This window comes from Pseudomonas sp. MWU318 (assembly GCF_016756945.1).
Taxonomy (GTDB): domain Bacteria; phylum Pseudomonadota; class Gammaproteobacteria; order Pseudomonadales; family Pseudomonadaceae; genus Aquipseudomonas; species Aquipseudomonas putida_A.
In genome coordinates, this window is sequence record NZ_JAESJL010000009.1 from 115,344 (window position 1) to 228,813 (window position 113,470).

A 113,470-nucleotide genomic window follows, 5' to 3' on the forward strand; every position below is an offset into this window, starting at 1 on the left:
AAAAAAATGGCTTTGCGATCAGCGATTTACAGCGTATTTCGCGCGCGATTAGTGGCACTTTGCAAACTAATCGTCGATTCATGTGTCGATAAAAACGGGCATTGTAAGAAGGTGTTTCGCGCAGGACGCGTTTTGCTGATTTACACTGCGTACACCAAACTCATCTGTAACAAGGAAATAACCTATGGGCGTGCTAAGTGAGTTCAAGGCCTTCGCGGTCAAAGGCAATGTGGTCGACATGGCCGTCGGTATCATCATCGGTGCCGCCTTCGGCAAAATCGTTTCGTCGTTTGTCGGCGACGTGATCATGCCGCCAATCGGCCTGTTGATCGGAGGGGTGGACTTCAGTGATCTGGCCATCACGCTAAAAGCCGCCGAGGGCAACGCCCCTGCCGTGGTCATGGCTTACGGTAAATTCATCCAGAGCATTCTGGACTTCGTGATCGTCGCCTTCGCGATCTTCATGGGTGTCAAAGCCATCAACCGCCTTAAACGCGAAGAAGCCGTAGCCCCTTCCCTGCCACCGGTTCCGACCAAGGAAGAAGAGTTGCTCGGTGAGATCCGCGACCTGCTCAAAGCCCAGAACAACCGGCCTTGACTGCTTGATGAATAAAGAACGGCGCCTGATGGCGCCGTTTTTTTACCAGTAGTTTTCCACCGCCACCTGTCCCGGCCGCCGCGTCAGGCTCAGGCTCATGTGGCGTTTCTTCAGCAATGCCCGGGTGTCGTCGATCATCTGCGGATTGCCGCACAGCATGACGCGCGAGTGCTCGGGGGCCAGTTCAACGCCGGCTTCACGCTCCAGCTCGCCGCTTTCAATCAGGCTGGTAATACGCCCATGCAAGGCACCAGGAAACTTTTCTCGGGTAACGGTGGGAATGAACTGCAGTTTATGGGCGTGTTCTGCCAGGTAATCACGCCTGGACAGCTCAGCAATCAATGACTGGTAGGCCAGCTCCCGGGCCTCACGCACGCTGTACACCAGAATGATCCGCTCGAATCGCTCCCACACTTCGAAGTCCTGCAGAATCGACAGAAACGGCGCAACCCCGGTCCCGGTGGATAACAGCCACAAATCCCGACCGTCGACAAACCGATCCAGCGTCAGGTAACCAAAGGCCTGGCGTTCCACCAGCAGGGTATCGCCGACCTGCAAGCGACTAAGTTCACTGGTGAATTCGCCACCCGGCACCACGATGGAGAAGAACTCGAGAAACTCGTCGAAGGGTGAAGAGACCATCGAGTAGGCACGCCAGACCGTGCTGCCATCAGTCTTGGTCACCCCCAGGCGCGCGAATTGTCCCGCGCGAAACCTGAAGCCCTTATCGCGCGTGGTGCGCAGGGTAAACAGACTGGGGGTCAAAGGCTGCACGTCGAGCAAGGTCTGGGCAGTAAATTTCTCTGCGCTGACAGTCATGGGGGCACTCCACAGAAAAGACCCTGACAGTCTCGCGCAAACTCAGAGCATAAACACCACTGGTTTTGTAATGACTTCCTATTCACGGAGCCCAGCTCAATGAGAAGTAAACTCATATACAGTTAATACAGCGTTATGCATAGCCACGTTGAATGACAGGTTAAATACAATGCGTTATTGACGAGTAAGAACTTTTCCGCCAACTAACGCCCCCCATAAGAGCAAAAAAATTCAACGCTGCGTGTAAGACCTGTCCTACACTCGATTGCGTGCATGATCCAATTGGATCCAAAAAAGCACCCCAGGAAAGACTCATGGAGAGTGAGTGATGGAAATGTGGAAGGAGTCGCAATTAAAGCAACTGACTTTAGCAAGGGAAATAGAGACTGCTTATCCGATCCTGCTGCGATTCGCTCAAAACATTGGATTCAATTTTTGTGCTATCTCATTGACACCAACCAATCGGAACGCTGACTTCAAAACTTTGCGAATCAATAACTATCCGAAGGAGTGGAATCAACTTTATGAAAAACAGAGCTACAGCAAAATCGATCCGGTAATAGCACACTGCAATCATTCGATGCTGCCGATTGTCTGGACCCAGGACGTGTTTTCGCAAACCTTGCCGCTATGGGATGCCCAACAGAAACATGGACTGCGTCACGGCTGGTCGCAGTCGTTTCACCATGAAGCCACCGGCCTGTGCAGTACGCTCAGCCTTGTCAGAAAAAATGGCCCACTGAGCCCGCTGGAGTTGTACGAGCATTTTGGCTACATGTTTTACGCGACCAGCCACCTGAGTGACCTGTTCGCCAAAACCTTGCCCAAACCGGTCAAAAAGCCCGCGCCCCCGCGCCTTTCACCGCGAGAACTGGAAGTGCTCAAGCTCTCGGCGCTCGGCAAGACGGCCTATGAGATTGCCAGGATCCTCTGCCTGAGCGAACGGACCGTGAATTACCACGTGCAAAACGTGATTCTCAAACTGAACGTCTGCAACAAGATTTCTGCGGTCATGGCTGCCAAGAGTTGCGGCCTTCTCGACATGCCTGCCCACTAAAAGCTGCGAGTATTTCAACGGAAAAAAACGTACCATTTGCGACCTTCCTGAGTGATGACGTGAACCTTGACGTTGTATTTCACTCGGACGGTTCCGCTGCGCGACGCCCTGGGCTGCGGGCCACCCGTTGATTAACCAGAGTTCCCGTACCATGCCCTTGCTCGAAACGCCCTTCGCCCAACTCGACCTGATCCGCCAGCCCGAGCAGCAGAATGAACCGCTGCAAGCGTTCGATGCGGCTGACGAATACCTGCTCAATCATCTGGCCGCGCAACAACCGGTGGCAGACACCCGGGTATTGGTACTCAATGACAGCTTCGGAGCGCTGGCGGCGAGTCTGGCGGGCAAGGTTCAGGTCAGCAGCAGTGGCGACTCGTTTCTGGCATTCCAGGGACTGGAAAAGAACCTGGTACGCAACGGCCTGGCATTTGATGCCGTGCGCGGGATTGCGGCCAGTGAGCCGTTGCTCGGGCCGTTCGACCGAGTGCTGATCCGCGTGCCCAAGACGCTGGCATTGCTGGAAGAACAACTGATTCGCCTGCAAGGGCAACTGGCACCTGGCGCCGAAGTGGTGGCAGCGGCCATGGTCAAGTATTTGCCGCGCGCAGCCGGTGATCTGCTGGAGCGTTACATTGGCCCGGTACAGGCTTCACTGGCGGTGAAGAAAGCTCGCCTGTTGATCGCGACGCCCGAGACCAAAGCTCCGGCGACCTCGCCCTACCCTTCGCGTTATCAACTGGACGAGCCGGCCATCGAATTGCTCAACCACGCCAACGTGTTCTGCCGTGAAGGCCTGGATATCGGCACCCGAGCCTTTCTCCCGCACCTGCCCAAGAACCTCGGCAGCGCCCGCGTCGCCGACCTTGGTTGCGGTAACGGCGTCCTGGCCATCGCCAGCGCCCTGCACAACCCCGACGCGCACTACACGCTGGTCGACGAGTCGTTCATGGCCGTTCAATCGGCCGCCGAAAACTGGCGCGCCGCACTGGGCGAGCGAGAAGTGATCGTGCGCGCCGGCGACGGTCTGGCCGGGCAGGAGCCGCAATCGCTGGACGTGGTGCTGTGCAATCCGCCGTTCCATCAACAACAGGTGGTGGGTGACTTCCTCGCCTGGCGCATGTTCCAGCAGGCCCGCGAGGCGCTTGTGGTGGGCGGTGCGTTGTACATCGTCGGTAACCGTCATCTGGGTTATCACAGCAAACTGGCGCGGCTGTTCCGTGGCGTCGAGCAAGTGGCAGCCACACCAAAATTCGTGATTCTCAAAGCCCGCAAGTAAAGCGTCAGGCAAAAAAAACCCTCCGCGGTACAGAGGGTCATAAATCCGTGCCCAAGGGCAGCGGGACGGGATGTTTCAGTGTGTGGTCAGACCGGCCGCGTTCATGAACAGGCGCATCAGGCTGGCGGCAATGAACAGCGCGCCGACGCTACCGATCCAGATCAGGGCCAACCAACCGAGCCGCTGCCACAGCGGCTTTTTTTCGGCTTCTTCAATCTCGTGCAGGGAATTTTTGCCGTTCATTGCATCGTTCCTCCGTTAAAGCGCGCTGTAGGAGCTGTCGAGTGAAACGAGGCTGCGATCCTTTGATCCTGATTTTCAAATCAAAAGATCGCAGCGTGCCGTAGCTCCTACACAGATTTCACACAGTTTAGTGGTAACCGTCTTCATGGGTGACCTTGCCGCGGAACACGTAGTAGCTCCAGAAGGTATAACCCAGGATGAACGGGATGATGAACAGCGTACCGACCAGCATGAAGCCCTGGCTCTGCGGCGGTGCGGCGGCGTCCCAGATCGAGATCGACGGCGGCACGATGTTCGGCCACAGGCTGATGCCCAGACCGCTGTAGCCGAGGAAAATCAGCACCAGGGTCAGCAGGAACGGCATGTAGTTGGCGTTGCGCGCCACCGCGCGAATCAAGCCGTACAGCGTCACCAGCACCAGAATCGGCACCGGCATGAACCAGAACAGATTCGGCATGCTGAACCAGCGTGTCGCGATCTCGGGGTGAGCCAGCGGCGTCCACAGACTGACGATGCCGATCACCGCCAACAGCACGAAGGCCAGCGGCCGCGCAAGGTTGTGCATCTGCTCCTGCAACTTGCCTTCGGTCTTCATGATCAGCCAGGTGCAGCCGAGCAAGGCATAGGCCACCACCAGCGCGGCGCCGCAGAACAGGGTGAACGGTGTCAGCCAGTCCAGTGAGCCGCCAGCGTATTGCCGATTGACCACCGGCAAACCGTCGATGAAGGCCCCGAGTGCGACGCCCTGGAAGAACGTCGCCGCCACCGAGCCGCCGATGAACGCCTTGTCCCACAGGTGACGCTTATCGTCCTTGGCCTTGAAGCGGAACTCGAACGCCACGCCGCGGAAAATCAACCCGATCAGCATGAAGATCAACGGCAGGTACAGCGCCGACAGCACCACCGAGTAGGCCAGCGGGAATGCGCCGAACAATGCCGCGCCGCCCAATACCAGCCAGGTTTCATTGCCGTCCCAAACCGGGGCAACGGTGTTCATCATTACATCACGGTCGGTCTTGCCCGGGATGAACGGGAAGAGAATCCCGATCCCCAGGTCGAAGCCGTCCATGACCACGTACATCATGATGCCGAAGATGATGATCACGGCCCAGATCAGCGGAAGATCAATACCCATGAGTCAAATCTCCTTTTCCAGGCTGCGCTGCGGGTCAGCGTCGGTGCCTTCGTCATCGGCCGCGGACAACGGCCGAGCCGGTGTGCGTTTCTGGCCTGGACCACCTTCGTTGGTTTCCTTGCCTTCGTCGGTTTTCGGCCCTTTGCGCACCAGACGCATCATGTAGCCGAGCCCCGCACCGAACAGCGCGAAATACACCACGACAAACATGATCAGAGTGATGCTCATCTGCATGAAGCTGTGGTTGGAGGACGCATCCGCCGTGCGCATCAGCCCGTAGACCACCCACGGCTGACGACCGATCTCGGTGGTGAACCAGCCAGCGAGGATCGCGATCAGGCCGGACGGCCCCATCCACAGCGCCAGATACAGGAACGGCCGCGAGGTGTAGAGCGAATCGCGCTTGCGCAGCCACAGGCTCCACAGACCGGTGAAGATCATCAGGAAACCGAGACCGACCATGACCCGGAACGACCAGAACACAATGGTCGAGTTCGGCCGGTCTTCAGGCGGGAACTCCTTGAGTGCCGGCACTTGCTTGTCCAGCGAGTGGGTCAGGATCAAGCTGCCGAGGTACGGGATCTCTACGGCGAATTTGGTTTTCTCTTCTTTCATGTCCGGCCAGCCGAACAGGATCAACGGGGTCGCTTCGTTGCCTTTGTTTTCCCAGTGACCTTCGATTGCAGCGATTTTCGCCGGCTGGTGCTCAAGGGTGTTCAGGCCGTGGAAGTCACCTATAACCGCCTGGATCGGCGCGACGATCAGCGCCATCCACATCGCCATCGACAGCATGGTGCGGATCGCCGGGTTGTCCTTGCCGCGCAGCAGGTGCCAGGCCGCCGACGAGCCGACGAAGAACGCCGTGGCCACGAACGCAGCGGTCGCCATGTGCATCAGGCGATACGGGAACGAGGGGTTGAACACGATGGCCAGCCAGTCGGTCGGGATCACCTGACCGTTGACGATCTCGAAGCCTTGCGGCGTCTGCATCCAGCTGTTGGAAGCGAGAATCCAGAATGTCGAGATCAGCGTGCCGATCGCCACCATCACCGTGGAGAAGAAGTGCAGTTTGCGTCCGACCTTGTTCCAGCCGAACAGCATCACCCCGAGGAAACCGGCCTCAAGGAAGAATGCCGTGAGCACCTCGTAGGTCAGCAACGGTCCGGTGACGGAACCGGCGAAGTCCGAGAAACGGCTCCAGTTGGTGCCGAACTGGTAAGCCATGACCAGGCCGGAGACCACACCCATGCCGAAGTTGACGGCAAAGATCTTCGACCAGAAGTGGTAGAGATCCCGGTAGGTGTCGTTATGGGTTTTCAACCACAACCCTTCGAGCACCGCCAGGTAGCTCGCCAGACCAATGGTGATGGCCGGGAACAGGATGTGGAACGAGATGGTGAACGCGAACTGAATTCGGGCGAGATCGAGTGCCTCTAAACCGAACATAAGTCTTCCTCTGTCAGGTAATACCGGCATTGGGGCTTGTGGCCCCTGCCTACTGCCCCCACGGATATGGAGTGCGGCGAATTCTGATTCGTTCTTTTTTAACAGCCATCGCAACGCAGGGAGTCTGGCCAACGGGCCACCAGAGCATGGCCCGGGAGGGTCTTGATCTGGATCAAGCAACGTTAAAAGAGTAGTCCCATTTCCGACGAAGAACGGCGTGGTCGTTTGCCGCGTGACAAGTTGCCTCATTGCCTGAGTAACGCTCTGAAAGACACTCCTCAGAGCTGCACGACCTGTAGTGAGGGGATTCATCCCCGATGGGCGGCGAAGCAGCCCCAGATGTTTCGTTGCGTCGTCAATTTTTTACGACTGCTGCGCAGCCGATCGGGGATAAATCCCCTCACCACATTGAGATGAGGTATGCCAGGGAGCGATAGATGTCTGGCTAACTAAATTTTTTGTCATAGCAACTTCCTGTTACAGACTGGTGATAACCTCGCCGTTCCCCTTCGAGCCAGACCTGCCTTCAGATGCCCAGCCAAGAGCCCCTGCTGTTACGTCACCATCGTCCGTTTCTCGCGTTCTGGTTCGCCCGGATCTTCACCGCCAGCGGTTTTCAGATGCTCACCGTGGCGATCGGCTGGAATCTGTATCAGTTGACCGGCAACGTGCTCGACCTGGGGTTGGTCGGGCTGGTCGAGTTCGCGCCACGGGTGCTGTTCATGCTGCACACCGGGCATGTCGCCGACCGCTATGACCGGCGTCGGGTCGCGGCGATCTGTCAGTCGTTGCAGGCGTTGATTGCCCTGGCACTGGCCATCGGCAGTGCGACCGACCACGTCACCCGGGAAATGATCTTTATCCTCGCCTTCCTGCTCGGGGCGGCGCGCTCCTTCGAAATGCCGACCACCCAGGCGCTGCTGCCGAGCATCGTGCCCAGCGCCCTGTTTCCACGGGCGGTCGCCGCAGCGCAATCGGCTCAACAGTCAGCCACCATTGTCGCCCCGGCCCTCGGTGGCTTGCTTTACGCGTTCGGCAGCGTCTGGGTCTACGGCCCGACGGTATTGCTCTACGTCATCGCTTGCACCTTGATGCTAAACCTGCCCGCCCGGCAAACACCGCTGAACAAAGGCAAGGCCACGCTGGATTCGTTGCTGGCGGGTATCCGCTTCATTCGCAGCCGGCCGGACATTCTCGGGGCGATCTCGCTGGATCTGTTCGCGGTGTTGCTCGGTGGCGCTACCGCGTTGCTGCCGGTGTTCGCCAAGGACATCCTGCTTACCGGGCCTTGGGGCCTGGGCCTGCTGCGCTCGGCGCCGGCGGTTGGCGCGTTGGGGATGTCACTGTTTCTGGCGCGATTTGCCGTAGAGCGCAATGTTGGCCGGGTGATGTTCACCGCCGTCGGCATATTCGGCGTGGCAACCATCGCCTTTGGCCTGTCGACCTCGTTCTGGTTCTCGCTGGGCGTGCTGGTGGTGCTCGGCGCGGCGGACATGATCAGCATGGTGATCCGCGCCTCCTTCGTGCAACTGGAAACCCCCGACGAAATGCGCGGCCGGGTCAGCGCAGTGAACGGCCTGTTCATCGGCGCCTCGAACCAGTTGGGCGAATTCGAATCCGGCCTCACCGCGCACTGGTTCGGCACCGTCCCGGCGGTGGTGATGGGCGGAATCGGCACGCTGGTGGTCACCGGGACCTGGATCAAACTGTTCCCGACCCTGGCCAAACGCGACCGGATGCATGTGCCGGTGGAAGAGGCGAAGGTCTGACTCTCGTCAAACCAACATCTCCCCCGCCACTTTCGCCCGCAACGCCTTGCCGCCAAGCTGCTCCACCAGCGTCAGGGCAAACGCCAGTGCGCCACCGGAGCCTTGGGCGGTGATGCAATTGCCGTCGACCACCACCGGTTGATCAACAAACGTACAGCCCGACAGTTGATGACTGGCACTCGGCAGGCAGGTCATGCGGCGTTGGCGTAATACGCCTGAGGCTTGCAGGGCGATGGCCGGGGCTTCGGCGATGGCGGCGAACAGGCGGCCGGCGCTGGCCTGGTCCTTGAGCAATTGCTGCAGCGGCTGATGCGCCGCCAGATGTTGTGAACCGACAACACCACCGGGCAAGACGATCAGGTCGAAGGTCTGCGCCAGCACATCAATCAGCATACCATCCGCCGTCAGGCGCGTGCCGCGCGCGCAGGTCAGCATGCGCCGGCCTTCGATGCTGGCCGCCACGACTTCGACGCCGGCGCGGCGCAGCACGTCGATCAGGGTTACGCTTTGCAGATCATCGATGCCCTCGGCGAGGGTAATCAGGGCTCTAAAGGTCATGGGCGCCATCCGCTGAGTGATCTTTAAAGCGTAGTCAGCTTTGCCTTGCCCTGTTCGATGACAGCCGTTACTTGATGTAAAGCTGGGTCGACATCGTGTTGCGTGGCGCGTTGATCGAGGTGTTGCTGAAACTGAAGGTGCCTTCCTGCTTGCCCGCCAGATCGAAGGTATACAACGAGCCAACGGTTTTGCTGCCGGGCGTGCACTCGGTCAGATTGCCGTTATCAAAAGCGCACACCGGCGCCCGGGTGCCGTTGACTTCAAAACCGTCCAGCGTGGCATGCGGCTGGTTCTGGCCATAGCCGACTTCCAGCACATACACCTTGATACTCGGGCCGCTGTGATTGCACTGGGTTTGCGGCTGGTTATCGGCAATGTCCTCCAGGCCACAGGCCGGCGACTGAACCTTGATCACTTTCACTTGCGTCAACGGTGGCGCCGAGGCTGCCAGCGCCGCCGTCGCCCCGGCCATCAGCCCGGCCATTACCCAGAAAGCCTTCATCCAGCGCTTGCCCATGTGATCGCGTTTCCCCGAAAAATTCAGCGCGCAGTATGGCGCAGATAACCCTGCGGCAAAACTTCGACGACGTTCGGCACCAACAACCGCCATATTCCTCACGCTGCTGGTATGATGCGCGGCTTTTTCCGGCCCACCACAAATTCCCAGGCGCTTGCGACGGTCTGTGCTTTGCTGTTGAGGTCGATACATTCACGGCGCCGCGCGCGCCACGGGGAGCAGACATGCTGGAAAGGCTGTTTCAACTCAAGGCACACAACACCAACGTGCGTACCGAGATTCTGGCGGGCGTCACGACCTTCCTGGCCATGGCCTACATTCTGTTCGTCAACCCGAGCATTCTCGGCGAGACCGGCATGGACAAGGGCGCAGTGTTCGTCGCCACCTGTCTGGCAGCCGCCATCGGCTCGACCATCATGGGCCTGATCGCCAATTACCCGATCGCGCTTGCGCCGGGCATGGGCCTGAACGCCTTCTTCACTTACACCGTGGTCCTGCACATGGGCCACACCTGGCAAGTGGCGCTGGGCGCGGTGTTTATCTCGGCGGTGTGCTTCTTCCTGCTGTCGATCTTCCGCATCCGCGAATGGATCATCAACAGCATCCCGCTGCCGCTGCGCTCAGCGATTGCCGCCGGTATCGGCCTGTTCCTGGCGCTGATCGCCCTGCACAACGCGGGCATCGTGGTCAGCAACCCGGCGACCATGGTCGGCCTCGGTGACCTGAAAGCCCCGGCGCCGATTCTCGCCACCCTTGGCTTCGCCCTGATCGTCGCCCTCGAAGCGCTGAAAGTGCGCGGCGCAGTGCTGATCGGCATTCTGGCAGTGACCATCATTTCCATCGCCATGGGCTTCACCCCGTTCGGCGGCGTGACCTCGATGCCACCGTCGCTGGCCCCGACCTTCATGCAACTGGACATCAAGGGCGCACTGGACATCGGTCTGGTCAGCGTGATCTTCGCCTTCCTGTTCGTCGACCTGTTCGACAACTCCGGCACCCTGATCGGCGTCGCCAAGCGCGCCGGCCTGATGGGCAAGGACGGCCACATGCCGAAAATGGGCCGTGCACTGATCGCCGACAGCACCGCGGCGATGGCCGGCTCGCTGCTGGGTACTTCGACCACCACCAGCTACATCGAATCCGCTGCCGGCGTGAGCGCTGGCGGCCGCACTGGCCTGACGGCGATCGTCGTGGCGATCCTGTTCCTGTTGGCACTGTTCTTCTCGCCACTGGCGGCCAGTGTTCCGGCATTCGCCACCGCACCGGCGCTGCTGTTCGTCGCCGTGCTGATGACTTCGGGCCTGGCGGAAATAGACTGGGAAGACATCACCGTCGCCGCACCGGTCGTGGTCACCGCGCTGGCCATGCCGTTCACCTACTCGATCGCCAACGGCATCGCCTTCGGTTTCATCTCCTGGACCGTGATCAAGCTGCTGTCGGGCCGCGCCCGTGAGCTGAACCCGGCGCTGGTGATTCTGTCGATTCTGTTTGTGATCAAGTTGGGTTGGTTCAACGCATGACTTTCGATTCCAAGGCCTACGCCACTCAGCTCGAAGACAAGGTCACGCGTTTGCGTGACCTGCTGGCCCCGTTCGATGCGCCAGAGCCGACCGTGTTCGACTCGCCGCTGCAGAACTTCCGCCTGCGTGCGGAATTTCGCCTGTGGCGCGAGGCCGGCGAACGGCACTACGCGATGTTTTCTCAGGACGACAAACGCACGCCGATCCTCATCGAAGAGTTCCCGATTGCCAGCCTGCGCATCAACCAGTTGATGCCGCAGCTCAAGGCGGCATGGCAGGCCAGTTCGGCGCTGAGCCACAAGTTGTTCCAGGTGGAGTTCCTGACCACGTTGGCTGGCGATGCGATGATCACCCTGTGCTACCACCGTCCGCTGGACGAGCACTGGCATGCGGCCGCGTCGAAGTTGGCGGCTGATCTCAACGTCAGCGTCATCGGGCGTTCCAAGGGCAAGCGCGAAGTCATCGGCCACGATTACGTGGTGGAAAAACTCGACGTCGGCGGTCGCACCTTCAGCTACCGTCAGCCGGAAGGCGCGTTCACCCAGCCCAACGGCACGGTGAACCAGAAAATGCTCAACTGGGCATATGAAGCATTGGGTGATCGCACTGATGACCTGCTGGAGCTGTACTGCGGCAACGGCAACTTCACCCTGCCGCTCGCCACCCGTGTGCGCAAAGTGCTGGCCACCGAAATCAGCAAGACCTCGGTCAACGCGGCACTGAGCAACCTCAGCGAAAACGCTGTGGATAACGTCACGCTGGTGCGTCTGTCCGCCGAAGAGCTGACCGAAGCGCTGAACGAAGTGCGTCCGTTCCGTCGCCTGCAAGGCATCGACCTGAAAAGCTACGAGTTCGGCAGCGTGTTCGTCGACCCGCCGCGCGCCGGCATGGACCCGGACACCTGCGAGCTGACCCGGCGCTTCGACAATATCCTGTACATCTCCTGCAACCCGGAAACCCTCGCGGCCAACATCGCCCAACTGCACGACACGCACCGCATCACCCGCTGTGCAATGTTCGACCAGTTCCCATGGACACATCACATGGAGTCCGGGGTGTTGCTGACCCGCCGTTGATGGCGAAGGCCGGATACGAGAAAGCCGCCGTGATTGACGGCTTTTTTGTTCCTGCTTACGGTGCAGTGTCGGTCTTACGTGGACGCCCGCCCTTCTTGCCATTTGCTCGTGCAGCTTCGGATTTTGCCGCACTGCTTTGACGACCGTTACGCGACGCAACCACCGAAGCCGCCATCCTCATGAGTGACGGGCTCGCCGAAATCATTCCGGAGATGGAAACGTCGAGGTCTTTGCCCTCGTGGCAAAGCGCAGTGCCTGCATAGCCGACTGTCAGGTTCGCATAATCGTCTGAATCAAACCCGTCGAACTCCGAATACTGGCTCACCGGTAGCAACACACCGCTGCCGTCTTCAAAACGAATGACCAGAGACGGGCTTTCAAAGGTCACAGAAACAGCCTGCAAGCTGCTAGCTTGGCGCGCTTCGCCACGTTTTATCGCGGCATCGAGCATTTCTTCCGTCAGCGGACGATGTACGGGCGGCTTTGCCTTGATGACTTTCATAAATCGATTTCAACTCCTGCCAGTTTGCCGAGCAATGTCAGAACAGTCTTGTCTGCTTCTGGTTCATAGCGCGCCGAACTGATCCTGTAGGTCGTAGCGGTGACCGGTTTCATCACGGGAACTTCGTTTGACTCGCAGTCCCACACCTGATTGTCTAGACAAACTGTCTGCAAGACTGACCACCAGATCCCTCGTGCGCGACGCAGATGAACAGGTTGCCCCAGTGATCGGCACAATCCTTCCAGCACCGCCAGCGGCGGTCGACGTGAAAGCGGCACGACATCCCACAGATCAATGTCGTTGTGCCAGAAACTGAACTGAAACCGGGCATTCCAGGCGCCTGCATTAACGTGAACATGTGGCGGGCAATGCTCATCTCGCAACATGATGCTTATCGACAATCCCTTGTAGTTGCATACTTTCATGCTAACCCATCCGTTAGGTTAATAAGTTTCAGGATTTGATTTTCCTTTCAAATCCGACGGCCGGTGCTGCACAGCACCCCAATGCCTTTCACCACATTCAGACTAGTGTCGGCACGGATGAGGAAGCGCTGCATCTTCGAGAAAAAACGTAAGCAAAACTGTCGATACAATTCGGAAAATCTGAATGCGATGTAGCTTTTGTGCGATCACCGAACACAAAACCATCGGGTTAAATCAGTTCAATTGACCAAGGTAACCATCTGGTACATTTTACCTCCACAGGCTGAAACCTTCGGCCCAAGCCAAAAACAATAAGTGGAGTTTGCCCCATGCCCCCTATCGTTCTGGTGCTCAACGGCCCGAACCTGAACCTGCTCGGCACACGTGAACCGGCAACCTACGGTCACGAAACCCTGGCTGATATTTCTGCTCTGTGCGGCCGCGCTGCCGAAGAATTCGGCCTGGCCGTGGAGTTTCGCCAGACCAATCACGAAGGCGAATTGCTCGACTGGATTCATGCGGCACGCGGCCGTTGCGCCGGGATCGTGATCAACCCGGCGGCGTGGACGCACACCTCGGTGGCAATCCGCGACGCGCTGGTGGCCAGTGAGTTGCCGGTGATCGAAGTGCACCTGTCCAACGTGCATGCGCGTGAGCCTTTCCGCCACCACTCGTTCGTCTCGGCCATCGCCACGGCGGTGATGTGCGGCTTCGGCAGCCATGGCTATCGCCTGGCCCTGGAGCATTTCAGTCAGCGACTGAAGGGGCGCGCAGCATGACCCGTAAACCGGTAATACTGGCTGGCCTGATCGGTGCGGGCATTCAAGCCTCGCGCACGCCAGCACTGCATGAACATGAGGGCGACGCCCAAGGCTTGCGCTACCTGTATCGGCTGATTGATCTCGATCAGTTGCATCTGGACAGCAACGCCCTGCCCGACTTGCTGCAGGCCGCCGAGCGGATGAACTACACCGGCCTGAACATTACTTTCCCGTGCAAGCAGGCGATCATCCCGCTGCTCGACGAACTGTCCCCGGAAGCCCGGGGCATCGGCGCAGTCAACACCGTGGTGCTCAAGGACGGCAAACGCATCGGCCACAACACTGATTGCCTGGGTTTTGCCGAAGGTTTTCGTCGCGGCTTGCACGATGTCGCCCGTGAGCGAGTAGTCCAAATGGGGGCCGGCGGTGCGGGAGCGGCAGTGGCCCACGCGTTGTTGAGCGAAGGCGTACAGCAGCTGAGTATTTTCGATGTCGACCGCGAGCGCGCCGAGAGTCTGGCGAACAACCTCAACCAGCATTTCGGCTCAGGCCGCGCGGTGGCCGGGCGTGATCTGCCGGGCACGCTGAATCAGGCCGATGGTCTGGTGAATACCACGCCGATGGGCATGGCCAAACTTCCGGGGATGCCAGTGCCGGTGGAGTTGCTGCGCAAGGAATTGTGGGTTGCGGAGATCGTTTACTTCCCGCTGGAAACGGAGCTGCTGCGCAACGCCCGCGCGCTGGGTTGCCGCACGCTGGACGGCGGCAACATGGCGGTGTTTCAAGCGGTGAAGGCGTTTGAATTGTTCAGCGGCGTGGTGCCGGACGCAAAGCGGATGCTGGCGCATTTTCAAAGCATGAACGCTTAAAAGATCAAAAGATCGCAGCCTTCGGCAGCTCCTACAGGGCCTTGTGTAGGAGCTGCCGAAGGCTGCGATCTTTTGCTTGTCACGGCTGCAAGTAGCGCAACACCGACTCGCAGATCATCTCGCGATGACGCTGCTTGATGCTTTCGTCCGGCAAGTCGATCTGAAAAATCTCACCGAACGTATGGCGATTCGAGACGCGGTAGAAACAGAACGAGCTGATCAGCAAGTGCACATCCAGCGCGTCCAGCCCGGCGCGGAAGACACCCTCCTCGGCACCGCGACGCAAAATCTCGCCCAGTGAATCGAGGATCGTATTGTTCATCGCCTTGATCGTGTCCGAACGCTTCACGAACTCGGCGTTGTGAATATTTTCGATACAGACGATGCGCACGAAATCGACGTTGCGGTCGTGGTGATCGAAGGTGAATTCCACCAGTCGACGGATCGCCACCACCGGCGGCAACTCGGCCAGGTGCAGGCGGTTTTCGGTGCTGCGGATGTCGCCGTAAAGCTTCTCCAGCACCTCGACGTACAACTGCTCCTTACTGCCGAAGTAGTAATAGATCATGCGTTTGGAGGTGTGGATGCGCTCGGCGATCGCGTCGACGCGGGCGCCGGACAAGCCCTGCTGGACGAACTCGACGATCGCCTCCTGCAGGATGTTCTCGCGGGTTTTTTCCGGGTTGTTCTTGCGACTCTTGCGCGGCTCGATACCGGATTCGACGGGAGCGGCGGGGAGTTCTGAAGTCATTGTCATTGCGGGCTCACGGCCATCACTGCACAGGTTGGCGATTATGGGCCGCGCTGCACAGTGAAGGAAGCCACGCGGCTCGTGTTTAATCCCGCGTTTACGAAATTCCTACAACTTCGCCTGACGCACCGCACCGCTGCGTGATTTGGCCATCGCCGCCAGACGGACCGCGACGTTCGCCGCACCATAACCGGCATAGCCGTTTTTACGCTGGATGATCTCGAAGAAGAAGCGCCCCTCGAATGGCTCGGTGTACACGTGGAACAGCTCGCCGCCCTGTGCGTCACGATCATAAAGCACGTTGTAGTACGCCAGCTCGCTGAGGAATTCGTCATCGAAATCGAAGCGCGCGGCGAGGTCGTCGTAATAGTTGAGCGGGATATCCAGCAGCGGCACTCCAGCCTCTTTGGCGCGACTGACTTCGGCGAAGATGTCCTCACAATCGAAGGCGATGTGATGCACACCGGAACCGCGATAACTCGACAGCGCATGGGAGATCGCGGTGTTGCGATTCTCGGAGATGTTCAGTGGTAGACGGATCGAGCTGTCGCGGCTGCGCAACGCCCGGCTCTTCACCAGCCCGTACGGATCGGGCAGCACCACCTCATCGTCGGCCTCGAAATCCAGCAGGCTCTTGTAGAACAGCACCCAGCTGTCGAGGCTGTCGGCCGGCAACGCCATGGCCATGTGATCGATGCGCTTGAGGCCACCACGGGCCTGAGCGTTCGGCAGCAGATTGAAGTCGGTGCCATAAACGTCCGCCGCCTCATCCACCAGATAAATCAGGCTGCCGTCCGGCGCACGCACCGCGGCCAGTTCCAGTTCGTTGGGGCCGACCAGGCCGCGATAGGGCTGGCCCTTGTAGGCGACGGCGCGGGCCAGGGCGCTGGCGCTGTCCTTGACCCGCACGGCGGTGGCACACAGCGACGGGCCGTGGGCCTCGAAAAAGCTGTGGCCGAACGAGTACGGTTCGGCGTTGAGGATCAGGTTGATATCGCCCTGGCGCAACAGACTCACGCTCTTGGAGCGGTGCTGTCCAGCCTTGACGAAGCCCAGGCGCTCCAGCCAGTTGCTCAGTTTGGCGCCGAGGCTTTCGTCGACGGCGAACTCGAGAAACTCGATGCCGTTGTACTCGCTGGCCGGCGGCGTTTCGAAGAGGATGTCGCGGTTGGCCACCGGCGTTGTTTGCTGTTCCAGGCGCTGACGGGTTTTCTCTTCCAGATACAGCAGCGAACGCAGACCATCAGCGGCATTGGCCCGTGGTGGCGCGGCGCGGAAGCCATCGTTGAAGATCTCCAGCGACAACGGCCCGGTGTAACCACTCTGGATGATCGGCGCGAGGAACCCCGGCAGATCGAATTCGCCCTGCCCCGGGAAGCAACGGAAATGCCGGCTCCACTCAAGGACGTCCATGGCGAGGATCGGCGCGTCGGCCATTTGCACAAAGAAGATCTTGTCGCCAGGAATGTCGGCAATCGCGCTTGGATCACCTTTCAGCGACAAGGTGTGAAAGCTGTCGAGCAGCACGCCGAGTGCCGGGTGGTCGGCCTGGCGAACAATGTCCCAGACCTGTTGATAAGTATTGACGTGCCGGCCCCAGGCCAGCGCTTCATAGCCGATACGCAACCCGCGAGCGCCGGCACGTTCGGCCAGCAGCCGCAGATCATCGACGAGAATCTGCCGGTCGCCAACGCTGTCCGCCGAGGCGTTGCTGCAGACCAGCACCAGATCGGTGCCCAGTTCCTGCATCAGGTCGAATTTGCGCTCGGCCCGCTCCAGATTGCGCGCCAGCCGATCTCGGCGGCAGCCTTCAAAATCGCGGAACGGCTGGAACAGGGTGATGGCGATCCCCAGGTCAGCGCACATCTGCCTGATTTCCCGCGGGCTGCCGTCGTAATACAGAAGATCGTTCTCGAAGATCTCGACGCCATCGAAACCGGCGGCGGCAATGGCTTCGAGCTTTTCCGGCAGAGTGCCGCTCAGGGAAACGGTGGCTATGGAACGCTGCATGTTTCTACTCCCGATGGGGATCGTCTTGTCACGCGTCCCTGTAGGAGCTGCCGAAGGCTGCGATCCTTTGATCTTCACAAACAAAGATCGCAGCCTTCGGCAGCTCCTACAGAGGTACGTTTTTTATCGTGAGGGAAATTATTGGCTGCATCGTCTTCAGCAGCAATTTAAAGTGTACCAGCCGGTTAGTTTTGCGTGCGATTATCGAACACTATGGCGTTTCGGCGAATTGACGATTTTTCGTCCACTGCCCACCATCGACTTCACATTGAGTCCGGAAATGAACCTTCGGTCGCAGTGCGTGCAAACAACACCACATAACAAATTCAAAAACGGGTGGAACAATGATTCCTTCACAGACTTCCCGCATGGCCCCGGCCATGAGCACTGCCACGGGTGGCATCGGCGACAAGATCCGCGGCGCCATGGCTGTCGGCAAGACCCGTTGGGGCATGCTGGCGCTGGTGTTTTTCGCCACGACCCTGAACTACATCGACCGCGCCGCCCTCGGCGTCATGCAGCCGATCCTCGCCAAGGAAATGAGCTGGACGGCGATGGATTACGCCAACATCAACTTCTGGTTTCAGGTCGGCTACGCGATTGGTTTCGTCCTGCAGGGACGATTGATCGACCGGGTCGGCGTGAAACGCGTGTTCTTCTGCGCAGTGCTGCTCTGGAGCCTGGCCACCGGCGCGCACGGTCTGGCGACATCGGCCGTCGGCTTCATGGTCTGCCGGTTCATCCTCGGCCTGACCGAAGCGGCCAACTACCCGGCCTGCGTGAAAACCACGCGCCTGTGGTTCCCGGCCGGTGAACGCGCCGTGGCCACCGGCATCTTCAACGCCGGGACCAACGTCGGCGCCATGTTCACGCCGATGCTGTTGCCGCTGATTCTCCACGTGTGGGGCTGGCAGGCGGCGTTCCTGTGCATGTCGGCACTGGGCGGGATCTGGTTGCTGTTCTGGGGCCTGAAGTACTTCAACCCGGAAGACCATCCACGGGTGAAAAAATCCGAACTCGACTACATCCAGCAGGAAGTCGAACCGGAACAGGCCCGCGTACCGTTTTCACGCATCCTGCGCATGCGCGGCACCTGGGCGTTCGCCCTCGCCTATTCGCTGACCGCGCCGGTGTTCTGGTTCTACCTGTACTGGCTGCCGCCGTTTCTCAATCAGCAATACAACCTGGGCATCAACGTCACCCAGATGGGTATTCCGCTGATCATCATCTACGTGACGGCCGACTTCGGCAGTGTCGGCGGCGGCATTCTGTCTTCGTTCCTGATCGGTCGCGGCATGAACTCGATCAAAGCGCGGCTGCTGTCGATGTTCCTGTTCGCCTGCTGCATCATCGGCGTGATCATGGCCGCCGGTTCGAGCAATCTGTGGGTCGCCGTCGCGGCAATCTCCCTGGCCATCGGCGCGCATCAGGCCTGGACCGCGAACATCTGGAGCCTGGTGATGGACTACACGCCCAAGCACATGATGAGCACGGTGTTCGGTTTCGGCGGTATGTGCGCAGCGATCGGCGGGATGTTCATGACCCAGATCGTCGGCCACATCCTGACCGTCACCAATAACAACTACACGGTGCTGTTCACGCTGATCCCGGCGATGTACTTCATTGCGCTGACCTGGATGTACTTCATGGCACCGCGCAAGATTCCAGACGTCACCGAATAACCCACCTACCCCTCCCCTTGTAGGAGCTGCGGCACGCTGCGATCTTTTGATCTTGATTTTGAAGATCAAAAGATCGCAGCGTGCCGCAGCTCCTACACAGGGATTTGTCGATCCTTCAGCGACGGCTTTGCTGCCAAGCCGCCGCCAGGCCGCTGCAGCAGATCACCGCAATGCCGATCACCGTCAACAGACTCGGCGTGTGATTGAACACCACCCACCCCAACAACCCGGCAAACACGATCTGGCAGTAGCCGAACGGCGCCAGCAATGCCGGCGCGGCATGGCGGAACGCCTGGGTCAGAAACAGGTGCGCGGTCATCCCACAGCTGCCCAGCGCCAGCATCAACACGGCGTGTGACAAGGTCGGCACCTGCCAGAAGAACGGCACCAGCGCACTCATCACCAGCGTGTTGCACAGACCGGCGAAAAAGTTGCTGGTGGTCGGGCTGTCGACCTCACTGAGCTTGCGCGTCAGCAGTTGATAGAAGCAGAAAAACAACGCCGAGCAGAATGGCAGCAGCACCGCCGGGGTGAACAACTCGCCTCCCGGATGGACGATGATCAGCACCCCGATAAAACCGCAGATCACCGCGATCCACTGTCCGCGCGTCACCCGTTCCTTGAGCAGCGGCACCGACAGGGCCGTTACCAGCACCGGCGCAAGAAAGTTGACCGCCGTGGCCTCGGCCAGCGGGATGTACAGCAGCGCCGTGGTGAAAAACAGACTGGTGCCGAGCAGGCACAACGCCCGCGCCAACTGCCACAACGGCCGCTTGGTGCGCAGCACGCGCAACCCCGACTGCGGCAGGAAAATCCCCGCCATCAGCAAGGTGTGCACCAGATACCGCGCCCACACCACCATGATGATCGGGTAGAAGCCCGAGAGGTATTTCGACAGCGCGTCGTGGCTGGAGAACAGGAAAGTCGCCACAACAATCAGCAAGATCCCCTTGAAGGGTTGGTTGACACCGGAGAGCGGGGTGCTGACGGTCATTGGATATCTCTGAAGGAAAAATAAACAGTGGCGAGGACGCTGGCGCCCCGCCACAAAAACTGACTTACAACTGCGCCAACAATTCCCGCGTCCTGTCGAGCGCCATCTGCGCTCGTTGCAATCCGCTTACACCCTGCTCCAGCAGTTTTACCGTGGGGATCTCCAGGCTCAGTGGAATATTAGCTGGCAGACTGCGCAACAAACCGTGCAAATCACAATCGCCCTCGCCGGGAAACCGCCGCTCATTGCGCGCCTGACGCAAGATCTCGGCCATGTCCGCCGGTCGCGGTCCCGCCACATCGCACAATTGCGCATAACGCAGGCGCGCGGGCGCAACGCTGACCAGATCCTCCAGCCGTGAGCCGGAGCGATCGAAATGAAAGGCATCGACCAGCACCGCGGCATTTTCCCGGTCGGCATTGGCAACGATGCGCAACGCCTGTTCGAGGTTGCGCGCATCGGTCCAGGGCATGAACTCCAGATGCGGATGCAAACCGTAAGGCGCCGCCTGATCACACAGCGCGGCAAAATTGTCGGTGAGCCGTTGCTCGTCAGGATCATTGCCGGCGACCAGTAATTCACTGGCGCCGAACTCCGCGCCGACGGCCAGCAGCTTCTCGAAATCGGCGACCACGGTTTGCGGTTTCAGACGCAGGATTTCCACATCGAGCACAGCGATGCCAGTCTCGCGCAAACGCCTCAACGTCTGACGCCGCAGATCACCATCGGCCACCAGCGGAAAGTGATATTCCTCCGCCGTCGCCGGCTCCAGGCGCAGGCCGACATGGCTGTAACCGGCACGCGCCGCCACCTCGACCATTTGCGGTGGCGACAATTCGAGTACGGTGAGACTGGCCAGAGACAAGATTCGGTCGTTCATGCTCAAGCCTCGACCGCTGCCGGGGAACAGGCACGGCCGCTGGCCGCCGCTTCACGAATCGCCTCGACCAGCGCCAGGGTTCGCGCGGCATCGGCGGCACTGACCAAGGGTTCGACCTCACGCCGCGCGACCTGCACAAAATGCTGCAACTGTAACCGCAAAGCATCCCCGGCCGCGCAGTACTCCTCCACCGCGAGCAAAGGCTCGTGCCAACCGGCATCGACTTGATCGGCAGCGTAATGCCAGCGTTTGAGTTGCGGAAGGCTCAGCGCCCCGGCGGTGCCCGCCAGCAGATAACACGGCTGATCGACCTGACGCGGATAGACCGGATTTTCCCCGGAATTCAGCTCCCAACTCCACGGCGCGGCGACCGCATCGGAACCGGTCAGCGTGCCCAGTGCACCGTCGGTAAATTGCAGTAACACCGCGACGCTGTCTTCGTTGGCAAAACCCCGCACCGCGTTGTCGGTGACGGCCTGCACCGCCTGCACTTCACCGCACAGGTGACGCAGCAGATCGAGGTCGTGAATCAGGTTGGTCAGCAACAGGCCCGCGCCCGGTTCTCGGCGCCACGGAACCTCGAAATATCGGTCGGGTTTGCGTAACTGGAACAGCGCGGTAACCGTGGTCAGCTGCCCGAGCGCGCCGCTGCGCAGCAATTGGTGGGCACGCACGATCAACGGATTGTGCCGCCGATGATGGCCGACCAGCACCGGCACACCACTGCGTTTGACTGCCGCCACCAGCTCACGCACCTCATCCAGATGCACACCCACCGGTTTCTCCAGCAACACCGGAACCCCGGCGGCGAGGCAATCCAGCGCCGTGCTGACGTGCTGATTATTCGGATTGGCCACGATCACCGCGTCCGGCCGTACCTGCTCCAGCATCTGCCGGTGATCGGCGAAATACGCCACGCCCCACTGCGCCGCCAGCGCTGGAGCCTGAGGGCCGGGATCAGCCACTGCGCACAACCGGGCTTCTTCGAGGGTTTGCAAATGCTGGTAATGCTGCTGGCCCATGTTGCCAGCGCCGATCAGGGCGATACGAAGGGGCGGAGTCAAGGCGCGATCCTTTTGTGATTGTTGTTGGAATGTCACTCCAGCAACAATTTAGAACCGCGTTCCACAATCAAACACCCAGTGATGGGAAAACCGTGCGAACACCGCACAACTTCATACACGACACCCGGACCTGTAGGAGCTGCCGAAGGCTGCGATCTTTTGATCTTGACCTTAAAAAACAAAGTCAAAAGATCGCAGCCTTCGGCAGCTCCTACAGGGGATCGGTCAGATGAACAATTCGGACGCCAGACTCGCCGCCGACAACTCCTCGGTAAACTTCATCAGCAGCGGCGCCAATTCATGCAGCCGCGCGCCGGGCATCCGTGCGCTTGGCCCGGCAATGCTCAGTACACCGATCACCCGCCCGTCAACGGGATGCTTGACCACCGCGGCAATCGCCGAAGTACCCACCGCCGAACTGTCCTCGACACAGGCATAGCCTTGCTCTCGCGCCAGACGCAGACGCTCCAGCAGTTCGATATTGGAGCGCGGCGCATTCGGCCCGACGCCCATCGGAACTTCCGCGCCTTGAAGCTCGACCAGCGACAAGGCTTCGGCGTCGCTCATGCAGGCCAGCCACGCGTGCCCGGAAGCGGTGTAGAACAACGGCGCGTCGCGGCCCATGTCCGGGTCATAACGCAGGCCCGTGCGTGCGCCCTGCGCCTTGGCGATCCAGGTCTGGCGCTCGCCATCGATCACCCCCAGACGCACCAGCTCACCGGTTTCCTGAGCCAGTCGATCCAGCACCGGCTGCACGATGTCGGCACCGCTGCTCGACAGATACTGAAACCCCATCGCCACCAGTTTGGTCGACAGGTGATAGCGCAAAGTCTCGGCATTCTGTCGCACGTAGCCCAGCCGAATCAGCTCCGCGAGCATCCGGTGCGTGGCACTTTTCGGGATGTCCAGTTGCTCGGCCAGGGTCTGCATCGGCAGCCCGCGCGGCTCACTGGTGAGGCTTTCCAGCACGTTGAAAACCCGTTCGATCTGACTGCCGGCCATGGGAAGGTCCAAGTGAAATTTTGCCGATTCTAGAAGACATCCGAGACAAAGCGAAATCCGGAACTGGCCGTGCGATAACCGCCCACTTTACTGAAACATGCCTTGTTGCAGCTGAACTTCATTGGTTAATTTCTGGAATCTAATTCCAATAAACCCAGTTGCGGAGCTTTGCCTGATGCCTGCCGAACTTCCCGAAATCGACTGCGACGTTCTGGTCGTCGGCTCCGGTGCCGCCGGTTTATCCACAGCGGTCACTGCCGCATGGCACGGTCTGAAGGTCATCGTGGTTGAAAAAGATCCGGTGTTCGGCGGTGCCACCGCGTGGTCCGGCGGCTGGGCATGGGTGCCGTGCAATCCGCTGGCCCGACGCGCCGGCATCGTCGAAGACGTCGAGCGACCGCGCACTTACCTGCGCCACGAACTCGGTGAGCATTACGACCCGGCAATGGTCGACGCATTCCTCACTGCCGGGCCACACATGGTCGCGTTTTTCGAACAGCACACTGCTCTGCAATTCGCCGATGGCAACGCCATTGCCGACATTCATGGCGATACACCCGGCGCCGGCACGGGCGGTCGCTCGGTGATCGCGGCGCCTTACGACGGACGAAAAGTCGGACGCTTGCTCAGGCGCCTGCGTACAACAATGCGCGAAACGTCCTTCATGGGCATGCCGATCATGGCCGGCGCCGACCTTTCGGCGTTCCTCAATCTCACCCGTTCGCTGAAAGCCGCGTGGCATGTAACCCGTCGTTTTACCCGACACTTGCTCGATCTGGCGGTACATGGCCGGGCCATGCAATTGGTCAACGGTGTGGCGCTGGTCGCAAGGCTGGCGAAGTCCGCCGAGGACCTTGGCGTTTTGTTATGGGAGTCGGCACCCGTGACCGAACTGCTGCGCGATGAAGCAGGGGTTTGCGGCGCGCTGGTCAACAGCGCCAAAGGCCCGATCCGCATTCATGCACGCAACGCCGTGGTGCTGGCCGCCGGCGGATTCGCCAACGACGTCGAACGGCGCAAGGCGTTGTTTCCGCGCACGCCCACGGGTCATGAACACTGGGCACTGCCACCGCTGGCGGTGAACGGCGACGGCCTGCGCCTGGGCGAAAGCGTCGGCGCCACGGTCAACACCGAGCTGGCGTCACCCGTGGCCTGGGCGCCGGTCTCGCAAGTGCCGCATGCCGACGGCAGCATCGGCCATTTCCCACACATCATCGAACGCGGCAAACCGGGAATCATCGGCGTACTGCGCAACGGCCAGCGCTTCGTCAACGAAGCCAACGGTTACTACGACTACGTCAGCGCCATGGTTGCCGCCACCCCTGAAGGCGAAGAAGTCGCCTCGTGGCTGATCTGCAGCCGCGCCTTTCAACGGCGTTATGGCTTGGGCATGTCGCGGCCATTTCCCGTTCCGGTGTCAGGATTTATCCGCAGCGGCTATCTGAAAACCGGCAACACCCTTGGAGAATTGGCCAGCGCCTGCGGCATCGACCCCAGCGGGTTGCGCCAGACGGTGGAGGACTACAACCGCCATGCACGCCACGGCGAGGACCCGTCGTTCGGTCGCGGCGCAACGCCCTATAACCGCAAACAGGGCGATCCGGCGAACCTTCCCAACCCTTGCGTTGCCCCAATAGAGACAGGCCCCTTCTATGCCGTGAAAGTCCAGCCGGGCTGCTTCGGCACCTTTGCCGGGCTCAAGGTCAACCCGCAGGCGCAAGTGCTCGATGCCCATGCCCAGCCCATCGCCGGGCTCTACGCCGCCGGTGGCGACATGGCCAGCATCATGGGCGGGCACTATCCGGCAGGCGGGATCAACCTCGGCCCGGCGCTGACTTTCGGCTACATCGCCGCTCGGCATATCGCCGGCATCACTGCTTTCGAACAGGAGATCGACCATGCAACACATCGTTAACGCCCAGGGTTTGAACATGCCGAAACTGGGCCTCGGCACCTGGCCGATGCTCGGCGACGAATGCACCCGTGCCGTCGAGCAGGCCCTGGAACTCGGCTACCGGCACATCGACACGGCAGCGGCCTACAACAACGAAGACGCGGTCGGACAAGCATTGGTGAACACACCGACACCCCGCGAGCAGATTCATGTCACCACCAAGGTCTGGTGGGACCAGTTGCAACCCGACGCCATGCGCCACTCGATGGAACGAAGCCTCAAGTCTTTGCGCAGCGAGTACGTCGACCTGTTCATGATCCACTGGCCGAGCACTGACTGGGACTTGCCGCGCACGCTTGAAACCCTCGCATCCTTCAAGGAGCAAGGTCTGGCTCGCAACATCGGCGTGGCGAATTTTCCGCTGCCGCTGCTGCGCACAGTCGTCGAGGAACGCGGCATCCCTCTGTCAGCGATCCAGGTCGAGTACCACGTCCTGCTCGGCCAGAACGCCCTGCTCGACTACGCGCGCCAACACGACCTGGCGCTGACCGCGTACACACCGCTGGCGCGCAACAAGGTCTCGGAGATTCCACAGATTCAGCAGATTGCCGAAAAACACGGCGTGCTGCCGACTCAGGTGGCGTTGAAATGGCTGCTGGATCAGAACAACGTGGCAGCGATTCCCAAAGCCAGCAGCCGGGCCAATCAACTGGCGAACCTGGCTTCGCTGCAGGTTGAACTGGACGCTGAAGACCGCGCGCTGATCGCCGCCCTGCCGAAGAATCAGCGTCAGGTCAGCCCGGATTTCGCCCCGGTATGGGACGCCTTCAATCGCTGACGCACAGCGCGCCGAGAGAAATCCGCCAACGGATTGAATTAGTCGCCCACACGCTCGTCAATAACAGGCCCGCCCTCGTCACCCGAGGCCGGGCCTGTTTGCGTGTACGCCAATAGACGGACGACCGGACTGGCGCCACACTCCCACACCAGCAACACTCATCACCACGAACAGAAAAGAGGATTCCCACATGCTATGGAAAAAAGGCCGACGCAGTGACAACGTCGTCGATGCCCGTGGCGATGATAGCGGCGGCGGTGGTGGCATGCGGTTCGGTGGCAGCAAAGGCCTGAGCCTGGGGGCGATCCTGCTGATCGTCGGTATCGGCTGGATCACCGGGCAGGATCCGTTGCAGATCCTCGGCCAGCTCACCGGGCAAATGACCGAGCAATCGGCACCGGCCTCGACGCAAACCCGCCAGGCGCCACCGGCCAACGACCAGCAGGCCGAATTCGTGCGTTCGATCCTCGGCGATACCGAAGACACCTGGGGCGCAATCTTCCAGCAGGCTGGCCGCCAATATAAGGACCCGACCCTGGTGCTGTTCAGCAACCGGGTGAACTCCGCTTGCGGGCTGGCGACTTCGGCCACCGGCCCGTTCTATTGCCCGGCGGATCAGAAAGTCTATCTGGACATGGCCTTCTTCCAGGAAATGGCCCAGCGTTTCAAGGCCGCCGGCGACTTCGCCCAGGCCTACGTGATCGCGCACGAAGTCGGCCACCATGTGCAGACGCTGCTCGGCGTCTCGGCAAAAATTCAGGCGGCCCGTCAGCAGGGTCGGCAGATGCAGGGCGACGGCGGTTTGCTGGTACGTCAGGAGTTGCAGGCCGACTGCCTGGCCGGCGTCTGGGCCTACCATGCGCAGAAGCGCCTGAACTGGCTGGAACCGGGTGACGTCGAAGAGGCCTTGAATGCGGCCAACGCCATCGGTGATGATCGCCTGCAACAACAGGGTCAGGGCCGCGTGGTGCCGGACTCGTTTACCCATGGCACGTCGGCGCAAAGGGTGCGCTGGTTCAAAACCGGTTTCGCTCAGGGCCAGGTCGGCCAGTGCGATACCTTCGCGGCGAAAAACCTGTAAATGCGCAAATGGCTTCTGGCTTTACTGATCATCGGCGGCAACGCGCACGCGGCAGGCGTCGATGCCATCAGTCCCGGGCGCCTGCAATTCGAGGCCGGCGAAATGGCCGTCGGCATCAGCTCGGCACCGGAAAAAATCGAGCGGGTGCTGATCGTCATTCACGGACGGCTGCGCAATGCCGAGACCTACCGCAAGAGTGCCGAACGCGCCACCGAACTGGCCGGGCAAACGGCGCACACGCTGGTGATCGCGCCGCAGTTTCTCAACGAAAGCGACGTCGCCCTGTACTCCCTGCCCAACACATTGCTGCGCTGGAAAGGCAATGAGTGGATGGGTGGCGGGTTATCCACAGGGCCGAAGCCGCTGAGTTCCTACGCCGCACTCGACGCCATCGTCGCCCGGGTCAGCGACCGCAAGCAGTTTCCGGACGTGAAGCAGATCGTGATTTTCGGCCATTCCGGCGGCGGACAAGTGGTGCAGCGCTACGCCCTGCTGGCCAAGGAGCAACCGGCGCTGAAGGCCAATGGCATTCGCCTGCGCTATGTGGTGGCCAATCCGTCGTCGTACGCGTATTTCAACGAACAGCGGCCGGTGGCGTTCGACCACGCACAGTGCCCGGGTTTCAATCGCTGGAAGTACGGTCTGGCAGACATGCCGGTGTACGCCGGTGGGCAAACGCCGTTGCAGCTTGAAAGCAGCTACATCAAACGCGAAGTGTTTTATCTGCTGGGGCAGCAGGATATAGACCCGCAACATCCGGCGCTGGACAAGAGTTGCGCCGCCGAGGCACAGGGCGCGTATCGGCTGGAACGGGGCAAGGCGTTTTTCGGTTATCTGCTGCGCCGCCATCCGGAAGGGGTCAATCAGCGGCTGGTTGAAGTGCCCGGGGTCGGGCATAACGGCGATGGGATGTTGACGTCGCCGGAGGGGCTGAAAGCGCTGTTTGATTAGAGAAGCAAAAGATCGCAGCCTTCGGCAGCTCCTACATTTGTCCCGTGTAGGAGCTGCCGCAGGCTGCGATCTTTTGCTTTTAATCCACCAACATCCGCCGCAACTCGACACAATCCTGCGCATGCCAATCCGTCAGCTCCGGCCACGGATTGTCCGGCAGATTCACCAGCACTGTCCGTGCCCCGGCCGCTCGCCCGCAATCCAAGTCAAAGCGGTAATCCCCAACCATCACCATCTCGCGGGCCGGCACGTTCCAGGCCTCGGCCAGTTTCAGCAACCCGCCGGGATGCGGCTTGGGTGGTGCTTCATCGCGGCCCAGCACATCTTCCACGGCGAAGCAGTCGGCCAGGCCAATGGCTTCAAGTGTCACATGCGCCAGCTCTCGTGCATTGCGCGTCAGGATACCGAGCCGATAGCCACGCCCGTGCAGGTCACGCACCAGCTCCACCGCACCGGCAGCCGGTTTCGACCCCAGCGCCAGATCGCGCTCATGCTCCAGCAACCACGCGTGCTTCGCCGCTGCTTCCTCGGCCGGCAGCGCCGCGAGGTGGGTGAGAATGTCATCCTCGGGCGGAATCGCCAGCGCCACGCGAATCGCCGCAAAGTCATGCACGGCGACGGTCAGGGTGCCGTCCATGTCGAACACCCAATGCTTGACATCGCTCAGGCTCATGCCCAGTCCTTGCGGTGACGAATCAGGCCTTCCTGGGTCACCGATGCCACCAATTGCCCGGCGCGGTTGTACACGCTGCCACGGGAGAAACCCCGGGAATTGCCGGCCCACGGGCTGTCCATCGCGTAGAGCAACCAGTCATCGGCGCGCAGATCGTTGTGGAACCACAACGCGTGATCAAGGCTGGCGACCTGCATGTCTTTCTGCCAGACCGACTTGCCGTGGGGCAGCATCGAGGTGGTCAGCAAGCCGAAGTCCGAGGCGTAGGCCAGCAGGTATTTGTGCAGCGCCGGAATGTCGGCCAGCGCGCCGTCGGCACGGAACCACACATACTTAACCGGATCGGCCGGCTGCGGGTTGTACGGGTCCTTTTCGGTGACCGGGCGTACTTCGATCGGTTTCGGGCACAGCAATTTTTCGCGCATGTGCTCGGGGATCAGGTGCGCGCGTTGCTGGGTCAGTTCCAGCTCCGACGGCAGGTTTTCCGGGCCGACCACCACCGGCATCTGGCTCTGGTGCTCGAAGCCTGCCTCGTCGTACTGGAACGACGCGCTGCAGGTAAAGATCGGGTGGCCCTTCTGGATTGCCGTGACCCGCCGGGTGCTGAAGCTGCCGCCATCGCGCACGCGATCCACCGAATACACCACCGGCAACTTGGCGTCGCCCGGGCGCAGAAAATAGCCGTGCATCGAATGCACATGACGCGCCTCTTCAACCGTCTGACTGGCCGCCGACAGCGACTGACCGAGCACCTGGCCACCGAACAACTGACGGAAACCCAAGTCCTGGCTGCGGCCACGGAACAGGTTTTCCTCAATCGGCTCCAGGGTCAGCAGGTCGACCAGATCTTCCAACACTTGGCTCATTCAGACTCTCCTCACACAACGCTATGCCGCGCAGTCTTGGCTGCGGCGGCCCATTCAGGTTCTGGCGCGAGCCATTGTCGCGCCATTGTAAACGTCCGTGTCGGCTTAGCCATGCAAGGTCTGCAGCCATTGCTCCCTGGTAATGCGGTACAACAGATGCCGGCGCAACGGGTGATCGACGGCAAGTTTGGGGTGATCGAAATCATCGGCCGGATCGTGCTGCATGCCAATCGCCTGCATGACTTTCTCCGACGGCAGATTGCTCTGGGCGGTGAAAGACACGATTTCCTTCAGCCCCAGCCGATCAAAACCTGCGCGCAATGCCGTCCAAGCCGCCTCACTGGCATAGCCCAGCCCCCAATGCTCGCGGGCCAGACGCCAGCCGATTTCCACCGCCGGGGTGAACGGCGCATCGAAACCGACCACACCCAGGCCAGTGAAACCGATGAACGCACCGCTGTCCTTGCGCTCCAGCGCCCACAGACCGAAACCGTGCTCGGCAAAATGCCCGCGCACCCGGCCGATCATCGACGCACTTTCGAGACGGCTGAGCGGGGCCGGAAAGTAGCGCATCACCTGCGGATCGGCACACATCGCCGCAAATGCCGGCAAATCCTCGTCGCGCCACTGACGCATCAGCAGGCGTGCGCTTTCGAGTTGCTGAATCGGCTCCATCATGCCCCTCCATTTCCATGCCGCCAGTCTACATCGCTGGTAGGATCGTTCACTCTTTCCATCGTTCCTACATGAAGTTGCCATGCCCCTGCCGCTGATCTACCACGAAGACTACAGCCCCGAGTTTCCGGCGGATCACCGCTTTCCGATGGACAAATTCCGCTTGCTGCGCGACCACCTGGTCGACAGCGGCCTGACCCGCGACGCCGACCTGCTGCGTCCCGAGATCTGCCCCAACGACATCCTCGCCCTGGCGCATGACCGTCGCTATATCGAACGTTACATGAGCGGCGAGTTGTCCCGCGAAGACCAGCGGCGCCTCGGCCTGCCGTGGAACGAAGCACTGGCGCGGCGCACGGTGCGCGCAGTTGGCGGCTCGATTCTGGCGGCAGAAAAAGCCTTGGAGCATGGTCTGGCCTGTCACCTCGCCGGCGGCACCCATCACGCCCACTACGACTACCCGGCCGGGTTCTGCATCTTCAACGACCTGGCGATCATCAGCCATTACCTGCTGCAAAGCGGTCGGGTGAACCGGGTGCTGATCTTCGATTGCGACGTGCATCAGGGCGACGGCACCGCACGGATCCTGCATGACACCCCAGAGGCCATTACCGTTTCCCTGCACTGCGAGAAGAATTTTCCTGCACGCAAGGCCGAAAGCGACTGGGACATTCCGCTGCCCAACGGCATGGGCGATGCCGATTATCTGAAAGTGGTGGATGACACGCTCAACTACCTGCTGCCGCTTTATCAACCGGATCTGGTGCTGTACGACGCCGGGGTCGATGTGCACAAGGACGACGCCCTCGGTTATCTGCAGCTGACAGACGAAGGCGTGGCCGCCCGCGATGAAAGCGTGATGCGCCATTGCCTGGGCCGCGACATTCCGGTGGTTGGCGTGATCGGCGGTGGCTACAGCAAGGATCGCCACGCCCTCGCCCGCCGCCACGGCATCCTGCATCACAGCGCGCAACGGGTCTGGACGTCACACGGTTGTCACTAAGCTGTGCTGCGTTACCCACAATGGCTGTGGAACGGCCTGTGGATAACCTGAGCGAAAGGCACTACAGCCCGCAGCGAACACGGTGTACAGCGCGATGGTTGTTTTTTAACCAGGCCACCAGATTTACCGTCGATCCCCCTGTAGGAGCTGCCGCAGGCTGCGATCTTTTAATCTCTGTTTTCTCAAGGCCAAGATCAAAAGATCGCAGCCTGCGGCAGCTCCTACACGGATCCCGGCTGTTAGAATGCGCGCCTTATCCCGCCATACCGCAGCGCACGCCATGACCCAGAACTCCGCCCCCCACCCCGCTCACGTCGCCATCATCGGCGGTGGCCCCGCCGGCCTGATGGCCGCCGAAGTGCTGAGCCAGGCCGGCGTGCGTGTCGATCTGTACGACGGCATGCCGTCGGTGGGGCGCAAGTTCCTGCTGGCCGGAGTCGGCGGCATGAACATCACCCATTCCGAGCCTTATCCGGCGTTCCTCGCGCGCTACGCCGAACGCGCGCCACAGATCGCGCCCTTGCTGCGCGGCTTCGACGCCGACGCGTTGTGCTGCTGGATTCATGATCTGGGGATCGAGACCTTCATCGGCAGCTCCGGCCGAGTGTTCCCCACCGACATGAAAGCCGCGCCGCTGCTGCGCGCCTGGCTCAAACGCCTGCGCGACAGCGGCGTGGTTATCCACACCCGCCATCGCTGGCTCGGCTGGGATGAACACGATGCGCTGCGCATCGCCAGCCCCGACGGCGAAATCACCGTCAAACCCGACGCCACCCTGCTCGCCCTCGGCGGTGGCAGTTGGTCGCGGCTGGGTTCGGATGGCGCGTGGATGCTGCCTCTGGAACAAAAAGGCGTAGGGCTGGCGCCGTTACAACCAAGCAATTGTGGCTTCGAAGTGCAGGCCTGGAGCGAGTTCCTTGTCAGCAAATTCGCCGGCGCACCGCTGAAAAATGTCGCCATCGGTTTGAACGACGATATCCCGCGCTTGGGCGAATGCGTGATTACCGCAACCGGGGTCGAAGGCAGCCTGATCTATGCGCTGTCGGCACCGATTCGCGAGGCGATCAATACGCAGGGTTCAGCCACGGTGCACATCGATCTGTTGCCCGGCCGACCTGTGGATAAATTGCAGGCAGCGTTGAGCAAGCCACGCGGTTCACGCTCGATGGCCAAGCATCTGCACAGTCAGGTCGGAATTGATGGGGTGAAAGCGGCGTTGTTGCGTGAATTGACTGACGCAGCAACCTTCGCTGATCCGGCGTTGTTGGCGCGGGCGATCAAGGCGTTGCCGCTGACCTTGGTGAAAACCCGTCCGCTGGACGAAGCCATCAGCAGTGCCGGCGGCGTGACGTTCGAAGCGCTGGATGAGCGCTTGATGCTCAAGGCGTTGCCGGGGGTGTTCTGTGCGGGGGAAATGCTCGATTGGGAAGCGCCGACAGGCGGCTATCTGCTGACCGGGTGTTTTGCCAGCGGGCGGGCGGCGGGGATTGGTTTGCTGGAGTGGCTGCAGCACAAAACCCTGTAGGAGCTGACGAGTGAAACGAGGCTGCGATCTTTTGATCGGTAAAAACAAGATCAAAAGATCGCAGCGTGCCGCAGCTCCTACAGGAAAAGCATTCCCAATTGACGAGCGAAGGCGTCCTCACAGACGCCGCATCACTTCAAGGCTTGCGCTTACGCGGCCCGGTATTGAACACCGGCACTTTACGCACAGGCTTGATCGACGGCTCCGGCGCCTGGGTTTCGCCACTGTCGACCCACTTGCCCAGATTGCGCTTGCCGCCACCGCCGCCGCCGGACGTCTTCGGCTTTTTCGGTTTCTTCGGCTTCTTGATCACCTGACCGCTGGCATCGGTATCCGGCACGCGGTGCTCAGGTTCGAAATCCGGCTCGTTCTGACGCTTCAGGGTCTGACGCGTGAGCATCTCGATTGCCGAAAGCATGTTCACTTCATCCGCGCACACCAGCGAGATCGCCTCGCCCGTCGCGCCCGCACGGCCAGTACGACCGATGCGGTGGATGTAATCCTCGGCGACGATCGGCAGGTCGAAGTTGACCACCAGCGGCAAATCTTCGATATCCAGACCACGGGCAGCGACGTCGGTCGCCACCAGAATCTGCACTTCGCTGAGTTTGAAACGATCCAGCGCACGCTGACGGGTCGCCTGCGGTTTGTCGCCATGGATGCCGTCGGCGTTTACACCGAGGCCTTGGAGTTTTTCCACCAGCGCATCCACGCCGTTGCGGGTCTTGGCGAACACCAGCACCTGCTTCCACTTGTTCTTGCGCATCAGGTGCACGAACAGTTCCGGCTTGCGCTTCTTGTCTACCGTCACCACCCACTGCTTGACGGTGTTGGCCGCGACGTTGCGCGGGCTGACCTCAATGCTCAGCGGATCGTTGAGCAGCTGCCCGGCCAGCAGGCGGATGTCATCGGAGAAGGTCGCGGAGAACAGTAGCGTCTGGCGCTTCTTCGGCAACATGCGGTAAATGTTCGCCAGTTCTTCGGAGAAGCCCAGGTCGAGCATGCGGTCGGCTTCGTCGAGCACCAGAGTTTGCAACTGATCGAGTTTCAACGCGTTCTGGCGGAACAGGTCGATCAGGCGACCAGGCGTGGCGACCAGCACATCAACGCCGCCGCGCAGCTTCATCATCTGCGGGTTGATGCTGACGCCGCCGTACACCGCATACGTGCGCAATGGCAGGTTTTCAGCGTATTGGCGCACCGACTCATGAACCTGCTCCGCCAGCTCGCGGGTCGGCACCAGAATCAGTGCACGCGCCGAATTGGCGGCCACTTTCGGCCCTTCCATGGCCAGCAACTGCAGCAGCGGCAAGGCGAAACCGGCGGTCTTGCCGGTGCCGGTCTGGGCCGCAGCCATCAGGTCGCGACCGGCCAGAACGGCCGGAATGGCTTGCGCCTGGACGGGCGTTGGAGTCTGGTAGCCGAGCTTCTCGAGGGAGCGCAGCAAGGGTTCGATCAGGCCAAGGGTGGCGAAAGTCATGGGAGTACCGTAGGAAAAATCAGCGCGGTTGCGCAAAACAAGGGTGCAATGGCGCGCAGTTTACCCTAATTCACACGTTGCTCTGCTGGAATGGCGGTCTTCGGCGTCTCCACGACGAGCGGCTGCGCCGGCCGCCGCCACTGCGGCAGACCGATCAGCACCACGGCACTGATGATCACCAGCATCGCCAGCGCTTCTTCCATGCCGATGGTCTCGCCGACAAACACGATCCCCAGCAACACCGCCACCGCCGGGTTGACGTAGGCGTAACTGGTGGCCGCCGCCGGACGCACGTGTTTGAGCAGGTACATGTAGGAATTGAAGGCGATGATCGACCCGAAGAAGATCAGATAACCCAAGGCCAGCCAGCCTTCCATCGGCGGCAAGGCTTGCAGGTGTTCGCCGCTCACTGCGCTGCCGATCAACAGCACCACGCCACCCACCAGCATCTCCACGGCACTGGCCATTGCCCCTTGCGGCAGCGGCAGGTGTTTGCTCCACACCGAGCCGAACGCCCAAGTCGCCGCCGCAAAAATCAGCAGCGCCGCGCCCAGCGGGCTCGATTGCAGGTTGGAACCCATGTTGAGCATGGCGATGCCGACAATTCCCAACGCCACCCCGGCCCATTCGAGGCGGGTATTACGCGCGCCCCAGAAATAGCCGAAGAGCAAGGTGAACAACGGCACCGTCGCCACCGCCAGTGCCGCCACACCGGAAGCCACGCCAGTATGCTCGGCGACACTGACCGCGCCGTTACCGAAACTGAGCAGCAGAATCCCGATGATCCCCGCCGCTTTCCATTGCGCCCAGGTCGGCGCCGGTGCCCCGCGCCAGCGCAGGAAGGCGTACATCAGGCTGCCGGCAATCACGAATCGCACCCCGCCGAGCATCAGTGGTGGCCAGTATTCGACGCCGAGGCGGATCACCAGATAGGTTGATCCCCAAATCACATACAGCGCGAAAAACGCGGCGATCAACGGCAAGGAAAAACGGCGCAAGGCAGGCATGGGCAGCTCGACAGTCAGAGGCAGGGTGTGAATTATTCTAGAAAGGCCCGCGAGCAAAAATAAGCTACAAAACCTGTTTATCGCGCCGGTACACTTTTGAAACAACGGAGATCGACGGGATAAACTGCGATTTCGAAAGTCTGGCAATTTCAGGAGTCCGGCCTTGGACAAATACGACCGCATGCTGCTCAGCGCCCTGTTGGAAAACGGGCGTGCGTCCTACGCCGATCTGGCGCGCAAAGTGAACCTGTCCGCCCCGGCAGTGGCCGAGCGCGTGGCCAAGCTTGAAGCCGCCGGAGTGATCACCGGGTATCAGGCGAACATCGACCTGTCGAAAATCGGCTTGCCGATCCAGTGCATGATCGAATTGCGCCTGCACCAGAACGGCAGCCAGAAGGTCTACGACGAACTGGTGAAAATCCCGCAACTGACCGAATGCTTTCGAGTAACGGGCGATCCGTGCGTGATGATGAAGGGTGCGGTGGGTTCGATGACGGAGTTGGAAGAGCTGATCAATCGGGTGGCGAAGTTTGGCTTCAGCAAGACCTCGATTGTGCTGTCGAGCGCGATCGAGAAGCGCGTGCCGTTGAGCCATATCGAAGCCAACGGCAAATAATTCGGGCCAACCACAAATCCACTGTAGGAGCTGCCGAAGGCTGCGATCTTTTGACTTTTAAAAGCAAGATCAAAAGATCGCAGCCTTCGGCAGCTCCTACAAAGGTTCTGTGTTGGTCTCGGGATCAGCGGTAGCGCTGTAGATGCTCGCTGACTTTGGCCGCCGGGACTTTCTGCAGTTTGCACAGCAGGTCATGGTTCAGCTCACGCACCCCATGCTTGTGACGCAATTCTTCCGCGAGATGCGCCATCAGGTTGGCCGCCATCTCCGCATCCGCCATCGCCCTGTGCGCCTGGCCGGTGTGTGGCAGGCGGGCGAAAGTGGTGAGCGTGCCGAGCTTGTGATTCGGTGCCGCCGGCATCAGGCGTCGGGCAAGCAGCAACGAACAGGCGAAGTTCTGCAATCGAGTGCGTTTGATCCGCCCAAGCTCGAAATCCCAGAACTTCTGGTCGAACGAGGCGTTGTGCGCCACCAGCGGGGTGCAGCCGACGAATTCGTTGACCTCTTCCATGACCCGCTCGGCCGAGGGTGCACTGCGCAACATGGCGTTGCTGATGCCGGTCAGTTGTTCGATGAACGCAGGAACGCGCACGCCGGCGTTCATCAGGCTCTGGTAACGCTCGACGATACGGCCGTTTTCCAGCATGACCACGGCGATTTCCGTGGCGCGACAGCTGCTGTTCGGCGACAGGCCGGTAGTTTCAAAGTCGATGACTGCAATGCGTTCCAAACCGGGTTCAACTCCGTTCAAATCAATTCTTGAGCAACGCTCAGTTTTTCAACAGCAGTGCGCCTTCAATCGGCACATAACGGCTGGCGGCGCGGATCAGCGAGTTGGCGGTCAGGCCCGGCACGCCATAGGCCACTGCCTGTACGCCGTGCTTGCTGATGATGCGTTCGAGCAGCATGTCGAAGTCGCCGTCACCGGAGGCCAGGACGATTTCGTCGACGTGGTCGGCGGCGTCCATGATGTCGAGGGTGATGCCCACGTCCCAGTCGCCCTTGGCCGAGCCGTCGCTGCGCTGGATATAGGGTTTGAGCTTCACGGTGAAACCGAGGTTGCGCAGGATCTGCTGGAACTGCTGCTGTTTGCTGTCGCCACGGTCGATGGCGTAGGCGTAGGCCTCGACGATCTGCCCTTGTTTGCTAATGTCAGCCCACAGCGCGGCGTAGTTGAAATGGCAACCATAGGCCTGACGCACGGTGTAGTAGAGGTTCTGCACATCGGCGAACACTGCGATTTTTTTCACCGGGATTCCTGTGAGCGCTCAGCGCACGAAGCGGGATCAGGCGCCAGGCCCGAAAAAGGCGCTCAGTATGCCAGCCCACAGGAAGGTGGAGCGAATAATCGACCCACCACTCCAGACGGATGGTGGACTGTGGTGAGGGGATTTATCCCCGATGGAGTGCGCAGCAGTCCCATTTTCGGGGCCGCTGCGCTGCCCATCGGGGATAAATCCCCTCACCACAGGTTTGATACTGGCGGCTGATCACTCAGACGAACGAATCGTCGTCATCGAAGAACGACGAGTTGTCATCGCTGTAATCAGTATCAGTGAATCCGCCCTGGTCATTGCCAGAGAAACCGTTATCGGCCACACGCTGGTCATTGCCCCAATCGTTGCCGCTCTGGTCAGCCACTTGCGCCGGCTCTTCCTTGATCACTTCAACGATTTCTTCGGGCTGCTGGTTGTGATGGAACAGGCTGCTGATGCCCTGCGCCAGCATCACGCCACCGGCCACGCCAGCAGCGGTTTTCAGGGCGCCGCCGAGGAAGCTGCTGCCCGCGGCCGGGGCTGCTTGCTGCGCGTAGTTGGGCGGTGGTGCGGCATAGTTCTGTTGTGGCGCCGGCGCAGCGTAGTTCTGCTGCGGTGCCGGTTCACGCCAGCCACCGGTGGACGCCGGAGCGCTCTGGGTCGGAGCCGGACGCGAGCTGCCACTGCCGAAGATGCTCGACAGGAAACCACCGCCGCCGCTTGGCGCCGGGGCTGCGCTCTGCGACTTGGCCGCTTGCAGTTCAGCCTGCAATTGCTGGACTTGCTGGGTCAGCTGCTTGTTCTGTTCGTCGAGGCTCTTGATGGCCGCCTCTTGCACCAGAATCGCCTGGGTCATGAAATAACCTGCCGCCGGCTGGCGGGTCAGGTGTTCCTTGATCCGCGCCTCGGCCTGGGCGTCGCGCGGGGCTGCCTCCGTTTCGGCCTGTTGCAGCCGGGAAAACAGTCCATCGATCAGGGTTTGCTCTTCGCTGTTCATGGCGACCTCGTAGATTGCCGGGGATAACGTTGCCCGTGTCCACGGTGGACATGGCGCACTTCTGTAATGGAGGCAGTGACAGGATGTTTCAACGACCTTTACCGAATGTTTACGTTTGTGTCGGCCCGCTCATCATCGGTTAAAGTGAGCCACTGTTTTCGACCTGCGATACCGACTGATGAATGCCTTCGATGTACTGCGCGACTCTCTGTATTTTTTCAAACGCCATCTGGCCAGCATCGTGCAGTTATGCCTGCCGCTGGTGATCTTCGAGGCGGCGCTGCAGCAAGTGGTGGATCACGTCACCGACCCGGACAGTTTCTCCGCCGCCAGCGTGGTCGTCGGTCTACTGGTGTATCCGCTGTACACCGCCGCGCTGATCCTGTTTCTCGACGCCCGCACCCGTGGCGAAGCCCCGCGCAACCTCGACCTGCTGGCGATGTCCGCGCGCCTGTGGCCGCGTTTCGCCCTGCTCACCGCGCTCAATACCTTGCTGATTCTGCTGGGGCTGTCGCTGTATTTCCTGCCAGGCCTGATGCTGATGGTCATGCTCGCATTCGCTGAATACCTGCTGGTGTTGCGCGGTATGGGGCCGTTGCAGGCGATGAAGGAAAGTCTGCGCCTGACCCGTGGGCATTTCTGGCGGATCCTGCTGTGCATTCTGTGTGTGATGGGGCCGTTGTGGCTGCTCAAGGGCGCGACCCTGGCGGCGTACCCCGACCCGCAGAATCCGCTGATCGCGGTACTGATCGACAGCGCGCACAGTTTCCTGCAGCTGTTCACCAGTGTGGTGCTGTTCCGCCTGTTCATGCTGATCAGCAAATTGCCTGACAAACGTAACGGAGCAGTCTGACTTCGCGGCTCTTGGGCCAAGGCTCTGCGGTCAGGTATGCTCGGAGCCACTTTTGTAACGCGATAAGCCGAGCCATGCCCCGTCTGCTGCGCTACACCCTGTTGCTGATTGTGCTCGCCATCGTCCTGATCGGCGGGCTGCTCTATAGCCTGACCTGGCGCCCCGGCGCGCGGGAAACCCTGCCGGTCGCCTGCACCGGTACGCCGCCGACCCTGGTGCCGGGGCAAGCGCTGAAAGTCATGACCTGGAACGTGCAATACCTCGCGGGCAAGCGCTACGTGTTCTGGAACGATCTCGCCCAAGGCTCCGATGAAGCGCCGTCCCGGGAAGACATGGCCTTCAGTCTCGACGAAGTGGCGCGGGTGATCCGCGACGAGCAACCCGACGTAGTGCTCCTGCAGGAGCTGGATGACGACGCCAAGGCCAGCGATTACCAGAATCAGCTCAAGCTGCTGCAGGAACGGGTCACCGACCTCTACCCGTGCAGCGCTCACGCCTTCGACTGGAAGGCCGATTTTGTCCCCGATCCGCACATTTTCGGCAGCGTCGGCCGGCAACTGGCGACCCTCAGCCGCTACCGCATCGAACACGCCGAACGCCTGCAATTGCCGGTGCCGCCGGCGAATTTCATCTCCCGCCAGTTCGAACCCAAGGACGCCCTGCTCGCCACCAAACTGCCACTGAGCGACGGCGGGCAACTGACGGTGTTCAACACCCATCTGGATCGCGCCAGTCAACCGGACGAGACCTTGCAGGCGCAAGTGACGGCGGTGGCCAAGGTGCTCGACAAGTACGAAAGCCAGGGCCTGCCGTGGCTGATCGGCGGCGACTTCAATCTGTTGCCACTGGGCCAGTATCAGCGCCTGCCCGCCGAGCAGCGCACGCCCTACTCGATCGACAGTGCGTTACACCTGCTGTGGGACAAGTACCCGATGATCCCGACCAACAACGAAGCCAGCGGTATCGACCGCGCCCACTGGCTGACCCACTACCCCAACGCCCCCGGGCTTAATGGCCCGGATCGCACGGTCGACTACCTGTTCTACAGCCCGAAGATCAAACGGGTCGAAGCGCGGGTGCGCCAGGACGATACGTTGCGCATTTCCGATCATTTGCCGGTAATTGCGCGGTTCCTGCTGCCCGCCACCCCCTGATCAGCAGTTGTCCCTGTAGGAGCTGTCGAGTGAAACGAGGCTGCGATCTGTTGATCTTCAAAAAACAAGATCAAAAGATCGCAGCCTGCGGCAGCTCCTACAGGGGGCTCATGTGATCAATGGACTTCCTCAAGGTCGTCATGCAGCAAGCCGAAGATCTCGCGCTTCATGTCGATAAACGAGCGCTCCATGACCATGTCCAGTGAGCGCGGACGTTCGATCGGCACGTCGAGGATCTGCTTGATCCGCCCCGGTTTGGCGCCCATCACATAGACCCGGTCGCCCAGCAGGATCGCCTCGTCGATATCGTGGGTGACGAACAGCACGGTCTTCTTGCTGTTGCCCCAGACCCGCAGCAGCAACTGTTGCATCTGCAAACGGGTCTGGCTGTCGAGCGCGCCGAAAGGTTCGTCCATCAGCAGGATCTGCGGATCATTGGCCAGCGCCCGGGCAATCGCCACGCGCTGCATCATCCCGCCCGACAGTTGCTTGGCGTAGCTGTCGGCGAAGCCACTGAGGCCGACCTCATTGACGTAGAAATCGACAATTTCCTTGCGCCGCGCCGCCGGCATGCCGCGCCGCTTGAGGCCGAACTCGACGTTCTGCCGCACCGTCAGCCACGGAAACAGCGTATAGCTCTGGAACACCATGCCGCGATCGGCACCCGGGCCCTGCACTTGCTGGCCACCGACGTAGATCTCGCCGGAGGTCGGCTCGGCCAGTCCGGCGGTCAGGTATAACAGACTTGATTTGCCGCAGCCCGACGGCCCGACGAGCACCGCGAACTGCTGATCCGGCACCTCGAACGACACCTGTTCCAGCGCAGTGAACGTACCGCCATCGGGCTTCTTGTAGCGCAGGCTGACCTTGTCCACCTGCAGGCGCGGCGCGGCTTGCGGCGCTGCTGCCCGCGGTTCGATGATGCGATGATTGGCGGCAGTTATTGAGCCCATGCGGCAACCCTCAAGCGGAGAAAGCGGAACAATTGATCGGTGACCAGCCCCAGCAGGCCGATGATCGCGATGGCGAGGAAAATCACGTCGACCTGGAAACCGCGCATGGCTTTCAGACTCAGGTAACCGAGGCCGCTCGACGCCGCAACCAGTTCGGCCACCACCAGATAAGTCCAGGCCCAGCCCATGGTCACGCGCAAGGTGTCGAGCACGCCGGGCACCGAGGCCGGGGCGATCACATGCACCACCGCGTCGCGGCGGTTGGAACCGAGCGTATAAGAGGCGTTGATCAGGTCCTTGGAGATGCCCTTGGACACATCCGCGATCATCACCAGTTGCTGGAAGAACACGCCGAAGATGATCACCGACACCCGCTGCTCCAGACCGATGCCGATCCACAGGATGAACAGTGGCACGAACGAGGTCACTGGCAGGTAGCGAATGAAGTTGACCAGCGGTTCGAGGAACGCCTGGACGATGCGAAAACTGCCCATCAATAAGCCCAGCGGCACCGCCACGAGCGACGACACGATGAACCCGACCATCACCACTTCGACACTGGCCCACACATGGGTGCCGAGAGTGCCGTCGCGACTCAGACGCACCGCCGCTCCAACCACTGCGCCGGGCGTTGGTAAAAACATCCCCGGGACGATGCCGCCGTAGGACAGCCCGGCCCACAGGCCGACCAACAGCACCCAGGCCAGACCGCTGGCGCTCCACACCACTGGCACCGGCAAACCGGTCTTGGGCGTCAGGCAGCGGCTCAGCCATGATTTGCGCTTGAACATGCTGACCTCCTAGAGCGGGCTGACGAAACGGTTGTCGACCAGCTCGTCGTGGCTGACGTTGTAGGGTTTGCCTTGCAGCTCGCTGGCGGTTTCGTTGGCGAGTTTGATCAGTGCGGCGCTGTCACCCGGTTTGCCCGGCGAGCCAAGGAGCTTTTCGCTCATGGCCTGATCGTAGAAACGCACACCCTTGGCGGCAGCGGCCAGCTCCTTCGGATCGGAAAGGTAACCGCCGACGCCTTTGGCCATGATCGCGTAGGCCTCGTCCGGGTGTTCCTGGGTGTACTTGACCGCTTTGTACAGACCGGCGACCAGCGCCTTGACGTCCTGCGGCTGTTTTTCGATGACGCTGCAGTTGAGCGCCACCACATCGACGATCACCCCGGGCGTGCTGCTACTGTCGATCAGCACCTTGCCCTGCTGCTTGTCGCGGACCATCGACAGATGCGGTTCCCAAGTCACGGCGGCCGGCACACGACCGGCGATGAATGCAGTGGCGGCATCGTCGGCAGTCATGTTCTGCACGGTGATGTCGCTCATTTTCATGCCGTTCTTTTTCAGCAAGTACGACAGCCAGAACTGTGAGGTCGAACCTTCGTTGACGGCCACCGCCTGGCCCTTGAGCTCCTGCAACGACTTCACGTCCTTGCCCACCAGCACACCGTCGCCACCATGGCTGTCATCCAGCGCCGCCACAGCCTTGAAGCAGAACTGCGGACGGTACTTGAGCACTTCGTCGATGGTCGAGGCCGAGCCGGACAGTTGTCCAGAGGCCTGGGCGGCCATGTACATCGAAGCTTCTTCGACCACCGGCAATTCGACGGTCAGGCCGTTTTCCTTGAAGTAGCCCAGGTTCTGGGCCAGATACAGCGTGCCATAGCCAACCCAGGTGGTATGGCCGATGGACAGGGTGCCGGCCTGGGCGCCAGTCGCGACCGTGGCGGCCAGGGCGGTGATCGCCAGAGGATGGGTGAGACGGATACACAAGGACTTGATCATGGAGCACTCCCGACGCTGTTGATTTAGTTTTGTCATGGGCAGTACGGCCGTCCCCGATGATGTGAATTCACGCTGCGGTCTCTGCTGGACTCTGGCGGGAAACACCGGGCTGGCAAGATCGATGGTGGCCCATGTGCGGGCTGAGGAAAATCAGGAAATTGTTGGCTGCAAATGATGAAAAAACTGCTTAGGGTGCACCGTAAAAGCGCGCCCCGAGCGGAGATGGTGCACAGCTTTGAAAGCAAAAGATCGCAGCCTTCGGCAGCTCCTACACAGGGCGACATTGAACCCTGTAGGAGCTGCCGAAGGCTGCGATCTTTGCTTTTGAATCAACCGCAATCAGCGCAATTGAAACCAGGTGGTTTTCAACTGGGTGTATTTGTCGAACGAATGCAGCGACAGATCGCGACCGAAGCCCGATTGCTTGCCACCACCAAACGGCACCGTCACGTCGAGCGCATCGACGGTATTCACCGACACCGTACCGGCCCGCAACCGTCGCGCCACGCGGTGTGCGCGATGCAGATCATCGGTCCACAGCGACGCCGCCAGCCCATACACGCTGTCGTTGGCCAGACGCACCGCCTCGTCTTCATCATCGAACGGCACCACCGCCAGCACCGGGCCGAACACCTCTTCGCGAAACAGCGGCATGTCGGCACTGACGCCAGTGAAAATCGTCGGTTCGATGAAGTTGTCCGAGCCATTGAAGCGCCGTTGCTCACCACCACACACAAGGCTCGCACCCGCCTGCTCGGCACCGCGAATGGCGCGCATGATGCTCGCCGTCTGCCGCTGATCGACAATCGCCCCGGCACGACTCTGCGGATCGAGCGGATCCCCCGGCAGCCAGCGCTCGGCCTGGGCTTTCAGACGTTCGACAAACTCATCGTGAATCGAACGTTCGACCAGCAACCGCGAGTTGGCCGAGCACACTTCGCCCTGATTGAAGAAGATCCCGAACGCGGCTTTTTCCGCCGCCAGATCCAGATCGCGACAGTCAGCGAACAGCAGATTGGCACTCTTGCCGCCGCACTCCAGCCACACCTGTTTGAGGTTGGATTGCGCCGAGTACTGCATGAAATATTTGCCGACCTGGGTCGAGCCGGTGAACACCAGGCAATCGACATCCGGGTGCAGGCCCAAGGCTTTGCCGGTCTGTTCACCCAGCCCCGGCAACACGTTGAGCACACCCGCCGGTAGCCCGGCTTCCAGCGCCAGTTCGGCCAGACGCAACGCGGAAAACGGTGATTGTTCGGCCGGTTTGAGGATCACTGAGTTACCCGCCGCCAGCGCTGGCGCGAGCTTCCACGCGGCCATGTCCAACGGAAAATTCCACGGCACCACGGCAGCCACCACGCCCAGTGCTTCACGGGTGATGGTCGCCAGCACATTCGCGGCGCCGGGGGCGATCTGGTCGTAGAGTTTGTCGATGCTTTCGGCGTACCAGCGAAACACCCCGGCGGCGCCCGGCACATCAATGTTATAGGCGTCCATCACCGGTTTGCCCATGTTCAGCGAATCGAGCAGGGCCAGCTCCTGACGATGCTCCATCAACAGCTCGGCCAGGCGCAGCAGCACTTGCTTGCGCTCGGCGGGCGGGCGTTGCGCCCAGCTGCCAGCCTCGAACACGTGTCGCGCGTTCCGCACCGCCGCGTCCACCTCCGCCTCGCCACACGCCGCGACATTGGCCAGCAACTGGCCGGTAGCGGGGTTGATCGCGGCGAAAGTCTGCCCCGATTGCGCGGCGCAGTGCTGGCCGTTGATCACGGCTCGATCGGGAAACTTCAAGGCACCGGCCTGGCGCTGCCACTCTGCAAGTTCGAACACGTCGAATGCTCCTTGGACGTTATTGTGCAGTCGATGGTGGCGCAGGCCCGGACGGGCGAAAATTAGTAAAAATGTCTTCGCTGGCAATGAAAAAACTGCTCAATCGGTTTCCCCAAAACCGCTGTGGGTGACTACTGTTCAAGGACAAAAACATCGTCGCGCAGCGGACGCGGCGGCGCACAAATTGCTTGGAAGTCGAGTCCGCTCGTCCTGAGGTTTGCCGTGGCCGCCTACAATTTGCGTCAGCTGAAATACTTCATCACTACCGTCGAATGCGGCAGCGTTGCCGAAGCCTCGCGCAAGCTGTACATCGCGCAACCGGCGATCTCTACGGCGATCAAAGGTCTGGAAGACAGCTTCGCCGTGCAACTGCTGATCCGCCATCACGCCCAGGGCGTGTCCCTGACGCCGAGCGGTGCACGGTTTTTTCGCAAGGCGCAGGAGCTGTTGCGCATGGCCCGGGAGTTCGAACAGAACGCTTTGGCCGATAACGACATCGTCGCCGGGCAGATCGACATCGGCTGCTTCGAAACCGTCGCGCCGCTTTACCTGCCGCAATTGATCGCCGGGTTTTCCGCGTTGTATCCAGGAGTGAAAATCCGCATCCGCGACGGCGAGCAGCAGGAGCTGGTGCAAGGCCTGACCTCGGGTACGTTCGATCTTGTGATCCTCTACGAACACGAACTCGATACCACCATCCAGACCGAACCGCTGATGCCGGCGCAACGGCCGTATGCGCTACTCCCGGCCGATCATCGCTTCGCCGAGTACAAGCAAGTATCGCTGCGCGATCTTTGTCTGGAACCGATGATTCTGCTCGATGTGCAGCCAAGCCGGACTTACTTCGTCAGCCTGTTCGAAGAACTGGGCCTGACCCCGCGCATCGAATTCAGCTCGCCATCGATCGAGATGGTGCGCGGCATGGTCGGTCAGGGTTTCGGTTTCTCGATCCTGGTGACCCGGCCCCATTCGGAATGCACCTATGACGGCAAGAAAGTGGTGTGCGTCGACATTGCCGAAGAGGTCACCGGTTCAGGGCTGGTGGCGGCGTGGCTCAAACGTGGGCAACTGACCAAACCGGCGCAGTTGTTCGCCGATTATTGCCGGGAACAACTGACGGGCAATGTGCGTAGTTAGAAGCAAAAAATCGCAGCCTGCGGCAGCTCCTACAGGTTTTGTGTCCCCCATAGGAGCTGCCGCAGGCTGCGATCTTTGATTTTCAAGTGCCGCGCGGCTTGGCCCGCGCCGTGGCCTCGGCCACCAACGGATCATCCGGCCAATAGTGCTTCGGATACCGCCCCTTCAGATCCTTCTTCACCTCGGCATAGGTGCTGCGCCAGAAGTTGGCCAGATCCTGCGTCACCTGCACTGGCCGGCGTGCCGGGGACAACAGGTGCAGCTTGACCACTTGCCGGCCGCCGGCAATTCGCGGCGTCTCGGCGAGGCCGAACAACTCCTGCAGACGCACCGCGAGAATCGGCGGAGACTCGCCGTAATCCAGACGAATCGATGACCCCGACGGCACACTGATGTGATGTGGCGCCAGCTCATCAAGCTTCTGCGGCAGCGGCCACGGCAGCAGATTGCGGACGATACTCGACAGATCCAGATTGGCGAAATGGCTGAGCCGCGAGACCTTGCCCAAGTAAGGCATCAGCCAATGTTCGAGGGTTTGCAGCAACGTCGCGTCGCTGACATCCGGCCACTGACTTTCATCCTGATGACTCAGATCCAGTTGCCGCAGCAACGCGACCCGTGCCTGCCACTGGCGCAACTCCGGGGTCCACGGCAGCAACTCCAGCCCCTTGCGTCGCACCAGATTGACCAGCGCCTGACTGCGCGCCGCTTCGTCGAGACCGGTCAACGGTTCGCGGCTGAGGATCAGTTCGCCAACCTTGCGCTGACGCTCGGCGCGCAGCACGCCTTCGCGCTCGTCCCAGTCCAGTTGATCGACGTTATGCACCTGCTCGGCGAGTACCGAATCGAACAGCGCCGGATCGAAATCCGCCGCCAGGTAAATCCGTTCTTCACGCTGGCCCTGACGGCTGCCGAGGTCGGCAATAACGATCCACGGTTCCTTCATCAGGCTGTCGGCTTCGGCGAACAGCGCAGCGCGACCATTGGCCAGACGATATTCGGCGCCACCGGCACGCCGCTGTTGGGCGACGCGATCCGGGTAGGCCAGCGCCAGCAGCGCACCGAGCCAGCGCGGGTGATCGGGATCGCTGACCGGCGCGCTGGCCTTGCCGCGCAGGTAACCGCGATATTGCCGCGCCAGTTGCCGGGCGCGCTGCACGCCGCCCTGAGCACCACGCGCCGCGCGTTCTTCGCCGCAGAGCAGCACCAGACGGCTGTGCAGATCGGCCCCTGCGCCGCGCAGGATATCGCGCTCGCCGAGCAGCGCCGCTACGTCACAGGCCATGTGCGCCAGCCCCAACGCCTGACCGCGCAGCAACAGATGGGCGATGCGCGGATGCGCCGGCAATTCGGCCATGGCCTGACCGTGGGACGTCAGCGCCTCGCCTTCGAGTGCGCCCAGGCGCTGCAACAAATCCTGCGCCTGGGCATAGGCTGCTGCCGGCGGAATATCGAGCCAGACCAGTTCGCCCGGGGTCACGCCCCAGCGTCCGAGTTGCAGCGCCAGGCTCGCCAGATCCGCAGACAGAATTTCGGCGCTGCCGTAAGCCGCGAGTTGCTCGTGCTGATCCTGCGACCACAAGCGATAACACACACCCGGTTCCAGACGTCCGGCCCGGCCCGCACGCTGGGTGGCGCTGGCCCTGGAAATACGCTGCGTATCGAGACGGGTCATGCCGCTGCCGGGGTCGAAACGCGGCACTCGCGCCAGCCCGGCGTCGATTACCACGCGCACGCCGTTGATGGTCAGGCTGGTCTCGGCGATGTTGGTCGCCAGCACCACTTTGCGTTGGCCCGCCGGCGCCGGGTCGATGGCAGCGCGTTGGGCATTCAGGTCCAGTTCACCGTGCAACGGACAGAGCAATACGTCTTTACGCTCGCCAATGGCATCGCTCAGTTGCTGATGCACACGACGGATTTCCGCCTGCCCCGGCAAGAACACCAGCAGGCTGCCGGTTTCATCGTGCAACGCTTCGAGGACGGTCTGGGTCACGCGCTGGTCGATGTATTCGCCGGGCTGGAACGGCCGTCCCCAGCGCATCGTCACCGGGTACATGCGCCCTTCGCTGCGCAGGATCGGCGCGTTATCCAGCAACACGGCCAGACGCTCGCCTTCCAGCGTGGCGGACATCAGCAGAATCTTCAGCGGCTGTTCAGCGCGGAACAGTTCACGACCGTTCAAACTCAGGGCCAAGGCCAGATCGGCATCAAGACTGCGTTCGTGAAATTCGTCGAAGATCAGCAGACCGACGCCTTCCAGCGCCGGATCATCCTGCAGACGCCGGGTGAGAATGCCTTCGGTGACCACTTCGATACGGGTATCGGGCCCGACCTTGCTGTCGAGGCGGATGCGATAACCGACGGTTTCACCGACCTTCTCACCAAGTTCGCTGGCCAACCGTTCGGCAGCGGCTCGCGCGGCGAGACGCCGTGGTTCGAGCATCAGAATGGTCTGCCCGGCCAGCCACGCTTCATCGAGCAAGGCCAAAGGCACGCGGGTGGTTTTACCGGCGCCGGGCGGTGCTTCGAGCACGGCTTCGTGGCGTGTCGCCAAGGCTTCACGCAGGGCGGGTAAAACTTCATCGATCGGCAAAGAAATCATGCTGGCTCCCAAACAGAGGCGCGAGTATAACGGCGAACTGCGAGGTGTTCGTCAGGGTCTTAACTTCACAAGACGAAGCTTCGTTAATAGATGACTCAGGAGATTTTCCATGCGCTTACCTTCTCGCCTGATCGGCGGTGTACTGGTCGCCACCCTGCTCACTCAACTCACGGCCTGCGGTTCGATTTTCTATCCGGACCGTCGCGGTCAGATCGACGGCAAGATCGACCCGGCGATTGCCGTGCTCGACGCCGTGGGCCTGCTGTTCTACGTGATTCCAGGGCTGATCGCGTTCGCGGTCGACTTCACCACCGGTGCGATCTATTTCGAACCGGGCCACACCGCTCAGGTCGATCCGGCCAAACTCAAACAAGCCATCGGCCCGGACGGTCAGGTCGATAACCTCAAGTTGCAGGCTATTCTCGAAACAGAACTGGGCCGCAATCTGCCGCTGGACGATCCACGCCTGATCCAGCACAAGGGCAGCACGCAACAACTGGCGATGTTTGGCCTGCAACCCGCCGCATAAGGAAATCACATGACCACCAGCCCCGAACACGCCCGCCTGCTGCGGCTGGCAACCCGCGCTTCGGTGGCGGTGGCCTGCACGCTGATCATCGCCAAAGCCATCGCCTGGTGGCTGAGCGGCTCGGTGAGCATGCTCGCCGGCCTCACCGACTCGGCGCTGGATGGCGTCACTTCGCTGCTCAATCTGCTGGCGGTGCATTACGCGCTGCGTCCGGCCGATGACGATCACCGTTACGGCCACGGCAAGGCCGAATCGCTGGCGGGCATGGCGCAGGCGCTGTTCATCGGTGGCAGTGCGGTGCTGATTGCGTTCCAGGCGTATGAACGCATCAAGCAACCGGAGCCGCTCGGCGCGCCGTGGCTGAGCATCGGCGTGATCGTGTTCTCGCTGCTGCTGACCGCCGCGTTGCTGACGCTGCAACATCGGGTGATCAAGCAGACCGGCTCCAACGCCGTGCGCGCCGACTCGCTGCACTACCGTTCGGACATGCTGCTCAACGGCAGCATTCTGATTGCGCTGATCCTCGCCGGCATGGGCTTTCATCAGCTCGATGCATGGTTCGGTCTGGGGATTGCCGGGTACATTTTGTGGAGTGCGATCCAGATCGCCCGGGAAAGTTTTTCGGTGCTGATGGATGAAGAGTTGCCGGCGGACGTCAGTCAGCACATGCTCGAACTGGCCTGCGGCGTACCCGGCGTACTGGGCGCGCATGATTTGCGCACGCGGATTTCAGGCAACCACTGGTTCGTGCAGTTGCATCTGGAGTTGCCGGGAGAGCTGACCTTGTCAGTGGCTCACGGCATCAGCGATCAGGCGGCGGATGCGATTCACGCCGCCTACCCGCGAGCCGAAGTGCTGGTGCACGCCGACCCGCAGGAAGTGGTCAAGACCGAACGGGCGCAAACCCGGATTCAGTAAGACACCTGATAACCGCGACTGCTCAGGCAGTTGCCCTGAGCCTGACGGTAAGCCTGCACCACTTCAGGCGCTGGTTGATAGGTCGCGGTACGCGGGTCGAAACCGCTCTGCTGCACGGCGTATTGGTAGCACTGATAACCGTCCTGCTGCACCTGTTCCGGCGATTGACCGTTGGCCGGATAGGCCTCGACGTCATAACCCTGGGATTGCGGCTGCGGTTGCGGCGGTTGCTGCACCGGGGGTTCGACTACGACGTAATCCTGAGTGGCTTCCTGATACGCATAGTAGGAACCGGCAGCGAGGAACAGCAGCGCACCGCCGATCCACACTTCACGGGCATAGTCCGGCAGATACTGGGTGCGAATCCCTCGTGGCGGCTGCACGACGATGTAGCGCGGGCCTTGCGGGCGATACCAGTAGCCGCCGGAATAGAAGTAATCCTGGCCGCGATACGGCACGCGGTATTCGCGATCCGGGAAGCGGTCGATCACATGCCCCGGGCGGTATTGCGGGCCTGGACCCCAACCGTTGCCATGCCCGTCCGGGCGACCCGGCCAGCGATTGTCATTGGGCCGGTTGCCGGTTTGCCATTGCTGGTTGTGGTAACCATTCTGCGGCCGCTCGTCACGGTAATAACCCTGGCGCGGTTCCTGAGTCTGGCGCACGGTGTCGGGCCGTGGCTGGATCGGCAGGTTGTTCGACGGTGGCGCCTGATGCACCGGAGCGGGCTGATTGGGCGCGCGGTTCTGGTTCTGCCATTGGCCATTGTTGTGCTGCTGGCCGTTGTGCTCGAACTGGCGACTGTTGTCGCCCCGAATGATTTCGTTGTTCTGCGGCCGCGGCTGATTTTGCGGCGGCGGATTGTTCTGCCCGCGTGGCTGATGATCGCCGCCACGGCCCTGATTGCCCTGATGCTCACCACCGTGCCCGTTATTCTCGGGGCCACGATTCTGTGGCTCGTCGGCCAGCGCTTGTGCACCGACGCTCACACACAGCAAACCAACACCGGCCAGACGCCAGATGCGCGACTTCATGCTTTTCCTCACTGCGGGTATCAAGAGGGCTTGTAGCTAAGACCGGGAATACGCACACCGGGTTCTGCGACAGGTTATCAGTCACGAAACTTATTTATTGAGGAAGGCTGTGCATCGAGGCACAAAAATCGCGGACAAGAAAAAGGGAGACCCGTCGGCCTCCCTCTAGAGAACTTCGTCCTGGCTCGACGCTTTTGACGTCGGCTCACCTCACGCCGTCTTCTGGACAGTGTGCAGCTCGGGGGCCGGCACATCCCCGGTGGGGGTGGCGGCCGCGGCGGGCCTGATTGGGCGGGCCGCAGTGGACTGTATTACCGAGCAGTGATTCTGGTGATAAGAATAGGCCGCAAGGCGCGACAGAGGATTGCGAAGATTGCTCAAATAAACACTGCTTGCGCAATTTTTAACCCTGGATAGATAATCCGCCGCAATAGTTACAACCAAGGACTGATTCATGAGCAAACTCGACCGTTACGACCTGAGTATTTTGGCGGAATTGCAGCGCGACGCCCGCATCTCCAACCAGGAACTGGCCGAGCGCATCGGTCTGTCACCCTCCCCCTGCTCGCGCCGGGTCAAGCAACTGGAGGACGACGGCTACATCTCGCGCCAGGTCGCCCTGCTTGATCGCAAGATGCTCGGCCTGAGCCTGACCGCCTACGTACTGATCGGCATGGACCGGCACACCCCGGAGCGTTTCGAGAACTTCGAAGCGGCGATCCGCACCTTGCCGCAGGTGCTGGAGTGCAGTCTGGTGACGGGTGTGGATGCCGACTATCAGTTGAAAGTGGTGGTGCCGGACATGGATCACTATCAGAAGCTGTTGCTGGGGCATCTGACCCGGATTGAAGGGGTGACCAGCGTGCGTTCGAGCTTTGTGCTCAATCAAGTGCTCAACAGCACCGAACTGCCGCTGACTCATCTACGCAGCTAATCTGCACTCCCCTGTAGGAGCTGCCGAAGGCTGCGATCTTTTGATTTTGCTTTTCAAGATCAAGATCAAGATCAAGATCAAAAGATCGCAGCCTTCGGCAGCTCCTACACGGGGGCGCGTGGTAGAGGTGCGGCACACCGACACAGGTCAATGCGCCCTCAATACCTCTCGGCGTATAATCGCCCAGCCCTTTCAGCCCTGCGCGCGCCGGAGATGCCCGATGGATCCTGCAGTATTCGAAGAGTGGATGATGACTGGCCTGGTCAGCATCCTGATCATTTTCATGGGTTTCATCGTCTGGGATCTGGCGAAGAAGTCCAAGGCCGGGCGTTTCGGCTCGTTCATTCTGTTCTTCGTCCTGGGCCTGGGCGTGGCTGCGTTCATCATCAAGAGTGTGGTGATCGGCCTGATCGAATCCGGCGCTCTATAACCGCGCCGGCACTTCTTTCCATTGGCCCTGATCGAGCCCTTCTAGCGTCCAGTCGCCAATCCGTACCCGCACCAGCCGCAACGTCGGCAGCCCCACCGCTGCGGTCATACGTCGTACCTGACGGTTGCGCCCTTCACGAATCACCAACTCCAGCCAACTGGTCGGCACGCTTTTGCGAAAGCGTACCGGCGGATTGCGTGGCCACAGTTCAGGTTCCTCCAGTTGCCGCGCCTCGGCAGGCAAAGTCTTGCCGTCATTCAACTCGACACCTTCGCGCAGACGCTGCAACTGCTCGCCTGTCGGCACGCCTTCGACCTGCACCCAGTAAGTCTTCGCCAGTTTGTGTTTCGGATCAGCGATGCGCGCCTGCAACTGGCCGTCATTAGTCAGCAACAACAAGCCTTCGCTGTCGCGATCAAGGCGTCCGGCCGGATAGATACCGGGCACGTCAATGTAATCCTTGAGCGTCGCCCGCCCGCCTTCGTCGCTGAACTGCGTCAGCACATCGAACGGTTTGTTGAACAGGATCAACTTCGGCTCGGCCGGCGGCGCTTTGGCGACACGACGTGGAGCCGAGGAGGATGGCTTCGCACCGGGACGGCGGGAAGGTGGGCGCGGGGGACGGGACATAAGAGAACAGACATTTAGCGATCAGGGCTGCTAATGCTAGTGCCCCGACCGCCAAATGACCACGACTAACCGTTAGCGGAACGGCGGTTCGTCGAAGCTGCGCAGTTTGCGCGAGTGCAGCGAGTTGAGTTCGGTGCGCAGCAGATCCACCGCCGCGATGCCGATCTTCAAGTGTTGGCTGACCGCGCGCTCGTAGAACGCGTTGGCCGAACCCGGCAGCTTGATTTCACTGTGCAGCGGTTTGTCCGAGACGCACAGCAACGTGCCGTACGGCACCCGCAGACGATAACCCTGGGCGGCGATGGTGCCGCTTTCCATGTCCACCGCCACGGCGCGGGACAGGTTGATCAGCGGACGTTCCTGCGCCCAACGCAGTTCCCAGTTACGGTCGTCGTAAGTCAGCACGGTGCCGGTACGCAGACGCTTTTTCAGCTCCTCGCCCTTCTCGCCGGTGATATTGGCCGCGGCTTGTTGCAGCGCCAGTTGCACTTCCGCCAGTGCCGGGATCGGAATGTTCGGCGGCACCACGCGGTCGAGAATCCCGTCGCGACGCATGTAGGCATGAGCCAGCACGTAGTCGCCGATGGTCTGCGACTGACGCAGCCCGCCGCAGTGACCGATCATCAGCCAGCAATGCGGGCGCAGCACCGCCAGGTGGTCGGTGATGTTCTTGGCGTTGGACGGGCCGACGCCGATGTTGACCAGGGTCACACCGTGGCCGTCATTGGCGATCAGGTGATAGGCCGGCATCTGGTAGCGGTGCCAGACCACGCCGGCGGCAATCGCCGACGCTTCGCCGTGATCCATGCCCTTCTCGATGATCACGTTGCCCGGCAGCACCATGCGCACGAAACGCGGGTCGTTGCGCAGTTGTTCCAGGCCATGAACGATGAACTGGTCGACGTAGCGGTGATAGTTGGTCAGCAGAATCCACGGCTGCACATGCCGCCAGTCGCTGCCGGTGTAGTGCACCAGACGACGCAGGGAAAAGTCGACGCGCGCGGCATCGAACAGCGCCAGTGGCAGCGGATCGGTGTTTTCCCAGTCGTAGAGACCGTCGGCAATGCCATCGGTGGCGGCCGACAGATCGGTACTCGGGAACACCCGCGCCAGCACCGCAGCGGTAACGCCGGAGCCGGCCAGCTCATCGCCCTGCTCGACCACGTACGGGTACGGAATGTTCTGTTGGCTGACACCGACTTCCACAGTCACGGTGAAGTCGTGCATCAACGGCACCAGTTGTTCCAGCAGGTATTTGCGGAACGCCTTGGGATGGGTGACGGTGACGCTGTAGGTGCCCGGCAGTTGCACCTTGGCGTAGGCGCGGGTGGTCTGTGGGACTTCGCCCTGACACAGGTAGGTCAGACGCAGTTCGGGATAACGAAACAGGGCACGCTGTTCGGCGTCAGGCTCGACGCGATCCTTGAGGTAACGCTTGAGCGCCGAGTTGAGCGCAGTGGTGGCCCGCTCATGCAGCTCGGCCAGACGATCCACGGCTTGTTCGGCGGTTTGAACGACAATAAACGCTTCGGTCACGATCAGCTTCCTGTGTTCTGACTTGCAGAGCTTCATCTTGCCTGCATCGTGGTCTCACGGGAACAGTGGCATGTTGGCAACCGCACAATATGTGGGTCACACACGGTCCCTTGTAGGAGCTGCCGCAGGCTGCGATCTTTTGATCTTGCCTTTAAAAAGATCAGAATCAAAAGATCGCAGCCTGCGGCAGCTCCTACAGGGGATTTGTGTGAAATCAGAAACCCTGCGGGGTGGAGCGGGCGACGATGGCTTCGATGTCCAGTCCGCGCGGCAAGGCGCCGTAGACCCGGCCGCCACCGCCCAAGCGGCTGGCAATGAACGCGTCGCTGACCGCCGAGTTGCCGGCCTCCAGCAGTAGCTTGGCCTGCAAGCCGAGCGCGATGTCTTCGGTGAGTTGCCGCGCCCGATACTGAATGTCGCTGGTGTCCTTGAACTGCGCCTGCAACTGCTGGATATGCGCGGCTAGGCGCTTGTCGCCGTGCCCATCGCCCAATTCGCTGAACAACACGTCGAGCACACCCGGTTCTTTCGACAGCGCACGCAGCACGTCCAGGCACTGCACATTGCCCGAGCCTTCCCACGTCGAGTTGACCGGCGCCTCGCGATACAGCCGTGGCAGGATGCTCTCCTCGACATACCCGGCACCACCCATGCACTCGGCGGCTTCGTTGATCATTCCGGGGGCACGTTTGCAGATCCAGTATTTGCCCACCGCCGTCACCAGCCGGGCGAATTGTGCTTCGTGGCGGTCATCCAGATGATCCAGCGCCTTGCCCATGCGCAGGCTCAGCGCAAGTGCGGCCTCGCTTTCCAGCGCCAGATCGGCCAACACGTTCTGCATCAACGGTTGCTCGCTGAGCAGTTTGCCGCCGACCATGCGGTGCGCGCAGTGGTGGCTGGCCTGGGTCAGCGCCTGACGCATCAGCGAGCTGGAGCCGACCATGCAATCGAAACGGGTCATCGCCACCATCTCGATGATGGTCGGTACGCCGCGCCCTTCTTCGCCGACCATCCATGCCAAAGCGCCACGGAATTCCACCTCGCTGGAGGCATTGGACTGGTTGCCGAGTTTGTTTTTCAGGCGCTGGATGTAGAACTGATTGCGCGCGTCGTCCGGGCGGTGGCGCGGCAGCAGGAAGCAGGTCAGGCCCTTGTCGGTCTGCGCCAGCGTCAGGAACGCATCGCACATCGGCGCCGAGCAGAACCACTTGTGCCCGACCAGTTCATAGGCCTGCCCCGGGCCACTGGCGCCGACCGGATAAGCCTTGGTGGTGTTGGCCCGCACATCGGTGCCGCCCTGCTTCTCGGTCATCGCCATGCCAATGGTCACGCCGGCCTTGTGCGCCATGCCGACGTTACGCGGGTCGTATTCGGTGGCGAGGATTTTCGGCAGCCACTGTTCGGCCAGATCCGGCTGCAAGCGCATGGCCGGGACGCTGGCGAAGGTCATGGTCAACGGGCAACCGCTGCCTGCCTCGGCCTGGCTGTGCAGATAGCTCATCGAGGCGCGGGCGACATGCGCGCCATCCTGCGGATGAGTCCAGGGTGATGAAGTCAGGCCATGTTCGATCGCGGTGCGCATCAGTTCGTGATAAGCGGGATGGAATTCCACCAGATCGATGCGATGACCGTAGCGGTCATGGCTGACGAACACCGGTTTGTTCTGATTGGCAAGGAACCCGGCCGCCATCAGCGGCCCACCGGCCAGCGCACCGTAGGCATCGATCCGCGACTCGGCCCACCCGGCGCCGAAACGGCGTGACCACTCCTGCAGCGGCAGGTCGATGCGGTACAGGTTGGCGCCATCCAGCGACTTTGGCTGGTTGGTGACTTCGTGGGTTTCGGCGAACTGATGCAGGTTCATGACGGGGCTCCTTTGGTCAGCCAAGGGATTCAGTTAAGCACCGGCCCGTGGCTGATCAAAGTGTCATATGCGCCGAACTGTCGGCGCTTTCACCCTATTACGCGCTGAGCACCCGACGCTCCAGCGCCGTCTGCAGGTCTTCGAATTTCACCGGTTTGTTCAGGTAATCGATGCGCGTGCCCGGTGCGCAATGCTCGCGATCCGTGCCCAGGGCCAGCATGAACACCGGCAGATTGGCGCAGCCGGGCAACCCATGAATCTGGCAGCACAACGAGGCCCCTTCGTGGCTGGGCAACTGGCAATCGATCAGCACCGCATCGAAGGCCTCGCGCTGCAGATAATCCAGCGCCGCCGCGCCGTTGTCCGCCGTGCGTACGCGGAACCCCAGTTTGAGCAGCATGCCGCGCATCACCAGTTGGTTGACGCTGTTGTCATCCACCAGCAACACCGTGCAGTCCTGCGGCGCACGGCTGCGTTCGTTCAGCGTGTCCGGGGTTGGTACCGCTTCGAGCGGCGGCAGCTCGAACTCGACATCCAGTTGAAAACGGCTGCCGCTGCCAGGCTGGGAGCGGTGAGTCAGCTTGCCGCCGAGCAGTTCCACCAGTTGCCGACAGATCGCCAGCCCCACGCCCAGCCCGCCGTATTCGCGAGTCATCGAGCCGTCGAGCTGGAAGAAGCGCTGATACATCGTCGCCTCGCCCAGATCGGTGAAACCGATGCCAGTGTCGATCACCGCAAACGACAACGCCAGGCGGTTGTCCGCCGTCGGCTTGCCGGTGACCCGCAGCGCCAGACCACCGACCCGGGTGAACTTGATCGCGTTGTCCAGCAGGCACTCCAGGCATTGCGCCAGTTTTGCGCTGTCGCCGTGCAAGCGATCCGGCAGGGTCGGCAGCACCTCGACTTTGAAGTCCAGCGACTTGCTCGCCGCGTTGCCGTCGAACTGCACGCGCAAGGCCTCGACCACCGCGCGCAGGCTGAAGCTGCCCGGCGTCGCCTTGAGCTTGCCGGCCTGCAGCTCGGTCAGGGTGAGGATGCCGTTGACCATGCGCATCATGTCCCGGGCGGAGCCGGCAGCGGTTTGCTGGTATTGCTCCAGTTCAGGCTCCAGCTCGACGGTCTGCATCAGTTCCAGCGAACCGATCACACCGTTCATCGGCGTGCGCAATTCGTGGGTCAGGGTCGCGAGGAATTCGTCCTTGAGTTTGTTGCTGTGGGCCAGTTGCTGGTTGAGCACTTCGAGTTTCTGCCCGGCATCGGACAGGGTTTGCGCCTGTTGCTCGCGCATCGCGTTGATGCGGTCGGCCAGCGCCAGCGACAGCAGCGCGACTTCGATGGCCGAACCGATCTGGCTGGCGTACATGGTCAGGAACACGTTCGGCAGCAGGCCCAGCACCATCAGCGTATTGACGATGCCGCCGAGCAGGAATGCCGACCAGGCAATGATGAAATAACGCGCCACCCGCAAGCCGCGCCACCAGGCGAGAATCCCGGCGGCGAAGATCACCACGGTGAACACCAGCGCCAACAGGGTCGCCAGGCGCAGCGACAATGCGTAACTGGTCATCAGCGACAGCCCGACCACCAGCGCGCCGAACGCGATCAGGGCGATCAGCAGATAGTCGAGCCAGCGACTGTGGGTTCTGGTCTGCAGGAAACTGCGGGCGAACTGGCTGCCGAACAACCCGGCGCAACCGATGAAAAACGGTGTGGCGGCGTTGGCCCACCACGGATTGTCCGGCCAGAAATACTCGACCGCCGCGCCGTTCACCGACAGTTGATAAAGGCCGAACGAGGCGATGTAGAAGATGTAATAGAGGTAACTGGTGTCGCGCACGCTCAGGTAGATGAACAGGTTGTAGACCAGCATCCCCAGCAGCACGCCATAGATAATCCCCAGCACATACAGGCGCACCGGCTGGTCTTCGAGGTACGCGGTGCTCGACCATAACGTCACCGGCGCCTGAATCGAACCCTCGCTGGCCAGGCGCAGGTACACGGTTTTTTGCTGGTCAGGGGCGAAGGTCAGGTCGAACAGGTAATTGTTCTGCCGGATCTCGCGACTGGCGAACGGCAAGGCGTCGCCGGTCTGCCGGATCAGGCGGTAGTCGCCATTGGCATCGGCCATATAAAGGTCGAGATGATCGAGCGGAGGATACGCCAGTTCCAGCAGCCAGGTGCGTTGGGCGGCCGGATTGTTCGGACGGTAATGCAGATCGATCTTCAGCCAGAACGCCGAGCGCGAGTAACCGGCATTGAGCGTGGCTTTGTCGTGGGGTTTGAAATTGCCCGCCGCCGCTTGAGCACGGACGTCGGCGATGTTCGCCTGACCGCTCGGGTCTTCGAACACTTGCAAGGAGCGCCCCAGGGGAAGGCTCTGGGTATTTTCGTCGAACTCGACGGCGCTTGCGAGGAGGGGCAAGCAGAACAGCAACATCAGCAAATAGCGCATTGAAGCCCCAGCGTGGCTCGTCCGGTTGTGTCAGGAAGCCCCCCATTCCCTTTGAGTAGACGTAAAACCGGTATTACCTGTTATTGGTTTGGATCCAGACTAGCATAGCCGTTGATGGCCATTGAGCACCATCGAAATTTTTCCTACAAAGGCTCTAGAACGGGCGTTTCAGAGCAAAGCAGCGAGCTAGAGCTGTTGAGGAGGTCAGGAATTCAAAAAGATCGTCCGAACGCGGCCCGAGCCTGCAGCTCCTACAGAGATCGCGTTTCCATGTAGGAGCTGCCGAAGGCTGCGATCTTTTGATCTTGCTTAGCCGGACTGAACCCCAAATTCAGGTTTGGTGGTAAGCTCGCGCACCATGAATATCTACAGCTCCCGCCCCGTTGTCCTCTGTCTCTCCGGCCACGACCCCAGTGGTGGCGCCGGCTTGCAGGCAGATATCGAAGCCCTGCTCGCGCAGGGTTGCCATGCGGCTCCGGCCGTCACCGCCCTGACCGTGCAAGACACTGTCAACGTCACTGACTTCCGCGTCCTCGACCGTGAGTGGGTACTGGCCCAGGCCAATGCCGTGCTCAACGACTCCGAAGTCGCTGCGGTCAAACTGGGCATGCTCGGTTCGCTGGAAATGGTCGACACCGTGGTCGAACTGCTCTCTGCGCACCCGCACTTGCCAGTGGTCTGCGACCCGGTGCTGCGTGCCGGCGGCGGCGGACGCCTGGGCAAGGATGAAGTCGGTTATGCGATGCGCGAGCGTCTGCTGCCACTGTCGATCATTGCCACCCCCAACCTGCCCGAAGCGCGGATTCTCGCCGAACTGCCCGAAGGCACGGCGGACGAGTGCGCGGAAAAGCTCCTGCCGTTCGTCAAAAACCTGCTGATCACCGGCGGCCATGGCGACGAAACTGAAATCCACAATCGCCTGTACAGCCGTGACGGCCTGCGTGAAACCTTCTATTGCCAGCGTTTACCGGGCAGTTATCACGGTTCCGGCTGCACATTGGCCAGCGCCCTCGCCGGTCGGCTGGCCCAGGGTGAAAACCTCGCCAGCGCCGTGCGTACGGCACTGGATTACACCTGGCGCACCCTGCGCGATGCCGAACAACTGGGCAAAGGCCAGTTCGTGCCGCGTCGCCTGCCGCTGGATTTTTGCTCGTAACGTCGTGAGGTCTGCCTGATGAAACTCCGTGGCCTGTACGCCATCACCGACAGCCAATTGCTGGCGGGCAAGTTTCTGTCGTATGTGGAGGCGGCGCTGGAAGGCGGCGTCACCCTGCTGCAATACCGCGACAAAAGCAGCGACGAGGCCCGCCGTCTGCGCGAGGCCGAAGCGCTACGCGATCTGTGCGAACGCTACAAGACGCAGTTGATCATCAACGATGACGCCGAATTGGCCGCACGCCTCAACGTCGGCGTGCACCTGGGGCAGACCGACGGCCCGCTGTCGCCGACCCGCGCCCTGCTTGGTTCAAAAGCCATCATCGGTTCGACCTGCCACGCGCAGCTTGAATTGGCTGAACAGGCCGCCAAGGAAGGCGCGAGCTATGTCGCCTTCGGTCGCTTCTTCAATTCCAACACCAAACCCGGCGCGCCAAGCTGCAGCCTCGATCTGCTCGACGAGGCCAAACGTAAGCTGCATCTGCCGGTCTGTGCGATTGGCGGCATCACCCTCGACAACGCCGCGCCGCTGGTGGCCCACGGGGTCGACCTGCTGGCGGTGGTCCACGGTTTGTTCGGAGCCCAGAGCACCGCCGAAGTGACCCGCCGCGCCCGCGCGTTCAACGAACTTCTGAAAATCTGATTTGAGAGCCCGAACATGTCTCGTTCCGAAACCCTGTTTGCCAATGCCCAGAAACACATTCCCGGTGGCGTGAACTCGCCGGTTCGCGCCTTCAAGAGCGTGGGCGGCACACCGCTGTTCTTCAAGCATGCCGAAGGCGCCTACGTCACCGACGAAGACGACAAGCGTTATGTGGATTACGTCGGTTCGTGGGGGCCGATGATCCTCGGCCACAGCCACCCGGACGTGCTCGATGCGGTGCGCAATCAACTGCAACACGGCCTGTCCTACGGCGCGCCGACCGCGATGGAAACCGAGATGGCCGACCTGGTCTGCTCGCTGGTGCCGTCGATGGACATGGTGCGCATGGTCAGCTCCGGCACCGAAGCGACCATGAGTGCGATTCGTCTGGCCCGTGGTTACACCGGTCGTGACAGCATCATCAAGTTCGAAGGTTGCTACCACGGTCACTCCGACAGCCTGCTGGTCAAGGCCGGCTCCGGCGCTTTGACTCAAGGCGTGCCAAGCTCCGCCGGTGTACCGGCAGCGTTCGCCAAACACACCCTGACCCTGCCGTTCAACGACATCGACGCCGTGGAGAAGATGCTCGCCGAAGTCGGTCAGGACGTCGCCTGCATCATCGTCGAGCCAGTCGCTGGCAACATGAACTGCGTGCCGCCAGCACCGGGTTTTCTCGAAGGCCTGCGTTCGCTGTGCGACAAGCATGGCGTGGTGCTGATTTTCGACGAAGTGATGACCGGTTTCCGCGTTGCCCTCGGCGGTGCCCAGGCGCACTACGGCGTGGCCCCGGATCTGACCACCTTCGGCAAGATCATCGGCGGCGGCATGCCGGTCGGCTGCTTCGGTGGCAAGCGCGAAATCATGGAACGCATCGCACCGCTGGGCCCGGTGTACCAGGCCGGCACCCTGTCGGGTAACCCGCTGGCGATGGCCGCCGGTCTGACCACTCTGCGCCTGATCAGCCGTCCGGGTTTCCATGCCGAGCTGACCGACTACACCACGCGCCTGCTCGACGGTCTGCAACAACGCGCCGATGCCGCGGGCATTCCGTTCGTGACCACGCAAGCGGGTGGCATGTTCGGCCTGTACTTCAGCGGCGCCGACGACATCGTCACCTTTGAAGACGTGATGGCCAGCGACGCAGCACTGTTCGGTCGCTTCTTCCACCTGATGCTGGAAGGCGGCGTGTACCTGGCACCGAGTGCATTCGAAGCCGGTTTCACCTCGATCGCCCACGGCGAAGCCGAGCTGAAAATCACCTTGGACGCTGCCGAACGTGCCTTCGCTGCACTGAAGTAATCGCCGTACCGCTGACGTTGGCCATGGCCATGGCCAGCGTCAGCTTTCACCTACACCCACGCTGTTTTTCCCACGCCTCTGCTAAAAATCCGCCAGAAAGTGGCCGATATATTCCCCGCGCAGCAGAAAAACGAGTAAAGACTTTGTAAGGTTGGCCCTGCTTATTTCATAATGCGCGCTTATTGGATCCCTCGATGGGTCCGCGTGCCCTTCAGAGGTAAGTCGATTCCCATGAACCGCACCGGCCGCACCCTTGCCTTGGGCTGCCTGTTGCTCCTTCAGCCCCTGCTCGCGCATGCACAAGCAGGCGGCAACTCGTTGTTGATTCCGGCGATGGGTCGTTGCACCCTCAACACTCAGCCGCAAGACGTCACGCAGGCACTGGCCGCCTGTCAGAAAGCGGCGGACGAAGGGGATGCGCAAGCGCAATACGAGTTGGGTGAGTTCTACTACGACGGCAAGAATGCGCCACGCGACCTCAATCAAGCCCTGAGCTATTTCGAAAAAGCCTCGTTGCAAGGCCATGCTCAGGCGCAGTTCAAGCTTGGCACCATGTTCTTCCACGGCGAAGGCGTGCAGGCCAATAACATTCAGGCGTACATCGTGCTGAAGATGGCCGCGGTCAACGGCGCCGAAGATGCGCTGGACACCGCCGACGAAGTCTCCGAAAAAATGTCCCGCGAAGACCTCGAAACCGCGACCCAGGTGCTCGGGCAAATTTTCCGTAAATACCTGATGGAACTGCAGAGCGCCGATGGGCGTACGCCGTTTTCGCCATTGCCATAGGAGCTTTTGTGGCGAGGGGATTTATCCCCGATGGGTTGCGAAGCAGCCCCAAAACCCTGCAATCAAGCTCCTTCTGACATACCTTGCTGAATGGACTTGCGACTGCTTCGCAGTCGATCGGGGATAAATCCCCTCGCCACAAATCATTTCAAATCCAGATCCGGGCTTACTTCTCAGGCATCGGCATCGGAAACGGCATCACATTGCCGACCGCGCCACGGGCTTCGCTGATTTTCGGGGTGCCCAGACGTTCCACCTCGTCGATGCGCACGATCGAATGCATCGGCACAAAGCTGCGCACCACGCCTTCGAACTGCGCCTTGAGCTTCTCTTCGCTCGGATCGACCACCACTTGCGTGCGCTCGCCAAAGACGAACTCTTCCACTTCCAGAAAACCCCACAGATCACTTTGATAGATCTGCTTGGCGTACATTTCGAACACCTGGCCCTGGTTGAGGAAAATCACCTTATAGATTGGAGCTTCGCGTTTGGTCATGGCGGGGGGATAACATCGGGGATAAAAATGAGGGCGCAAACTATAGCATAGCCGCCGGACGCACAGCGGTAGGAACCTGAGGGCTTGTTCCCTATAATGCGCGGTTCTTTGAATCAGGTGACGACCTTACTCCATGGCCAAGAAGCTTTACATCGAAACCCACGGTTGCCAGATGAACGAGTACGACAGCTCGCGCATGGTCGATCTGCTGGGCGAACATCAGGCCCTGGAAGTCACCGCCCGTGCGGAAGACGCCGACGTGATTCTGCTCAACACCTGCTCGATCCGCGAACGTGCCCAGGATCGGGTGTACTCGCAACTCGGCCGCTGGCGCGAACTGAAACTGGCCAACCCGGACATGGTGATCGCCGTCGGTGGTTGCGTGGCCAGCCAGGAAGGCGCGGCGATCCGTGATCGCGCCCCGTATGTCGACGTGGTCTTCGGCCCGCAGACCCTGCACCGTCTGCCGGAAATGATCGACGCCGCACGCAGCAGCAAGTTGCCGCAAGTCGACGTCTCGTTCCCGGAAATCGAAAAATTCGACCACCTGCCCGAGCCGCGCATCGACGGCCCGAGCGCTTACGTGTCGGTGATGGAAGGCTGCAGCAAATACTGCACGTTCTGCGTGGTGCCCTACACCCGTGGCGAAGAAGTCAGCCGGCCGTTCGATGACGTGATTGCCGAGATCATCCACCTCGCCGAGAACGGCGTGCGTGAAGTGACCTTGCTCGGGCAGAACGTCAACGGTTATCGCGGTACGACTCATGACGGTCGCCTGGCCGATCTGGCCGAGCTGATCCGCGTGGTCGCCGCTGTCGACGGCATCGACCGCATCCGCTACACCACTTCGCACCCGCTGGAGTTCTCCGACAGCCTGATCCAGGCCCACGCCGAAGTGCCGGAGCTGGTCAAACACCTGCACTTGCCGGTGCAGTCGGGTTCCGACCGGATCCTCGCGGCGATGAAGCGCAACCACACCGCGCTGGAGTACAAATCCAAACTGCGCAAACTGCGTGCTGCGGTACCGGGCATCTGCATCAGTTCGGACTTCATCGTCGGCTTCCCCGGCGAAACCGAGAAAGACTTCGAACAGACCATGAAGCTGATTGCCGACGTCGGTTTCGACTTCTCCTATTCGTTCGTCTACAGCCAGCGCCCGGGCACCCCGGCGGCCGATCTGGCCGACGACACCCCGGAAGAGCTGAAGAAAGAACGCTTGAACGCCTTGCAGCATCGTTTGAATCAGCAAGGGTTCGAGATCAGCCGACAAATGGTCGGTTCGATCCAGCGCATTCTGGTCACCGACTACTCGAAGAAAGACCCGGGCGAGCTGCAAGGGCGTACCGAGAATAATCGTATCGTCAACTTCCGCTGCGATAATCCGACCCTGATCGGCCAGTTCGCTGACGTGCACATCGACGCGGCGCAACCGCACTCGCTGCGCGGCTCGTTGATCCAATAACACCGCGCGTCTTCTGTAGTAGGGCTGTTGTGGTGAGGGGATTTATCCCCGATGGTTGGCGCAGCAGACCCAAAGCTGAAGTTGTGGTGAATCTGCCATACCGAAAGCTCTGGTTTTGGGGCCGCTCCGCGGCCCATCGGGGATGAATCCCCTCGCCACAGATAACTCCACCCGCCACAGAAAGGCGTTCCAAACTCGCATCGATATTTAAGAGCTTTCGCACCCACGCCACTGGCGTTATCCTTGATTTCATCTTAATTGCCCCAGGGCGGCTAAATACGACCTTGAACGCACCCATAGAACCACATCGTTTTATCCTCGAGCCCTTTGAGGCTCGCCGCTTCGCCAATCTGTGCGGGCAATTCGACGAGCATCTGCGCTTGATCGAACAGCGCCTGGCCATCGAGATCCGCAATCGCGGAAACCAGTTCGAGCTGATCGGCGACCCCAAGCACACCACGTCTGCGGAAAACCTGCTGCGCCGCCTGTACCGCGAAACCAAGGGTACCGAGCTGTCGCCAGACATGGTGCACCTGTTCCTCCAGGAATCGGCCGTCGTCGAACTGGACAACCACGCCCCCGCCGAAGCCTCCGTCGCCCTGCGCACCAAGAAAGGCATGATTCGCCCACGCGGCCTGAATCAGCTGCGCTATGTGAAGGAAATCCTCGGCAACGACATCAACTTCGGCATTGGTCCGGCCGGTACCGGCAAGACCTATCTGGCCGTGGCTTGCGCCGTCGATGCCCTGGAGCGCGAGCAGATCCGCCGCATCCTGCTGGTACGTCCGGCGGTTGAAGCGGGTGAAAAACTCGGCTTCCTGCCCGGCGACCTCGCCCAGAAGATCGACCCTTACCTGCGCCCGTTGTACGACGCCCTGTACGAAATGCTCGGTTTCGAATACGTGGCCAAGCTGATCGAGCGCCAGGTGATCGAAGTCGCGCCGCTGGCCTACATGCGCGGTCGTACGCTGAACAACAGCTTCATCATTCTCGACGAAAGCCAGAACACCACCGTCGAGCAGATGAAGATGTTCCTGACCCGGATCGGCTTTGGCTCGACTGCGGTCATCACCGGCGACATCACCCAGGTCGACCTGCCGCGCGGCACCAAGTCCGGGCTGCACCATGTGATCGAAGTGCTCAAGGACGTTCCGGGCATCAGCTTCACCCATTTCCAGCCCAAAGACGTCGTGCGCCACCCGTTGGTGCAGCGAATCGTCGAGGCCTACGAGCGCTTCGAGACCCGTGCCGAAGCCGCCAGGGAAACCTCGCGCGATGCTTGAGCTGGATCTGCAAATCGCTACCGAAGCGAACGCCCCGAGTGAAGCCGACTTCCGCCAATGGTGCGAACTGGCCCTGCGCCAGCGCAGCGCCGACTCGGAAATGACCATTCGCCTAGTCGACGAGGAAGAAGGTCGTGAGCTGAATCACACCTGGCGCCACAAGGATTACGCGACCAACGTCCTGTCGTTCCCGGCCGAAGTCCCGGACGAGTTTCTCGACATCCCGCTGCTCGGCGATCTGGTGATCTGCGTAGCGGTGGTCGAGCGCGAAGCTGCCGAACAAGGCAAGGAACTCCAGGCCCATTGGGCACATCTAGTCATTCACGGCTGCTTGCATCTGCTCGGTTACGACCATATAGATGACGACGAAGCCGAAGAAATGGAAGCACTGGAACGCGAGTTGCTTGCCGAACTGGGCTACCCCGATCCGTACGCGGACGACGAACACGAAACATCCCCTATCGTTACAACAAAGGATTCAGAGTAATCGCTATGAGCGAAGATCGATCGAGCAACGGGCAGAAGTCATGGCTGGGTAAACTGACCCAGGCTTTTGCCCACGAGCCGAAGAACCGTCAGGAGCTGCTTGAGCTGCTGCGTGATGCACATCAGAACAAACTGCTGGACAGCGAAGCGCTGGCCATCGTCGAAGGCGCCATTCAGGTGGCTGACCTGCAAGTACGCGACATCATGGTGCCGCGCTCGCAGATGATCAGCATCAAGGCGACCCAGACCCCTCGTGAATTCCTGCCTGCCGTACTCGACTCGGCGCACTCGCGCTATCCGGTCATCGGCGAAAGCCACGACGACGTGATGGGCGTGCTGCTGGCCAAGGATCTACTGCCGCTGATCCTCAAGGAGAACGGCGACAGCTTCAACATCAAGGACCTGCTGCGCCCGGCCACCTTCGTGCCCGAGTCCAAGCGACTGAACGTGTTGCTGCGTGAATTCCGCGCCAACCACAACCACATGGCCATCGTCATCGACGAGTACGGCGGCGTGGCCGGTCTGGTGACGATTGAAGACGTGCTGGAACAGATCGTCGGCGACATCGAAGACGAGCACGACGTCGAAGAAGACAGCTACATCAAGCCGCTGCCCAGCGGTGACTTCCTGATCAAGGCCCTGACACCGATCGAGAACTTCAACGAGTTCTTCGACAGCGAATTCTCCGACGACGAGTTCGACACCGTCGGCGGTCTGGTGATGAGCGCGTTCGGGCACTTGCCAAAACGCAACGAAATAACTGAAATCGGCGCCTATCGTTTCCGCATCCTGAACGCCGACAGCCGTCGGATTCATTTGCTGCGACTGACCCCTATCGCCCGGTAATCATTAAGGATTGGGGTATGTCATCAGCTATTTCCTGCATCGCGTTGCGCCTGAAAGCGGGCCAGGCAAGGCGCAGTCCGCAGGGAATGGCATTCCCTTTCCAAGGACTGCAACGCAGCATGGCCCGCTTTCAGGCGTAACCCGGAGGGCCGGGCCTGCTGTTACGCAGGGCTGCGTTGCTCGTCGTTCATTTGAAAAACCAAACTTCACTCCTCGCGCCTTGCCCTGCGTAACAGCAGACCCGGCGCGATACAGGAAATAGCTGATGACATACCCCCTGCGCTGGACAACCCGCCCCGGCTGGCCCGGTAACCTGCTGGCCGTGGCGGCCGGTGCAATCACCACCTTCGCCCTGGCCCCGTTCAACATCTGGCCGCTGGCCTTGCTCGCGGTCGGCCTGTTCTACGCCGGCCTGCGCGAGCTGAAACCACGTCAGGCGCTGGGCCGTGGCTGGTGTTTCGGTTTCGGCCTGTTCGGCGCCGGTACCAGCTGGATCTACTACAGCATCCACCATTTCGGTGGAGCCTCGGTGCTGCTGGCCGGGTTCCTGATGTTGCTGTTCACCGCAGCGATCGCGTTTTTCTTCGCCCTGCCCGCCTGGGTCTGGGCGCGCTGGTTGCGCCGCAATGAAGCACCGCTGGCCGACGCGCTGGCGTTTGCCGCACTGTGGGTCGGCCAGGAAGCGTTTCGTGGCTGGTTCCTCACCGGTTTCCCGTGGCTCTACTCCGGCTACAGTCAGCTCGACGGCCCATTGGCCGGGCTCGCGCCGGTGGGCGGCATGTGGCTGGTGTCGTTCGTACTGGCGCTGACTGCGGCACTGATCTACAACGCGCCGCGCTTGCTGCAATCCGGTCGCAAAGGCTTTATCGCTGCCGGCCTGGTGTTGCTGGTCGGGCCTTGGGTGGCGGGCGTCGCGCTCAAGGGACACGCCTGGACCAGTCCGTCCGGCCCGGCACTGAGCGTCGCCGCAATTCAGGGCAACGTCGAACAAAGCATGAAATGGGATCCGGCGCAGCTCAACGCGCAACTGGCGCTGTACCGCGACCTGAGCTTCCGCTCCAAACCGGTGGATCTGCTGATCTGGCCGGAAACCGCGGTACCGGTGCTCAAGGAGTCCGCCGAGGGCTACCTGAACATGATGGGCAACTTCGCCGCCGAGCGTAAATCGGCGCTGATCACCGGGGTGCCGATCCGCGAGACGGTCCGCCACGAAAAACGCTTCTTCAACGGCATCACCGTGGTCGGCGAAGGCGATGGCACTTACCTCAAGCAGAAACTGGTGCCCTTCGGTGAGTACGTGCCTTTGCAGGATCTGCTGCGCGGCTTGATCGCGTTCTTTGACTTGCCGATGTCCGACTTCGCTCGCGGGCCGGCGGATCAGCCGTTGCTGCAGGCCAAGGGGTATCAGATCGCGCCGTTCATCTGCTACGAAGTGGTGTACCCGGAGTTCGCTGCCGGTCTGTCGGCACGCAGCGATCTGCTGCTGACGATCAGCAATGACACCTGGTTCGGCACCTCGATCGGCCCGCTGCAACACCTGCAAATGGCGCAAATGCGCGCACTTGAGGCAGGCCGCTGGATGATCCGTGCTACGAACAACGGCGTGACCGGGCTGATCAACCCGTTCGGGCAGATCACCGAGCAGATCCCGCAGTTCGAGCAGGGCATTCTGTATGGCGAAGTGGTGCCGATGCACAACCTGACGCCGTACCTGCAATGGCGCTCATGGCCGCTGATCATTGTCTGTGTGCTGCTGTTTGGCTGGGCGCTGATGGCGAGCCGGATGTCGAAAACCCTATAAAAGCAAAGATCGTCCGATCGCGGCCCGAGCCTGCGGCAGCTCCTACAGGGAAAACACGAATCCCCATGTAGGAGCTGCCGCAGGCTGCGATCTTTTGATCTTCAGCGGTAAAACAGCGAATACCCCACCTGCCCCACCGCCTCATTCAGCAACTGTCCGCTCTGCCAGATCGACTTGAACTCCGGCAGCCAGCCACCAAACGGCCGTGCATTATCGGTCCCGAGAAACCCTACGGGCGCCGGCACCACTTCAAACCCTGCCTGCTGAAAACACCACACGGCACGCGGCATATGCCAGGCCTGCGTCACCACCACGACACGCTTGATGCCTTGGGGCAACAAAAGGTCGGCACTGAACCTGGCGTTTTCCCAAGTGGTACGGCTTTCACCTTCCTGCCAGCGCGTGGTCACGCCGAAATCATCGCGCAGTGAATCGGCCATCAGCTTCGCTTCCGTCGGCGGTGTGCCGTAATGCAAGCCACCACTGGTCAGGATCGGCAACCCGGACGCCTTGGCCAGCCGCGCGGCATAGCGCTGACGCTCCAGCCCCACGCCAGTCGGCTGATCTTCGCCCCAGGCCAGATCGCCGCGCTCGCGCCCGGAACCCAGCACCACAATGGCATCGGCGCGCTGCGCCAGTGTCGTCCACGCATCACGGGGTATTGGCGGTTCGCGCTCCAGCCCTTTGGCGCCCCATTGCACAACCACCGGCAGGCTCATCAGCCAGAAACCACCCAGGCCAAGGGCAAAACACAGGCCGGCCAGCCGTGGCCGGGAGCGGCGCAGCCACCAGGCGACCAGTAACAGCAGTAAAAGAATGCCAGGCGGCAATAGAAGTTGTTTGATGAAATAACGAAAAGGCATCGGGGCATCTCCAGAGATGCCCGAAGCCTAAGAGTGTTAATGACACGTTACAACCGATAGGTAGGATCCTGTTGGAAAAGATCCGTTACTTGACCTGCCATGCGTTTACTTGGCCTGTACAGAACGAACCTTAACGGTGTCTCTGCCGGGCGCCTTGTCCTTGAGCCAGATGACCTTGGCTGAATGTGCAGCATCGAGCTGTTTCACTGCCTGCGACAGGTATCCATGCGATTCACGCTCACTGCGATCCAGATAGGCCTTGACCAGTTTGAACTCGGCGGGGCTCAAGCCACGCAATTCCAGTTCCACGGGGCGCTCGTCGCGCAGCCGGCCAGCGGTTTTGGCAGCGTCGAGCGCCATGCCCAGACGATCCATCAACCGTTCGTACAACTCGGGTTTCGTCACGTTTTTCTGCCGTTGCTCCACCATCCCTCACCTCATTGAAGATAAGACTCACTCCCCAATAAGAGCTTAGCTTCGCTGCACAAACCGGCTGAACGCCGCGACCAACGGCCCTCGCCACGGTTTTCCGGGGCCAGACAGCTGTAATCAGGGTTTCCCTAGGCCAAGCGCGGTCATGTATGCTACGGCGCTTCCTGTCATTCCACTTCCAGCCTGTCCGGAGCATCCCCGGAGGGCGCGTTGAAGAGGATTAGGCCACCCCTATCCAGTACAAAAGTAGCCATGCACGAACAATATCAGCCCCGTGAAATCGAAGCCGCCGCCCAGTCGTTCTGGGACGAGCAAAAGTCCTTTGAAGTCAGTGAACAGCCAGGCAAGGAAACCTACTACTGCCTGTCGATGTTCCCTTACCCCAGCGGCAAGCTACACATGGGGCACGTGCGCAACTACACCATCGGCGACGTGATCTCCCGCTACCAGCGCATGCAAGGCAAGAACGTTCTGCAACCGATGGGTTGGGACGCCTTCGGCATGCCGGCGGAAAACGCCGCGATGAAGAACAACGTGGCGCCCGCCAAGTGGACCTACGAAAACATCGCCTACATGAAGTCCCAGCTGCGCAGCCTGGGCCTGGCGGTGGACTGGTCCCGTGAAGTGACCACCTGCAAGCCGGATTACTACCGCTGGGAACAATGGCTGTTCACTCGCCTGTTCGAAAAAGGCGTGATCTACCGCAAGAACGGCACCGTGAACTGGGACCCGGTCGACCAGACCGTACTGGCCAACGAACAGGTGATCGACGGTCGCGGCTGGCGCTCCGGCGCGCTGATCGAAAAGCGCGAAATCCCGATGTACTACTTCAAGATCACCGCTTACGCGGATGAACTGCTGGAGAGCCTCGACGAACTGACTGGCTGGCCGGAACAGGTCAAGACCATGCAGCGCAACTGGATCGGCAAGTCCCGCGGCATGGAAGTGCAGTTCCCGTACAACGTCGACTCGATCGGCGAAGCAGGCACCCTCAAGGTCTTCACCACCCGTCCGGACACCCTGATGGGCGCGACCTACGTCGCCGTGGCTGCCGAGCACCCGCTGGCGACCCAGGCCGCGCAGAACAACCCAGAGCTGCAAGCGTTCATCGCCGAATGCAAGGGCGGCAGCGTGGCTGAAGCCGACGTCGCCACTCAAGAGAAGAAAGGCCTGCCGACCGGCCTGTTCGTCGAGCACCCGCTGACCGGTGAAAAACTCCCGGTATGGGTCGCCAACTACGTGCTGATGCACTACGGCGACGGCGCCGTGATGGCGGTCCCGGCGCACGACGAGCGCGATTTCGAATTCGCCCACAAATACAACCTGCCAGTCAAATCGGTGGTGCGCACCAGCTCCGGTGACACTAACCCGGCTCCGTGGCAAGACGCCTACGGCGAGCACGGCACGCTGATCAACTCCGGCGAGTTCGACGGCCTGGACTTCACCGGCGCGTTCGACGCCATGGAAGTCGCCCTGATCAAGAAAAACCTCGGCGCCTCGCGTACCCAGTTCCGCCTGCGCGACTGGGGCATCAGCCGTCAGCGCTACTGGGGCTGCCCGATTCCGATCATCCACTGCGCCACCTGCGGTGACGTGCCGGTGCCGGAAGACCAGTTGCCGGTGGTGCTGCCGGAAGACGTAGTGCCGGACGGCGCCGGTTCGCCGCTGGCACGCATGCCGGAATTCTACGAGTGCAGCTGCCCGAAATGCGGCCAGCCTGCCAAGCGTGAAACCGACACCATGGACACTTTCGTCGAGTCCTCGTGGTACTACGCCCGTTACGCCTCGCCGCACTTCGAAGGTGGCCTGGTGGAAAAATCCGCGGCCGACCACTGGCTGCCGGTGGATCAGTACATCGGCGGTATCGAACACGCCATTCTTCACCTGCTGTACGCGCGCTTCTTCCACAAGCTGATGCGTGACGAAGGTCTGGTCAGCTCCAACGAGCCGTTCAAGAACCTGCTGACCCAGGGCATGGTGATCGCCGAGACTTACTATCGCCGCGAAGCCAATGGTGCCTACACCTGGTTCAACCCGGCGGACGTGGAACTGGAGCGTGACAGCAAGGCCAAGGTTATCAGCGCCAAATTGAAATCCGACGGCTTGCCGGTGGAAATCGGTGGCACCGAGAAAATGGCCAAGTCGAAGAACAACGGCGTCGACCCACAGTCGATGATCGATCAGTTCGGCGCCGACACCTGCCGCCTGTTCATGATGTTCGCCTCGCCGCCTGACATGAGCGCCGAATGGTCGGACTCCGGCGTTGAAGGCTCGCACCGCTTCCTCAAGCGCGTCTGGCGTCTGGCGCAGGCTCACGTCACCCAGGGCCTGCCGGGCAAGCTGGACATCGCCGGCCTGAACGACGAACAGAAAACCGTGCGCCGCGCCATCCACCTGGCCATCAAACAGGCCAGCCATGACGTCGGCCAGAACCACAAATTCAACACCGCCATCGCTCAGGTGATGACGCTGATGAACGTGCTGGAAAAAGCTGCGCAAGGCACCGAACAGGACCGCGCGCTGATTCACGAAGGTCTGGAAGCCGTGACGTTGCTGCTGGCTCCAATCACGCCGCACATCAGCCATGAGCTGTGGAATCAACTGGGCCACGCTGACCCGGTGATCGATGCCAGCTGGCCTGCGGTCGATGAAAGCGCACTGGTGCAGGACAGCCTGCAACTGGTCATTCAAGTGAATGGCAAGCTGCGTGGCCAGATCGAAATGCCGGCCAGCGCCACTCGCGAGGAAGTCGAAGCGGCTGCCCGCGCCAACGAAAACGTGCTGCGTTTCGTCGACGGTCTGACCATTCGCAAAGTGATCGTTGTACCGGGGAAACTGGTCAACATCGTCGCCAGCTAAAATCGGATTGGGCGTCAGGTTCGCCTGACGCCCTGTAAAACCTTTCGGGCCGCAGGGTCGGCCCACATGGTTTCAAGGGGAGCAACACAATGATCAAACGCAATCTGCTGGTGATGGGCCTCGCCGTTCTGCTGAGCGCCTGCGGTTTCCAGCTGCGTGGCACCGGCACCAACGAACTGTCGATCAAAGAGCTCGATCTGAGCGCCCGTAACGCTTATGGCGATACCGTCACCCAACTGCGTCAGGTGCTGGAGTCCAGCGGCGTCAAGGTCTACAGCGGTGCACCGTACAAGCTGTATCTGGCTGACGAACAGGAAAACCAGCGCATCCTCAGCTACGCCGGCGCCGGTCGTACGGGTGAGTACCAAGTGACCACCGTGCTGAACTACGACATCGTAGGCGAACACAATCTGAACCTGCTGAGCGACAAACTTGAAGTGCAGAAAGTGTTCATCCACGACGGCAACAACCTCGTCGGCTCCGATCAGGAAGCCAACGACGCCCGTCGCGAAACCCGTCGCGAACTGGTTCAGCGCATGATGCTGCGCCTGCAACAGCTGACGCCGGGCCAACTGCAGCAATTGCAGCAAGCGGCCAACGACCGTGCCCGGGCTGAAGCCGACGCGCTGAAGGCGGCACAGAAAGCTGAAGCGGAAACCCCGCGTCAGTCGCCGCTCGAACTGCCGCAGCAGTAAGACGTACGGGGCGCTCAGGCGCCCCGTTCGCCCTCTCTTATGAAGCTCGCTCCCGCTCAACTCGGCAAACACCTGCAAGGCGCGCTCGCGCCCGTCTATATCATCAGCGGCGATGACCCGCTGTTGTGCCAGGAAGCCGCAGACGCCATTCGCAGTGCGGCCCGCCAGCAAGGTTTCGACGAACGCCAGGTGTTCGCCGCCGACGCCAATTTCGATTGGGGGACCTTGTTGCAGGCCGGCGCCAGCATGTCCTTGTTCGCCGAGAAGCGCCTGCTGGAACTGCGTTTGCCTTCAGGCAAGCCCGGTGACAAGGGCGCTGCCGCGCTGATCGAATACTGCTCGCGCCCCGCTGAAGACACGGTGCTGCTGATCAGCCTGCCCAAGCTCGACGGCAGTGCGCAGAAGACCAAGTGGGGCAAGGCCCTGGTCGAAGGCCAGCAGACCCAGTTCATTCAGATCTGGCCGGTGGATGCCAATCAGCTGCCGAGCTGGATTCGCCAGCGTCTGTCGCAAGCCGGCTTGTCGGCCAGCCAGGACGCGGTCGAACTGATTGCCGCACGCGTCGAGGGCAACCTGCTCGCCGCCGCACAGGAAATCGAAAAGCTCAAGCTGATGGCCGAAGGTGGGCAGATCACTGTCGAAACCGTGCAGGCCGCGGTGGCCGACAGTGCGCGCTTCGACGTGTTTGGCCTGACCGACGCCGTACTCAACGGCGAACCGGCCCACGCCTTGCGCATGCTCGAAGGACTGCGCGGTGAAGGCGTCGAGCCTCCGGTAATCCTCTGGGCGCTGGCGCGAGAGTTGCGCCTGCTGGCCAATATCTCGCTGCAGTACAGCCAGGGCACGCCGCTGGACAAGTGCTTCAGTCAGGCGAAACCGCCGGTCTGGGACAAGCGCAAACCCCTGATGAGCAAAGCCCTGCAACGCTACTCGGCGCAACGCTGGGCGCAGTTGTTGCTCGAAGCCCAGCGCATCGATGCGCAGATCAAGGGTCAGGCCGCCGGTTCGCCGTGGATGAGCCTGAGCCGGTTGGCGCTGTTGATGGCGGGGCAGCGTCTGTCTTTGCCTGCTGAATAAAAGCAAAAGATCGCAGCGTGCCGCAGCTCCTACACCGATCCCTGTAGGAGCTGCCGAAGGCTGCGATCTTTTGATCTTTTTTCCCACACATCGGCTCGCCATCTGTCCTATAGACAGATGCCCGACATCGGCAGATTATTGCCCCCGCAACACCCACTAAACGAGAGATCCAACATGAGCAAAAAGCCATCGAAACATGGCCCGAACAAGGCCAAATCCATCATCGCCCAACCCCTGTTCCGCAGCCGCCAGGAACGACCGTCCAAGGGCAAAGGCAGCTACCGCCGCGAAGCCTTCCAGTCTAAAAGCTGGGAGGCTTCTTGCTTTCTGGCGGCCTGAAAGCCGGGTCATCAATTTGTCTGATCCGCTGCCTGATAGACAAAGGTCATGCTTTCATCCAGCGTTTTGGGAAAGGTGGTCTTGATGATCGGAATCGAAATACCCGTCAGCTCCTTGAATCGACGCTGATCGATCTGGACGTCCGCCAAGCCGGACTTGCCATCCCTGACATAGTAGAAAAACGCCTCGATCGGTAACGTCTTCGCCCGACCCGGCGCCCAAGTCTTGAGCTTTACATCGTTAGGAGTCTGAAATGTCCTTGGCGAGATTGCTCTACCCCCGATCATTCCCTGATAAAAGTTCGGCCCCGCCAGGTTATTGGCCGCGTCCCTGACATCAAAACTGCATACACCAAGGTAGTTATGACTCGTAGGGGCATATTTCAGATAGTTCGCCGCCCATTGCTCACCCGTACGAATATTTTGTGCAGCACACGCTACGGTGCCGGGGTTCCCCGCTATTTCACCGCATCCATTTGAAGTACGTAAGTCGGAACTTCCATCGATCGGGAAGAAACACAAAACATCAATTTTTTCCTTTCCCGCCGGCAAACTCAGAACCGGATAGAAGATCAGCCCCTTGTTATAGGTGAAGGCCAGACGCTGCATTTTGTAGTCGGAGCGAACATAGGAAAAAGATGTCCCGCCGACCCTTATTGCGGTGGGGCTTGGATCCCACACGTCAAACCCTGCAGCGCGCGCTGTGCCCCTGAGCAGAATCCCGGAGCACAGAAATGCCGGCATCGAATCCTTGCCACAGTTGACCCGCGTGTCACGGTAACGCCGGGTCAACTCAGCCGCCAGTTCGGGGCCGGTAGACTGGGTGGCCATCGACTGAACTGCACTTACCGCTGCAATGTTGTTATCTACAGATGAATTCTGCTCAGAGGTTGATTGCGACGAACAGCCAACCAAAACGCTTATCAAAAGGGGCAATAGCAGCTTTTTCATCTCGTGGCCCTCAATGGGTGTCTTGCCGAATAAATCGACCCCGAGATGCAAGTGAACCTCCGAGAAGGAATCCTCGGCAACTGTCAGATCTGACAGTTGATAAAGGTGCGAAGAAGGGATTACGGTGACCCGTACACGGGTTTGACGCTGATCAAATTCCCGTACCGAATCCCGATTTTCAGGGCGGGCATGTTAAGGTCTGTACCTGAATCGTATCCCCTGGAACCGTGCATGCCCTTTAGTCTTTCCCGTCGTTGGCCCGTACGCCAACTGATCGCTGCCTCCAGCTTCATTCTGCTTGTCGCGTGCGCGGAAAAACCTACCGCCGCCGATGCGCAACCCCTTCAAGCCGCCCCCGCCGCAACAGCCCCGGCAATCATCCCGCCGGTAGTGCCGTCCGCCGACCCGCTTGACCTTCAGCCAACCCAGACTTTCGCCGAATGGCAGGCGGGGTTCCGCAAGGACGCATTGGCGGCCGGGATCCGCGCCGATCTGTTCGACCGCGCGTTTGCCAATGTCAGCTTCGATGCCAGTGTGATCAAAGCCGACCGCAGCCAGCCGGAGTTCTCGCGTCCGGTATGGGAATACCTCGACGGCGCCCTGTCGCCGTTGCGGGTGCGCAAGGGTCAGGCGCTGATCAGTCAGTACGCCGACATCCTGCAAAGCATCGAGCAGCGCTATGGCGTTGATCGTCAGGCGCTGGTGTCGGTGTGGGGCATGGAAAGCAACTTCGGTCAGTTCCAGGGCACCAAGTCGGTGATCAACTCATTGGCGACCCTGGCCTACGAAGGCCGCCGGCCCGCATTTGCTCATGCACAACTGATCGCAGCGCTGCAGATCCTGCAACAGGGCGATATCACTCCGGAGAAAATGCTCGGCTCGTGGGCCGGCGCGATGGGCCAGACGCAGTTCATTCCGACGACCTACAACACCCACGCCGTGGATTTCGACGGTGACGGTCGCCGCGACATCTGGGGCAGCCCGGCCGATGCGCTGGCCTCCACCGCACACTACCTGCAAAGCTCAGGCTGGCAGCGTGGTCAGCCGTGGGGCTTCGAGGTGCAACTGCCGAGCGGATTCAACTACACCCTGGCCGATGGCGCGATGCGCAAGACCGTTGCCGAATGGCGTCAACTGGGCGTGATCCTGCCTAATGGCGGTCAGGCCCCGGCCGGCTCGGATCAACTGTCCGCCGCTCTGCTGTTGCCGGCGGGCTACCGTGGCCCGGCGTTCCTGATCCTCGATAATTTCCGGGCGATCCTCAAGTACAACAACTCGTCGTCCTATGCACTGGCCGTCAGCCTGTTGTCCGAGCGCTTCAATGGCGCAGGCCTGATCAACGGCACATGGCCGAAAGACGACCTGCCATTGAGCCGTACCGAACGTATCGAATTGCAGACCCTGCTGAGCGCGCGCAACTACGATGCAGGCACGGCGGACGGGATTATCGGCGCCAATACGCGCAAGGCAATCCGCAGTGCCCAGCAGTCATTTGGCTGGCCGGCGGACGGGTATCCGACGCATAAGTTGCTTGAGAGCCTGCGTAACCAATAAAGCAAAAACAAAAGATCGCAGCCTTCGGCAGCTCCTACACGGTAGATATCCAATCCTTGTAGGAGCTGCCGCAGGCTGCGATCTTTTTTGCTTCACCCACACACTATCGGGTGACCACATCCTGCTCCAGCATCAATTCCTTCTTCCCCGCATCCAGCCGCACCAGCGCCCCCATCGGCAGTGTCAGGTTCGGATCGCAATGCCCGCTGCGCCACCCCGACAGCACCGGAATCCGTAACGGTTCGAACGTCTGCTTGAGCAAGCGATTCAGCGCCTCGACATCGACACCAGCGACATCACCGACCAGCACCCCGCGCAACCTGGCCAGCTTGCCCGCCAGACGCATCTGCGTGAGCAAACGGTCGATGCGATACAGCGGTTCGTTGATGTCCTCGATCAGCAGAATCACTCCTTCCACGTCGATTTCATAAGGCGTACCCAGCGTCGAGGCAATCATCGCCAGATTACCGCCGAGCAAGCGTCCATGAGCAATGCCGGGTTCGACCGTGGTCAATGGATAAGCCACCGGATGGCTCAGCACACTGCCCGCTTTCAACTGACCGCGCAGCATGGCGAAGAATGAGGTGACAGTCGGCGGCTCCTTGTCGCCCAGCAGGTCGGCATTGAGCAACGGGCCATGGAAGGTCACGAACCCGGCGTAGCGGCTGATCGCCAGATGCAGCGCGGTGATATCGCTGTAGCCGACAAACGGCTTGGCGTGGCGGCTGAGCAGATCGTAATCGATCCGATCCAGCAGGCGCGGCGTACCGTAGCCACCGCGCAGGCAGATGATCGCGTCGACTTCAGGGTCAGCGAACGCGGCGTGCAGGTCGTTGAGGCGCACGTCATCGCTGCCGGCCAGATAGCCGTCCTTTTCGTAGACACCGGGGAACACTTTCAACGCATAACCGCGGGCACGCATCCACTGCACAGCCTTGTCAGTGTCCAGTGCACCGGGGCCGGCGGGGGCAATCACGCCGATCTGCCCTTCGGACGGCAGCGCCGGCACAGGCTTATGCGGAAAAAGGGTGTGGGTCGGTCGAACGGTCATCCATGGGTCTCCCTGTGTGAAGTCTTGCAGACACAGTAGTCAGGTCCAGAGACAAACAAAAGAGTGCGCGGCAGGCCCAAACAAAAATACCCGCCGAAGCGGGTATTTTTCGAGGCTATCTGCGCCGGATCAGGAACCGAGCAGTTCAGCCTTGACCAGTTTCGCCTGCTCGTCGGCGTGATACGAGGAACGTACCAGCGGACCGGAAGCAACGTTCTTGAAGCCCATCTTGTAACCTTCCTCGGCGAACCAGGCGAAGGTGTCCGGGTGCACGAAACGCTGCACCGGCAAGTGGCTGCGCGACGGTTGCAGGTACTGGCCGAGGGTCAGCATGTCGATGTCGTGTTCGCGCATGCGCTTCATGACTTCTATGACTTCTTCGTCAGTCTCGCCCAGGCCGAGCATCAGGCCGGATTTGGTCGGGATGTGCGGCATCATCTGCTTGAAACGTTGCAGCAGGGTCAGCGACCACTGGTAGTCCGAACCCGGACGCGCAGCCTTGTACAGGCGCGGCACGGTTTCCAGGTTGTGGTTGAACACATCCGGCGGCTCGGCGGCAGTGATTTCCAGGGCGATGTCCATGCGGCCACGGTAGTCCGGAACCAGGGTTTCCAGCTGCACGTTCGGCGACAGCTTGCGGATCTCGCGGATGCAGTCGGCAAAGTGCTGGGCACCGCCGTCACGCAGGTCGTCGCGGTCAACCGAGGTGATCACCACGTACTTGAGCTTGAGGTCGGCAATGGCGATCGCCAGGCTTTCCGGCTCGTTGACGTCCAGCGGCTTCGGACGGCCGTGGCCGACGTCACAGAACGGGCAGCGACGGGTGCAGATGTCGCCCATGATCATGAAGGTCGCGGTGCCGCCGGAGAAGCACTCGCCCAGGTTCGGGCAGGATGCTTCTTCGCAGACGCTGTGCAGCTTGTGCTTGCGCAGCAGGCTCTTGATCCGGTCGACTTCCGGCGAAACCGGGATACGTACACGAATCCAGTCGGGTTTCTTCGGCAGTTCGGTGGTCGGAATGATCTTTACCGGGATGCGTGCAACCTTCTCGGCGCCGCGCAGCTTGACGCCGGCTTCAACCTTGGGACGCGGGGCCGGGCGCTCGGTCACGTCGAGCGTCGGGATCATGGTTTGCACTGCATCAGTAGTCATATCAGTCGATTCCGCCCGTCAGGGTCGTCTGCTCAGCATAGTCGAGGTGTTTGACGAGCTGCGCGCGCAGCCGGGCACTTACCTCGGCAAATTCAATCGATCCTGCGTGGTCGCTCAGCTGGGTCATCGCCAGCCCGGCATAGCCGCAGGGATTAATCCGTCGAAACGGCTCCAGGTTCATATCCACGTTCAGAGCCAGGCCATGAAAGGAGCAACCGTGGCGAATCCGCAAACCCAGAGAAGCGATTTTCGCTCCGTCGACGTAGACGCCGGGAGCATCTGGCTTGGCTACAGCGGTGACGCCGTAGCTGGCCAGCAGTTCGATCAGGCACTGTTCCATGCGCGTGACCAGATCACGTACGCCGAAACCCAGCTTGCGCACATCCAGCAACAGGTAGGCGACCAACTGGCCCGGGCCATGATAAGTCACTTGCCCGCCGCGATCGACCTGTACCACCGGGATATCGCCCGGCAGCAACAGGTGTTCGGCCTTGCCGGCTTGGCCCTGGGTGAACACCGGAGGGTGCTCGACCAGCCAGATTTCGTCAGCGGCATCGCTGCCGCGTTCGTTGGTGAAGCGTTGCATGGCATGCCAGACCGGCTCGTAAGCCATCTGGCCAAGTTCGCGAAAGCCCAGCGTGCCCGGCATCACAACACCATGTGTACGAAACCGGTCGCCCGCAGTTCGCTGTTGATGTTGTACAGCTGATCCTGATCGGTCGCGACGATGTGCAGCTGGATGGTGGTGTATTTGCCGTTGCTGCTCGAGCGTTCGTCGACACGTTCATCGTTGATAGTCGCGAATTTCTTCACGATCTCGATGATCTTGTCTTTGTGCCCGACGCCCGTATCGCTGATTACCTTAACCGGATAATCAACCTGGGGGAATTCGATCTTTGGCGCCTTTACTTCGGTATCGGTCATGGCGTAACGGCCTCGTAAGCGTAAGCCGTGGTAACGCACATGGCCCCGAACCGGACAGGAACGGGGCCATGCAGGTCAACACTCAATCAGTTGAACAAGCCGTAGAAGAATAGACGGATGCTATCCCACATGCGGCGGAAGATACCACCCTCCTCGACAGCGTCCAGGGCGATCAGGTCAGCGCTGTGCACTACCTTGTCGTCCAGTTTCACTTCGACTTTACCGATCACGTCGCCCTTGGCGATTGGCGCGGTCAGTTGCGGGTTCATGGTCATGCTGGCAGCGAGCTTTTTCAGCTGGCCTTTTGGCAGGGTCATGGTCAGGTCTTCAGCCAGGCCGGCCTTGACTTGACTGGTGGTGCCTTTCCACACCGGGGCCTGAGCCAGTTCGGTGCCCTTCTGGTAGAAGGTCTGGGTTTCGAAGAAACGGAAACCGTAGGTCAGCAGCTTCTGGGTTTCAGCGGCGCGAGCCACTTCGCTGTTGGTGCCGAACACCACGGCGATCAGACGCTGGCCATCACGGACAGCCGAGGACACCATGCAGTAGCCGGCTTCGTCGGTGTGACCGGTTTTCAGACCGTCAACGGTCTTGTCACGCCACAGCAGCAGGTTGCGGTTAGGCTGCTTGATGCCGTTCCAGAAGAACTCTTTCTGCGAGTAGATCGCGTAGTGAGCCGGGTCTTCGTGGATGATCGCACGGGCCAGGATCGCCATGTCGTGAGCCGACGAGTAGTGCTCAGGGTTCGGCAGACCGGTCGGGTTCATGAAGTGCGAGTTGGTCATGCCCAGATCGGCGACCGTCTTGTTCATCAGGTCGGCGAACGCGTCTTCGCTGCCGGCGATGTGCTCGGACAGCGCCACGCTGGCGTCGTTGCCGGACTGGATGATGATGCCGTGCAGCAGGTCGCTGACGGTCACTTGCGAGCCGACTTTGATAAACATCCGCGAACCGCCGGTACGCCAGGCGTTTTCGCTGACGGTCACCGGGTCGTTCTCACCGATCTGGCCACGACGGATTTCCAGCGTAGCGATGTACGCGGTCATCAGTTTGGTCAGGCTGGCTGGCGGCAGACGCTGGTCACCGTTGTTCTCCACCAGCACGTTGCCGCTGCTGGCGTCCATGAGCACGTAGGCTTTTGCAGCCAGTTGAGGTGGCGACGGCATCATCTCGGCCGCGAAGGCGGCTGGCGAGAGGAGCAGCGGGACTAGCAGACACAGGCGTTTGGCAAAGGTGGTGATGTTCATCCGTCTCTCGAAATCGCTAATGGAAACTTGCCCGAAGGCAAAACTATTCAGACAGCCTTCTAACGGGCCATCGCGTGTTCAGTTGCTCACTCCAGTCACCCTTGCCGGGCTTTTGTTCTTCGACGAGCCAACAACCTGGTTCACCCCCCAAAACCGCAAGTGAACCGTCAATCAAGTGCTACGTTTCTTACTCGGTGACCACGCTCGGCGAGCCGAGATTGGCCAGGCGCACACTGTTCTGCACCTGGGCGATTTCACCCGGCGAACCGATCGGCCCCAGGCGTACCCGGTGCAGGGTCTGCTGATTGCGCACGATCGAGCTGATGAACACCGGAGCGCTCACCATCCCGCTGAGCTTCGACCTCAGGAGTTCTGCAGCGTCCGGGTTGGCGAACGCGCCCACCTGCAGATACTGGCCAGACGCTGGTGCAGAAGCGTTTTTTTTTGCGCTGATCTGTACAGGGACAGTGTCAGAGGCATGTTGCTGCGGCGGCGGGGTCCACTGCTCGATGGTACCGGCCGAGGCCGTGATCACCGGGGCGCTATTCTGCGCGACTTGCGGCTCGTTGAGCATCAGCGGCGCCGGACGGCCCTTGGCGGCCCACCATTGCTGCGGATCGATGCCCTCGACCTTGACCCGCGCGGTGCCGATTTCGGCATAACCGAGCTTCTTCGCGGCCGCGTAGGACAAGTCGATGATCCGGTCCGAATAGAACGGCCCGCGATCGTTGACCCGCAGGATCACGCTCTTGTTGTTGTCCAGGTTGGTCACCCGAACGTAACTTGGCAGTGGCAGAGTCTTGTGGGCGGCACTCATGCCGTACAGGTCATACACTTCGCCGTTGGCGGTGTTTTGCCCGTGGAACTTGGTGCCGTACCAGGACGCCGTGCCTGAGGCGACGTAGGTCTTGGATTCCTGCAGCGGGAAATAGGTCTTGCCCAGCACGGTGTACGGGTTGGCCTTGTAGGGGCCGGTGTGCAGGGTCGGCGTGGCGTCGGGGATGCGCGAAACATCCACGTCCCACCACGGCGCGCCGTCTTTGTGCGCGCGGTTGATGTCCAGCCCCGGCTGCGCACGTACGGCGGTGGACGAGGTCTTCTGGGTTGGCGCGCGGCTGGTCGAACAGCTGGCGACCAGCACCGCCAACGCAGCGAAAGCCACCAGCTTCAGGGGTTTATTGATAGGCAATGCCCGCATTACTTGACGCCCCGTGCTTTTACCAGCTCTTCAGACAGTTGATGTACGGCCATGGCGTACATCACGCTGCGGTTATAACGCGTGATCGCGTAGAAATTCTTCAGGCCCATCCAGTACTCAGGGCCGTTGTCGCCTTCGAGGCGAAATGCAGTAACCGGCATATCATCGCGCAGCGCATCATGACTTGACCAGCCCAGCGCCCGCAACTCTCCGACCGTTTTCGTCGGCTCGATGCCGGTGGTCAGGCCTTTATCGACCTGCTCGCCGCGCACATCGGCGCGACTGACCACCGGTTCCCCGGCAACCCAGCCATGCCGTTTGAAGTAACTGGCCACGCTGCCGATCGCATCGTCCGGATTGGTCCAGATATTGATGTGACCGTCACCGTCGAAATCCACCGCATAGGCGCGAAAGCTGCTCGGCATGAACTGCGGCAAGCCCATCGCTCCGGCGTACGAGCCTTTGAGGGTCAACGGATCGACCTGTTCTTCACGGGCCAGCAGCAGGAACTCACGCAATTCCTTGCGGAAAAATTCGGCACGGGGAGGATAGTCGAAACCGAGCGTGGACAGCGCATCAATCACCCGGTAATTGCCGGTATTACGTCCGAAAAAGGTCTCGACGCCGATGATCGACACGATGACTTGGGCCGGTACGCCGTATTCCTGCTCGGCACGGGCGAGAACGGCCTCGTGCTGGCGCCAGAAGTCCACACCACGGGCGATGCGCGCGTCGGTGATGAACATCGGGCGATATTCTTTCCACTGCTTGACCCGCTCGGCGGGTTTGGAGATGGCGTCGAGAATCGCCTGCTTGCGCTGCGCTTCGCGGAACACCGCCATCAGTTGCTCGCCGGCAAAACCGTAGTCGCGGGTCATTTCACCGACGAATTCGGCCACCTGCGGTGAACCCTCGTAATCGCCGGCCAGCGCTTCCTGCGCGCTGCCAAGGATGCCGACCAGGCCGACCCACGGCGCGTAACGAGTCGCCCAGCTGCGCATGACTTGCATTGAACTCTTCACCTTATTCAAACCTGTGCGATCCACTTGCGATGCGTATGAATCGACATCAAAACCCCAAACGCTGACAGCAGTGTCACCAGCGAAGTTCCTCCGTAGCTAATGAAGGGCAACGGCACCCCCACCACCGGCAACAGGCCACTGACCATACCGATGTTGACGAAAACATAAACAAAAAACGTCATGGTCAGCGCGCCGGCGAGCAATTTGCCGAACAGCGTCTGCGCCTGGGCGGTAATCACCAGGCCGCGACCGATCAGCAACAGATAGATCAGCAGCAGCGCGCAGATGCCCACCAGACCGAACTCCTCGCCGAGCACGGCGATGATGAAGTCAGTGTGGCTTTCCGGCAAAAAGTCCAGGTGCGACTGGGTGCCCAGCAGCCAGCCCTTGCCGAACACACCCCCGGAACCGATCGCGGCTTTCGACTGGATGATGTTCCAGCCGGTGCCGAGCGGATCGCTTTCCGGGTCGAGGAACGTGAGGATCCGCTGCTTCTGGTAGTCGTGCATGATGAAGAACCACATGGCGATCGCCACCGGTACGGCGGCGGCCAGCACGCTGAGGATCCAGCGCCAGCGCAGCCCGCCCATGAACAGCACGAACGCACCGCCGGCCAGAATCAGCAGTGACGTACCGAGGTCGGGCTGGCGCACGATCAGAATGAACGGCACACCGATCAGCATCAGGCTGATGCCGACGTGCTTGAGCTGCGGCGGCAGCGTGCGCTTGGACAGATACCAGGCAATCGTCGCCGGCATCAGGATCTTCATGAACTCCGAGGGCTGGAAGCGGATCACCCCGGGGATGTTGATCCAGCGCGTCGCGCCCATGGCGTTGTGGCCCATGATGTCCACCACCATCAGCAGCACCACGCCGACCACATAACCGAGCGGCACCCAACGCGCCATGAACCGTGGTTCGAACTGGGCGATGACAATCATCGACACCAGGCCGATGCCGAACGAAGTGGCTTGTTTGCCCAGCAGATCCCAGCTCTTGCCACTGGCCGAATACAGCACGAACAGACTGCCCGCCGCGAGGATCAACAGCAGGATCAACAGCGGGCCATCGATATGCAGGCGTTGCAGCAGCGTCGCCCGGCGACGCATCACATCCTCGCTGGAGAGCATGCGATCAAAATTATTCATCACGGGCCGTAGCCTCCGCACTGATAGGACCGGCGTATTCGGCCTTCAATCGACCATCCTGATCCAGAAGCCAGGCATCCATGACCTGACGCACCACTGGCGCGGCGACCCCGGAGCCGGACTCACCGTTCTCGACCATCACCGAAACCACGATTTTCGGGTTGTCGGCCGGGGCGAAACCGACGAACAAGGCGTGGTCGCGGTGGCGTTCCTGAACCTTGGAGCGGTCGTATTTTTCACCTTGTTTGATCGCGACGACCTGAGCGGTACCGGACTTGCCGGCAATGCGGTATTGCGCACCGATTGCCGCCTTGCGCGCAGTCCCCCGGGCGCCGTGCATCACCTGCTGCATGCCGTGGTTGACCTTGGTCCAGTCCGACGGATCGCGCAGGACGATGTCCGGCATCGGGTTCTCGTCTACCGGTTTGGCGCCTTCGATGGTCTTGGCCAGATGCGGGCGGTTCCAGATGCCTTTGTTGGCGACCAGCGCCGTGGCCTGCGCCAGTTGCAGCGGTGTGGACTGCATATAACCCTGGCCGATCCCCAGAATCAGGGTTTCGCCCGGGAACCACGCCTGCTTGCGTGTCGCGCGTTTCCACTCGCGGGATGGCATCAGGCCGGGGGATTCTTCGAACATGTCCAGCGAGACCTTCTGGCCGATGCCGAACTTGTTCATGTAGGCCGACAACCGATCGATGCCCAGCTTGTGCGCCAGGTCATAGAAGTAGGTGTCGTTGGAACGCATGATCGCCGTGTCGAGGTCGACGAAGCCGTCACCGGTGCGGTTCCAGTTGCGGTACTTGTGATCATAGTTGGGCAGCATGTAGTAACCGGGGTCGAACACCCGGCTCGACGCCGTCACTACGCCAGAATCGAGACCGGCAATCGCCACCGCCGGCTTGATCGTCGAGCCTGGCGGGTACAGGCCGCGCAGCACCCGGTTGAACAGCGGCCGGTCGATGGAATCGCGCAGCTCGGCATAGGCCTTGAAGCTGATGCCGGTGACAAACAGGTTCGGGTCGAAACTCGGCTGGCTGACCATCGCCAGCACTTCGCCAGTCTTCGGATCGAGCGCCACCACCGCGCCACGTCGCCCGCCCAGCGCGGCTTCGGCCGCTTCCTGCAGTTTGATGTCCAGGCTCAGAACGATGTCCTTGCCGGGAATCGGATCGGTACGCTTGAGCACGCGCAATACGCGCCCCCGAGCGTTGGTTTCGACTTCCTCGTAACCCACCTGCCCGTGCAGTTCCGGCTCGTAGAAACGCTCGATGCCGGTCTTGCCGATGTGATGGGTGCCGCTGTAGTTGACCGGGTCGAGGGTCTTCAGCTCTTTCTCGTTGATGCGCCCCATGTAACCCACCGAGTGCGCAAAATGCGCGCCCTGCGGGTAGTGGCGCACCAGTTGCGCGACCACTTCCACCCCAGGCAGGCGGAACTGGTTAACCGCGATCCGGGCGATCTGCTCTTCGGTCAACTCGAACAGGATCGGCACCGGCTCGAACGGCCGGCGCCCCTGACGCATGCGTTTCTCGAAGATCACCCGGTCCTCGGGCGTCAGTTGCAGCACTTCGACAATCACGTCGAGCACTTGCTGCCAGTCGCCGGAGCGCTCGCGGGTCATGCTCAGGCTGAAGCTCGGGCGGTTGTCCGCCACCACCACGCCGTTGCGGTCGAAGATCAACCCGCGGGTCGGCGGAATCGGTTGCACATGAACGCGGTTGTTTTCCGAGAGCGTCGAGTGGTACTCGTACTGGATCACCTGCAAGTAGTACAGCCGCGCAATCAATACGCAGATCAACAGCATGACCGCAATGGCCCCGAACACGACGCGGCTGCGCACCAGGCGGGCGTCCTTTTCGTGGTCCTTGATGCGGATCGGCTGAGACATGAGGGCAGGACTACTTGTGGTAAGGGTGACCGGACAGCACGGTCCAGGCACGGTACAGCTGTTCGCCGATCAGGATCCGCACCAGCGGGTGCGGCAAGGTCAGCGGCGACAACGACCAGCGCTGATCGGCGCGGGCGCAGACTTCCGGCGCCAGCCCCTCGGGGCCGCCGACCATGAAATTGACCGTGCGCGAATCCAGCCGCCAACGGTCGAGTTCGACCGCCAGTTGCTCGGTGCTCCAGGGCTTGCCGTGGACTTCCAGCGTGACGATCCGCTCGTTCGGCCCGACCTTGGCCAGCATGGCTTCGCCTTCCTGGCGGATGAAACGGGCCACGTCGGCGTTCTTGCCACGGGTATTGAGCGGAATTTCCACCAGTTCCAGCGCCAGCTCGGACGGAAGACGCTTGGCATATTCATGCCAGCCTTCTTCCACCCACTTGGGCATGCGTGAACCGACGGCGATCAGTCGCAGTCGCACAGCAATCCCTCACAGCTGGTCTTTGTTGAGCTTGGTGAAATGCTCGTGGGTGTTTTCCGGGCTGTGGTGCTTGGCGTCTGCCGCACGGCTTTGCTCGGCACCGGCCCACAGGCGTTCCAGGTCGTAGAACTGACGCGCCGAGGCAGTCATCATGTGCACGATCACCAGGTCAAGGTCGAGCAGCACCCAGTCGCTGTCGCCCTTGCCTTCTTCGCCCAGCGGCTTGGCGCCCTGCTTTTTGACTTCTTCACGGACCTTGTCCAGCATCGCGTTGATCTGGCGATTGGACGTACCGGTGGCGATGATCATGTAGTCGGTGATGCTCTGCTTGTCGCGAACATCGATGATCTGGATGTCTTGTGCCTTGACGTCTTCCAGGGCTGCCACGGCAACCTTGACCAGCTCGTCGCCCTTGAGCGGCTCGTTGGTGTTGGCGACTTCCGGCAGCGGTGCGCTCTTGAACGTGCCTTTGCGCTTAACTTTGCTTACGTCTTTGTCAGTCATATAAAACTCGTTTTGCTCGTATATTCGGCGGCTTGGCGATACGTGGATTCGTATCAGTGAAGCACGCCTTGTTCAGTTCGACGCACGGTACAGACCGTGCGCATCGATGTAGGCCAGGACCGCGTCGGGCACCAGGAAACGTACCGACTTACCGCTGGCCAGCAGTTGACGGATCTGGGTGGCGGAAACCGCGAGCGGTGTCTGCCAGACGAATGCAATCTGTCCGCTCGGCCCTTTCAGGGCCAGCGGGTCGCTCACCGAACGCGCTGCCAGCAGGTTGCGCAAGGCATCCGGCGGTTCGCTGTCGGCGTCCGGGCGCTGTAGCACCAGGATGTGGCAATGCTGGAGCAACTCTTCCCAGCGGTGCCAAGTGGGCAGGCCGCAAAATGCGTCCCAGCCCAAAAGCAGAAAAACCTGGGTCTCGGCGGCCATTTCGGCACGCATCAACTCCAGGGTATCAATGGTGTAAGACGGTTTGTCCCGCTGCAATTCGCGGGCGTCCACCACCAGCGGCGGCACTCCGGCCACCGCGCACTCGACCATTGCCAACCGATCCTGCGCCGACACCTGCGGCGTATCGCGGTGCGGCGGCCGGGCGCTGGGCATCATGCGCAGCTCGTCGAGCAGCAGCGCTTCGGCGACTTCCAGCGCACCACGCAAATGGCCGATGTGCACCGGGTCGAACGTGCCGCCCAGTACGCCGATGCGCCGGGGTCGGAGTTCGCCGTCAGGCAGCGGCGCTGTCAGGTCGAGGTCGGTCAAGTCAGACCGTCGCCTGGCCGCGCAACTGGCCATCACCGACCACGATGTACTTCTCGCAGGTCAGTCCTTCGAGGCCCACCGGGCCGCGGGCGTGCAGCTTATCAGTAGAAATGCCGATCTCGGCACCCAATCCGTATTCGAATCCATCGGCGAAGCAGGTCGGGGTGTTGATCATCACCGACGCCGAGTCGACTTCCGCGACGAAACGCCGGGTGTCGGCGAGGTTTTCGCTGACGATCGAGTCGGTGTGATGCGAGCCGTAATGGTTGATGTGTTCGATGGCCTGATCCAGTCCGTCGACCACACGGATCGACAGGATCGGCGCCAGATACTCGGTGCTCCAGTCGTCTTCGCTGGCCGCCACCGCGTCGATGATCGCCCGGGTGCGCTCGCAGCCACGCAGCTCGACGCCTTTCTCGCGGAACTGGGCAGCCATCGACGGCAGGAAATCCTTGGCAACACTTTGATCGACGAGCAAAGTCTCCATCGCCCCGCAGATGCCATAACGATAAGTCTTGGCATTGAAGGCGATGCGCTGGGCTTTGGCCAGATCGGCGTGCTCGCTGACAAATACGTGGCAGATACCGTCCAGGTGCTTGATCACCGGCACGCGCGCATCGCGGCTGATGCGTTCGATCAGGCCACGACCACCGCGCGGCACGATCACATCGACGTACTCGGGCATGCTGATCATCGCGCCGACGGCGGCACGATCGGTGGTTTCGACCACTTGCACCACGGCTGCCGGCAATTCGGCCTCGGCCAGACCGCGCTGAATGCACGCGGCAATCGCCCGATTGGAATGAATCGCCTCGGAGCCACCACGCAGGATGGTCGCGTTACCGGACTTCAGGCACAGGCTGGCGGCGTCGATGGTCACATTGGGCCGGGATTCGTAGATGATCCCGATCACGCCCAGCGGTACGCGCATCTTGCCGACCTGAATCCCGGACGGGCGAAAGCTCATGTCGCGGATCGCACCGACCGGGTCCGGCAGTGCCGCCACCTGACGCAGGCCGACGATCATGCCGTCGATGCGCGCCGGGGTCAGTTCCAGACGTTCCAGCAAGGCCGGCTCCAGACCGTTGGCGCGACCGGCCGCCAGATCCTGTTCATTGGCTGCGGCCAGCTCGGCGCGAGCAGCGTCCAGCGCATTGGCAGCAGCCTGCAGGGCGCGGTTTTTCTGCGCGGTGCTGGCACGGCCGATGACCCGGGAAGCTTCGCGGGCGGCGCGACCCAATCGGGTCATGTAGTCAAGAACGGACTCAGTCATGGTCTGCTGGGGTCTTGGCAAAGAGGAAAGCGGCAGATTATAGCTGTCGCGTCCCGGGACTAACAGCGGTGACAGGCGGATGGTCGAAATGGACTGCAATTTGCCGACGTTCAGCCGTAATTAAGCCGCGGATTGTTATCATCACGACCTCCTTCGCCTGGATAAACACCGTTTGCCATGTCCAACCTGACCGATCGCGCCATCGCCGAGCGCCTGCCACTGGGCCTCCCGGACGCTTTTTTCGACCGTGACGCGCAAGTGCTGGCCCGCGATCTGCTCGGCAAAGTCATCCGCCACCGGGTCGGCGATCTGTGGCTCAGCGCCCGGATCATCGAAACCGAAGCCTATTACTGCGCGGAAAAAGGCAGTCATGCGTCTCTCGGCTACACGGAAAAACGTAAGGCTTTGTTTCTGGATGGCGGGCACATCTATATGTATTACGCCCGCGGTGGCGATTCGCTGAACTTCAGCGCTCAGGGGCCCGGCAATGCGGTGCTGATCAAGTCCGCCTACCCGTGGGTCGATGAAATCAGCGGGCCGGCGAGTCTGGCGCAAATGCTGCTGAACAATCCCGATGCCCAGGGCCGGCCGCGTCCTTCGCAAAAGCTTTGCGCCGGGCAGACGCTGCTGTGCAAGGCGCTCGGGCTGAAGGTGCCGATGTGGGACGCCAAGCGTTTCGATCATGAGCTGATGCTGGTGGAAGACACCGGGCCGGCGCCGACCCAGATTATCCAGACCACCCGCCTGGGTATCCCCCAAGGCCGCGACGAACATCTGATGTACCGCTTCGTCGACGCCGCGTATGCCCAGTGGTGCACGCGGAACCCGCTGCGCCGGGGTCAGGTCGAAGGTCGCGATTATTTCCTGCTGTAAACACAAACCTGTGCAGGAGCTGCCGCAGGCTGCGATCTTTGCTTTTAACAGATCAAAGGATCGCAGCCTGCGGCAGCTCCTACGTAGGGATCATCAATGGTTTGGAGTTTTTTGGTATGGGCCCATGGCTCGATAGCGTGACCGGATGGCTGGCGGCCAATCCGCAGTGGCTGGCCGCTGCGGTGTTTATCGTCGCATTCGTGGAGTGTCTGGCCATTGCCGGAATAATCGTGCCTGGCACCGTGCTGTTGTTTGCCGTGGCCGTACTGGCCGGCAGCGGCGCACTGTCGTTGAGTGAAACCCTGCTGCTGGGCTTTCTCGGCGGGATTCTGGGCGATGCGGTGTCCTATTACCTGGGCCGTCACTTCCACCAGAACATTCGCCGCCTGCCGGGGCTGCGCCACCATCCGGAATGGATGGCCGGGGCCGAAACCTACTTCCAGCGTTACGGCATCGCCAGTCTGCTGGTCGGCCGCTTCATTGGCCCGCTGCGGCCGATGTTGCCGATGGTTGCCGGGATGTGCGACATGCCTTTCCCGCGTTTCGCCGCCGTCAGCCTGCTGGCCGCCGCCGGCTGGAGCGTCGCCTACCTGCTGCCGGGCTGGGCCACCGGCGCGGCGATCCGCTTGCCGCTGCCGGAAGGTTTCTGGCTGCAGGCCGGCATCGTTGCCGCCAGTATTGCGGTGATGGTCGGCATGAGCGTCAACAGCAGCTTGCGCCAGCATCGCCGGGCGACGATCTGGATCAGCAGCATGAGCCTGTTGATTCTGATCGGCCTGTTTATTGGCTATCCGTACCTGCACGCCCTCGACCAGGGCGTGATGACCCTGGTGCAGGAACATCGTCAGCCGATGCTCGATGAAATCGCGGTGACCTTCACCCTGATCGGTGAATTCCGCAATATGTTGATGTTCAGCGCCCTGCTCACCGGTCTGTTGCTGCTTTGCCGGCAATGGCGTCAGGCGATTTTTGCCGGCGGTACGCTGCTGTGCACGGCGCTGCTCAATACCGTCACCAAACAGTTTTTCGCCCGGGTCCGCCCGGAAGTGCTGACCGATCCGCTGACCAGCTACAGCATGCCCAGCGGCCATGCCTCCGGTTCGTTTGCGCTGTTTCTGGTGCTGGCGGTTCTCGCCGGTCGCGGACAACCGCCGCGCATGCGCCTGACCTGGCTGCTGCTCGGCTGTATTCCAGCGCTGTCGATTGCTTTGTCACGGGTTTATCTGGGGGCGCACTGGCCGACGGATATTCTGGCCGGCGCAATGCTGGCGGCATGCGTATGTGCGGCGGGCTTGTGGCTGAGTCAGCGCAAGGCACCGCTCAACGCCATGCCGTTCAAGGTCTGGTGGCTGATTCTGCCGGCGCTGCTGGCGTTGTTCAGCCTGTTCGTTCTGCGGCATTTGCCGGACACGATGTTGCGTTACGCTTATTGAGAATCAAAAGATCGCAGCCTGCGGCAGCTCCTACACGGTATTTCGTTCACACAGCGCCATCGTGCGCATGTCAAACCAAACCCATGTAGGAGCTGCCGCAGGCTGCGATCTTTTTCGATGGATCAGGCGAACAATTCGCCCTGCAGCTCATCAAGCAGCGCCTGGATCGCATCCAGTCGCTGCTGCGGATCGTCGAGTTGCAGCAGGTCGATCTTGTCTTCTTCGGCGAACGGCAGCAGATACGCCAGCTGATTGGCCAGCGACTGCTGCCCCAGCGCTTCGGTGCCCATGTTCAACGCCTCGACCATCGGGTGCTCGGCCAAGGCCTTGAGCAGCGCCACCAGATCGGCGTCTTCGTCCTGCAACGGTTGCTCCGGCTCATCGTCCAGCCACTCGACATCCGCAAGGATCAACTGATCGCGCTGCACTTCCGTGCGCAACACCTGAAAACGCCGCCCGCCCTGCACCCGGATCCCCAGCAGACCGTTGTCCTGTTGCTGGAAATCGGTGATCCGCGCCTCGCAGCCGACCAGCGCAAAGCCTTCTGGGGCAACGCCGACTTCATGGCCATCGAGGATGCACACCACGCCGAAACCGCCGCCCTGTTTCATGCAGCGGCCGATCATGTCCAGGTAGCGCGCCTCGAAGATCTGCAAGTCGAGGTTGCAGCCGGGGAACAGCACTGTGTTGAGCGGAAAAAGCGGCAGACTCATAGACATTTCCTTACACCACCATCGACACCGCCAACGGCAGGAACACCGCCGTGGCCACGCCCATCAGACTCATCGCCAGCGCCGCGAAGGCGCCGCACTCATCGCTTTCCTGCAACGCCACCGACGTGCCAACCGCGTGCGCGGTCATGCCCAGCGCCATGCCGCGCGCCTCGGGGCTGTGCACGCCGAGCCGGGTCAGCAGCGCCGGGCCGAAGATCGCGCCGATCACCCCAGTGATCAGCACGAACACCGCCGCCAGCGCCGCCACGCCACCGATCTGCTCGGCCACCAGCATGGCAATCGGCGAGGTCACCGACTTCGGCGCCATGGTCATCAGGATCATGTGCTCGGCACCGAACCACCAGCCGAGCAACACGCCCATGCCCGTGGCGACTACACCGCCTATCACCAGCGTAGTAAAAATCGGCCAGAACAATTGGCGGATGCGCTTGAGGTTCAGATACAACGGCACCGCCAGCGCCACCGTCGCCGGGCCCAGCAGAATGCTGAGGATTTCGGTGCTCTTGCGGTACTCGGCGTAGGTCAGGCCGCAACCGACCAGCACGCCGATCACCAACAGCATGGAGACCAGCACCGGTTGCAGAAAGATCCAGCGGGTTTTCTCGAACGCCGCCAGCACCAGTTGATAGGCACCGAGGGTGATGCCGATGCCGAACAGCGGATGATGAATGACCGAAGCCCAGGCACCTTGCCAATCGAAGAGCATCAAGCGTCCTCCGAGTTCGGCGCGTGACGCTTGACCAGCCGTTGCATCAGCACCCCGGCGAAGGCCATCGACAGAATCAACGACAGCACCAGCGCGCCGACAATTGCCCAGAAGTCAGCGGCAATGTCGCTCGCATAAACCATCACGCCCACCGCCGGCGGCACCAGCAGCAACGGCAGATAACGCAGCAGACTGCCGGCCGCGAGGTTCAGCGGCTCGCCGACTTCACCGCGAATGATCAGGAAAACCAGCAACAGCAGCAGGCCGATGATCGGCCCCGGCAGTACCGGCAACAGCAAATGGTTGAGTGCCGTGCCGAGCAATTGGAACAGCACCAGCATGGTCAGGCCACGTAACAACATCAGACATCTCCCCCCGCAAGTCCTCGGCATTATAAGCACGGCAGCGCTATGGATCGGCATTCGCCAAAAGCATGGCAGGTTGACCGGAGCAAATCGCCATGTTGATCTACAGTGGTTCGCAGGGCGGTCAAATCCCCCACCTGAAAAACTATAAAACCGATGAACCCAAGGAGAGTCTCAATGCCCTATGTTCCCGTTGCAGAGCTCAAAGATTATGTCGGCAAGGAACTCGGACGTTCCGAATGGCTCACCATCGATCAGGAGCGCATCAACCTGTTCGCCGAAGCCACCGGGGATTATCAGTTCATCCATGTCGATCCGGTCAAAGCCGCGCAAACGCCTTTTGGCAGCACCATTGCCCACGGTTTCCTGTCGTTGTCGCTGATCCCGAAACTGATGGAAGACATCCTCGTGCTGCCGCAAGGCCTGAAGATGGTGGTCAATTACGGTCTGGACAGCGTGCGTTTCATCCAGCCGGTGAAGGTCAATTCAAAAGTGCGCCTGAAAGTCGATCTGGCCGAAGTGACCGAGAAAAAACCCGGTCAATGGCTGCTCAAGGCCACCGCGACGCTTGAGATAGAAGGCTCGGACAAACCGGCCTATATCGCCGAACCGTTGTCGCTCTGCTTCGTTTGAGTCACGGGATGCGAAACAGCGCACGCTGTTTCGCATCAGCGCTGTTTTCCCGGCTGTATAAGGTCACATAGCTGCGGCATACTCGGTCGCCTAATTGCCCGGATCCCGCTATGCGCCCACTCGCTTCTCTTGCACCCCTTGCCCTGACCCTGATGCTCACCGCGTGCGGCGACGGCGAATCGCTGTTGCCCCCGGATGCACGGCTGCCGGACGGCGGACGCTATCGCGGTGAACTGGTCAACGGCTTGCTGCAAGGCCAGGGCCGCGTCGACTACCCCAACGGCAGTTGGTACGCCGGGCAGTTCGACAAGGGCCAATGGCATGGCCAGGGCGAGTGGCACGGCAGCAACGGCGAAGTCTATCGCGGCCAGTTTCAGCAGGGTCTGTTCGATGGCCAGGGCAGCCTGACCACCAGCGCCAGCAGTTACACCGGCGGTTTCAAGCAGGGCCGGCGCGATGGCGAAGGCACCCTCAAGGAAAACGCCATGACCTACCGTGGCGAGTTCAAGGCTGACCAGTATTCCGGGCTGGGCCGTCTGGAAATGGACGACGGCAGCTCCTATCAAGGCCAGTTCGCCCACGGCAAACCCAACGGCGAAGGCCAGCGCGGCGACGCCAGCGGCAATACGTTCAGCGGCCATTTCGTCAACGGTCAGCTCGAAGGCAATGGCACGTTCAACAGTGCCGATGGCGACATCTATGTCGGCGGCTTCAAGAACAGCCAGCTGCACGGCAAGGGCCGCTACGAGAACGCCGACGGCGACGTGTGGCTCGGCCAGTTCAAGGAAGGCGCGCTGACCGGCAAGGGCGAATTGATCGGCGCCGACGGCAGCCACTACATCGGCTACTTCAACGACTGGCGCTTCAGCGGCCAGGGCCGTTTGAACCTGTCTGACGGCAGCTTCTACATCGGCGGGTTCGACGGCGACAGCTACGCCGGGCGCGGCACTCTGGTGCTGACTGACGGCACCGTGCTCAGCGGCACGTGGATCAACGGCCAGCGCGTACGTGACGCCGACGGCAAGCTGTTGCCCGACACCCTCGAACTCGGCTTGCTGGCCCAAGGGCGTCTGCTTGATGACGCACTGGCCGCCGTGCCCGCCTCGACGCCGGCAGTCGAGCTGTACACCCTGACCCTCGGCGGCGACGGCAAGCAAAGCGTGTTCCTGCGCGAGTCCGATTACGTCGCCAACATGCTCACTACGCGTTTCGGCGCTTATGGCCAGATTCGTCTGGTCAACCACCGCGACCACCTCGTCGACCGGCCGATGGCCACTCGCGAAAACCTGCGCCGCGCCGCGCAGACCCTCGCTGAACGCAGCGGCCCGGAAGACCTGGTGTTCATCTACCTGACCAGCCACGGCACCGCCGAACACGAACTGGTGCTCGATCAGCCGCGCATGGAGCTCGCCGATCTGCCCGCCGACGAACTCGCCGCCGTGCTTGCGCCACTGAAAAATCGCGACAAGGTGATCGTGATCTCATCGTGCTATTCCGGCGGCTTCATCCCCGCGCTGAAAGATGAGCGCACCCTGATCATGACCGCCTCGCGCGCCGACCGCGTGTCGTTCGGTTGCTCCGAAGAAGCCAACTTCACCTACTTCGGCGATGCCTTGTTCGCTCAGGCTCTGAACCAGACCGACGATCTGGAGCAGGCCTTCAAACTGGCCAAGGCCACCGTCGCCGAGCGCGAACTGGCGGACAACTTCGAAGCTTCGGAGCCACAGATCTGGGCACCGAAAACCGTGCTGGCGCACTGGCAACTGCTGCGTAAACAGCAGGCAAGAAAAGCGTTGCAGAGTGCTGCATTGAACGACGGAGCAACAAACAGCAACTAAGCTGAACAGTATCAAGGGAGAAACACTATGTACTTGACGCCTCAGCACGTATTGCTTGCCGGAGCCACCGGACTGACCGGTGAACATCTGCTCGACCGTTTGCTCAACGAGCCGACGATCACCCGCGTGCTCGCCCCGTCCCGTCGTCCATTGGCGGAGCATCCGCACCTGGAAAACCCGGTGGGCGACCCACAGGCGTTTCTGCCGCAACTCAGTGGTCGCGTCGATATCGCCTATTGCTGCCTCGGCACCACCATCAAGCAGGCGGGTTCCGAAGCCGCGTTCCGCGCGGTGGATCTGGACATGGTCGTGGCCTTCGCCAAACGTGCGCGGGAGATGGGCGCGCGGCACCTGATCGTGATCAGCGCGCTGGGCGCCGATCCGAAATCGTCGATTTTCTACAACCGGGTCAAAGGCGAAATGGAGCAGGCGTTGCGCGCGCAGGACTGGCCGCAACTGACCATCTGCCGGCCATCGCTGTTGCTGGGCGATCGCACCGAGCCGCGCCTGGGCGAACAGCTGGCCGCGCCGTTTTCCAAACTGATTCCCGGCAAGTACCGCGGTATCGAAGCCTGCCAACTGGCCCGGGCGATGTGGCGCCTGGCGCTGGAAGAACAGGATGGGGTGCGGATCGTCGAGTCGGATGAGCTGCGCAAGCTCGGCAAATAGTTTTGTGGTGTCTGGGCTGGCCTCTTCGCGGGCAAGCCCGCTCCCACATTTGCACCGCGTATACCTGCTGGCGCTGGAGTGCAACGCACTCCCAGAATCAAAAGATCGCAGCCTTCGGCAGCTCCTACACGGGATTTCCGTTAACCCTGTAGGAGCTGCCGAAGGCTGCGATCTTTTGATTTACAATCCGCCCGTCGCCTGAAACCCCACGCCGATCACCGTAAGCAATGACAACGGCAACAGCAGCGTATCGAGCAACGCACTCGCCGGCAGGTCCACTCCCGGATAACTCGGTGCCTCAGCCCCGAAGCGATCCATCGCGCAGCACCCGCCATTCATCGCGTACAAATCCAGGCGCGTCCCGGAATACACCACCGGCGCCCCCTGTTTGGCGGCATCCAGCGTACGCGCTGTGGCGCAGCCGGCCAGTTGCAGCGCCAGCGCAATCATCAACAGCTTATTCATCGCTGCTCAGATGATGCTCGCCCCAACGCGGCAGCATGTCCTGTGGAATGCCCAGCAGATTGAGAATCCGCGCCACGACGAAATCGATCAGGTCGTCGATGGTCTGCGGCTGGTGATAGAAACCCGGCGAGGCCGGCAGGATGGTCACGCCCATGTTCGACAGCTTGAGCATGTGCTCCAGATGAATGCTCGAATACGGTGCTTCGCGCGGCACCAGAATCAACTGGCGCCGCTCCTTCAAGGTGACGTCCGCCGCGCGCTCGATCAGGTTGTTGCAGGCACCGGTGGCAATCGCCGACAAGGTGCCGGTGGAACACGGCACCACCACCATCGCCGCCGGTGCGCCGGAGCCCGAGGCTACCGGCGACATCCAGTCTTCCTTGCCGTACACACGGATCTGACCGGCGGCCGCCCCGGTGTATTCGGTAAGGAACGCCTGCATCATCTGCGGCTTGGGCGGCAGCGTGACATCGGTCTCAGTGGCCATCACCAGTTGCGCAGCCTTGGAGATCAGGAAGTGCACTTCGCGATCTTCACGCACCAGACAATCGAGCAGGCGCAATCCGTACTGCGCGCCGGACGCGCCGGTCATCGCCAGCGTGATGCGTTCCGGGCCGCCGCTCTGGGCAAAAGTGTTCATTTCAGCGCCTCGGCGAGTTTGCCGTGCAGGCCGCCGAAACCGCCGTTGCTCATGATCACCACGTGAGTGCCGGGCTGGGCTTGGCTCTTCACGCGTTCGATGATGCCTTCCAGCGAGTCGCTGACAATCGATGGCACGCTGCACAGCGCGGCGGTGGCGCCCAGATCCCAACCGAGGTTGGCCGGGGCGTACCAGATCACTTGATCGGCATCGACCACGCTGTCCGGCAGACCGTCACGGTGCGCGCCGAGCTTCATCGAGTTGGAGCGCGGCTCGATGATCGCGATCAGCGGTGCGTCGCCGATGCGCTTGCGCAAGCCATCGAGGGTGGTGGCGATCGCAGTCGGGTGGTGGGCGAAGTCGTCGTAGATGGTGATGCCGCGTACTTCGGCGACTTTCTCCATCCGGCGCTTGACGTTCTTGAATGCGCTCAACCCGGCGATGCCCATCGCAGGCACCACACCGACATGCCGCGCCGCTGCCAGCGCAGCCAAGGCGTTGGCGACGTTGTGCTGACCGGTCAGCTCCCATTCGACAGTGCCCTGGGACACGCCTTCGAACATCACTTCGAACGCCGAGCCATCGTCCTTGAGCAACTTGACCTGCCACTGACCGCCGACGCCGGTGGTCTGCACCGGAGTCCAGCAGCCCATTTCAATCACGCGCTGCAAGGCCGGTTCGGTGGTCGGGTGGATCACCAGACCTTCGCTCGGAATAGTCCGCACCAAATGGTGGAACTGCCGCTCGATCGCTGGCAGATCAGGGAAGATGTCGGCGTGATCGAACTCAAGGTTGTTGAGGATCGCGGTACGCGGACGGTAGTGGACAAACTTCGAACGCTTGTCGAAAAACGCGCTGTCGTACTCGTCGGCCTCGATCACGAAAAACGGCGTACCGCCCAGACGTGCGGACACCGAGAAATTCTGCGGCACGCCGCCGATCAGGAACCCCGGGCTCATGCCGGCGTGTTCCAGCACCCAGGCGAGCATGCTGCTGGTGGTGGTCTTGCCGTGCGTACCGGCGACCGCCAGCACCCAGCGCCCTTGCAGCACGTGATCGGCCAGCCATTGCGGGCCGGAGACGTACGGCAGGCCTTTGTTCAGCACATACTCCACCGCCGGGTTGCCGCGGGACATGGCGTTGCCGATCACCACCAGATCCGGCGCCGGATCGAGCTGGGCCGGGTCGTAGCCTTGGGTCAGTTGAATGCCCTGGGCCTCAAGCTGCGTGCTCATCGGCGGATAGACGTTGGCGTCGGAGCCGGTCACGTGATGGCCCAGCTCTTTGGCCAGAACCGCCATCGAGCCCATGAAAGTCCCGCAGATACCCAGAATATGAATGTGCATAGTCGACCTCGTAAAACATGGCCGCAGGTTAGCGTAGGGTGGGGAAAATCGCACTCTTTAGCTGATCCCCATCACCCACCACCACGATCACTACCCCACCTGTAGGAGCTGACGAGTGCAACGAGGCTGCGATCTTTTGATCCTGTAAAGAACAAGATCAAAAGATCGCAGCCTTCGGCAGCTCCTACAGGGGGATTTATGCGGTTCGGGCGATGCCGTGTTTGCGCAGCTTTCTGTAGAGGGTGTTGCGGCTCACGCCGAGTTGCTCGGCGGTGTGAGTCATGTGCCAGCGCGTTTGCTCCAGCGCATTGAGCAACGCCAGGCGTTCGGCGTCCTCCAGCGGATGCCCGGACTCAACCGTCTTCAGCTCCAGCGTTGGCTGCGCCTGGCGAATCATCGCCGGCAAATCCTCCAGCCCGATCCATCCTTCATCGCACAACGCCGCCAGCGTGCGCAGGACATTGCGCAACTGCCGCACGTTGCCCGGCCAGTTGAACGCCAGCAACGCCTGACGTGCCGTCTCTTCGATCACGATTGTTTCTCCACCGGCCTCCTCGGCCAGCAGGAAATCCAGCAACTGCGACTTGTCGCTACGCTGACGCAGCGCCGGCAGCGCGACCTCCAACCCATTCAGCCGGTAATACAGATCTTCACGGAAGCTGCCGCCTTCGACCCGCTCCAGCAGATTACGGTGCGTGGCGCTGATGATCCGCACGTTGACCGCTTCCGGCTCGCCGCCAATCGGCACCACCTGCCGGTCTTCCAGCACTCGCAACAACCGGGTTTGCAGCGCCAGCGGCATGTCGCCGATTTCATCGAGGAACAACGTGCCGCCATCGGCCTGCTGCAGCTTGCCGCGCATGCCGTCCTTGCGCGCGCCGGTGAAACTGCCGCCGCGATAACCGAACAGCTCGCTCTCGATCAGGCTTTCCGGGATCGCCGCACAATTGAGGGCGACGAAGGCTTTGCTGGCGCGCTGGCTGGCGTGATGCACAGCCTTGGCAAAGGCTTCCTTGCCGGAGCCGGTCTCACCGTTGATCAGCAGCGGCACGTCGCGTTCGAACACCCGCAGCGCCTTGCGGAAATCCGCTTGCAGCGCCGCGTCACCAAGGCAGATGCCCACCAGTGGCTGAGCTTTGGCCACGACCGGGGCCGGCATGATCGGCGCCGGTTTGCGCGATTCGCCACGCAGCAAGGCGAACAGGTGCCGCCCGTCGCGGGTGCGCAGCGGCCAACTGGCGCTGGCATTGGCGCTGGCACGACCGAGCAGCTCATCCAGCGAACAATCGAAAAACGCTTCCACCGGTTTGCCGAGCAAACCACCGCGAATATGCCCGAGCAGGTTCAGCGCGCTCTGGTTGACCGCGCTGATCCGCCCTTCCCCGTCAAACGCCAGCAGCCCTTCGCTGAACAAGCCGACGGATTCGGCCTGCAGATGAAAACGCAGCAGCCATTGGTTATCGAAGCAGCGCAGGAAATAGCAGCTCTCGATCATCTTCGCCGACAGATTGACCAGCGCCATGGTGTGGAACTGGCTCTGCCGCGAGACATCGTGGCGCGCCGAGGACACGTCGAGCACCGCGAGCAGTTCACCGTGCGGGTCGAACACCGGGCTCGCCGAGCAGGTCAGGCCGGTGTGACGTCCGCGAAAGTGTTCGTCCTGATGAATGGTCAGTGCCTGCCGTTCGACCAGGCAGGTGCCGATGCCGTTGGTGCCTTCGCAGGCTTCGCTCCAGTCGGCGCCGAGCCAGAGACCGGCGCGTTCGAAAATCTTGCGCTCGGCCGGCGCGGTGACGCAGTTGAGGATCACCCCGCGCGCATCGGTCAATAGCACCGCGTGGCCGGCGCCGGACAGTTGTTGATGCAGGCTGCTCATTTCATTGCCGGCGATCTGCAACACCTGTTGCAGGCGTTCTCGGCTTTCCAGCACGCGCCCGTGTTCGAGCACGGTGGGCGCCATGGTCAGGGCCGGATCGAGGTGATAGTCCTCAAGACAGCGCAGCCACGAGCGGGCAATCGACGGATCGGCACCGGGCCCGTGCAGGTGCGGCTTGCCCTGACTGACGGTGAGAACCTGCTGGGCATGGCGACTCAAATGGTTGTCGTGCATTTCTTATTATTCTCCCCGAGATCAGTGCCGCCTCTTTATTGGCTGGCACATACCTTGTGGTGAGGGGATTTATCCCCGATGGGGTGCGAAGCAGCCCCAATCAAACCAACGTGGCTTCTTAGATTCACCGCGTACACCGGATTTACGACTGCTGCGCAGCCGATCGGGGCGGTGCGACGTTTCGCTAAATCCCCTCGCCACAAGGGTGCATCTGGGCGATTGGCAGTCAGCATCCTCCAGCCATCGGCGCATTGCAATGCTGGCAAGACCACCCGGTCACTGGCTGTGCCAAAAGCGGTACAAACTGTCACCCGATCTGTACCGAAACCATCACAGGCACCGTCCGCCCGTCCGACACAAACCACGCAAGGCCTTGATTTGCCTGCCCTGCACGGCAGTGGCCCGAGCTTTGCTCTACGCTTATAGCAAGCGCACTTGCGCGTTTCTCTAATAAGTACAAAGCCAAGGAGAACAACATCATGCGTTACGCTCACCCCGGTACTGAAGGCGCCAAAGTCTCGTTCAAGAGCAAGTACGGTAACTACATCGGCGGCGAGTTCGTCGCGCCTGTCAAAGGTCAGTACTTCACCAATACCTCGCCAGTGAATGGCCAGCCGATTGCCGAATTCCCTCGCTCCACTGCCGAAGATATCGACAAGGCGCTGGACGCCGCCCACGCTGCTGCCGATGCGTGGGGCGCGACGTCGGTGCAGGCGCGCTCGCTGATCCTGCTGAAAATCGCCGACCGCATCGAACAGAACCTCGAACTGCTGGCGATCACCGAAACCTGGGACAACGGCAAAGCCATCCGCGAAACCCTCAACGCCGACATCCCGCTGGCAGCCGACCATTTCCGCTACTTCGCCGGTTGCCTGCGCGCGCAGGAAGGCAGCGCTGCCGAAATCGACGGCAACACCGTGGCCTATCACATCCATGAACCGCTGGGCGTGGTCGGGCAGATCATCCCGTGGAACTTCCCGCTGCTGATGGCCGCGTGGAAACTCGCCCCGGCACTGGCTGCAGGCAACTGCGTGGTACTCAAGCCTGCCGAGCAAACCCCGTTGGGCATCTGCGTGCTGATGGAGCTGATCGGTGATCTGCTGCCACCGGGCGTGCTCAACGTGGTGCAAGGTTTCGGCAAAGAAGCCGGCGAAGCCCTGGCCACCAGCAAACGCATCGCCAAGATCGCCTTCACCGGCTCGACCCCGGTCGGCTCGCACATCATGAAATGCGCCGCCGAGAACATCATTCCGTCGACCGTGGAACTGGGCGGCAAGTCGCCGAACATCTTCTTCGAAGACATCATGCAGGCCGAACCAACCTTCATCGAGAAGGCTGCCGAAGGTCTGGTGCTGGCGTTCTTCAACCAGGGCGAAGTCTGCACCTGCCCGTCCCGCGCGCTGGTACAGGAATCGATCTACGACGAATTCATGCAAGTGGTGATGAAGAAAGTCCTGCAGATCAAACGCGGCGACCCGCTCGACACCGACACCATGGTCGGCGCGCAGGCGTCCGAGCAGCAATTCGACAAGATTCTGTCGTACCTGGAAATCGCCAAGGGCGAAGGCGCCGAGCTGCTGACCGGCGGCAAGGTGGAAAAACTCGAGGGCAATCTGGCGACCGGCTATTACATCCAGCCGACCCTGCTCAAGGGCACCAACAAAATGCGCGTGTTCCAGGAAGAAATCTTCGGCCCGGTGGTAAGCATCACCACCTTCAAAGACGAAGCCGAAGCCCTGGCGATCGCCAACGACACCGAGTTCGGCCTCGGCGCCGGACTGTGGACCCGCGACATTAACCGCGCCTACCGCATGGGCCGCGCGATCAAAGCCGGTCGTGTGTGGACCAACTGCTACCACCTGTATCCGGCGCACGCCGCGTTCGGCGGGTACAAGAAGTCCGGCGTCGGCCGTGAAACCCACAAGATGATGCTCGATCACTACCAGCAGACGAAAAACCTGCTGGTGAGCTACGACATCAATCCGTTGGGCTTCTTCTAAAACCCGGGGCGACACAGATGATTCTGTGTCGCCCTCCAAATAGCTATCGCTGGCAAGCCAGCTCCCACAGGGATCTTTGCAGATCTCGATAACGGGCACACCACAGATACCTGTGGGAGCTGGCTTGCCAGCGATGGCGTCCTCAATGACACAACACAAGGCCTGGCCGCTCTGGCACGGCCCTTGCGTACCCGTCATTCAGGTTTTGCACAAAAACTGCCGCTGCGTGAACAGCATCCATCCACCGCAACCACTGCACCCGAAAGTCCAACAGATCGAACAATAAAAAACAGAGAGGACTTATGACTTCCACCACACAGCTCAAACCCACACTCGGCACCCTGCACCTCTGGGGTATTGCCGTCGGCCTGGTGATTTCCGGCGAATACTTCGGCTGGAGTTACGGCTGGGGCACCGCGGGCACCCTCGGATTTCTGGTCACGGCGCTGATGGTCGCGACCATGTACACCTGCTTCATCTTCAGCTTCACCGAACTGACCACCGCGATTCCCCACGCAGGCGGGCCGTTTGCCTACAGCCGCCGGGCGTTCGGCGAAAAAGGCGGATTGATCGCTGGCATCGCCACGCTGATCGAATTCGTCTTTGCCCCACCCGCCATCGCCATGGCCATCGGCGCCTACCTCAATGTGCAGTACCCGGAGCTAGATCCGAAGGTTGCGGCGGTCGGCGCGTATTTCGTGTTCATGACCCTGAACATCCTCGGCGTCAGCATCGCCGCGACTTTTGAGCTGGTGGTCACCGTGCTGGCGGTCGCCGAGCTGCTGGTGTTCATGGGCGTGGTCGCACCGGGCTTCAGCTTCAGCAACTTTGTGCTCAACGGCTGGTCGGGTGCCAACGAGTTCAGCATGGGCTCGATCCCCGGAATCTTTGCCGCGATCCCGTTCGCGATCTGGTTCTTCCTCGCCATCGAAGGCGCCGCCATGGCCGCCGAAGAAGCCAAGGATCCGAAACGCACGATTCCCAAGGCCTACGTCAGCGGCATCCTGACCCTGGTGTTCCTTGCCATCGGCGTGATGGTGATGGCCGGCGGCGTCGGCGACTGGCGTCAACTGTCGAACATCAATGACCCGCTGCCACAGGCAATGAAAGCGGTGGTCGGCAACAACTCATCTTGGATGCACATGTTGGTGTGGATCGGCCTGTTCGGCCTGGTGGCGAGTTTCCACGGGATCATCCTCGGTTACTCGCGACAGTTCTTCGCCCTGGCCCGCGCCGGTTACCTGCCAAAAAGCCTGGCCAAGCTGTCGCGCTTCCAGACCCCGCACCGGGCGATTCTGGCTGGTGGTGTGATTGGTATCGCAGCGATTTACAGCGATGGTCTGGTCAATCTGCAAGGCATGACCCTGACTGCTGCGATGATCACCATGTCGGTGTTCGGCGCAATCGTGATGTACATCATCAGCATGCTCAGCCTGTTCAAGCTGCGCAAAACCGAACCGAACCTGGAGCGCACCTTCCGCGCCCCGGGCTACCCGGTGGTGCCGGCGATTGCGCTGTTCCTGGCGGTGGTGTGCCTGGTGGCGATGGCGTGGTTCAACACGCTGATCGGCTGTGTGTTCCTGGGCTTCATGGCCGCTGGTTATCTGTACTTCCAGCTCACCGCCAGGCAACGCGCCAAAGCCCCGGCAGACGCTATGCTCGAAGGTATCTGACTGCCATATAAAAGTGCACAGCGCCCATCCAGGCACTGTGCTGGAACCCTGTAGGAGCTGCCGAAGGCTCGGGCCGCGTTCGGACGATCTTTTGATCTTGTTTTTAGAAAATCAAAGTCAAAAGATCGCAGCCTGCGGCAGCTCCTACAGGGGGGTGTATCAATTACAGGAGGACAGCATGGCCGCATTTGCCCATTCCGTCGGAGCCCAGACCTACCGCTTCGACAGCCTCAAGGACGTCATGGCCAAGGCCAGCCCGGCGCGCTCCGGTGACTTTCTGGCCGGCGTTGCCGCGCTCAATGACGGCGAACGCGTGGCTGCACAAATGGCGCTGGCCGACATCCCGCTCACGCATTTTCTGCAGGAAGCGCTGATTCCCTACGAAGCCGATGAAGTCACCCGACTGATCATCGACACCCACGACAAACAAGCCTTCGCCGTGGTCAGCCACCTCACCGTCGGCGGCTTCCGCGACTGGCTGCTCGGCGACGCCGCTGACGAAACCAGCCTGCGCGCCCTCGCCCCCGGTCTGACCCCGGAAATGGTCGCCGCCGTGTCGAAGATCATGCGCGTGCAGGATCTGGTGTTGGTGGCGCAGAAGATCCGCGTGGTCACAAAATTTCGCGGCACCCTCGGCCTGCGCGGGCGCTTGTCGACCCGGCTGCAACCGAACCATCCGACCGACGAGCCATCCGGCATCGCCGCGAGCATTCTCGACGGCCTGCTGTACGGCAACGGCGACGCGATGATCGGGATCAACCCGGCCACCGACAGCATCGCCTCGATCTGCGCGATGCTGGAGATGCTCGACGCGATCATCCAGCGTTACGACATTCCAACCCAGGCCTGCGTGCTGACCCACGTCACCACCTCGATCGAGGCGATCAATCGTGGTGTGCCGCTGGACCTGGTGTTCCAGTCGATTGCCGGCACTGAAGCGGCCAACGCCAGTTTCGGCATCAACCTCAATGTATTGCAGGAAGGCTATGACGCGGGGCTGAGTCTGAAGCGCGGCACCCTCGGGCAGAACCTGATGTATTTCGAGACTGGCCAGGGTAGCGCGCTGTCGGCCAACGCCCACCACGGCGTCGACCAGCAGACCTGCGAGACCCGGGCCTACGCCGTGGCGCGGCATTTCAAGCCGTTTCTGGTGAATACCGTGGTCGGATTTATTGGCCCGGAGTACCTCTATAACGGCAAACAGATCATCCGCGCCGGCCTCGAAGACCATTTCTGTGGCAAGTTGCTCGGCGTGCCGATGGGCTGCGACATCTGTTACACCAACCATGCCGAAGCCGATCAGGACGACATGGACACCCTACTGACCCTGCTCGGTGTGGCCGGGATCAACTTCATCATGGGCATCCCCGGCTCCGACGACATCATGCTCAACTACCAGACCACCTCGTTCCACGACGCGCTCTACGCGCGCCAGACCCTGGGCCTGAAACCGGCGCCGGAGTTCGAGCAATGGCTGGCGAACATGGGCATTTTCACCCAGGCGGACGGCAAGGTTCGCTTTGGCAACAACCTGCCGCCGGCCTTCCGCCAGGCGCTGGCGCAACTGGGATGAGTGTTATGGAAAAACCGCCTGTCGACCCGCAAAACCCATGGCTGGAACTGCGCCGCCTGACCCCGGCGCGCATCGCCCTCGGCCGCACCGGCACCAGCCTGCCGACCAGCGCCCAGCTGGATTTCCAGTTCGCCCACGCCCAGGCGCGGGACGCGGTGCATCTGCCGTTCGATCATGCCGGGCTCAGCGCGCAACTGAGCGAACGCGGGCGCGACAGTTTGTTGCTGCACAGCGCGGCGACCGATCGCAACAGTTACCTGCAACGCCCGGATCTTGGGCGCAAGCTCAGCGACGCCTCGGCGCAGACCCTGCGTGATTACGCTTCTGCGCACCCTGGCGGGTTCGATCTGGCGATCGTGGTGGCGGACGGCCTGTCGGCACTGGCGGTGCATCGGCATACCCTGCCGTTTCTGACCCGCCTGGAGGAGCAGATGAGCGCCGACGGCTGGTCGCTTGCCCCGGTAGTGCTGGTGGAACAGGGCCGCGTCGCCATCGGTGACGAGATCGGTCAGTTGCTGGGTGCAAAAATGGTCGTGATGCTGATCGGAGAGCGCCCGGGCCTCAGTTCGCCCGACAGCCTCGGTTTATATTTCACCTACAATCCAAAAGTCGGGCTGACCGATGCCTACCGCAATTGCATCTCCAACGTGCGGCTTGAGGGCTTGAGCTACGGCATGGCGGCGCATCGCTTGTTGTATCTGATGCGCGAAGCCTGCCGGCGGCAGCTGTCGGGGGTCAATTTGAAGGACGAAGCACAGGTGCAGACGCTGGAGTCGGACGCCGGTGCAGACATGAAGGGAAACTTCCTGCTCGATCCGCCCACAACCTGAACCGTTTCCGCATTGCGTTTCTGCGCTGCTTTCAGGCAGGATCGATGCACGGCCGCAGGGTTTCCCATCGCCGTCAGAGCAGTTGAAGACAGCCACTTGAAGACGAGACCTATCATGCGGATTATTCAAGCGACCCTCGAACACCTGGATTTGCTGACCCCGTTGTTCGTCAAATATCGCGAGTTCTACGGTTCCCTGCCTTACCCGGATTCCTCCCGCGCGTTTCTCGAAAAACGCCTGCGTCGCAAGGAGTCGGTGATTTATCTGGCCCTGGCCGATGATGACGACAAGAAACTGATGGGTTTCTGCCAGCTCTACCCAAGCTTTTCCTCGCTGTCGCTCAAGCGCGTATGGATCCTCAACGACATCTACGTCGCCGAAGATGCCCGCCGCCAACTGGTGGCCGACAACCTGATCCGCACCGCGAAGAAAATGGCCAAGGAAACCCAGGCCGTGCGCATGCGCGTTTCCACCAGCAGCAATAACGAAGTGGCGCAGAAAACCTACGAATCCATTGGTTTCAAGGAAGACACCGAGTTCAAGAACTACGTGCTGCCGATCAGCGACGAGCTCTGAAATCAAAAGATCGCAGCCTGCGGCAGCTCCTACAGGGATAACGCATTCCATGGTAGGAGCTGCCGCAGGCTGCGATCTTTTGATCTTTTATCAAACCCGAAGTCTGCCTGACATTTGTTCACACCCCGACATCCCTCGCTACAAAACCAACGCGCTTTTCACCTCTCAGACCGTATAATCCCGAGCTTTCCGGCTTGTAAGAAAAACTACACCCCGCTGTAGGCTTACACCCGAATCATCCGCACAGGCCTGCCGAGTCGGGCCGTCACCACAGGTGCCCCCCATGGATTTCAACCCGCTCGACCTTATCCTGCATCTCGATGTGTACCTCGATTTGCTGGTCACCAACTACGGGCCGTGGATCTACGCGATTCTGTTCGCTGTCATCTTCTGTGAAACCGGTCTGGTGGTGATGCCGTTCCTGCCGGGTGATTCGCTGTTGTTCATCGCCGGTGCGGTGGCGGCGGGCGGTGGCATGGATCCGGTGCTGTTGGGCGGTCTGCTTATGCTCGCGGCCATCCTTGGCGACAGCACCAACTATGTGATTGGCCGAACGGCGGGCGAAAAACTGTTCAGTAACCCGAATTCGAAAATCTTCCGTCGCGATTATCTGCAAAAAACCCACGATTTCTACGACAAGCACGGCGGCAAAACCGTGACCCTGGCGCGTTTCCTGCCGATCATCCGCACGTTTGCACCGTTCGTCGCCGGCGTAGGGAAAATGCCTTATCCGCGTTTCTTCGCGTTCAGCGTGTTCGGCACCATCCTCTGGGTCGGTGGTCTGGTGACCTTGGGTTACTTCTTTGGCAACGTGCCGTTCATCAAGAAGAACCTGTCGCTGCTGGTGGTCGGTATCATCCTGCTGTCGCTGGTGCCGATGATCATCGGCGTGGTGCGCAGCCGTTTCGGCGGCGCCAAAGCCGAAACCCACTGATCCGATGTGGTCACTGAGCGCCTGGCGTCGCCGGCGCATTCTGGCCAGGCACCCGATTGCCGATGACCTGTGGCAACGGGTGCGCCATCACCTGAGCTTTCTCGACGGCATCAGCGCCGCCGAAGACCAATGGTTGCGTGAAGCCAGCGTGCTGTTTCTGGAAGAAAAACACCTGACCGCCCTGCCCGGCGTCGAATTGCATCAGGAACAACGCCTGCTGCTCGCCGCCCAGGCCCAGTTGCCGCTGCTCAATCTGGGCGACTTGAACTGGTATCAGGGTTTCCACGAAATCGTCCTCTACCCCGACGACTTCCTCAGTCCGCAACGCCATCGCGATGCCAGCGGGGTCGAGCACGAGTGGGACGGCGAACACAGTGGCGAAGCCTGGCAACAGGGGCCGATCATCCTCGCCTGGCCGGGCGTGATGGCAAGTGGTGGCTGGGAAGGCTACAACCTGGTGATCCACGAACTGGCGCACAAACTCGACATGCTCAACGGCGACGCCAACGGCCTGCCGCCGCTGCACGCCGACATGCGCGTCAGCGACTGGGCCGAGGTCATGCAACACGCCTACGATGACCTCAACCGCCAGCTCGACCGCAACCCCGACGCCGAAACCGCCATCGACCCATACGCCGCCGAAAACCCGGCGGAGTTCTTCGCGGTCACCAGCGAATACTTCTTCAGCGCTCCGGATCTGCTGCACGCGGCTTATCCACAGGTCTACTTGCAACTGCAGCTTTTCTACCGGCAGGATCCGTTGGGCAGGCTGCGGCAACTTCAGGCCACAGACCCGGTCTATCAGGCGCACGCGTAAGCGCTGCACGACTTCTGGTACGTGGCGTCGGCGTAGGAATGTGCCTATAATCGCCGCCACTTTTTGGTCAATCCGGCCAAGTGTTTTTGGTCAACTACGGGGGCAACGCCCAATGAGCTACAGCAAGATTCCGGCTGGCAAAGACCTGCCGAACGACATCTACGTCGCGATCGAGATCCCGGCCAACCACGCGCCGATCAAATACGAAATCGACAAAGACAGCGATTGCCTGTTCGTTGACCGTTTCATGGCCACCCCAATGTTCTACCCGGCCAACTACGGTTACATCCCGAACACCCTGGCTGACGACGGTGATCCCCTCGACGTGCTGGTCGTGACCCCTTACCCGGTTGCTCCAGGCTCGGTGATTCGCGCACGTCCAGTCGGCATCCTGAACATGACCGACGACGGCGGCGGCGATGCCAAAGTCATCGCAGTCCCACACGACAAGCTGTCCCAGCTGTACGTCGACGTGAAGGAATACACCGACCTGCCACCGCTGCTGATCCAGCAGATCGAGCACTTCTTCGCGAACTACAAGGATCTCGAAAAAGGCAAGTGGGTCAAGATCGAAGGCTGGGCTGGCGCTGACGCCGCTCGCGACGCGATCACCAAGTCGGTTGCTGCCTACAAGGGCTAAGCGCCGGCTGGCTGCATGACGCTTGAAGAAAACCCCGGTTGATCCGGGGTTTTTTGTGCCTGAGAAACGCCGCTTTAAACAGTGTGTTTATTGCGGACTACAGAAAAGTTTCGAAGTGAGTGATTTCCCACAAGCACGTCTTACATCCAGTCGCAAAATACAGGCTTTTTTTGAACAGCCGGTTTATTCAAACCGCTCTGGCACGGCCGTAGACTCGGTGTTTATGAGAAAGAACACTAGCGGTCCAAGATTCAAGGCACTCCTGGAAGCAGCGAACATCACCACCACGGGATTCGCAAAGTTCTGGGGCACGGAAGCCCAAAACATTCATAACTGGTACACCCGGGGCGTCCCGGCGTATCGCATGGAGGAAGTCTCACGCCTGCTCTCGGTCAACAGCGAGTGGCTGAAAACCGGCGAAGGCAGCAAAGAACTACCCCGCCTGCACACGCCTGCCAGCAACGGCGACACCTTTGACGCCCAGTCCGTCAACGGCGTCTATTCCATCATCAACCCCAACGACATCGAACTGCCGTTTTTCAAGGAAACACCGCTCACCGCCGGCGCCGACAAAACCCACGTCGTCCTCGACCCCGAGCAAACCGTCCGCCTGCCCCGCGCCCATCTCGCGCAACTGGAAATCCGCCCAAGCGACGCCATCTGTGCACACATGATCGGCAACAGCATGGCCGAGCGCATCGAAGACGGCTCCATCGTCGGCATCGACCGCGGCCTGACCCAGGTGGTCGACGGCGAAATCTACGCCATCGAACATGACGGCATGCTGCGCATCAAATACCTGCACCGCATGCCCGGCAACGCCCTGCGCCTGCGCAGCCACAACAGCGCCGAATACCCGGACGAAATCTTCCGCGCAGCACAAATCGATGAGCAGCGGATACACATTCTGGGCTGGGTATTCTGGTGGTCGACCCTGGGCAAACGCCGGCCGGTGGTACCGTTTCTCTGATCGGATACGGATCTTCAACCCTGCCCCCCCCCCTGTGGGAGCGTGCCTGCTCGCGAAGAGGCACCGAAAATCAGTACAAATTACGAATTTTGCCCCTCGCGGTGGCTCTATTCCGCAGTTGAGGCTGGGAATCCCCAACAAAACTCAGTATCCTGCGCCCCACATTTGCGCATCGCCCCGCTCCCGCGGCTCAGATGACGCCTGACGCGGCAGACCAACGTCTGACCAAGTCCCACAGCCGGACGCAGATCCGGGTGTACGTTTTGAAGGCTAGCGCGGTTTACCAAAAATAAACCAAGCCAGTCCCCGAGAAGCCGGCCACAAGCCGGCTTTTTAATGCCTACAACCTTCTATACAGAGCCTTCTTGCAACCAGCGCACCTTCCAGCCCATACCTCAGCCCATACCTCTGCTACGGGTTACAATTCGGCGCTGCAAATAAGCCCTCCAGCCTCTTCAAATGAACGAAGGCAATCGCGCAATCTTGTATGTGCCAACGAGCGTGTATATTTGCGCGATTAAAAGGGAAGTGGCGTGTGAGCAGGAAGAATCGCAGTGGGCCCGATAGGTAATAAGCACCGCTCCGTAGCCAGGCACCACATTTTCCACAAACCCGTGATATACCACACAAACTATGCGTATTCCTGCACACAACATTGTGCTGTTGGATATGCGCTTCAGAAAACGGTAAAGACCAACAATGAGACTCTCTCAGCAACAGCTTGAAGCTCACCTCTGGGGCGCAGCTAACATTCTTCGCGGAAAAACGGCGGGGCAGGACTACAAAAATTACATCCTATCGTTGATGTTCTACAAACGCCTGTGTGACCAATGGGAACACGAAGCAAATGAGGCGATTGCTGAACAGGAACGCATTCAAAAACGCCAGCTAAGCGAGGCACAGAAAGCATTATTCCGCGCCCGTGGCGACCATAGATTCTCAATTCCCGTTGGAAGTCGCTGGGGAGATGTGTTGGCGGAATCAACTAACCTCGGCGAAAAGCTCACACAGGCCATGCGTGCTGTTGCTGAGGCCAACGACGAGCTGAGAGGAGTATTTACTGTTGACTGGAATCAGCCGGCCCCCGATGGCAGCGGCAAGCCAATCATCCCCAATGAAGTCGTACACGCGCTAATCCAGCATTTCGATGAGCATGATCTATCCAACGCCAGCGTATCTCCTGACGTGCTTGGCCGCGCCTATGAGTACCTGATTAAGCAGTTCGCTGACGATGCCGGAGCCAAGGCTGGGGAATTTTTCACTCCACCTGAAGTGGTGGACACGCTAGTACGCATTCTAGAGCCCCAGCCTGGGGACACAATCTACGATCCTACGTGTGGAAGCGGCGGGATGTTGGTCCATGCGGCGGATTTCTTGCGTGAGAACAACCACCACGCGACTTCGGCCCACTATTTTGGTCAGGAGATGAACTGGGGCAACGCTGCGATCGGCAAAATCAACTCAGTGCTGCATGGTTTAGAAGCCACAATCGCAGCCGGGGTTAGCACTATCACAG

The 113,470-nt window shown here is 61.0% G+C and carries 108 protein-coding genes (1 of these 108 running past the window's edge); 52 read left to right on the forward strand and 56 right to left on the reverse strand.

What is annotated here, in order from left to right:
* Positions 1 to 184: 184 nt before the first annotated feature.
* On the forward strand, positions 185 to 598 hold the full coding sequence (gene mscL / locus JN524_RS20820) for a large-conductance mechanosensitive channel protein MscL (protein WP_027612841.1): 414 nt from the start codon (positions 185 to 187) through the stop codon (positions 596 to 598).
* A gap of 42 nt (positions 599 to 640) precedes the next feature.
* Here mscL and JN524_RS20825 read toward each other — a convergent pair whose 3' ends face one another.
* Positions 641 to 1,417: a ferredoxin--NADP reductase gene (locus tag JN524_RS20825; protein WP_202370550.1), complete on the reverse strand. Its 777-nt coding sequence runs from the start codon at positions 1,415 to 1,417 to the stop codon at positions 641 to 643.
* A 328-nt stretch (positions 1,418 to 1,745) separates the two neighbouring features.
* Between JN524_RS20825 and JN524_RS20830 the strand changes: the two genes are divergently transcribed.
* Entirely contained in the window at positions 1,746 to 2,474 is a 729-nt protein-coding gene (locus tag JN524_RS20830) for an autoinducer binding domain-containing protein (protein WP_202370551.1), read from the forward strand.
* A gap of 151 nt (positions 2,475 to 2,625) precedes the next feature.
* Positions 2,626 to 3,750, forward strand: a complete 1,125-nt coding sequence (locus JN524_RS20835; protein ID WP_202370552.1) for a methyltransferase — start codon at positions 2,626 to 2,628, stop codon at positions 3,748 to 3,750.
* 75 nt (positions 3,751 to 3,825) lie between these two features.
* Here JN524_RS20835 and JN524_RS20840 read toward each other — a convergent pair whose 3' ends face one another.
* The 3 genes from JN524_RS20840 to JN524_RS20850 all read right to left on the reverse strand — a co-directional run bounded on the left by JN524_RS20840 (position 3,826) and on the right by JN524_RS20850 (position 6,574).
* On the reverse strand, positions 3,826 to 3,993 hold the full coding sequence (locus JN524_RS20840) for a DUF2474 domain-containing protein (protein WP_202370553.1): 168 nt from the start codon (positions 3,991 to 3,993) through the stop codon (positions 3,826 to 3,828).
* 127 nt (positions 3,994 to 4,120) lie between these two features.
* Positions 4,121 to 5,128, reverse strand: coding sequence for a cytochrome d ubiquinol oxidase subunit II (gene cydB, locus JN524_RS20845; RefSeq protein ID WP_007963753.1), 1,008 nt, complete (start codon positions 5,126 to 5,128; stop codon positions 4,121 to 4,123).
* Positions 5,129 to 5,131: 3 nt separating this feature from the next.
* Positions 5,132 to 6,574 (reverse strand): cytochrome ubiquinol oxidase subunit I, encoded by a 1,443-nt coding sequence (locus tag JN524_RS20850; protein WP_202370554.1) that lies wholly within the window; start codon positions 6,572 to 6,574, stop codon positions 5,132 to 5,134.
* Positions 6,575 to 7,104: 530 nt separating this feature from the next.
* On the opposite strand from JN524_RS20850, the gene JN524_RS20855 reads away from it, so the two are divergent.
* Positions 7,105 to 8,343: an MFS transporter gene (locus tag JN524_RS20855; RefSeq protein ID WP_202370555.1), complete on the forward strand. Its 1,239-nt coding sequence runs from the start codon at positions 7,105 to 7,107 to the stop codon at positions 8,341 to 8,343.
* A gap of 6 nt (positions 8,344 to 8,349) precedes the next feature.
* On the opposite strand, the gene JN524_RS20860 is transcribed toward JN524_RS20855, so the two are convergent.
* Complete coding sequence (locus JN524_RS20860) at positions 8,350 to 8,901, reverse strand: DJ-1 family glyoxalase III (protein WP_166497165.1); 552 nt, start codon at positions 8,899 to 8,901, stop codon at positions 8,350 to 8,352.
* 67 nt (positions 8,902 to 8,968) lie between these two features.
* Positions 8,969 to 9,418, reverse strand: a complete 450-nt coding sequence (locus JN524_RS20865; protein WP_202370556.1) for a DUF4879 domain-containing protein — start codon at positions 9,416 to 9,418, stop codon at positions 8,969 to 8,971.
* A 224-nt stretch (positions 9,419 to 9,642) separates the two neighbouring features.
* On the opposite strand from JN524_RS20865, the gene JN524_RS20870 reads away from it, so the two are divergent.
* Together JN524_RS20870 and trmA are read left to right on the forward strand one after the other, a co-directional pair.
* On the forward strand, positions 9,643 to 10,938 hold the full coding sequence (locus JN524_RS20870; RefSeq protein ID WP_007963748.1) for an NCS2 family permease: 1,296 nt from the start codon (positions 9,643 to 9,645) through the stop codon (positions 10,936 to 10,938).
* Positions 10,935 to 12,014: a tRNA (uridine(54)-C5)-methyltransferase TrmA gene (gene trmA, locus JN524_RS20875; RefSeq protein WP_202370557.1), complete on the forward strand. Its 1,080-nt coding sequence runs from the start codon at positions 10,935 to 10,937 to the stop codon at positions 12,012 to 12,014. The genes JN524_RS20870 and trmA overlap by 4 nt, the downstream gene beginning before the upstream one ends.
* A 55-nt stretch (positions 12,015 to 12,069) precedes the next feature.
* Here the strand turns inward: trmA and JN524_RS20880 are convergent, their stop codons facing one another.
* A complete protein-coding gene (locus JN524_RS20880; protein ID WP_202370558.1) occupies positions 12,070 to 12,516 on the reverse strand; it encodes a DUF2442 domain-containing protein in 447 nt (148 codons plus the stop codon).
* Entirely contained in the window at positions 12,513 to 12,941 is a 429-nt protein-coding gene (locus JN524_RS20885) for a DUF4160 domain-containing protein (RefSeq protein WP_202370559.1), read from the reverse strand. The genes JN524_RS20880 and JN524_RS20885 overlap by 4 nt, the downstream gene beginning before the upstream one ends.
* 329 nt (positions 12,942 to 13,270) lie before the next feature.
* Here JN524_RS20885 and aroQ point away from each other — a divergent pair, with 329 nt between their 5' ends.
* Both aroQ and JN524_RS20895 read left to right on the forward strand, forming a co-directional pair.
* A complete protein-coding gene (gene aroQ / locus JN524_RS20890; protein ID WP_025108744.1) occupies positions 13,271 to 13,720 on the forward strand; it encodes a type II 3-dehydroquinate dehydratase in 450 nt (149 codons plus the stop codon).
* A complete protein-coding gene (locus tag JN524_RS20895) occupies positions 13,717 to 14,571 on the forward strand; it encodes a shikimate dehydrogenase (RefSeq protein ID WP_202370560.1) in 855 nt (284 codons plus the stop codon). The genes aroQ and JN524_RS20895 overlap by 4 nt, the downstream gene beginning before the upstream one ends.
* Positions 14,572 to 14,650: 79 nt before the next feature.
* Here JN524_RS20895 and JN524_RS20900 read toward each other — a convergent pair whose 3' ends face one another.
* Together JN524_RS20900 and quiC are read right to left on the reverse strand one after the other, a co-directional pair.
* Complete coding sequence (locus JN524_RS20900) at positions 14,651 to 15,328, reverse strand: TetR family transcriptional regulator (protein ID WP_027612854.1); 678 nt, start codon at positions 15,326 to 15,328, stop codon at positions 14,651 to 14,653.
* A gap of 102 nt (positions 15,329 to 15,430) precedes the next feature.
* Entirely contained in the window at positions 15,431 to 17,332 is a 1,902-nt protein-coding gene (quiC, locus tag JN524_RS20905; protein ID WP_202370561.1) for a 3-dehydroshikimate dehydratase QuiC, read from the reverse strand.
* 344 nt (positions 17,333 to 17,676) lie between these two features.
* On the opposite strand from quiC, the gene JN524_RS20910 reads away from it, so the two are divergent.
* On the forward strand, positions 17,677 to 19,014 hold the full coding sequence (locus tag JN524_RS20910; protein ID WP_103367271.1) for an MFS transporter: 1,338 nt from the start codon (positions 17,677 to 17,679) through the stop codon (positions 19,012 to 19,014).
* 115 nt (positions 19,015 to 19,129) lie between these two features.
* On the opposite strand, the gene JN524_RS20915 is transcribed toward JN524_RS20910, so the two are convergent.
* The 4 genes from JN524_RS20915 to JN524_RS20930 form a co-directional block, all read right to left on the reverse strand.
* Entirely contained in the window at positions 19,130 to 20,008 is an 879-nt protein-coding gene (locus JN524_RS20915) for a DMT family transporter (protein ID WP_103367270.1), read from the reverse strand.
* A 64-nt stretch (positions 20,009 to 20,072) separates the two neighbouring features.
* Positions 20,073 to 20,888 carry a sugar phosphate isomerase/epimerase family protein gene (locus tag JN524_RS20920; protein WP_202370562.1) on the reverse strand — a complete coding sequence of 272 codons (816 nt, stop codon included), beginning with the start codon at positions 20,886 to 20,888 and terminating at the stop codon, positions 20,073 to 20,075.
* A gap of 2 nt (positions 20,889 to 20,890) precedes the next feature.
* Positions 20,891 to 21,952, reverse strand: a complete 1,062-nt coding sequence (locus tag JN524_RS20925) for a Gfo/Idh/MocA family protein (protein WP_202370563.1) — start codon at positions 21,950 to 21,952, stop codon at positions 20,891 to 20,893.
* Positions 21,953 to 22,177: 225 nt separating this feature from the next.
* On the reverse strand, positions 22,178 to 22,954 hold the full coding sequence (locus JN524_RS20930; protein WP_202370564.1) for an IclR family transcriptional regulator: 777 nt from the start codon (positions 22,952 to 22,954) through the stop codon (positions 22,178 to 22,180).
* 175 nt (positions 22,955 to 23,129) lie between these two features.
* Here JN524_RS20930 and JN524_RS20935 point away from each other — a divergent pair, with 175 nt between their 5' ends.
* The 4 genes from JN524_RS20935 (at position 23,130) to JN524_RS20950 (ending at position 27,718) form a co-directional block, all read left to right on the forward strand.
* On the forward strand, positions 23,130 to 24,869 hold the full coding sequence (locus tag JN524_RS20935) for an FAD-dependent oxidoreductase (protein ID WP_202370565.1): 1,740 nt from the start codon (positions 23,130 to 23,132) through the stop codon (positions 24,867 to 24,869).
* The gene (locus JN524_RS20940; protein ID WP_202370566.1) at positions 24,853 to 25,686 is read left to right on the forward strand and encodes an aldo/keto reductase; all 834 of its coding nucleotides are present in this window, start codon (positions 24,853 to 24,855) and stop codon (positions 25,684 to 25,686) included. The genes JN524_RS20935 and JN524_RS20940 overlap by 17 nt, the downstream gene beginning before the upstream one ends.
* 190 nt (positions 25,687 to 25,876) lie before the next feature.
* Positions 25,877 to 26,767, forward strand: a complete 891-nt coding sequence (gene ypfJ / locus JN524_RS20945) for a KPN_02809 family neutral zinc metallopeptidase (RefSeq protein ID WP_202370567.1) — start codon at positions 25,877 to 25,879, stop codon at positions 26,765 to 26,767.
* Positions 26,768 to 27,718, forward strand: coding sequence for an alpha/beta fold hydrolase (locus JN524_RS20950; protein ID WP_202370568.1), 951 nt, complete (start codon positions 26,768 to 26,770; stop codon positions 27,716 to 27,718). It abuts the gene before it with no gap.
* Between the two features lie 79 nt (positions 27,719 to 27,797).
* On the opposite strand, the gene JN524_RS20955 is transcribed toward JN524_RS20950, so the two are convergent.
* The 3 genes from JN524_RS20955 to JN524_RS20965 form a co-directional block, all read right to left on the reverse strand.
* Positions 27,798 to 28,391, reverse strand: coding sequence for an HAD family hydrolase (locus JN524_RS20955; RefSeq protein ID WP_202370569.1), 594 nt, complete (start codon positions 28,389 to 28,391; stop codon positions 27,798 to 27,800).
* On the reverse strand, positions 28,388 to 29,257 hold the full coding sequence (gene tesB, locus JN524_RS20960) for an acyl-CoA thioesterase II (RefSeq protein ID WP_003228466.1): 870 nt from the start codon (positions 29,255 to 29,257) through the stop codon (positions 28,388 to 28,390). The genes JN524_RS20955 and tesB overlap by 4 nt, the downstream gene beginning before the upstream one ends.
* 105 nt (positions 29,258 to 29,362) lie before the next feature.
* Positions 29,363 to 29,932, reverse strand: a complete 570-nt coding sequence (locus tag JN524_RS20965) for a GNAT family N-acetyltransferase (RefSeq protein WP_202370654.1) — start codon at positions 29,930 to 29,932, stop codon at positions 29,363 to 29,365.
* Positions 29,933 to 30,014: 82 nt separating this feature from the next.
* Between JN524_RS20965 and JN524_RS20970 the strand changes: the two genes are divergently transcribed.
* Complete coding sequence (locus JN524_RS20970) at positions 30,015 to 30,935, forward strand: histone deacetylase family protein (RefSeq protein WP_202370570.1); 921 nt, start codon at positions 30,015 to 30,017, stop codon at positions 30,933 to 30,935.
* Positions 30,936 to 31,215: 280 nt separating this feature from the next.
* Positions 31,216 to 32,460: a TIGR03862 family flavoprotein gene (locus JN524_RS20975; RefSeq protein WP_202370571.1), complete on the forward strand. Its 1,245-nt coding sequence runs from the start codon at positions 31,216 to 31,218 to the stop codon at positions 32,458 to 32,460.
* Positions 32,461 to 32,596: 136 nt separating this feature from the next.
* On the opposite strand, the gene JN524_RS20980 is transcribed toward JN524_RS20975, so the two are convergent.
* Positions 32,597 to 33,940 (reverse strand): DEAD/DEAH box helicase, encoded by a 1,344-nt coding sequence (locus tag JN524_RS20980; RefSeq protein ID WP_202370572.1) that lies wholly within the window; start codon positions 33,938 to 33,940, stop codon positions 32,597 to 32,599.
* A 65-nt stretch (positions 33,941 to 34,005) separates the two neighbouring features.
* The gene (gene yedA, locus JN524_RS20985; RefSeq protein WP_098965752.1) at positions 34,006 to 34,947 is read right to left on the reverse strand and encodes a drug/metabolite exporter YedA; all 942 of its coding nucleotides are present in this window, start codon (positions 34,945 to 34,947) and stop codon (positions 34,006 to 34,008) included.
* Between the two features lie 163 nt (positions 34,948 to 35,110).
* On the opposite strand from yedA, the gene JN524_RS20990 reads away from it, so the two are divergent.
* On the forward strand, positions 35,111 to 35,563 hold the full coding sequence (locus JN524_RS20990; RefSeq protein ID WP_047602574.1) for an Lrp/AsnC family transcriptional regulator: 453 nt from the start codon (positions 35,111 to 35,113) through the stop codon (positions 35,561 to 35,563).
* A gap of 124 nt (positions 35,564 to 35,687) precedes the next feature.
* On the opposite strand, the gene JN524_RS20995 is transcribed toward JN524_RS20990, so the two are convergent.
* The 3 genes from JN524_RS20995 to JN524_RS21005 form a co-directional block, all read right to left on the reverse strand.
* Entirely contained in the window at positions 35,688 to 36,293 is a 606-nt protein-coding gene (locus JN524_RS20995; protein WP_027612872.1) for a 3'-5' exonuclease, read from the reverse strand.
* Positions 36,294 to 36,333: 40 nt separating this feature from the next.
* Positions 36,334 to 36,813, reverse strand: coding sequence for a LabA-like NYN domain-containing protein (locus JN524_RS21000; protein WP_007963710.1), 480 nt, complete (start codon positions 36,811 to 36,813; stop codon positions 36,334 to 36,336).
* Between the two features lie 244 nt (positions 36,814 to 37,057).
* Positions 37,058 to 37,816, reverse strand: a complete 759-nt coding sequence (locus JN524_RS21005) for a DUF2076 domain-containing protein (RefSeq protein WP_202370573.1) — start codon at positions 37,814 to 37,816, stop codon at positions 37,058 to 37,060.
* A 178-nt stretch (positions 37,817 to 37,994) separates the two neighbouring features.
* On the opposite strand from JN524_RS21005, the gene JN524_RS21010 reads away from it, so the two are divergent.
* On the forward strand, positions 37,995 to 38,669 hold the full coding sequence (locus JN524_RS21010) for a YciC family protein (RefSeq protein WP_202370574.1): 675 nt from the start codon (positions 37,995 to 37,997) through the stop codon (positions 38,667 to 38,669).
* Between the two features lie 74 nt (positions 38,670 to 38,743).
* Positions 38,744 to 39,823, forward strand: a complete 1,080-nt coding sequence (locus JN524_RS21015; protein ID WP_202370575.1) for an endonuclease/exonuclease/phosphatase family protein — start codon at positions 38,744 to 38,746, stop codon at positions 39,821 to 39,823.
* Between the two features lie 116 nt (positions 39,824 to 39,939).
* On the opposite strand, the gene JN524_RS21020 is transcribed toward JN524_RS21015, so the two are convergent.
* From JN524_RS21020 to JN524_RS21035, 4 genes are all read right to left on the reverse strand, one after another.
* Positions 39,940 to 40,776, reverse strand: a complete 837-nt coding sequence (locus JN524_RS21020) for an ABC transporter ATP-binding protein (RefSeq protein ID WP_202370576.1) — start codon at positions 40,774 to 40,776, stop codon at positions 39,940 to 39,942.
* Positions 40,764 to 41,567, reverse strand: a complete 804-nt coding sequence (locus tag JN524_RS21025) for an ABC transporter permease (protein WP_202370577.1) — start codon at positions 41,565 to 41,567, stop codon at positions 40,764 to 40,766. Before JN524_RS21025 ends, JN524_RS21020 begins: the two co-directional genes overlap by 13 nt.
* Positions 41,568 to 41,576: 9 nt before the next feature.
* Positions 41,577 to 42,563: an ABC transporter substrate-binding protein gene (locus tag JN524_RS21030; protein ID WP_202370578.1), complete on the reverse strand. Its 987-nt coding sequence runs from the start codon at positions 42,561 to 42,563 to the stop codon at positions 41,577 to 41,579.
* Between the two features lie 339 nt (positions 42,564 to 42,902).
* The gene (locus JN524_RS21035; protein ID WP_202370579.1) at positions 42,903 to 44,393 is read right to left on the reverse strand and encodes an aldehyde dehydrogenase family protein; all 1,491 of its coding nucleotides are present in this window, start codon (positions 44,391 to 44,393) and stop codon (positions 42,903 to 42,905) included.
* Positions 44,394 to 44,615: 222 nt separating this feature from the next.
* On the opposite strand from JN524_RS21035, the gene JN524_RS21040 reads away from it, so the two are divergent.
* The gene (locus JN524_RS21040) at positions 44,616 to 45,530 is read left to right on the forward strand and encodes a LysR substrate-binding domain-containing protein (RefSeq protein ID WP_202370580.1); all 915 of its coding nucleotides are present in this window, start codon (positions 44,616 to 44,618) and stop codon (positions 45,528 to 45,530) included.
* Between the two features lie 82 nt (positions 45,531 to 45,612).
* On the opposite strand, the gene hrpB is transcribed toward JN524_RS21040, so the two are convergent.
* On the reverse strand, positions 45,613 to 48,132 hold the full coding sequence (gene hrpB, locus JN524_RS21045) for an ATP-dependent helicase HrpB (RefSeq protein ID WP_202370581.1): 2,520 nt from the start codon (positions 48,130 to 48,132) through the stop codon (positions 45,613 to 45,615).
* Positions 48,133 to 48,241: 109 nt separating this feature from the next.
* Here hrpB and JN524_RS21050 point away from each other — a divergent pair, with 109 nt between their 5' ends.
* Entirely contained in the window at positions 48,242 to 48,661 is a 420-nt protein-coding gene (locus JN524_RS21050; protein ID WP_025108718.1) for a hypothetical protein, read from the forward strand.
* Between the two features lie 9 nt (positions 48,662 to 48,670).
* Entirely contained in the window at positions 48,671 to 49,579 is a 909-nt protein-coding gene (locus tag JN524_RS21055; protein ID WP_134787396.1) for a cation diffusion facilitator family transporter, read from the forward strand.
* Here the strand turns inward: JN524_RS21055 and JN524_RS21060 are convergent.
* On the reverse strand, positions 49,573 to 50,613 hold the full coding sequence (locus tag JN524_RS21060) for a DUF6515 family protein (RefSeq protein ID WP_202370582.1): 1,041 nt from the start codon (positions 50,611 to 50,613) through the stop codon (positions 49,573 to 49,575). The genes JN524_RS21055 and JN524_RS21060 overlap by 7 nt on opposite strands.
* A gap of 454 nt (positions 50,614 to 51,067) precedes the next feature.
* On the opposite strand from JN524_RS21060, the gene JN524_RS21065 reads away from it, so the two are divergent.
* On the forward strand, positions 51,068 to 51,547 hold the full coding sequence (locus tag JN524_RS21065) for an Lrp/AsnC family transcriptional regulator (protein ID WP_007909658.1): 480 nt from the start codon (positions 51,068 to 51,070) through the stop codon (positions 51,545 to 51,547).
* Positions 51,548 to 51,767: 220 nt separating this feature from the next.
* Positions 51,768 to 51,977 (forward strand): DUF2788 domain-containing protein, encoded by a 210-nt coding sequence (locus tag JN524_RS21070; RefSeq protein ID WP_003228500.1) that lies wholly within the window; start codon positions 51,768 to 51,770, stop codon positions 51,975 to 51,977.
* On the opposite strand, the gene JN524_RS21075 is transcribed toward JN524_RS21070, so the two are convergent.
* The 4 genes from JN524_RS21075 to JN524_RS21090 form a co-directional block, all read right to left on the reverse strand.
* Positions 51,972 to 52,607 (reverse strand): pseudouridine synthase, encoded by a 636-nt coding sequence (locus tag JN524_RS21075; protein ID WP_123588889.1) that lies wholly within the window; start codon positions 52,605 to 52,607, stop codon positions 51,972 to 51,974. The two genes, JN524_RS21070 and JN524_RS21075, sit on opposite strands and share 6 nt — an antisense overlap.
* Positions 52,608 to 52,679: 72 nt before the next feature.
* On the reverse strand, positions 52,680 to 54,179 hold the full coding sequence (amn, locus tag JN524_RS21080; protein ID WP_167734182.1) for an AMP nucleosidase: 1,500 nt from the start codon (positions 54,177 to 54,179) through the stop codon (positions 52,680 to 52,682).
* 178 nt (positions 54,180 to 54,357) lie between these two features.
* Complete coding sequence (locus tag JN524_RS21085) at positions 54,358 to 56,007, reverse strand: acyl-CoA dehydrogenase family protein (RefSeq protein WP_202370583.1); 1,650 nt, start codon at positions 56,005 to 56,007, stop codon at positions 54,358 to 54,360.
* A gap of 97 nt (positions 56,008 to 56,104) precedes the next feature.
* On the reverse strand, positions 56,105 to 58,459 hold the full coding sequence (locus JN524_RS21090) for a hybrid sensor histidine kinase/response regulator (RefSeq protein ID WP_202370584.1): 2,355 nt from the start codon (positions 58,457 to 58,459) through the stop codon (positions 56,105 to 56,107).
* 358 nt (positions 58,460 to 58,817) lie between these two features.
* Between JN524_RS21090 and JN524_RS21095 the strand changes: the two genes are divergently transcribed.
* The 4 genes from JN524_RS21095 (at position 58,818) to JN524_RS21110 (ending at position 62,342) form a co-directional block, all read left to right on the forward strand.
* Complete coding sequence (locus tag JN524_RS21095; protein WP_007960553.1) at positions 58,818 to 59,615, forward strand: hydroxymethylpyrimidine/phosphomethylpyrimidine kinase; 798 nt, start codon at positions 58,818 to 58,820, stop codon at positions 59,613 to 59,615.
* Between the two features lie 18 nt (positions 59,616 to 59,633).
* Entirely contained in the window at positions 59,634 to 60,257 is a 624-nt protein-coding gene (thiE, locus tag JN524_RS21100; RefSeq protein WP_134787402.1) for a thiamine phosphate synthase, read from the forward strand.
* Between the two features lie 15 nt (positions 60,258 to 60,272).
* Positions 60,273 to 61,556, forward strand: a complete 1,284-nt coding sequence (hemL, locus tag JN524_RS21105) for a glutamate-1-semialdehyde 2,1-aminomutase (RefSeq protein ID WP_202370585.1) — start codon at positions 60,273 to 60,275, stop codon at positions 61,554 to 61,556.
* Between the two features lie 231 nt (positions 61,557 to 61,787).
* Positions 61,788 to 62,342, forward strand: a complete 555-nt coding sequence (locus JN524_RS21110) for a tetratricopeptide repeat protein (RefSeq protein ID WP_003228518.1) — start codon at positions 61,788 to 61,790, stop codon at positions 62,340 to 62,342.
* Between the two features lie 166 nt (positions 62,343 to 62,508).
* On the opposite strand, the gene JN524_RS21115 is transcribed toward JN524_RS21110, so the two are convergent.
* On the reverse strand, positions 62,509 to 62,838 hold the full coding sequence (locus tag JN524_RS21115; RefSeq protein WP_003185742.1) for a DUF1820 family protein: 330 nt from the start codon (positions 62,836 to 62,838) through the stop codon (positions 62,509 to 62,511).
* A gap of 133 nt (positions 62,839 to 62,971) precedes the next feature.
* Here JN524_RS21115 and miaB point away from each other — a divergent pair, with 133 nt between their 5' ends.
* The 5 genes from miaB to lnt all read left to right on the forward strand — a co-directional run bounded on the left by miaB (position 62,972) and on the right by lnt (position 68,716).
* Positions 62,972 to 64,300, forward strand: a complete 1,329-nt coding sequence (gene miaB / locus JN524_RS21120) for a tRNA (N6-isopentenyl adenosine(37)-C2)-methylthiotransferase MiaB (protein ID WP_064589373.1) — start codon at positions 62,972 to 62,974, stop codon at positions 64,298 to 64,300.
* Positions 64,301 to 64,584: 284 nt separating this feature from the next.
* Positions 64,585 to 65,583, forward strand: coding sequence for a PhoH family protein (locus JN524_RS21125; RefSeq protein ID WP_097089326.1), 999 nt, complete (start codon positions 64,585 to 64,587; stop codon positions 65,581 to 65,583).
* The gene (gene ybeY, locus JN524_RS21130) at positions 65,576 to 66,070 is read left to right on the forward strand and encodes an rRNA maturation RNase YbeY (protein WP_202370586.1); all 495 of its coding nucleotides are present in this window, start codon (positions 65,576 to 65,578) and stop codon (positions 66,068 to 66,070) included. Before JN524_RS21125 ends, ybeY begins: the two co-directional genes overlap by 8 nt.
* 5 nt (positions 66,071 to 66,075) lie before the next feature.
* On the forward strand, positions 66,076 to 66,915 hold the full coding sequence (locus tag JN524_RS21135) for an HlyC/CorC family transporter (protein WP_003228526.1): 840 nt from the start codon (positions 66,076 to 66,078) through the stop codon (positions 66,913 to 66,915).
* 277 nt (positions 66,916 to 67,192) lie between these two features.
* Entirely contained in the window at positions 67,193 to 68,716 is a 1,524-nt protein-coding gene (gene lnt, locus JN524_RS21140) for an apolipoprotein N-acyltransferase (protein ID WP_202370655.1), read from the forward strand.
* Between the two features lie 101 nt (positions 68,717 to 68,817).
* Here lnt and JN524_RS21145 read toward each other — a convergent pair whose 3' ends face one another.
* Both JN524_RS21145 and JN524_RS21150 read right to left on the reverse strand, forming a co-directional pair.
* On the reverse strand, positions 68,818 to 69,579 hold the full coding sequence (locus tag JN524_RS21145; protein ID WP_202370587.1) for a YdcF family protein: 762 nt from the start codon (positions 69,577 to 69,579) through the stop codon (positions 68,818 to 68,820).
* 105 nt (positions 69,580 to 69,684) lie between these two features.
* A complete protein-coding gene (locus tag JN524_RS21150) occupies positions 69,685 to 70,008 on the reverse strand; it encodes a hypothetical protein (RefSeq protein ID WP_096796296.1) in 324 nt (107 codons plus the stop codon).
* Positions 70,009 to 70,263: 255 nt separating this feature from the next.
* Here JN524_RS21150 and leuS point away from each other — a divergent pair, with 255 nt between their 5' ends.
* From leuS to arfA, 4 genes are all read left to right on the forward strand, one after another.
* Complete coding sequence (gene leuS, locus JN524_RS21155) at positions 70,264 to 72,870, forward strand: leucine--tRNA ligase (RefSeq protein ID WP_202370588.1); 2,607 nt, start codon at positions 70,264 to 70,266, stop codon at positions 72,868 to 72,870.
* An 89-nt stretch (positions 72,871 to 72,959) separates the two neighbouring features.
* Entirely contained in the window at positions 72,960 to 73,565 is a 606-nt protein-coding gene (locus tag JN524_RS21160) for an LPS-assembly lipoprotein LptE (RefSeq protein WP_134787406.1), read from the forward strand.
* 39 nt (positions 73,566 to 73,604) lie between these two features.
* Entirely contained in the window at positions 73,605 to 74,642 is a 1,038-nt protein-coding gene (holA, locus tag JN524_RS21165) for a DNA polymerase III subunit delta (protein ID WP_202370589.1), read from the forward strand.
* 174 nt (positions 74,643 to 74,816) lie between these two features.
* Positions 74,817 to 74,981, forward strand: a complete 165-nt coding sequence (arfA, locus tag JN524_RS21170; protein WP_202370590.1) for an alternative ribosome rescue factor ArfA — start codon at positions 74,817 to 74,819, stop codon at positions 74,979 to 74,981.
* An 11-nt stretch (positions 74,982 to 74,992) separates the two neighbouring features.
* Here arfA and JN524_RS21175 read toward each other — a convergent pair whose 3' ends face one another.
* Entirely contained in the window at positions 74,993 to 75,982 is a 990-nt protein-coding gene (locus tag JN524_RS21175; protein WP_202370591.1) for a halovibrin HvnA, read from the reverse strand.
* Positions 75,983 to 76,162: 180 nt separating this feature from the next.
* On the opposite strand from JN524_RS21175, the gene JN524_RS21180 reads away from it, so the two are divergent.
* Complete coding sequence (locus tag JN524_RS21180) at positions 76,163 to 77,485, forward strand: lytic murein transglycosylase (protein ID WP_202370592.1); 1,323 nt, start codon at positions 76,163 to 76,165, stop codon at positions 77,483 to 77,485.
* Between the two features lie 103 nt (positions 77,486 to 77,588).
* On the opposite strand, the gene JN524_RS21185 is transcribed toward JN524_RS21180, so the two are convergent.
* The 13 genes from JN524_RS21185 to JN524_RS21245 form a co-directional block, all read right to left on the reverse strand.
* Positions 77,589 to 78,536: a S66 peptidase family protein gene (locus tag JN524_RS21185; RefSeq protein WP_202370593.1), complete on the reverse strand. Its 948-nt coding sequence runs from the start codon at positions 78,534 to 78,536 to the stop codon at positions 77,589 to 77,591.
* A 129-nt stretch (positions 78,537 to 78,665) separates the two neighbouring features.
* On the reverse strand, positions 78,666 to 79,664 hold the full coding sequence (lipA, locus tag JN524_RS21190) for a lipoyl synthase (protein WP_160768663.1): 999 nt from the start codon (positions 79,662 to 79,664) through the stop codon (positions 78,666 to 78,668).
* A 25-nt stretch (positions 79,665 to 79,689) separates the two neighbouring features.
* Entirely contained in the window at positions 79,690 to 80,337 is a 648-nt protein-coding gene (gene lipB / locus JN524_RS21195; protein WP_202370594.1) for a lipoyl(octanoyl) transferase LipB, read from the reverse strand.
* Positions 80,337 to 80,612, reverse strand: coding sequence for a DUF493 domain-containing protein (locus tag JN524_RS21200; protein WP_003228544.1), 276 nt, complete (start codon positions 80,610 to 80,612; stop codon positions 80,337 to 80,339). Before JN524_RS21200 ends, lipB begins: the two co-directional genes overlap by 1 nt.
* Before the next feature lie 86 nt (positions 80,613 to 80,698).
* Positions 80,699 to 81,856: a D-alanyl-D-alanine carboxypeptidase family protein gene (locus tag JN524_RS21205; protein WP_003228546.1), complete on the reverse strand. Its 1,158-nt coding sequence runs from the start codon at positions 81,854 to 81,856 to the stop codon at positions 80,699 to 80,701.
* A 187-nt stretch (positions 81,857 to 82,043) separates the two neighbouring features.
* Positions 82,044 to 83,054 (reverse strand): septal ring lytic transglycosylase RlpA family protein, encoded by a 1,011-nt coding sequence (locus tag JN524_RS21210; protein ID WP_007960588.1) that lies wholly within the window; start codon positions 83,052 to 83,054, stop codon positions 82,044 to 82,046.
* Complete coding sequence (mltB, locus tag JN524_RS21215; RefSeq protein ID WP_202370595.1) at positions 83,054 to 84,064, reverse strand: lytic murein transglycosylase B; 1,011 nt, start codon at positions 84,062 to 84,064, stop codon at positions 83,054 to 83,056. The genes JN524_RS21210 and mltB overlap by 1 nt, the downstream gene beginning before the upstream one ends.
* Positions 84,065 to 84,081: 17 nt before the next feature.
* Positions 84,082 to 85,185 (reverse strand): rod shape-determining protein RodA, encoded by a 1,104-nt coding sequence (gene rodA / locus JN524_RS21220; RefSeq protein WP_047296919.1) that lies wholly within the window; start codon positions 85,183 to 85,185, stop codon positions 84,082 to 84,084.
* A gap of 31 nt (positions 85,186 to 85,216) precedes the next feature.
* Complete coding sequence (gene mrdA, locus JN524_RS21225) at positions 85,217 to 87,112, reverse strand: penicillin-binding protein 2 (protein WP_027612897.1); 1,896 nt, start codon at positions 87,110 to 87,112, stop codon at positions 85,217 to 85,219.
* 10 nt (positions 87,113 to 87,122) lie between these two features.
* Positions 87,123 to 87,590, reverse strand: a complete 468-nt coding sequence (gene rlmH / locus JN524_RS21230; RefSeq protein ID WP_003185785.1) for a 23S rRNA (pseudouridine(1915)-N(3))-methyltransferase RlmH — start codon at positions 87,588 to 87,590, stop codon at positions 87,123 to 87,125.
* Between the two features lie 9 nt (positions 87,591 to 87,599).
* Positions 87,600 to 88,094 carry a ribosome silencing factor gene (gene rsfS / locus JN524_RS21235; protein ID WP_007960601.1) on the reverse strand — a complete coding sequence of 165 codons (495 nt, stop codon included), beginning with the start codon at positions 88,092 to 88,094 and terminating at the stop codon, positions 87,600 to 87,602.
* A gap of 72 nt (positions 88,095 to 88,166) precedes the next feature.
* Positions 88,167 to 88,889, reverse strand: coding sequence for a nicotinate-nucleotide adenylyltransferase (gene nadD / locus JN524_RS21240; protein ID WP_049827899.1), 723 nt, complete (start codon positions 88,887 to 88,889; stop codon positions 88,167 to 88,169).
* Positions 88,858 to 90,129 (reverse strand): glutamate-5-semialdehyde dehydrogenase, encoded by a 1,272-nt coding sequence (locus JN524_RS21245; RefSeq protein ID WP_095139181.1) that lies wholly within the window; start codon positions 90,127 to 90,129, stop codon positions 88,858 to 88,860. The genes nadD and JN524_RS21245 overlap by 32 nt, the downstream gene beginning before the upstream one ends.
* Positions 90,130 to 90,306: 177 nt before the next feature.
* Between JN524_RS21245 and JN524_RS21250 the strand changes: the two genes are divergently transcribed.
* Together JN524_RS21250 and JN524_RS21255 are read left to right on the forward strand one after the other, a co-directional pair.
* A complete protein-coding gene (locus JN524_RS21250) occupies positions 90,307 to 91,002 on the forward strand; it encodes a DNA-3-methyladenine glycosylase (protein ID WP_202370596.1) in 696 nt (231 codons plus the stop codon).
* Between the two features lie 116 nt (positions 91,003 to 91,118).
* On the forward strand, positions 91,119 to 92,435 hold the full coding sequence (locus JN524_RS21255; protein ID WP_202370597.1) for a bifunctional DedA family/phosphatase PAP2 family protein: 1,317 nt from the start codon (positions 91,119 to 91,121) through the stop codon (positions 92,433 to 92,435).
* A 122-nt stretch (positions 92,436 to 92,557) separates the two neighbouring features.
* On the opposite strand, the gene JN524_RS21260 is transcribed toward JN524_RS21255, so the two are convergent.
* Genes JN524_RS21260 through JN524_RS21270 form a run of 3 tightly spaced genes read right to left on the reverse strand, consistent with a single transcriptional unit; the run spans position 92,558 to position 94,237 of the window.
* Positions 92,558 to 93,148: an LON peptidase substrate-binding domain-containing protein gene (locus JN524_RS21260; protein ID WP_007960613.1), complete on the reverse strand. Its 591-nt coding sequence runs from the start codon at positions 93,146 to 93,148 to the stop codon at positions 92,558 to 92,560.
* Between the two features lie 10 nt (positions 93,149 to 93,158).
* Positions 93,159 to 93,875 carry an LrgB family protein gene (locus tag JN524_RS21265; RefSeq protein WP_007960614.1) on the reverse strand — a complete coding sequence of 239 codons (717 nt, stop codon included), beginning with the start codon at positions 93,873 to 93,875 and terminating at the stop codon, positions 93,159 to 93,161.
* A complete protein-coding gene (locus tag JN524_RS21270) occupies positions 93,875 to 94,237 on the reverse strand; it encodes a CidA/LrgA family protein (protein ID WP_007960615.1) in 363 nt (120 codons plus the stop codon). The genes JN524_RS21265 and JN524_RS21270 overlap by 1 nt, the downstream gene beginning before the upstream one ends.
* Positions 94,238 to 94,417: 180 nt before the next feature.
* On the opposite strand from JN524_RS21270, the gene JN524_RS21275 reads away from it, so the two are divergent.
* From JN524_RS21275 to JN524_RS21285, 3 genes are all read left to right on the forward strand, one after another.
* Positions 94,418 to 94,873: a MaoC family dehydratase gene (locus JN524_RS21275; RefSeq protein WP_003228575.1), complete on the forward strand. Its 456-nt coding sequence runs from the start codon at positions 94,418 to 94,420 to the stop codon at positions 94,871 to 94,873.
* Between the two features lie 110 nt (positions 94,874 to 94,983).
* Positions 94,984 to 96,711 (forward strand): C13 family peptidase, encoded by a 1,728-nt coding sequence (locus JN524_RS21280; RefSeq protein ID WP_202370598.1) that lies wholly within the window; start codon positions 94,984 to 94,986, stop codon positions 96,709 to 96,711.
* A 27-nt stretch (positions 96,712 to 96,738) separates the two neighbouring features.
* Positions 96,739 to 97,380, forward strand: a complete 642-nt coding sequence (locus JN524_RS21285; protein ID WP_007968134.1) for an oxidoreductase — start codon at positions 96,739 to 96,741, stop codon at positions 97,378 to 97,380.
* Positions 97,381 to 97,560: 180 nt separating this feature from the next.
* On the opposite strand, the gene JN524_RS21290 is transcribed toward JN524_RS21285, so the two are convergent.
* The 4 genes from JN524_RS21290 to JN524_RS21305 all read right to left on the reverse strand — a co-directional run bounded on the left by JN524_RS21290 (position 97,561) and on the right by JN524_RS21305 (position 101,941).
* On the reverse strand, positions 97,561 to 97,845 hold the full coding sequence (locus JN524_RS21290; protein WP_202370599.1) for a YceK/YidQ family lipoprotein: 285 nt from the start codon (positions 97,843 to 97,845) through the stop codon (positions 97,561 to 97,563).
* On the reverse strand, positions 97,838 to 98,485 hold the full coding sequence (gene ubiX / locus JN524_RS21295; protein ID WP_007968137.1) for a flavin prenyltransferase UbiX: 648 nt from the start codon (positions 98,483 to 98,485) through the stop codon (positions 97,838 to 97,840). The genes JN524_RS21290 and ubiX overlap by 8 nt, the downstream gene beginning before the upstream one ends.
* Positions 98,482 to 99,831, reverse strand: coding sequence for a UDP-N-acetylmuramate:L-alanyl-gamma-D-glutamyl-meso-diaminopimelate ligase (gene mpl / locus JN524_RS21300; protein ID WP_202370600.1), 1,350 nt, complete (start codon positions 99,829 to 99,831; stop codon positions 98,482 to 98,484). The genes ubiX and mpl overlap by 4 nt, the downstream gene beginning before the upstream one ends.
* A gap of 196 nt (positions 99,832 to 100,027) precedes the next feature.
* Complete coding sequence (locus JN524_RS21305; protein ID WP_202370601.1) at positions 100,028 to 101,941, reverse strand: sigma-54-dependent Fis family transcriptional regulator; 1,914 nt, start codon at positions 101,939 to 101,941, stop codon at positions 100,028 to 100,030.
* Positions 101,942 to 102,420: 479 nt separating this feature from the next.
* On the opposite strand from JN524_RS21305, the gene exaC reads away from it, so the two are divergent.
* From exaC to JN524_RS21355, 10 genes are all read left to right on the forward strand, one after another.
* Complete coding sequence (exaC, locus tag JN524_RS21310) at positions 102,421 to 103,941, forward strand: acetaldehyde dehydrogenase ExaC (protein ID WP_025108675.1); 1,521 nt, start codon at positions 102,421 to 102,423, stop codon at positions 103,939 to 103,941.
* A gap of 302 nt (positions 103,942 to 104,243) precedes the next feature.
* Positions 104,244 to 105,614 carry an ethanolamine permease gene (gene eat, locus JN524_RS21315; protein WP_202370602.1) on the forward strand — a complete coding sequence of 457 codons (1,371 nt, stop codon included), beginning with the start codon at positions 104,244 to 104,246 and terminating at the stop codon, positions 105,612 to 105,614.
* Positions 105,615 to 105,792: 178 nt separating this feature from the next.
* Complete coding sequence (locus JN524_RS21320) at positions 105,793 to 107,187, forward strand: ethanolamine ammonia-lyase subunit EutB (protein ID WP_202370603.1); 1,395 nt, start codon at positions 105,793 to 105,795, stop codon at positions 107,185 to 107,187.
* 5 nt (positions 107,188 to 107,192) lie between these two features.
* Entirely contained in the window at positions 107,193 to 108,017 is an 825-nt protein-coding gene (gene eutC / locus JN524_RS21325; RefSeq protein ID WP_202370604.1) for an ethanolamine ammonia-lyase subunit EutC, read from the forward strand.
* A 114-nt stretch (positions 108,018 to 108,131) separates the two neighbouring features.
* Complete coding sequence (locus JN524_RS21330; protein WP_003228592.1) at positions 108,132 to 108,593, forward strand: GNAT family N-acetyltransferase; 462 nt, start codon at positions 108,132 to 108,134, stop codon at positions 108,591 to 108,593.
* Positions 108,594 to 108,876: 283 nt separating this feature from the next.
* On the forward strand, positions 108,877 to 109,527 hold the full coding sequence (locus JN524_RS21335; RefSeq protein ID WP_003228594.1) for a DedA family protein: 651 nt from the start codon (positions 108,877 to 108,879) through the stop codon (positions 109,525 to 109,527).
* Between the two features lie 4 nt (positions 109,528 to 109,531).
* The gene (locus JN524_RS21340; RefSeq protein ID WP_202370605.1) at positions 109,532 to 110,344 is read left to right on the forward strand and encodes a zinc-dependent peptidase; all 813 of its coding nucleotides are present in this window, start codon (positions 109,532 to 109,534) and stop codon (positions 110,342 to 110,344) included.
* Positions 110,345 to 110,456: 112 nt separating this feature from the next.
* A complete protein-coding gene (gene ppa / locus JN524_RS21345; RefSeq protein ID WP_008052339.1) occupies positions 110,457 to 110,984 on the forward strand; it encodes an inorganic diphosphatase in 528 nt (175 codons plus the stop codon).
* 223 nt (positions 110,985 to 111,207) lie between these two features.
* Positions 111,208 to 111,954 (forward strand): S24 family peptidase, encoded by a 747-nt coding sequence (locus JN524_RS21350; RefSeq protein WP_202370606.1) that lies wholly within the window; start codon positions 111,208 to 111,210, stop codon positions 111,952 to 111,954.
* 699 nt (positions 111,955 to 112,653) lie between these two features.
* Positions 112,654 to 113,470, forward strand: the start of a protein-coding gene (locus JN524_RS21355) for an HsdM family class I SAM-dependent methyltransferase (protein WP_202370607.1). The gene runs 1,226 nt beyond the window's last position; only the first 817 of its 2,043 coding nucleotides appear in the window; the start codon lies at positions 112,654 to 112,656; its stop codon lies beyond the right edge, outside the window.

What these genes read in the sequence shown, in the direction of transcription:
- mscL (WP_027612841.1), top strand. Translation starts at nt 185, where the DNA reads ATGGGCGTGCTAAGTGAGTTCAAGGCCTTCGCGGTCAAAGGCAATGTG.
- JN524_RS20825 (WP_202370550.1), bottom strand. Translation starts at nt 1,417, where the DNA reads ATGACTGTCAGCGCAGAGAAATTTACTGCCCAGACCTTGCTCGACGTG.
- JN524_RS20830 (WP_202370551.1), top strand. Translation starts at nt 1,746, where the DNA reads ATGGAAATGTGGAAGGAGTCGCAATTAAAGCAACTGACTTTAGCAAGG.
- JN524_RS20835 (WP_202370552.1), top strand. Translation starts at nt 2,626, where the DNA reads ATGCCCTTGCTCGAAACGCCCTTCGCCCAACTCGACCTGATCCGCCAG.
- JN524_RS20840 (WP_202370553.1), bottom strand. Translation starts at nt 3,993, where the DNA reads ATGAACGGCAAAAATTCCCTGCACGAGATTGAAGAAGCCGAAAAAAAG.
- cydB (WP_007963753.1), bottom strand. Translation starts at nt 5,128, where the DNA reads ATGGGTATTGATCTTCCGCTGATCTGGGCCGTGATCATCATCTTCGGC.
- JN524_RS20850 (WP_202370554.1), bottom strand. Translation starts at nt 6,574, where the DNA reads ATGTTCGGTTTAGAGGCACTCGATCTCGCCCGAATTCAGTTCGCGTTC.
- JN524_RS20855 (WP_202370555.1), top strand. Translation starts at nt 7,105, where the DNA reads ATGCCCAGCCAAGAGCCCCTGCTGTTACGTCACCATCGTCCGTTTCTC.
- JN524_RS20860 (WP_166497165.1), bottom strand. Translation starts at nt 8,901, where the DNA reads ATGACCTTTAGAGCCCTGATTACCCTCGCCGAGGGCATCGATGATCTG.
- JN524_RS20865 (WP_202370556.1), bottom strand. Translation starts at nt 9,418, where the DNA reads ATGGGCAAGCGCTGGATGAAGGCTTTCTGGGTAATGGCCGGGCTGATG.
- JN524_RS20870 (WP_007963748.1), top strand. Translation starts at nt 9,643, where the DNA reads ATGCTGGAAAGGCTGTTTCAACTCAAGGCACACAACACCAACGTGCGT.
- trmA (WP_202370557.1), top strand. Translation starts at nt 10,935, where the DNA reads ATGACTTTCGATTCCAAGGCCTACGCCACTCAGCTCGAAGACAAGGTC.
- JN524_RS20880 (WP_202370558.1), bottom strand. Translation starts at nt 12,516, where the DNA reads ATGAAAGTCATCAAGGCAAAGCCGCCCGTACATCGTCCGCTGACGGAA.
- JN524_RS20885 (WP_202370559.1), bottom strand. Translation starts at nt 12,941, where the DNA reads ATGAAAGTATGCAACTACAAGGGATTGTCGATAAGCATCATGTTGCGA.
- aroQ (WP_025108744.1), top strand. Translation starts at nt 13,271, where the DNA reads ATGCCCCCTATCGTTCTGGTGCTCAACGGCCCGAACCTGAACCTGCTC.
- JN524_RS20895 (WP_202370560.1), top strand. Translation starts at nt 13,717, where the DNA reads ATGACCCGTAAACCGGTAATACTGGCTGGCCTGATCGGTGCGGGCATT.
- JN524_RS20900 (WP_027612854.1), bottom strand. Translation starts at nt 15,328, where the DNA reads ATGACAATGACTTCAGAACTCCCCGCCGCTCCCGTCGAATCCGGTATC.
- quiC (WP_202370561.1), bottom strand. Translation starts at nt 17,332, where the DNA reads ATGCAGCGTTCCATAGCCACCGTTTCCCTGAGCGGCACTCTGCCGGAA.
- JN524_RS20910 (WP_103367271.1), top strand. Translation starts at nt 17,677, where the DNA reads ATGATTCCTTCACAGACTTCCCGCATGGCCCCGGCCATGAGCACTGCC.
- JN524_RS20915 (WP_103367270.1), bottom strand. Translation starts at nt 20,008, where the DNA reads ATGACCGTCAGCACCCCGCTCTCCGGTGTCAACCAACCCTTCAAGGGG.
- JN524_RS20920 (WP_202370562.1), bottom strand. Translation starts at nt 20,888, where the DNA reads ATGAACGACCGAATCTTGTCTCTGGCCAGTCTCACCGTACTCGAATTG.
- JN524_RS20930 (WP_202370564.1), bottom strand. Translation starts at nt 22,954, where the DNA reads ATGGCCGGCAGTCAGATCGAACGGGTTTTCAACGTGCTGGAAAGCCTC.
- JN524_RS20935 (WP_202370565.1), top strand. Translation starts at nt 23,130, where the DNA reads ATGCCTGCCGAACTTCCCGAAATCGACTGCGACGTTCTGGTCGTCGGC.
- JN524_RS20940 (WP_202370566.1), top strand. Translation starts at nt 24,853, where the DNA reads ATGCAACACATCGTTAACGCCCAGGGTTTGAACATGCCGAAACTGGGC.
- ypfJ (WP_202370567.1), top strand. Translation starts at nt 25,877, where the DNA reads ATGCTATGGAAAAAAGGCCGACGCAGTGACAACGTCGTCGATGCCCGT.
- JN524_RS20950 (WP_202370568.1), top strand. Translation starts at nt 26,768, where the DNA reads ATGCGCAAATGGCTTCTGGCTTTACTGATCATCGGCGGCAACGCGCAC.
- JN524_RS20955 (WP_202370569.1), bottom strand. Translation starts at nt 28,391, where the DNA reads ATGAGCCTGAGCGATGTCAAGCATTGGGTGTTCGACATGGACGGCACC.
- tesB (WP_003228466.1), bottom strand. Translation starts at nt 29,257, where the DNA reads ATGAGCCAAGTGTTGGAAGATCTGGTCGACCTGCTGACCCTGGAGCCG.
- JN524_RS20965 (WP_202370654.1), bottom strand. Translation starts at nt 29,932, where the DNA reads ATGGAGCCGATTCAGCAACTCGAAAGCGCACGCCTGCTGATGCGTCAG.
- JN524_RS20970 (WP_202370570.1), top strand. Translation starts at nt 30,015, where the DNA reads ATGCCCCTGCCGCTGATCTACCACGAAGACTACAGCCCCGAGTTTCCG.
- JN524_RS20975 (WP_202370571.1), top strand. Translation starts at nt 31,216, where the DNA reads ATGACCCAGAACTCCGCCCCCCACCCCGCTCACGTCGCCATCATCGGC.
- JN524_RS20980 (WP_202370572.1), bottom strand. Translation starts at nt 33,940, where the DNA reads ATGACTTTCGCCACCCTTGGCCTGATCGAACCCTTGCTGCGCTCCCTC.
- yedA (WP_098965752.1), bottom strand. Translation starts at nt 34,947, where the DNA reads ATGCCTGCCTTGCGCCGTTTTTCCTTGCCGTTGATCGCCGCGTTTTTC.
- JN524_RS21005 (WP_202370573.1), bottom strand. Translation starts at nt 37,816, where the DNA reads ATGAACAGCGAAGAGCAAACCCTGATCGATGGACTGTTTTCCCGGCTG.
- JN524_RS21010 (WP_202370574.1), top strand. Translation starts at nt 37,995, where the DNA reads ATGAATGCCTTCGATGTACTGCGCGACTCTCTGTATTTTTTCAAACGC.
- JN524_RS21015 (WP_202370575.1), top strand. Translation starts at nt 38,744, where the DNA reads ATGCCCCGTCTGCTGCGCTACACCCTGTTGCTGATTGTGCTCGCCATC.
- JN524_RS21020 (WP_202370576.1), bottom strand. Translation starts at nt 40,776, where the DNA reads ATGGGCTCAATAACTGCCGCCAATCATCGCATCATCGAACCGCGGGCA.
- JN524_RS21025 (WP_202370577.1), bottom strand. Translation starts at nt 41,567, where the DNA reads ATGTTCAAGCGCAAATCATGGCTGAGCCGCTGCCTGACGCCCAAGACC.
- JN524_RS21030 (WP_202370578.1), bottom strand. Translation starts at nt 42,563, where the DNA reads ATGATCAAGTCCTTGTGTATCCGTCTCACCCATCCTCTGGCGATCACC.
- hrpB (WP_202370581.1), bottom strand. Translation starts at nt 48,132, where the DNA reads ATGATTTCTTTGCCGATCGATGAAGTTTTACCCGCCCTGCGTGAAGCC.
- JN524_RS21050 (WP_025108718.1), top strand. Translation starts at nt 48,242, where the DNA reads ATGCGCTTACCTTCTCGCCTGATCGGCGGTGTACTGGTCGCCACCCTG.
- JN524_RS21055 (WP_134787396.1), top strand. Translation starts at nt 48,671, where the DNA reads ATGACCACCAGCCCCGAACACGCCCGCCTGCTGCGGCTGGCAACCCGC.
- JN524_RS21060 (WP_202370582.1), bottom strand. Translation starts at nt 50,613, where the DNA reads ATGAAGTCGCGCATCTGGCGTCTGGCCGGTGTTGGTTTGCTGTGTGTG.
- JN524_RS21065 (WP_007909658.1), top strand. Translation starts at nt 51,068, where the DNA reads ATGAGCAAACTCGACCGTTACGACCTGAGTATTTTGGCGGAATTGCAG.
- JN524_RS21070 (WP_003228500.1), top strand. Translation starts at nt 51,768, where the DNA reads ATGGATCCTGCAGTATTCGAAGAGTGGATGATGACTGGCCTGGTCAGC.
- JN524_RS21075 (WP_123588889.1), bottom strand. Translation starts at nt 52,607, where the DNA reads ATGTCCCGTCCCCCGCGCCCACCTTCCCGCCGTCCCGGTGCGAAGCCA.
- amn (WP_167734182.1), bottom strand. Translation starts at nt 54,179, where the DNA reads ATGAAGCTCTGCAAGTCAGAACACAGGAAGCTGATCGTGACCGAAGCG.
- JN524_RS21085 (WP_202370583.1), bottom strand. Translation starts at nt 56,007, where the DNA reads ATGAACCTGCATCAGTTCGCCGAAACCCACGAAGTCACCAACCAGCCA.
- JN524_RS21090 (WP_202370584.1), bottom strand. Translation starts at nt 58,459, where the DNA reads ATGCGCTATTTGCTGATGTTGCTGTTCTGCTTGCCCCTCCTCGCAAGC.
- JN524_RS21095 (WP_007960553.1), top strand. Translation starts at nt 58,818, where the DNA reads ATGAATATCTACAGCTCCCGCCCCGTTGTCCTCTGTCTCTCCGGCCAC.
- thiE (WP_134787402.1), top strand. Translation starts at nt 59,634, where the DNA reads ATGAAACTCCGTGGCCTGTACGCCATCACCGACAGCCAATTGCTGGCG.
- hemL (WP_202370585.1), top strand. Translation starts at nt 60,273, where the DNA reads ATGTCTCGTTCCGAAACCCTGTTTGCCAATGCCCAGAAACACATTCCC.
- JN524_RS21110 (WP_003228518.1), top strand. Translation starts at nt 61,788, where the DNA reads ATGAACCGCACCGGCCGCACCCTTGCCTTGGGCTGCCTGTTGCTCCTT.
- JN524_RS21115 (WP_003185742.1), bottom strand. Translation starts at nt 62,838, where the DNA reads ATGACCAAACGCGAAGCTCCAATCTATAAGGTGATTTTCCTCAACCAG.
- miaB (WP_064589373.1), top strand. Translation starts at nt 62,972, where the DNA reads ATGGCCAAGAAGCTTTACATCGAAACCCACGGTTGCCAGATGAACGAG.
- ybeY (WP_202370586.1), top strand. Translation starts at nt 65,576, where the DNA reads ATGCTTGAGCTGGATCTGCAAATCGCTACCGAAGCGAACGCCCCGAGT.
- JN524_RS21135 (WP_003228526.1), top strand. Translation starts at nt 66,076, where the DNA reads ATGAGCGAAGATCGATCGAGCAACGGGCAGAAGTCATGGCTGGGTAAA.
- JN524_RS21145 (WP_202370587.1), bottom strand. Translation starts at nt 69,579, where the DNA reads ATGCCTTTTCGTTATTTCATCAAACAACTTCTATTGCCGCCTGGCATT.
- JN524_RS21150 (WP_096796296.1), bottom strand. Translation starts at nt 70,008, where the DNA reads ATGGTGGAGCAACGGCAGAAAAACGTGACGAAACCCGAGTTGTACGAA.
- leuS (WP_202370588.1), top strand. Translation starts at nt 70,264, where the DNA reads ATGCACGAACAATATCAGCCCCGTGAAATCGAAGCCGCCGCCCAGTCG.
- JN524_RS21160 (WP_134787406.1), top strand. Translation starts at nt 72,960, where the DNA reads ATGATCAAACGCAATCTGCTGGTGATGGGCCTCGCCGTTCTGCTGAGC.
- holA (WP_202370589.1), top strand. Translation starts at nt 73,605, where the DNA reads ATGAAGCTCGCTCCCGCTCAACTCGGCAAACACCTGCAAGGCGCGCTC.
- arfA (WP_202370590.1), top strand. Translation starts at nt 74,817, where the DNA reads ATGAGCAAAAAGCCATCGAAACATGGCCCGAACAAGGCCAAATCCATC.
- JN524_RS21180 (WP_202370592.1), top strand. Translation starts at nt 76,163, where the DNA reads ATGCCCTTTAGTCTTTCCCGTCGTTGGCCCGTACGCCAACTGATCGCT.
- JN524_RS21185 (WP_202370593.1), bottom strand. Translation starts at nt 78,536, where the DNA reads ATGACCGTTCGACCGACCCACACCCTTTTTCCGCATAAGCCTGTGCCG.
- lipA (WP_160768663.1), bottom strand. Translation starts at nt 79,664, where the DNA reads ATGATCCCGACGCTCGACGTGACCGAGCGCCCGGCCCCGCGTCCCAAG.
- lipB (WP_202370594.1), bottom strand. Translation starts at nt 80,337, where the DNA reads ATGCCGGGCACGCTGGGCTTTCGCGAACTTGGCCAGATGGCTTACGAG.
- JN524_RS21200 (WP_003228544.1), bottom strand. Translation starts at nt 80,612, where the DNA reads ATGACCGATACCGAAGTAAAGGCGCCAAAGATCGAATTCCCCCAGGTT.
- JN524_RS21205 (WP_003228546.1), bottom strand. Translation starts at nt 81,856, where the DNA reads ATGAACATCACCACCTTTGCCAAACGCCTGTGTCTGCTAGTCCCGCTG.
- JN524_RS21210 (WP_007960588.1), bottom strand. Translation starts at nt 83,054, where the DNA reads ATGCGGGCATTGCCTATCAATAAACCCCTGAAGCTGGTGGCTTTCGCT.
- mltB (WP_202370595.1), bottom strand. Translation starts at nt 84,064, where the DNA reads ATGCAAGTCATGCGCAGCTGGGCGACTCGTTACGCGCCGTGGGTCGGC.
- rodA (WP_047296919.1), bottom strand. Translation starts at nt 85,185, where the DNA reads ATGCGTCGCCGGGCGACGCTGCTGCAACGCCTGCATATCGATGGCCCG.
- mrdA (WP_027612897.1), bottom strand. Translation starts at nt 87,112, where the DNA reads ATGTCTCAGCCGATCCGCATCAAGGACCACGAAAAGGACGCCCGCCTG.
- rsfS (WP_007960601.1), bottom strand. Translation starts at nt 88,094, where the DNA reads ATGACTGACAAAGACGTAAGCAAAGTTAAGCGCAAAGGCACGTTCAAG.
- nadD (WP_049827899.1), bottom strand. Translation starts at nt 88,889, where the DNA reads ATGGCCAGTTGCGCGGCCAGGCGACGGTCTGACTTGACCGACCTCGAC.
- JN524_RS21245 (WP_095139181.1), bottom strand. Translation starts at nt 90,129, where the DNA reads ATGACTGAGTCCGTTCTTGACTACATGACCCGATTGGGTCGCGCCGCC.
- JN524_RS21250 (WP_202370596.1), top strand. Translation starts at nt 90,307, where the DNA reads ATGTCCAACCTGACCGATCGCGCCATCGCCGAGCGCCTGCCACTGGGC.
- JN524_RS21255 (WP_202370597.1), top strand. Translation starts at nt 91,119, where the DNA reads ATGGGCCCATGGCTCGATAGCGTGACCGGATGGCTGGCGGCCAATCCG.
- JN524_RS21260 (WP_007960613.1), bottom strand. Translation starts at nt 93,148, where the DNA reads ATGAGTCTGCCGCTTTTTCCGCTCAACACAGTGCTGTTCCCCGGCTGC.
- JN524_RS21265 (WP_007960614.1), bottom strand. Translation starts at nt 93,875, where the DNA reads ATGCTCTTCGATTGGCAAGGTGCCTGGGCTTCGGTCATTCATCATCCG.
- JN524_RS21270 (WP_007960615.1), bottom strand. Translation starts at nt 94,237, where the DNA reads ATGTTGTTACGTGGCCTGACCATGCTGGTGCTGTTCCAATTGCTCGGC.
- JN524_RS21275 (WP_003228575.1), top strand. Translation starts at nt 94,418, where the DNA reads ATGCCCTATGTTCCCGTTGCAGAGCTCAAAGATTATGTCGGCAAGGAA.
- JN524_RS21280 (WP_202370598.1), top strand. Translation starts at nt 94,984, where the DNA reads ATGCGCCCACTCGCTTCTCTTGCACCCCTTGCCCTGACCCTGATGCTC.
- JN524_RS21285 (WP_007968134.1), top strand. Translation starts at nt 96,739, where the DNA reads ATGTACTTGACGCCTCAGCACGTATTGCTTGCCGGAGCCACCGGACTG.
- JN524_RS21290 (WP_202370599.1), bottom strand. Translation starts at nt 97,845, where the DNA reads ATGAATAAGCTGTTGATGATTGCGCTGGCGCTGCAACTGGCCGGCTGC.
- ubiX (WP_007968137.1), bottom strand. Translation starts at nt 98,485, where the DNA reads ATGAACACTTTTGCCCAGAGCGGCGGCCCGGAACGCATCACGCTGGCG.
- mpl (WP_202370600.1), bottom strand. Translation starts at nt 99,831, where the DNA reads ATGCACATTCATATTCTGGGTATCTGCGGGACTTTCATGGGCTCGATG.
- JN524_RS21305 (WP_202370601.1), bottom strand. Translation starts at nt 101,941, where the DNA reads ATGCACGACAACCATTTGAGTCGCCATGCCCAGCAGGTTCTCACCGTC.
- exaC (WP_025108675.1), top strand. Translation starts at nt 102,421, where the DNA reads ATGCGTTACGCTCACCCCGGTACTGAAGGCGCCAAAGTCTCGTTCAAG.
- eat (WP_202370602.1), top strand. Translation starts at nt 104,244, where the DNA reads ATGACTTCCACCACACAGCTCAAACCCACACTCGGCACCCTGCACCTC.
- JN524_RS21320 (WP_202370603.1), top strand. Translation starts at nt 105,793, where the DNA reads ATGGCCGCATTTGCCCATTCCGTCGGAGCCCAGACCTACCGCTTCGAC.
- eutC (WP_202370604.1), top strand. Translation starts at nt 107,193, where the DNA reads ATGGAAAAACCGCCTGTCGACCCGCAAAACCCATGGCTGGAACTGCGC.
- JN524_RS21330 (WP_003228592.1), top strand. Translation starts at nt 108,132, where the DNA reads ATGCGGATTATTCAAGCGACCCTCGAACACCTGGATTTGCTGACCCCG.
- JN524_RS21335 (WP_003228594.1), top strand. Translation starts at nt 108,877, where the DNA reads ATGGATTTCAACCCGCTCGACCTTATCCTGCATCTCGATGTGTACCTC.
- JN524_RS21340 (WP_202370605.1), top strand. Translation starts at nt 109,532, where the DNA reads ATGTGGTCACTGAGCGCCTGGCGTCGCCGGCGCATTCTGGCCAGGCAC.
- ppa (WP_008052339.1), top strand. Translation starts at nt 110,457, where the DNA reads ATGAGCTACAGCAAGATTCCGGCTGGCAAAGACCTGCCGAACGACATC.
- JN524_RS21350 (WP_202370606.1), top strand. Translation starts at nt 111,208, where the DNA reads ATGAGAAAGAACACTAGCGGTCCAAGATTCAAGGCACTCCTGGAAGCA.